The 110,844-nt window shown below is 64.4% G+C and carries 118 protein-coding genes and 2 tRNA genes; 62 read left to right on the forward strand and 58 right to left on the reverse strand.

Features of this window, described 5'->3' with window-relative positions:
- Positions 1-333: 333 nt before the first annotated feature.
- From NKT36_RS02045 to NKT36_RS02100, 12 genes are all read left to right on the forward strand, one after another.
- A complete protein-coding gene (locus NKT36_RS02045) occupies positions 334-627 on the forward strand; it encodes a WYL domain-containing protein (RefSeq protein ID WP_327052286.1) in 294 nt (97 codons plus the stop codon).
- A gap of 2 nt (positions 628-629) precedes the next feature.
- Complete coding sequence (locus tag NKT36_RS02050; RefSeq protein WP_327052287.1) at positions 630-983, forward strand: hypothetical protein; 354 nt, start codon at positions 630-632, stop codon at positions 981-983.
- 164 nt (positions 984-1,147) lie between these two features.
- The gene (locus NKT36_RS02055) at positions 1,148-2,173 is read left to right on the forward strand and encodes a hypothetical protein (protein WP_327052288.1); all 1,026 of its coding nucleotides are present in this window, start codon (positions 1,148-1,150) and stop codon (positions 2,171-2,173) included.
- Between the two features lie 80 nt (positions 2,174-2,253).
- Complete coding sequence (locus NKT36_RS02060) at positions 2,254-2,964, forward strand: hypothetical protein (protein WP_327052289.1); 711 nt, start codon at positions 2,254-2,256, stop codon at positions 2,962-2,964.
- A gap of 62 nt (positions 2,965-3,026) precedes the next feature.
- Positions 3,027-4,415 (forward strand): GmrSD restriction endonuclease domain-containing protein, encoded by a 1,389-nt coding sequence (locus NKT36_RS02065; RefSeq protein WP_327052290.1) that lies wholly within the window; start codon positions 3,027-3,029, stop codon positions 4,413-4,415.
- 88 nt (positions 4,416-4,503) lie between these two features.
- On the forward strand, positions 4,504-4,674 hold the full coding sequence (locus NKT36_RS02070; RefSeq protein WP_327052291.1) for a hypothetical protein: 171 nt from the start codon (positions 4,504-4,506) through the stop codon (positions 4,672-4,674).
- Between the two features lie 453 nt (positions 4,675-5,127).
- Complete coding sequence (locus NKT36_RS02075) at positions 5,128-5,637, forward strand: hypothetical protein (RefSeq protein ID WP_004042144.1); 510 nt, start codon at positions 5,128-5,130, stop codon at positions 5,635-5,637.
- A 1-nt stretch (position 5,638) separates the two neighbouring features.
- The gene (xerA, locus tag NKT36_RS02080) at positions 5,639-6,574 is read left to right on the forward strand and encodes a site-specific tyrosine recombinase/integron integrase (protein WP_285270518.1); all 936 of its coding nucleotides are present in this window, start codon (positions 5,639-5,641) and stop codon (positions 6,572-6,574) included.
- Positions 6,575-6,587: 13 nt separating this feature from the next.
- The gene (locus NKT36_RS02085; RefSeq protein WP_327052292.1) at positions 6,588-6,902 is read left to right on the forward strand and encodes a hypothetical protein; all 315 of its coding nucleotides are present in this window, start codon (positions 6,588-6,590) and stop codon (positions 6,900-6,902) included.
- Positions 6,903-7,273: 371 nt separating this feature from the next.
- Positions 7,274-7,483: a hypothetical protein gene (locus tag NKT36_RS02090; protein WP_231546293.1), complete on the forward strand. Its 210-nt coding sequence runs from the start codon at positions 7,274-7,276 to the stop codon at positions 7,481-7,483.
- 4 nt (positions 7,484-7,487) lie between these two features.
- Positions 7,488-7,700, forward strand: coding sequence for a hypothetical protein (locus tag NKT36_RS02095; RefSeq protein ID WP_327052293.1), 213 nt, complete (start codon positions 7,488-7,490; stop codon positions 7,698-7,700).
- Between the two features lie 188 nt (positions 7,701-7,888).
- Positions 7,889-10,294 carry a winged helix-turn-helix domain-containing protein gene (locus tag NKT36_RS02100; RefSeq protein ID WP_327052294.1) on the forward strand — a complete coding sequence of 802 codons (2,406 nt, stop codon included), beginning with the start codon at positions 7,889-7,891 and terminating at the stop codon, positions 10,292-10,294.
- A 164-nt stretch (positions 10,295-10,458) separates the two neighbouring features.
- On the opposite strand, the gene NKT36_RS02105 is transcribed toward NKT36_RS02100, so the two are convergent.
- On the reverse strand, positions 10,459-10,725 hold the full coding sequence (locus NKT36_RS02105; RefSeq protein WP_327052295.1) for a hypothetical protein: 267 nt from the start codon (positions 10,723-10,725) through the stop codon (positions 10,459-10,461).
- Between the two features lie 175 nt (positions 10,726-10,900).
- On the opposite strand from NKT36_RS02105, the gene NKT36_RS02110 reads away from it, so the two are divergent.
- From NKT36_RS02110 to NKT36_RS02120, 3 genes are all read left to right on the forward strand, one after another.
- On the forward strand, positions 10,901-11,848 hold the full coding sequence (locus NKT36_RS02110; RefSeq protein WP_327052296.1) for a hypothetical protein: 948 nt from the start codon (positions 10,901-10,903) through the stop codon (positions 11,846-11,848).
- A complete protein-coding gene (locus tag NKT36_RS02115; RefSeq protein WP_327052297.1) occupies positions 11,848-13,725 on the forward strand; it encodes a hypothetical protein in 1,878 nt (625 codons plus the stop codon). Before NKT36_RS02110 ends, NKT36_RS02115 begins: the two co-directional genes overlap by 1 nt.
- 345 nt (positions 13,726-14,070) lie before the next feature.
- Complete coding sequence (locus NKT36_RS02120; protein WP_327052298.1) at positions 14,071-16,314, forward strand: N-6 DNA methylase; 2,244 nt, start codon at positions 14,071-14,073, stop codon at positions 16,312-16,314.
- Positions 16,315-16,319: 5 nt separating this feature from the next.
- Here NKT36_RS02120 and NKT36_RS02125 read toward each other — a convergent pair whose 3' ends face one another.
- The 5 genes from NKT36_RS02125 to ligA form a co-directional block, all read right to left on the reverse strand.
- Entirely contained in the window at positions 16,320-17,342 is a 1,023-nt protein-coding gene (locus NKT36_RS02125; protein ID WP_327052299.1) for an HNH endonuclease signature motif containing protein, read from the reverse strand.
- 342 nt (positions 17,343-17,684) lie between these two features.
- Positions 17,685-18,521: an RAD55 family ATPase gene (locus tag NKT36_RS02130; RefSeq protein ID WP_327052300.1), complete on the reverse strand. Its 837-nt coding sequence runs from the start codon at positions 18,519-18,521 to the stop codon at positions 17,685-17,687.
- Between the two features lie 11 nt (positions 18,522-18,532).
- The gene (locus NKT36_RS02135) at positions 18,533-19,510 is read right to left on the reverse strand and encodes a beta-ribofuranosylaminobenzene 5'-phosphate synthase family protein (RefSeq protein WP_327052301.1); all 978 of its coding nucleotides are present in this window, start codon (positions 19,508-19,510) and stop codon (positions 18,533-18,535) included.
- 62 nt (positions 19,511-19,572) lie between these two features.
- Positions 19,573-20,649 (reverse strand): glycosyltransferase, encoded by a 1,077-nt coding sequence (locus NKT36_RS02140; protein ID WP_327052302.1) that lies wholly within the window; start codon positions 20,647-20,649, stop codon positions 19,573-19,575.
- Positions 20,650-20,792: 143 nt separating this feature from the next.
- Positions 20,793-22,556 carry an ATP-dependent DNA ligase LigA gene (gene ligA, locus NKT36_RS02145; RefSeq protein WP_327052303.1) on the reverse strand — a complete coding sequence of 588 codons (1,764 nt, stop codon included), beginning with the start codon at positions 22,554-22,556 and terminating at the stop codon, positions 20,793-20,795.
- 148 nt (positions 22,557-22,704) lie between these two features.
- On the opposite strand from ligA, the gene NKT36_RS02150 reads away from it, so the two are divergent.
- Positions 22,705-22,977, forward strand: coding sequence for a DUF7111 family protein (locus NKT36_RS02150; RefSeq protein ID WP_327052304.1), 273 nt, complete (start codon positions 22,705-22,707; stop codon positions 22,975-22,977).
- A 157-nt stretch (positions 22,978-23,134) separates the two neighbouring features.
- Here the strand turns inward: NKT36_RS02150 and NKT36_RS02155 are convergent, their stop codons facing one another.
- Together NKT36_RS02155 and NKT36_RS02160 are read right to left on the reverse strand one after the other, a co-directional pair.
- Positions 23,135-24,574 carry an aryl-sulfate sulfotransferase gene (locus NKT36_RS02155; RefSeq protein ID WP_327052305.1) on the reverse strand — a complete coding sequence of 480 codons (1,440 nt, stop codon included), beginning with the start codon at positions 24,572-24,574 and terminating at the stop codon, positions 23,135-23,137.
- Between the two features lie 84 nt (positions 24,575-24,658).
- Positions 24,659-25,624, reverse strand: coding sequence for a succinylglutamate desuccinylase/aspartoacylase family protein (locus NKT36_RS02160; RefSeq protein ID WP_327052306.1), 966 nt, complete (start codon positions 25,622-25,624; stop codon positions 24,659-24,661).
- Positions 25,625-25,717: 93 nt separating this feature from the next.
- Here NKT36_RS02160 and NKT36_RS02165 point away from each other — a divergent pair, with 93 nt between their 5' ends.
- The gene (locus NKT36_RS02165; protein WP_327052307.1) at positions 25,718-26,125 is read left to right on the forward strand and encodes a hypothetical protein; all 408 of its coding nucleotides are present in this window, start codon (positions 25,718-25,720) and stop codon (positions 26,123-26,125) included.
- Between the two features lie 525 nt (positions 26,126-26,650).
- Here the strand turns inward: NKT36_RS02165 and NKT36_RS02170 are convergent.
- The 3 genes from NKT36_RS02170 to NKT36_RS02180 form a co-directional block, all read right to left on the reverse strand.
- Entirely contained in the window at positions 26,651-27,589 is a 939-nt protein-coding gene (locus NKT36_RS02170; RefSeq protein WP_327052308.1) for a DNA-processing protein DprA, read from the reverse strand.
- Positions 27,579-28,310: a ComF family protein gene (locus NKT36_RS02175; protein ID WP_327052309.1), complete on the reverse strand. Its 732-nt coding sequence runs from the start codon at positions 28,308-28,310 to the stop codon at positions 27,579-27,581. Before NKT36_RS02175 ends, NKT36_RS02170 begins: the two co-directional genes overlap by 11 nt.
- Positions 28,311-28,424: 114 nt before the next feature.
- The gene (locus tag NKT36_RS02180) at positions 28,425-29,051 is read right to left on the reverse strand and encodes a tyrosine-type recombinase/integrase (RefSeq protein ID WP_407652225.1); all 627 of its coding nucleotides are present in this window, start codon (positions 29,049-29,051) and stop codon (positions 28,425-28,427) included.
- 687 nt (positions 29,052-29,738) lie between these two features.
- Here NKT36_RS02180 and NKT36_RS02185 point away from each other — a divergent pair.
- A complete protein-coding gene (locus tag NKT36_RS02185; RefSeq protein ID WP_327052311.1) occupies positions 29,739-30,839 on the forward strand; it encodes a hypothetical protein in 1,101 nt (366 codons plus the stop codon).
- On the opposite strand, the gene NKT36_RS02190 is transcribed toward NKT36_RS02185, so the two are convergent.
- Positions 30,840-31,763, reverse strand: a complete 924-nt coding sequence (locus NKT36_RS02190) for a DNA adenine methylase (protein ID WP_327052312.1) — start codon at positions 31,761-31,763, stop codon at positions 30,840-30,842.
- Between the two features lie 105 nt (positions 31,764-31,868).
- Here NKT36_RS02190 and NKT36_RS02195 point away from each other — a divergent pair, with 105 nt between their 5' ends.
- Positions 31,869-32,090 carry a transcriptional regulator gene (locus NKT36_RS02195; protein ID WP_327052313.1) on the forward strand — a complete coding sequence of 74 codons (222 nt, stop codon included), beginning with the start codon at positions 31,869-31,871 and terminating at the stop codon, positions 32,088-32,090.
- Here NKT36_RS02195 and NKT36_RS02200 read toward each other — a convergent pair.
- Positions 32,074-33,000: a DpnII family type II restriction endonuclease gene (locus tag NKT36_RS02200; protein WP_327052314.1), complete on the reverse strand. Its 927-nt coding sequence runs from the start codon at positions 32,998-33,000 to the stop codon at positions 32,074-32,076. The two genes, NKT36_RS02195 and NKT36_RS02200, sit on opposite strands and share 17 nt — an antisense overlap.
- 229 nt (positions 33,001-33,229) lie before the next feature.
- Between NKT36_RS02200 and NKT36_RS02205 the strand changes: the two genes are divergently transcribed.
- The gene (locus NKT36_RS02205) at positions 33,230-33,838 is read left to right on the forward strand and encodes an HNH endonuclease signature motif containing protein (RefSeq protein WP_327052315.1); all 609 of its coding nucleotides are present in this window, start codon (positions 33,230-33,232) and stop codon (positions 33,836-33,838) included.
- 1,268 nt (positions 33,839-35,106) lie between these two features.
- Here the strand turns inward: NKT36_RS02205 and NKT36_RS02210 are convergent.
- From NKT36_RS02210 to NKT36_RS02225, 4 genes are all read right to left on the reverse strand, one after another.
- Positions 35,107-35,511 (reverse strand): hypothetical protein, encoded by a 405-nt coding sequence (locus NKT36_RS02210; protein ID WP_327052316.1) that lies wholly within the window; start codon positions 35,509-35,511, stop codon positions 35,107-35,109.
- Positions 35,508-35,768, reverse strand: a complete 261-nt coding sequence (locus NKT36_RS02215) for a hypothetical protein (RefSeq protein WP_327052317.1) — start codon at positions 35,766-35,768, stop codon at positions 35,508-35,510. The genes NKT36_RS02210 and NKT36_RS02215 overlap by 4 nt, the downstream gene beginning before the upstream one ends.
- A gap of 331 nt (positions 35,769-36,099) precedes the next feature.
- Positions 36,100-37,260: a tyrosine-type recombinase/integrase gene (locus NKT36_RS02220; RefSeq protein WP_327052318.1), complete on the reverse strand. Its 1,161-nt coding sequence runs from the start codon at positions 37,258-37,260 to the stop codon at positions 36,100-36,102.
- Between the two features lie 61 nt (positions 37,261-37,321).
- Positions 37,322-37,406 (reverse strand) — tRNA-Leu (locus NKT36_RS02225).
- Between the two features lie 82 nt (positions 37,407-37,488).
- Between NKT36_RS02225 and NKT36_RS02230 the strand changes: the two genes are divergently transcribed.
- Positions 37,489-37,809 carry a transcription initiation factor IIB family protein gene (locus tag NKT36_RS02230; RefSeq protein WP_327052319.1) on the forward strand — a complete coding sequence of 107 codons (321 nt, stop codon included), beginning with the start codon at positions 37,489-37,491 and terminating at the stop codon, positions 37,807-37,809.
- Positions 37,810-37,819: 10 nt separating this feature from the next.
- Here the strand turns inward: NKT36_RS02230 and NKT36_RS02235 are convergent, their stop codons facing one another.
- The gene (locus NKT36_RS02235) at positions 37,820-38,314 is read right to left on the reverse strand and encodes a phosphopantetheine adenylyltransferase (protein WP_327052320.1); all 495 of its coding nucleotides are present in this window, start codon (positions 38,312-38,314) and stop codon (positions 37,820-37,822) included.
- A gap of 198 nt (positions 38,315-38,512) precedes the next feature.
- On the opposite strand from NKT36_RS02235, the gene NKT36_RS02240 reads away from it, so the two are divergent.
- The 3 genes from NKT36_RS02240 to NKT36_RS02250 all read left to right on the forward strand — a co-directional run bounded on the left by NKT36_RS02240 (position 38,513) and on the right by NKT36_RS02250 (position 41,387).
- A complete protein-coding gene (locus NKT36_RS02240; RefSeq protein ID WP_327052321.1) occupies positions 38,513-38,965 on the forward strand; it encodes a universal stress protein in 453 nt (150 codons plus the stop codon).
- 58 nt (positions 38,966-39,023) lie between these two features.
- Entirely contained in the window at positions 39,024-40,316 is a 1,293-nt protein-coding gene (gene aroA / locus NKT36_RS02245; RefSeq protein WP_327052322.1) for a 3-phosphoshikimate 1-carboxyvinyltransferase, read from the forward strand.
- Positions 40,317-40,448: 132 nt separating this feature from the next.
- The gene (locus tag NKT36_RS02250; RefSeq protein ID WP_327052323.1) at positions 40,449-41,387 is read left to right on the forward strand and encodes a bifunctional methylenetetrahydrofolate dehydrogenase/methenyltetrahydrofolate cyclohydrolase; all 939 of its coding nucleotides are present in this window, start codon (positions 40,449-40,451) and stop codon (positions 41,385-41,387) included.
- A gap of 84 nt (positions 41,388-41,471) precedes the next feature.
- Here the strand turns inward: NKT36_RS02250 and NKT36_RS02255 are convergent, their stop codons facing one another.
- Positions 41,472-42,194: a DUF7117 family protein gene (locus tag NKT36_RS02255; RefSeq protein ID WP_327052324.1), complete on the reverse strand. Its 723-nt coding sequence runs from the start codon at positions 42,192-42,194 to the stop codon at positions 41,472-41,474.
- 141 nt (positions 42,195-42,335) lie between these two features.
- On the opposite strand from NKT36_RS02255, the gene NKT36_RS02260 reads away from it, so the two are divergent.
- A complete protein-coding gene (locus NKT36_RS02260) occupies positions 42,336-42,689 on the forward strand; it encodes a hypothetical protein (protein ID WP_327052325.1) in 354 nt (117 codons plus the stop codon).
- Here the strand turns inward: NKT36_RS02260 and NKT36_RS02265 are convergent.
- The 3 genes from NKT36_RS02265 to NKT36_RS02275 all read right to left on the reverse strand — a co-directional run bounded on the left by NKT36_RS02265 (position 42,686) and on the right by NKT36_RS02275 (position 45,585).
- Complete coding sequence (locus NKT36_RS02265; protein WP_327052326.1) at positions 42,686-43,582, reverse strand: carbohydrate kinase family protein; 897 nt, start codon at positions 43,580-43,582, stop codon at positions 42,686-42,688. The two genes, NKT36_RS02260 and NKT36_RS02265, sit on opposite strands and share 4 nt — an antisense overlap.
- A gap of 103 nt (positions 43,583-43,685) precedes the next feature.
- Positions 43,686-44,498, reverse strand: a complete 813-nt coding sequence (locus NKT36_RS02270; RefSeq protein ID WP_327052327.1) for a DUF63 family protein — start codon at positions 44,496-44,498, stop codon at positions 43,686-43,688.
- A gap of 130 nt (positions 44,499-44,628) precedes the next feature.
- On the reverse strand, positions 44,629-45,585 hold the full coding sequence (locus NKT36_RS02275; protein WP_327052328.1) for a ribose 1,5-bisphosphate isomerase: 957 nt from the start codon (positions 45,583-45,585) through the stop codon (positions 44,629-44,631).
- Positions 45,586-45,763: 178 nt separating this feature from the next.
- Here NKT36_RS02275 and NKT36_RS02280 point away from each other — a divergent pair, with 178 nt between their 5' ends.
- Both NKT36_RS02280 and NKT36_RS02285 read left to right on the forward strand, forming a co-directional pair.
- A complete protein-coding gene (locus NKT36_RS02280; RefSeq protein ID WP_327052329.1) occupies positions 45,764-46,159 on the forward strand; it encodes a hypothetical protein in 396 nt (131 codons plus the stop codon).
- A gap of 180 nt (positions 46,160-46,339) precedes the next feature.
- Complete coding sequence (locus NKT36_RS02285; RefSeq protein WP_327052330.1) at positions 46,340-47,662, forward strand: AI-2E family transporter; 1,323 nt, start codon at positions 46,340-46,342, stop codon at positions 47,660-47,662.
- Between the two features lie 12 nt (positions 47,663-47,674).
- Here the strand turns inward: NKT36_RS02285 and NKT36_RS02290 are convergent, their stop codons facing one another.
- The 4 genes from NKT36_RS02290 to NKT36_RS02305 all read right to left on the reverse strand — a co-directional run bounded on the left by NKT36_RS02290 (position 47,675) and on the right by NKT36_RS02305 (position 50,037).
- A complete protein-coding gene (locus tag NKT36_RS02290; protein ID WP_327052331.1) occupies positions 47,675-47,950 on the reverse strand; it encodes a PadR family transcriptional regulator in 276 nt (91 codons plus the stop codon).
- A 345-nt stretch (positions 47,951-48,295) separates the two neighbouring features.
- Complete coding sequence (locus NKT36_RS02295) at positions 48,296-48,442, reverse strand: hypothetical protein (protein WP_327052332.1); 147 nt, start codon at positions 48,440-48,442, stop codon at positions 48,296-48,298.
- A 70-nt stretch (positions 48,443-48,512) separates the two neighbouring features.
- Positions 48,513-49,535, reverse strand: coding sequence for a DUF1028 domain-containing protein (locus tag NKT36_RS02300; protein ID WP_327052333.1), 1,023 nt, complete (start codon positions 49,533-49,535; stop codon positions 48,513-48,515).
- A gap of 55 nt (positions 49,536-49,590) precedes the next feature.
- Positions 49,591-50,037: a DUF7528 family protein gene (locus tag NKT36_RS02305; RefSeq protein WP_327052334.1), complete on the reverse strand. Its 447-nt coding sequence runs from the start codon at positions 50,035-50,037 to the stop codon at positions 49,591-49,593.
- A gap of 283 nt (positions 50,038-50,320) precedes the next feature.
- Here NKT36_RS02305 and NKT36_RS02310 point away from each other — a divergent pair, with 283 nt between their 5' ends.
- Together NKT36_RS02310 and NKT36_RS02315 are read left to right on the forward strand one after the other, a co-directional pair.
- Positions 50,321-53,020 (forward strand): AAA domain-containing protein, encoded by a 2,700-nt coding sequence (locus NKT36_RS02310; protein WP_327052335.1) that lies wholly within the window; start codon positions 50,321-50,323, stop codon positions 53,018-53,020.
- Between the two features lie 124 nt (positions 53,021-53,144).
- Entirely contained in the window at positions 53,145-54,209 is a 1,065-nt protein-coding gene (locus tag NKT36_RS02315; protein ID WP_327052336.1) for a mechanosensitive ion channel family protein, read from the forward strand.
- On the opposite strand, the gene NKT36_RS02320 is transcribed toward NKT36_RS02315, so the two are convergent.
- Positions 54,206-54,604: a universal stress protein gene (locus tag NKT36_RS02320; RefSeq protein WP_327053416.1), complete on the reverse strand. Its 399-nt coding sequence runs from the start codon at positions 54,602-54,604 to the stop codon at positions 54,206-54,208. The two genes, NKT36_RS02315 and NKT36_RS02320, sit on opposite strands and share 4 nt — an antisense overlap.
- Positions 54,605-54,684: 80 nt before the next feature.
- Positions 54,685-56,034 (reverse strand): bifunctional metallophosphatase/5'-nucleotidase, encoded by a 1,350-nt coding sequence (locus NKT36_RS02325; protein WP_327052337.1) that lies wholly within the window; start codon positions 56,032-56,034, stop codon positions 54,685-54,687.
- A 123-nt stretch (positions 56,035-56,157) separates the two neighbouring features.
- Here NKT36_RS02325 and NKT36_RS02330 point away from each other — a divergent pair, with 123 nt between their 5' ends.
- Positions 56,158-56,721 carry a hypothetical protein gene (locus NKT36_RS02330; protein ID WP_327052338.1) on the forward strand — a complete coding sequence of 188 codons (564 nt, stop codon included), beginning with the start codon at positions 56,158-56,160 and terminating at the stop codon, positions 56,719-56,721.
- Between the two features lie 78 nt (positions 56,722-56,799).
- On the opposite strand, the gene NKT36_RS02335 is transcribed toward NKT36_RS02330, so the two are convergent.
- A complete protein-coding gene (locus tag NKT36_RS02335; RefSeq protein ID WP_327052339.1) occupies positions 56,800-57,381 on the reverse strand; it encodes a hypothetical protein in 582 nt (193 codons plus the stop codon).
- 127 nt (positions 57,382-57,508) lie between these two features.
- Here NKT36_RS02335 and NKT36_RS02340 point away from each other — a divergent pair, with 127 nt between their 5' ends.
- Positions 57,509-57,883, forward strand: coding sequence for an AtzH-like domain-containing protein (locus NKT36_RS02340; RefSeq protein ID WP_327052340.1), 375 nt, complete (start codon positions 57,509-57,511; stop codon positions 57,881-57,883).
- On the forward strand, positions 57,884-58,084 hold the full coding sequence (locus tag NKT36_RS02345; RefSeq protein ID WP_327052341.1) for a hypothetical protein: 201 nt from the start codon (positions 57,884-57,886) through the stop codon (positions 58,082-58,084). It abuts the gene before it with no gap.
- A 77-nt stretch (positions 58,085-58,161) separates the two neighbouring features.
- Here the strand turns inward: NKT36_RS02345 and NKT36_RS02350 are convergent, their stop codons facing one another.
- On the reverse strand, positions 58,162-59,145 hold the full coding sequence (locus NKT36_RS02350; protein ID WP_327052342.1) for a zinc-dependent metalloprotease: 984 nt from the start codon (positions 59,143-59,145) through the stop codon (positions 58,162-58,164).
- 214 nt (positions 59,146-59,359) lie between these two features.
- Complete coding sequence (locus tag NKT36_RS02355; protein WP_327052343.1) at positions 59,360-59,569, reverse strand: hypothetical protein; 210 nt, start codon at positions 59,567-59,569, stop codon at positions 59,360-59,362.
- A 91-nt stretch (positions 59,570-59,660) separates the two neighbouring features.
- Here NKT36_RS02355 and NKT36_RS02360 point away from each other — a divergent pair, with 91 nt between their 5' ends.
- The 4 genes from NKT36_RS02360 to purF all read left to right on the forward strand — a co-directional run bounded on the left by NKT36_RS02360 (position 59,661) and on the right by purF (position 62,902).
- Positions 59,661-60,728 carry a M20/M25/M40 family metallo-hydrolase gene (locus tag NKT36_RS02360; RefSeq protein WP_327052344.1) on the forward strand — a complete coding sequence of 356 codons (1,068 nt, stop codon included), beginning with the start codon at positions 59,661-59,663 and terminating at the stop codon, positions 60,726-60,728.
- Between the two features lie 60 nt (positions 60,729-60,788).
- Entirely contained in the window at positions 60,789-60,980 is a 192-nt protein-coding gene (locus NKT36_RS02365; RefSeq protein WP_327052345.1) for an LSM domain-containing protein, read from the forward strand.
- Entirely contained in the window at positions 60,977-61,153 is a 177-nt protein-coding gene (locus NKT36_RS02370; protein ID WP_327052346.1) for a 50S ribosomal protein L37e, read from the forward strand. Before NKT36_RS02365 ends, NKT36_RS02370 begins: the two co-directional genes overlap by 4 nt.
- Before the next feature lie 270 nt (positions 61,154-61,423).
- A complete protein-coding gene (purF, locus tag NKT36_RS02375; protein ID WP_327052347.1) occupies positions 61,424-62,902 on the forward strand; it encodes an amidophosphoribosyltransferase in 1,479 nt (492 codons plus the stop codon).
- Between the two features lie 59 nt (positions 62,903-62,961).
- On the opposite strand, the gene NKT36_RS02380 is transcribed toward purF, so the two are convergent.
- Positions 62,962-63,522 (reverse strand): DUF420 domain-containing protein, encoded by a 561-nt coding sequence (locus tag NKT36_RS02380; RefSeq protein WP_327052348.1) that lies wholly within the window; start codon positions 63,520-63,522, stop codon positions 62,962-62,964.
- Between the two features lie 207 nt (positions 63,523-63,729).
- On the opposite strand from NKT36_RS02380, the gene NKT36_RS02385 reads away from it, so the two are divergent.
- A tRNA-Leu gene (locus NKT36_RS02385) sits at positions 63,730-63,814 on the forward strand.
- Between the two features lie 146 nt (positions 63,815-63,960).
- Here the strand turns inward: NKT36_RS02385 and NKT36_RS02390 are convergent.
- The 4 genes from NKT36_RS02390 to NKT36_RS02405 form a co-directional block, all read right to left on the reverse strand.
- Positions 63,961-64,296 carry a DsrE family protein gene (locus NKT36_RS02390; protein ID WP_327052349.1) on the reverse strand — a complete coding sequence of 112 codons (336 nt, stop codon included), beginning with the start codon at positions 64,294-64,296 and terminating at the stop codon, positions 63,961-63,963.
- Between the two features lie 37 nt (positions 64,297-64,333).
- Complete coding sequence (locus NKT36_RS02395; protein ID WP_327052350.1) at positions 64,334-64,735, reverse strand: acyl-CoA thioesterase; 402 nt, start codon at positions 64,733-64,735, stop codon at positions 64,334-64,336.
- 77 nt (positions 64,736-64,812) lie between these two features.
- On the reverse strand, positions 64,813-65,163 hold the full coding sequence (locus NKT36_RS02400) for a VOC family protein (RefSeq protein WP_327052351.1): 351 nt from the start codon (positions 65,161-65,163) through the stop codon (positions 64,813-64,815).
- 31 nt (positions 65,164-65,194) lie between these two features.
- A complete protein-coding gene (locus NKT36_RS02405; RefSeq protein ID WP_327052352.1) occupies positions 65,195-65,401 on the reverse strand; it encodes a TOBE domain-containing protein in 207 nt (68 codons plus the stop codon).
- Positions 65,402-65,607: 206 nt separating this feature from the next.
- Here NKT36_RS02405 and NKT36_RS02410 point away from each other — a divergent pair, with 206 nt between their 5' ends.
- From NKT36_RS02410 to NKT36_RS02435, 6 genes are all read left to right on the forward strand, one after another.
- A complete protein-coding gene (locus tag NKT36_RS02410; RefSeq protein ID WP_327052353.1) occupies positions 65,608-67,401 on the forward strand; it encodes a hypothetical protein in 1,794 nt (597 codons plus the stop codon).
- Between the two features lies 1 nt (position 67,402).
- On the forward strand, positions 67,403-68,875 hold the full coding sequence (locus tag NKT36_RS02415) for a flippase (RefSeq protein ID WP_327052354.1): 1,473 nt from the start codon (positions 67,403-67,405) through the stop codon (positions 68,873-68,875).
- Positions 68,876-69,111: 236 nt separating this feature from the next.
- The gene (locus NKT36_RS02420) at positions 69,112-70,698 is read left to right on the forward strand and encodes an alkaline phosphatase family protein (RefSeq protein WP_407652197.1); all 1,587 of its coding nucleotides are present in this window, start codon (positions 69,112-69,114) and stop codon (positions 70,696-70,698) included.
- Entirely contained in the window at positions 70,695-71,693 is a 999-nt protein-coding gene (locus NKT36_RS02425) for an NAD-dependent epimerase/dehydratase family protein (RefSeq protein WP_407652198.1), read from the forward strand. Before NKT36_RS02420 ends, NKT36_RS02425 begins: the two co-directional genes overlap by 4 nt.
- Before the next feature lie 119 nt (positions 71,694-71,812).
- Positions 71,813-73,564, forward strand: coding sequence for an archaeosine synthase subunit alpha (gene arcS / locus NKT36_RS02430; RefSeq protein WP_327052357.1), 1,752 nt, complete (start codon positions 71,813-71,815; stop codon positions 73,562-73,564).
- A gap of 42 nt (positions 73,565-73,606) precedes the next feature.
- Positions 73,607-74,437 carry a GNAT family N-acetyltransferase gene (locus tag NKT36_RS02435; protein WP_327052358.1) on the forward strand — a complete coding sequence of 277 codons (831 nt, stop codon included), beginning with the start codon at positions 73,607-73,609 and terminating at the stop codon, positions 74,435-74,437.
- Positions 74,438-74,483: 46 nt separating this feature from the next.
- Here NKT36_RS02435 and NKT36_RS02440 read toward each other — a convergent pair whose 3' ends face one another.
- Positions 74,484-75,335 (reverse strand): UbiA prenyltransferase family protein, encoded by an 852-nt coding sequence (locus NKT36_RS02440; protein ID WP_327052359.1) that lies wholly within the window; start codon positions 75,333-75,335, stop codon positions 74,484-74,486.
- A 54-nt stretch (positions 75,336-75,389) separates the two neighbouring features.
- Positions 75,390-76,511: a pyridoxal phosphate-dependent aminotransferase gene (locus NKT36_RS02445; protein WP_327052360.1), complete on the reverse strand. Its 1,122-nt coding sequence runs from the start codon at positions 76,509-76,511 to the stop codon at positions 75,390-75,392.
- Between the two features lie 389 nt (positions 76,512-76,900).
- On the opposite strand from NKT36_RS02445, the gene NKT36_RS02450 reads away from it, so the two are divergent.
- Genes NKT36_RS02450 through NKT36_RS02460 form a run of 3 tightly spaced genes read left to right on the forward strand, consistent with a single transcriptional unit; the run spans position 76,901 to position 79,550 of the window.
- Complete coding sequence (locus tag NKT36_RS02450) at positions 76,901-77,959, forward strand: ABC transporter substrate-binding protein (protein WP_327052361.1); 1,059 nt, start codon at positions 76,901-76,903, stop codon at positions 77,957-77,959.
- Positions 77,956-78,804 carry an ABC transporter permease gene (locus tag NKT36_RS02455; protein WP_327052362.1) on the forward strand — a complete coding sequence of 283 codons (849 nt, stop codon included), beginning with the start codon at positions 77,956-77,958 and terminating at the stop codon, positions 78,802-78,804. The genes NKT36_RS02450 and NKT36_RS02455 overlap by 4 nt, the downstream gene beginning before the upstream one ends.
- Complete coding sequence (locus NKT36_RS02460; protein WP_407652199.1) at positions 78,792-79,550, forward strand: ABC transporter ATP-binding protein; 759 nt, start codon at positions 78,792-78,794, stop codon at positions 79,548-79,550. Before NKT36_RS02455 ends, NKT36_RS02460 begins: the two co-directional genes overlap by 13 nt.
- Here the strand turns inward: NKT36_RS02460 and NKT36_RS02465 are convergent, their stop codons facing one another.
- Both NKT36_RS02465 and NKT36_RS02470 read right to left on the reverse strand, forming a co-directional pair.
- Positions 79,551-79,700 carry a hypothetical protein gene (locus tag NKT36_RS02465; protein ID WP_327052363.1) on the reverse strand — a complete coding sequence of 50 codons (150 nt, stop codon included), beginning with the start codon at positions 79,698-79,700 and terminating at the stop codon, positions 79,551-79,553.
- A gap of 48 nt (positions 79,701-79,748) precedes the next feature.
- A complete protein-coding gene (locus tag NKT36_RS02470) occupies positions 79,749-80,495 on the reverse strand; it encodes a proteasome assembly chaperone family protein (RefSeq protein WP_327052364.1) in 747 nt (248 codons plus the stop codon).
- 101 nt (positions 80,496-80,596) lie between these two features.
- Between NKT36_RS02470 and NKT36_RS02475 the strand changes: the two genes are divergently transcribed.
- Positions 80,597-81,502: an RsmB/NOP family class I SAM-dependent RNA methyltransferase gene (locus tag NKT36_RS02475; RefSeq protein ID WP_327052365.1), complete on the forward strand. Its 906-nt coding sequence runs from the start codon at positions 80,597-80,599 to the stop codon at positions 81,500-81,502.
- Complete coding sequence (locus NKT36_RS02480; protein WP_327052366.1) at positions 81,499-82,008, forward strand: DUF7122 family protein; 510 nt, start codon at positions 81,499-81,501, stop codon at positions 82,006-82,008. The genes NKT36_RS02475 and NKT36_RS02480 overlap by 4 nt, the downstream gene beginning before the upstream one ends.
- On the opposite strand, the gene NKT36_RS02485 is transcribed toward NKT36_RS02480, so the two are convergent.
- Entirely contained in the window at positions 82,005-82,244 is a 240-nt protein-coding gene (locus tag NKT36_RS02485) for a hypothetical protein (protein ID WP_327052367.1), read from the reverse strand. The two genes, NKT36_RS02480 and NKT36_RS02485, sit on opposite strands and share 4 nt — an antisense overlap.
- 82 nt (positions 82,245-82,326) lie before the next feature.
- Positions 82,327-83,898 carry a DUF790 family protein gene (locus tag NKT36_RS02490; RefSeq protein ID WP_327052368.1) on the reverse strand — a complete coding sequence of 524 codons (1,572 nt, stop codon included), beginning with the start codon at positions 83,896-83,898 and terminating at the stop codon, positions 82,327-82,329.
- 94 nt (positions 83,899-83,992) lie between these two features.
- Here NKT36_RS02490 and NKT36_RS02495 point away from each other — a divergent pair, with 94 nt between their 5' ends.
- Complete coding sequence (locus tag NKT36_RS02495; protein ID WP_327052369.1) at positions 83,993-84,385, forward strand: hypothetical protein; 393 nt, start codon at positions 83,993-83,995, stop codon at positions 84,383-84,385.
- 43 nt (positions 84,386-84,428) lie between these two features.
- Here the strand turns inward: NKT36_RS02495 and NKT36_RS02500 are convergent, their stop codons facing one another.
- Together NKT36_RS02500 and NKT36_RS02505 are read right to left on the reverse strand one after the other, a co-directional pair.
- A complete protein-coding gene (locus NKT36_RS02500) occupies positions 84,429-85,838 on the reverse strand; it encodes a DEAD/DEAH box helicase (protein WP_327052370.1) in 1,410 nt (469 codons plus the stop codon).
- A 23-nt stretch (positions 85,839-85,861) separates the two neighbouring features.
- Positions 85,862-86,620 (reverse strand): DUF2797 domain-containing protein, encoded by a 759-nt coding sequence (locus NKT36_RS02505; protein ID WP_327052371.1) that lies wholly within the window; start codon positions 86,618-86,620, stop codon positions 85,862-85,864.
- 245 nt (positions 86,621-86,865) lie between these two features.
- Between NKT36_RS02505 and NKT36_RS02510 the strand changes: the two genes are divergently transcribed.
- Together NKT36_RS02510 and NKT36_RS02515 are read left to right on the forward strand one after the other, a co-directional pair.
- Positions 86,866-88,059, forward strand: a complete 1,194-nt coding sequence (locus tag NKT36_RS02510; protein WP_327052372.1) for a S8 family peptidase — start codon at positions 86,866-86,868, stop codon at positions 88,057-88,059.
- 90 nt (positions 88,060-88,149) lie between these two features.
- On the forward strand, positions 88,150-89,811 hold the full coding sequence (locus tag NKT36_RS02515) for a tRNA uridine(34) 5-carboxymethylaminomethyl modification radical SAM/GNAT enzyme Elp3 (protein WP_327052373.1): 1,662 nt from the start codon (positions 88,150-88,152) through the stop codon (positions 89,809-89,811).
- A gap of 96 nt (positions 89,812-89,907) precedes the next feature.
- Here NKT36_RS02515 and NKT36_RS02520 read toward each other — a convergent pair whose 3' ends face one another.
- The 8 genes from NKT36_RS02520 to NKT36_RS02555 all read right to left on the reverse strand — a co-directional run bounded on the left by NKT36_RS02520 (position 89,908) and on the right by NKT36_RS02555 (position 95,782).
- The gene (locus NKT36_RS02520; protein ID WP_327052374.1) at positions 89,908-90,429 is read right to left on the reverse strand and encodes a DUF106 domain-containing protein; all 522 of its coding nucleotides are present in this window, start codon (positions 90,427-90,429) and stop codon (positions 89,908-89,910) included.
- Positions 90,430-90,574: 145 nt separating this feature from the next.
- The gene (locus NKT36_RS02525; protein WP_327052375.1) at positions 90,575-92,722 is read right to left on the reverse strand and encodes a DHH family phosphoesterase; all 2,148 of its coding nucleotides are present in this window, start codon (positions 92,720-92,722) and stop codon (positions 90,575-90,577) included.
- Positions 92,723-92,956: 234 nt separating this feature from the next.
- A complete protein-coding gene (locus tag NKT36_RS02530; RefSeq protein WP_327052376.1) occupies positions 92,957-93,124 on the reverse strand; it encodes a CpXC domain-containing protein in 168 nt (55 codons plus the stop codon).
- Positions 93,125-93,218: 94 nt separating this feature from the next.
- Entirely contained in the window at positions 93,219-93,479 is a 261-nt protein-coding gene (locus NKT36_RS02535) for a hypothetical protein (RefSeq protein ID WP_327052377.1), read from the reverse strand.
- A gap of 101 nt (positions 93,480-93,580) precedes the next feature.
- Positions 93,581-93,844, reverse strand: a complete 264-nt coding sequence (locus tag NKT36_RS02540; protein WP_327052378.1) for a hypothetical protein — start codon at positions 93,842-93,844, stop codon at positions 93,581-93,583.
- 27 nt (positions 93,845-93,871) lie between these two features.
- The gene (locus NKT36_RS02545; RefSeq protein WP_327052379.1) at positions 93,872-94,483 is read right to left on the reverse strand and encodes a YIP1 family protein; all 612 of its coding nucleotides are present in this window, start codon (positions 94,481-94,483) and stop codon (positions 93,872-93,874) included.
- Between the two features lie 7 nt (positions 94,484-94,490).
- Positions 94,491-95,078, reverse strand: a complete 588-nt coding sequence (locus NKT36_RS02550) for a thymidine kinase (protein ID WP_327052380.1) — start codon at positions 95,076-95,078, stop codon at positions 94,491-94,493.
- Positions 95,079-95,200: 122 nt separating this feature from the next.
- Positions 95,201-95,782 (reverse strand): NADPH-dependent FMN reductase, encoded by a 582-nt coding sequence (locus tag NKT36_RS02555; RefSeq protein ID WP_327052381.1) that lies wholly within the window; start codon positions 95,780-95,782, stop codon positions 95,201-95,203.
- 241 nt (positions 95,783-96,023) lie between these two features.
- On the opposite strand from NKT36_RS02555, the gene NKT36_RS02560 reads away from it, so the two are divergent.
- On the forward strand, positions 96,024-97,877 hold the full coding sequence (locus NKT36_RS02560; protein ID WP_327052382.1) for a cation:proton antiporter domain-containing protein: 1,854 nt from the start codon (positions 96,024-96,026) through the stop codon (positions 97,875-97,877).
- Positions 97,878-98,026: 149 nt separating this feature from the next.
- Here NKT36_RS02560 and NKT36_RS02565 read toward each other — a convergent pair whose 3' ends face one another.
- On the reverse strand, positions 98,027-98,326 hold the full coding sequence (locus NKT36_RS02565) for a hypothetical protein (RefSeq protein WP_327052383.1): 300 nt from the start codon (positions 98,324-98,326) through the stop codon (positions 98,027-98,029).
- Between the two features lie 50 nt (positions 98,327-98,376).
- Positions 98,377-99,303: an HhH-GPD family protein gene (locus NKT36_RS02570; RefSeq protein ID WP_327053418.1), complete on the reverse strand. Its 927-nt coding sequence runs from the start codon at positions 99,301-99,303 to the stop codon at positions 98,377-98,379.
- A 198-nt stretch (positions 99,304-99,501) separates the two neighbouring features.
- Between NKT36_RS02570 and NKT36_RS02575 the strand changes: the two genes are divergently transcribed.
- From NKT36_RS02575 to NKT36_RS02590, 4 genes are all read left to right on the forward strand, one after another.
- On the forward strand, positions 99,502-99,777 hold the full coding sequence (locus tag NKT36_RS02575) for a hypothetical protein (RefSeq protein ID WP_327052384.1): 276 nt from the start codon (positions 99,502-99,504) through the stop codon (positions 99,775-99,777).
- 39 nt (positions 99,778-99,816) lie between these two features.
- Positions 99,817-100,155 (forward strand): hypothetical protein, encoded by a 339-nt coding sequence (locus tag NKT36_RS02580; protein ID WP_327052385.1) that lies wholly within the window; start codon positions 99,817-99,819, stop codon positions 100,153-100,155.
- A 164-nt stretch (positions 100,156-100,319) separates the two neighbouring features.
- Positions 100,320-101,552 carry a HEAT repeat domain-containing protein gene (locus NKT36_RS02585; RefSeq protein WP_327052386.1) on the forward strand — a complete coding sequence of 411 codons (1,233 nt, stop codon included), beginning with the start codon at positions 100,320-100,322 and terminating at the stop codon, positions 101,550-101,552.
- Positions 101,553-101,624: 72 nt separating this feature from the next.
- On the forward strand, positions 101,625-101,777 hold the full coding sequence (locus NKT36_RS02590) for a DUF7837 family putative zinc-binding protein (protein WP_327052387.1): 153 nt from the start codon (positions 101,625-101,627) through the stop codon (positions 101,775-101,777).
- Here the strand turns inward: NKT36_RS02590 and NKT36_RS02595 are convergent.
- Complete coding sequence (locus tag NKT36_RS02595) at positions 101,762-102,016, reverse strand: hypothetical protein (protein WP_327052388.1); 255 nt, start codon at positions 102,014-102,016, stop codon at positions 101,762-101,764. The genes NKT36_RS02590 and NKT36_RS02595 overlap by 16 nt on opposite strands.
- 77 nt (positions 102,017-102,093) lie before the next feature.
- Here NKT36_RS02595 and NKT36_RS02600 point away from each other — a divergent pair, with 77 nt between their 5' ends.
- Positions 102,094-103,713, forward strand: a complete 1,620-nt coding sequence (locus NKT36_RS02600; RefSeq protein ID WP_327052389.1) for a phospholipase D-like domain-containing protein — start codon at positions 102,094-102,096, stop codon at positions 103,711-103,713.
- Here the strand turns inward: NKT36_RS02600 and NKT36_RS02605 are convergent.
- On the reverse strand, positions 103,710-105,620 hold the full coding sequence (locus tag NKT36_RS02605) for a DHH family phosphoesterase (RefSeq protein ID WP_327052390.1): 1,911 nt from the start codon (positions 105,618-105,620) through the stop codon (positions 103,710-103,712). The two genes, NKT36_RS02600 and NKT36_RS02605, sit on opposite strands and share 4 nt — an antisense overlap.
- A gap of 165 nt (positions 105,621-105,785) precedes the next feature.
- On the opposite strand from NKT36_RS02605, the gene NKT36_RS02610 reads away from it, so the two are divergent.
- From NKT36_RS02610 to NKT36_RS02630, 5 genes are all read left to right on the forward strand, one after another.
- Positions 105,786-106,271 carry a Mov34/MPN/PAD-1 family protein gene (locus NKT36_RS02610; protein WP_327052391.1) on the forward strand — a complete coding sequence of 162 codons (486 nt, stop codon included), beginning with the start codon at positions 105,786-105,788 and terminating at the stop codon, positions 106,269-106,271.
- Positions 106,268-106,693: an adenylyltransferase/cytidyltransferase family protein gene (locus NKT36_RS02615; RefSeq protein ID WP_327052392.1), complete on the forward strand. Its 426-nt coding sequence runs from the start codon at positions 106,268-106,270 to the stop codon at positions 106,691-106,693. Before NKT36_RS02610 ends, NKT36_RS02615 begins: the two co-directional genes overlap by 4 nt.
- Positions 106,694-106,937: 244 nt before the next feature.
- Positions 106,938-107,609 (forward strand): metal-dependent transcriptional regulator, encoded by a 672-nt coding sequence (locus tag NKT36_RS02620; protein WP_327052393.1) that lies wholly within the window; start codon positions 106,938-106,940, stop codon positions 107,607-107,609.
- Positions 107,610-108,320: a TMEM165/GDT1 family protein gene (locus NKT36_RS02625; RefSeq protein ID WP_327052394.1), complete on the forward strand. Its 711-nt coding sequence runs from the start codon at positions 107,610-107,612 to the stop codon at positions 108,318-108,320. It begins immediately after the preceding gene.
- 115 nt (positions 108,321-108,435) lie between these two features.
- On the forward strand, positions 108,436-109,089 hold the full coding sequence (locus tag NKT36_RS02630) for a LysE family transporter (RefSeq protein WP_407652226.1): 654 nt from the start codon (positions 108,436-108,438) through the stop codon (positions 109,087-109,089).
- 12 nt (positions 109,090-109,101) lie between these two features.
- Here the strand turns inward: NKT36_RS02630 and NKT36_RS02635 are convergent, their stop codons facing one another.
- On the reverse strand, positions 109,102-109,809 hold the full coding sequence (locus NKT36_RS02635) for an HD domain-containing protein (protein WP_327052396.1): 708 nt from the start codon (positions 109,807-109,809) through the stop codon (positions 109,102-109,104).
- A gap of 233 nt (positions 109,810-110,042) precedes the next feature.
- Positions 110,043-110,771, reverse strand: a complete 729-nt coding sequence (locus tag NKT36_RS02640; protein ID WP_327052397.1) for an alanyl-tRNA editing protein — start codon at positions 110,769-110,771, stop codon at positions 110,043-110,045.
- Between the last annotated feature and the right edge of the window lie 73 nt (positions 110,772-110,844).

The following is a 110,844-nucleotide window of genomic DNA, read 5'->3' on the forward strand; positions in this document are numbered from 1 at the left end:
TATAGAATATTGCTGAGACATACCTAAATCGGCAGCCAGCGCGACGATTCTTCCGAGATGGAGTATATATTTGAATACATCCGTATCGGTTACGCGTGGAAACTCTCGTCACAGTTTCGGCAGGTAGCCCACTGACCTGCCTTCACTTTCTGCTTTTCACCGCATGCAGGGCATTCACGCCAAACTGAGCGATTCCCGTAGGACATACCCTTACTAACAGAATCCTATTGTAAATCTCTAACTCGTAATTCGAGCGTCCAATTGCCGGACTACTTTCACCTCGGTTAGATAGCCTTCTTGACAGTCGGTTACAAAGTATGGACCACACTCAGTATGAGCGATATCATCTGTAAAGCGATTCAGGAGCAGAAGGTAATCGAATTCACCTACGACGGCCATCATCGAAAGGTCGAACCCTACTGCCACGGCCGGAGCAAGAAGGGCAAGGAGTCGCTTCGAGGCTACCAAATTGCGGGAGGGAGTAACTCGCGGCGAGTCCCATTCTGGCGTCTCTTTACCGTAGCGAAGATGGGGAACCTGACGCTGACAGACGGGTCGTTCACTGGGGACCGGCCTCACTACAACCCGAACGATAAGGACCTGTCTCCAATTCACTGTAACATCTGACGATGGACAAGGAACGTGCGAAAGAACTGATGCTCGAAGAACGAGAAGATGACGAGGGTTTCAAAGACTCGATTGTCGTCCTCGAAATGGACCTCATCGAGGAGGACGCGGGTATCATTCGGGGCGAGCTGATAATCGAAGGCGAGGTTGATACGACCGGGAGTCTCCTCGTACCGCTCAACGAGCCAAAGCCAGAGAATTGGCAAGACCTCGAAGTTGGGGAGACGAAAGCGTACGGCCTTCGGATTGATTCTCGAAAGGAGACGGTGCGTGAGAAGATGGGTGCGTTCTTCAGTCGCAGTTTGGAAGAAGGGCGTGTACAAGACTTCGTTCCTGGAACACCTCCCGGAACGTAGATATTCTTTCAGACTTTCAAAAGGGCCATAATAGGGGTATAGCGGCGATTTGTGCTTGATTCTTGTTCTTCATTTCACTTTCACCTCGCCACCGTTATATTTTATATGAATGTCTACGTAGCATCACTTGTCTCCCATCGAAACACACCGGAGACTGAATACAAATGGCCGCGACAAAGCTCATTCCGTACAAAGTACAGATTCATCCGAATGGGGAAGCCAGCAAGGACGACCTCTGGGACTTAACGGACCTCCAGCAATACGATACCACCGTACAGAGCCAACTTGGGGCATCTAGTGGGGCTCCTTCGGTCTCGGACGTCGAGACATTCAGCGACCTGTTTCAGTCGTTTTGCCAGTACTACGAAACGAACCTAGCTGACCTCGGAGAAGAAGTCGAGCGCCTCTCAAACGTAACTCTCGCGCTCAGTACCGATTGGGAGTCATCCGACCAGGTGGTCGAAGGAAATCTCTATCTCGGAAATTACGGAGTCGTACGGAACCTCGTTGACAGACAGAGCGGCGAAAGACGGGAACGGGGCCGAGATATCGATGACGCCGAAGAGAAGCCGCTCTACTTTATGACGTACACTCCCTCGGGGAACGCTACGGAAGCGTACCTCCTCTTGGAACGTTCACGGCGTTACGGAGCGAAAGAGCCCTTCTATATCACTCTCCGTCGGTGGATTCGGGAGAACTACTCCGACGAAATCAACGTAAAGATAGACCCCGTCAGAACAGAGGACATCTTCCCGAAGATGCGAGAGGCTGATAGGACGGTTCGTCTCCGGTTAGAGAAAGATGGGTCTCCGGACCAGCTTCACTCTGACTTTGATTCGGTCTTCAACCAGGAAGAGATGAAGCAAGCAATCGAATTCCGACCAGAGGGGGGCGACGATATGAACCTCGTTGTCGACGAACTCGAAGCTTGGTACAACGATTCAGAGACGGCATTCGAGACGATTGACGGCGTCTCGTATAACAACGTCAAAATCACAATCGAGAAGAACAACTCTGACGAGACAATCTCGCTCACAAAGGGCGAAGCGGAACTACGGAAAAACATTGACCTCAGCGATATAGCTGAGGAAGGAGATATTCCAGTTCTCTCGGAAATTTCCTCACGGGCTCATGGATTCCTCACAACGGTTACTGGAGGCAGAACTGGGACAAGCAGTTTGTTCCGGTAGTCTCTCATACTGGGAATAGATTTCTTTTTTACACCAAATGCTTTAGCGCCATTCTCAGACATACTAACAAGAGACTCAGAATGACACGACGCGAGGATATTACCCGACTCTATGAACTCCTTGGCGAGTTAGAGCAAACAGTCGGCGGGAAACAGAAGCTCAAGGACTGTACCGGCTATATGGACTGGCCCGACCGAGGTGTCTACTTCTTTTTTGCATCAGACGAACATCGCGACGCCGGCGACCAGCTTCGGATTACTCGCATCGGGACTCACGCTGTCTCCGAGGGAAGTAGTACCTCGCTCTGGGACCGACTCAGAACACATCGCGGAGCAAAGCGGGGAACCTACGAAGGCGGCGGGAACCACCGAGGCTCTGTCTTCCGGAAACGAGTCGGTGAGGCATTCGTTGAGCGTGCTTCCCTGAATGATGAGTATCCCCATTGGGGCGAGGGGTCAAGCGCAAAGCGGGAACGCCGACTTGATGAACTCGAGATGGAGCGGCGAGTAAGCGACTATCTCCGGGACCTGCCGTTCCTCTGGCTCAACGTTGACGACGAACCAAGCGCCGAGAGTCAACGGGCCTACATCGAACGAAACACGATTGCACTCCTCAGTAATTACCAGCGAGAGGCCGTTGACGCTCGCTCAGATGATTGGCTGGGCCATCATAGTCGGAGCAAGGAAATCCGCGAATCCGGACTGTGGAATGTGAACCACGTCGATGAAGACTACGACCCTGATTTTCTCGACCTCCTCCGCGACCAGATAGAGGAAACGTCGCCAGTCTAAGAATCGACCGCCATCGTAGCGACAGGACACTATTATAATGGTAATGTCTGTACAGCAATAGTATGGCAATCTACGTCGATGACCCTCTCAATTCGAACGACGAAGACTGGGACATCAGCAAGTTCCACAGCGATAGCGAATACTTCGTTAAGCGGCCACCCTACCAGCGAAAGACCGTCTGGGATACCGGAAAGAAGAAGGAACTAATCGATAGCTTCGTTCGCCAACTCTACGTCCCGCCTGTTGTAATCCGACAAGTTGTCCTCGACGGTAACGACCTCCGTCTCGAAGTCGTCGACGGCCAACAGCGAATTACCGCGATTCAAGAGTTCTTCGAGGACGAATTCGCACTCCCCGATAGCCCCGAACTCCGCGAACTCAACCCGGAACACGAGATTGCTGGGAAACGATACTCCGAACTTAGCGAGGACGTTCAGGAGTATATCGACTCTCAGTGTTCGCTCAAAGTCATCAAGCTGCGCGGTATCGACGACCCCGACGACAAGCGCCATCAGGAGTTAGCCACGAAGGTATTCTGGCGACTCCAGCAGGGCGAACACCTGACCAACATCGAGAAGAACCACAGTAAGACCTACAGCCCCGTTCGGAACTTCATCGTCCAGACAGCCGACGACATCAGCTTCGACCGAGAGAATTACGAGAGCCGCGACGACAATCCGAACCGCCACGAGTTCTTCACGCTTCTCGCTCGGAACAACGACCGACTCCAGCAACTCTCACTCCTCGCCCGCTTCATCCTGATTGAGATTGATGAAGGGCCGACGAAAGTCACCGGGAAGGAAGTTACCAAACTATTCGACTGCAAGCGAGAGGGATTCACCGTCCACGAGGACTTAGAAGAATTCAAACAACGCGACGAGATTCAGCGCGTTCAGCGGATGCTCGACCTCCTCACGGAACTCTACCGCGACACCGACCTCAAGAACGGGAACGGAGAGATAGAGTTCCTAAACAAGGAGTACTTCATCCTCAGCCTGTATTCGCTCATCCGCGAGTTGGAGTTTGGAGATTATAACTTCGGACGAGACAACTACGACGAGGTTCGGGACTTCACCGAGGAGTGGTTCAAGCGGTTCGAAGTTGAGGATACAGACGACAGCGAAATGCTCCAATTCAAGGAGGCTCGCCAGCAGAACCGAGGAGCAGTCAACAAGCGACACTACATCCTCGAAAACGCCTTCTGGGAGACAGAACCCGATATTCAAGAAACCGACAGTCAACGAGCATTCTCCCGAGCGCAGCGAATTAAGCTCTTCATCGAGAGTGACCGTATCTGCGAGATGTGCGTAGAGGAAGGGAAAACCGAAGAGGAGGCAAAAGTGTCGTGGAGCAATTGGGACGCCGACCACATCGAGGAACACTCACAGGGCGGCCAAACTGTTCTCGAAAACGCACGGGTACTCTGCCCCCATCATAATCGGAGCCGATAGCGTCCAGCAGTATCATTAATATCCTGACAGCCCTCCGATTAAATGGCGATTCTCGATGACTGACGCACCATTAGCACCGCGTCGACCGATGGACGACAACAAGGGATTAGGCGATGGAATGACCAGCGTAGATATCTACTGTCACCGCCAGCACAAAGGCCAATGGCAGCAAGAGGCCAACGAACAAGGAATCAGCCTGAGTCGCTATCTGGTCGAACTCGTTCAAGAAGCTCGCTGGGAGAGACATAACGACGACTGAACGCCGATATTCACCGTTTGAGACGGAGTCAGAGATGTTTCTGGTCCCATAGCGGTTGGAGGAGTGAGGGCCGCGTTCTTCAGTCGGATACCGATGTACGCAATGAGCGCCAGGATAACCGGAAGCGCCACGCCGGTCGTTGCAAAGACGGTGCTGAGAAGTCCGGAAGTGATGATTTCCTTGCTCATTTGTCGGAGGATGTTGAGGGCGGTACTCTCCGAACCGCCGTTATAGCCCTCAGCAGGACTTGAACCTGCAATACCAGGGTTCCCGCCTATTGTCCCCGACGCACCGTGCTTAGCGAGAGATTCGTTTTGTCCAAAATAAGTCTATCCCACTTCACGAGAGATTGTCATAGTCGAGATTGAACGAGGCGGTTTTCGGGACATAGACCGCGTTTCTACCGGTAATATCATTAACCTAACAAACTAATGACTATTCGGAGGTTCTAGTATGACAGAGACATCTGTGGACAGCCCCAGCGACGAACGGGACTTCCAAACGCTCCACAAGAATACGACCAGAGCCGAACTCTTCCCCGCCAAACAGCACAAAGAGGAATGGTGGGAAGAAGCCGAACACGAAGGGTCCAGCCTCAGCCGGTACCTCTACGACCTGATTCAGGAAGCCCGGATGTATCGGGACAGCGGCGCACCCTTCATCCAAACACAGGACCAGACAGTCAAGCAACTCCAAAACAAAATCGACGACCTCCAAACGCAACTTGAAGAGGCTCGACAAGGCGGCGGTGGCCGAACCCACCTCAGTATCGATGACCTCGTCACTCGGGTACTAGACCAGCAGTACCAATCACTAGACGAACTCATAGAGCGCGTCTCTGCTAGTGACGATGTCGCCCAACACCTCCAACGACAAATCGAGAACCGGCTGTACGCCTTAGCCGAGAACGGACAGGTTGAATTTCAACGTGGACACGGCTGGCGGCTCAAGGAGGGGAACTAACATGGGAGCCGAACCCGGTTCCTCGAAAGTCTACGACAACAAGCACGACGAAATCAACTACTTCATTACTCGAAAGCACGCGACCGGCCGGAGCGAAAGAACGCTCAACTCGTACAGTCGCATCCTGCGTGAGTTCTTCCACGACCAATTCCCGGACCTCTCACCTAGCGAAGTCGAGATTCGCCACGTCGAGGACTATCTAATGGCGCTCACGGAACGCGGCGTCTCCCAGAACTCGAAAAAGAAGTACCTGGAAGTCCTCTCCAGCTTCTACGGCTATACGATGAAACGGCCGCAGTTCGAGGGAATCACCAGTAATCCCGCTGCGGTCGTGATGGAGGAAATTCCCCGGATTCGCCCAGACCGGCCGGACTGCGCGACGTGGGAGAATGCCTGTAAACTCATCAACGCCATCCCAGACCCGAGAGACAAGACCGTCACCATCATCCTCGCAAAGACCGGTGCTCGACTGCTGGAAGTTCTCTCCATCGAAGAAGACGACGTCGACCTCGAGAAGGGATTCATTCGACTCCGAGAACGCAAGGGAGGTAAACAGACTGTCGTCCCAATCGATGACGAGACCATCTACGCAATCAAACGCTATCAGTTTGTCAACGCCGATTTGGATTCGCCATATCTCTTCACAAGCAACAAAGGAGGACGGCTCTCGAAAGAGCGGATTCGACGGGAAGTGAAAGCCGCCGCCGACCGCGCCGGCGTCGCCCCTAAAGAAGAACGACGGTTCGAGAAGAAATTCACACCTCACACCTTCCGCACCGTGTTCACTACGCTAATGCGGAAACAAGGAATGAAGCCGTACATTCTGAAATACATCCGTGGAGACGCTAAGACCGAGACGATGGATATCTACACTCGAGTCGACCGGGATGAGGCGAAAGAAGAGTACCTGAACTGTATCAAGGAAATTGGACTCTAACGAGGATGGACAGTTGGTCGAAGTCATCATCTATCGAAACCCGTGGGAGGACCCTGAGGAGGTAGCTCGCGTTTCCATTGAGGGTGAGGTATCGGGCGGGACGCCGACCGCTGAATCTCTCCGAGACCGGATTCAGGACGAACGCGACCCCATAATCAGCGAGTACACGGATGGACGAGAACTGCTCCGGTATCTGGCTGCCTCGTACTCGAATGGGTATGTGATGGCAGGCTACGATAGCGAAGAATCTCGGCGGGTCGTCGAGGAGTTGAACGACGCCGCATACCTCGACTGGGTCGAAGAGTCAGGGCTCGACACCTCGCTCTGAATCCCAAAGACTGTACGCTGGTGGTAGTCCCTTGACTGCTCACGTATTTCTGAGCGAACCGAATAGATTGACTCTTAATCGTCATCGAACGGCTCTCTACTCCTGATAGGTAACACTCAGTCTGATGCTGGCTTTGACCTGGACGTCCTGATATTTTCTCTATCAATCGATAGGTGTCCCCTGGTGTACGTGATTGCTCCAAAGAACGGATTGTTGCTCTCGATGATAACTGGTATTCGATTGCTGATGGACGCGTTCTCAGTTCTCTCAGCTAGGACCTCCACGCCGTTACAGACCAACAGAGACTGATTCAGTCTGTTGCTCGGGAGTCTTATGATGAAACAGAGCGATTATTGATACGGTGATTTGGCTTGGCATTGCTCATTTTTGGACTCAACGAAGAGAGGGACGACTGGGATGTCCTCGGGAAGATTGCTGACGGTGAAATAGTCGAGGACCCAACTGGCGAACTGGAGGCGACAATAGAAGGAGCGTATGATTTGGATGATGAGGACCACCTAAGACGGGCATTGAATAACCACTACATCAACGCCGTCCCGCTGGCAGAGGACGAGGAGTAGACCGATGCAGATTCTCTTTCAGATGTACCACGCCGGCGAGCTACACGACCTCGGTATCATCAAAGACGGCGACGTGGTCGAAAGCATCGAGGAGGGGTTTGAGGATTGGATTCGATGGGAGTTGAGTCAGCCGACGACTCCTAACCTCGATGACCTCCAAGGGATTCTTGAGGCGTATGAGGGACCGTATCTGATTGCGAAGAGGGTCGACGAGTGACAGTCCATAATATAGTATAAATAGGGGAACCTCCAGCGCCTTCAGTTCTTCAGACATTCACTCGTGCGTTCTCCACCAAGACTCAGAACTCAAGCAGTACCGTCCACAGATTCTGGGTCCGATATCAATTCTGGTTCTATATTCCTAGTTGTTATTACGATATACGTGAGATAACACGCAAGACTAGAATGTCCTCGTTAGAATATTTTGACAAGTACTGGAGGACAGTATCATCAAGGCAGAAAACGGTGTATGAAGAGTTGAAAGGTGGTGAGACAATCGGCGGGCAACACCCAATGATTCAGAATAATCATCTTGAGAATCTAAAACAGTTATGCGACAATGCTGGTATAGATGACTGGGTTACTGAGATAGACCACAGGGCCACATATCATTCAAACAAACAGAAAATATTGGATAGATATGGTGGACAGGGCTTTGAAACGGACCAGGAGGCAGTAGCAGCGAGGGGAGAAGCCGAGCAGAAGAAACGTGAGGAGCAAGCCCCAGACAACGCACCGGCTTCTCTCGAAGAACAAATGCGCCAGCAAGCGGGCGGAAATAACCGGACTCCGGATAATGTCGAGGTAGAATCCATCGGTGGAAACCCAAACACATCGTCCAATCAGAAAGGGTCGACAGCAAATAACTCGAATAATTCGAGAGGAGGACAACAATCTCAGGGTTCGAATAGCACATCGTCGCTATCGCTCTCACAGGTTCGGAGCCGATGCCTCGAAGCAATCGAGGAAGCATATGAAGAGACGGAACCAATCCTAATTGATGCTCTACCGGGGACTGGGAAAAGTTATGCTGCGGTAGAAGCGGCCTCAACTACGGAAGCACCGATTACTATAGCCACGTCCCGAGGGCGCAAAGGTAGATATTCAGAAATTGAATCGTGGTGTCAGAAGCACGGCCTCTCGAATAAAGTCCTCCCCTCTGCTGACGATAGCTGTCCCACATTTAAGGGGAAACACGGCACCAAATTAGAACAGAAGTTCAAAAGGTACCGGAGACTGGGGGTTACTGCATCAGACCTTCACGAGCACTGGAACCCTCCCTGTCAAGAAGACGGAGTTTGTCCATATCAGTCTAATTGGGATTTCCAACCAGAGGACTACGACGTCCTCATCGGACACTATCTTCATCTACACGTCGAGAAAATCATAGAAAACAGAGTCGTCGTCATTGACGAATCTCCTTCTGATGACTTCCTTACCGAGTTCAAAGACCCCCAAGAGACGATTGCAAATTTCCTCAAACAGACTAGTAATATTCCCTTCAATAATCATTACAACTTGGTTACGAATTCAGACCCCGACAAGGAGGAACAAGCACTCGATTGGTTTGAGAATAAAGGAATAGACTTGGCTGACTCAAAACAGATTCTCAATCAGAGTACTGAGGACTACCATATTTGGGCTCCCCTCCTTGTATTAGGTACACTAGTATCTAGAGACCTCAACAACGACTGGGGTACTGCTGCATTGGGCGGCGGTCAAGTATTTGCCCACGACCGAAACCGGAACGAGATGCACGTTCTGACGCCACCGAATCTGACTGGTGCGACGAATATAGTTGCGCTAGATGGAACACCAACAATACGACTCTATGACCTCATATTTGGCCTCAACTTCCAACACAAACAGCTTCTCAGTGATTCTGAACGGGAAGAGTACATATTGGATACACAGGACCTGAGAATAATCCAGACGGAATTCAGAAGTATCCACCCGTACTCAAGCGGGACTTACGTAAACCTAGACCGTGACGAAGCACTCCTCCGAGAAGTAATTGAGGTTGAGGGAGGTGAACCAGCAGTAATCACTTCAAGCGATGCTCTGGGGAAGCTCAAAGCTAGAAACGTCCCTATGTCCCCGAATAGTTCCCACTACGGCAACCTCAGGGGCTCGAACGAATTGGCAAATGAGAATGTCGGCGTAATTCTTGGTAGTCCTCACTATGGGGACAAATTCATCGAACGCTGGGCCGCTTTGTTCGGATTGGAAGCATCTGGCAGCGGGTCAGGAACAGCAAAATCGTATGGTCCATTCGGTGATGAAATCCTCCAACAGATGCGAGATAATTCCGTTCTTCAGGCGATTCTTCGATTCGCACGTAACGGGACGGGGGCCACCGTCTACGTGAATACTGCAGCAGTTCCACCTTGGATTCCGAGAGAAATTGCCTTGGGTGTTTCAAGAACCAGACCAGCTACCGAACGAAAGATTATCGACGCTCTCTCAGACTTGGGTACGGCCTCTGGTCCGGACATCGCAAAGAAAGTTGGAGGTAAGAAGAATACAGTCCGCTCCAATCTCCGTAAACTCCAAGCTGAAGGAATAGTCCGCAAGACCGGAAATAATCGAGGAACCAAATGGCACGATAACGGTCTCTCAAATGCTAATCGGTATGGTCTCGTCGACCTCAGCAGTATCACCAATAAGACCTATAAGATACCTATTAGGGAAATTGGCGATAAAACTCGGCTCAAAGAAGAGATGGACAAACAACTTGAGCAATATAACATCGACCAAGCTGAGCGCAGCCGATTAATCAATGATAAGTGGATGACTGACCGGCGAAGTTAGTAAGGCTGATAGACTGCCCTAATGCCGTAGTCTGCAGGTCTTCATCAGTCGTCTTCTCACGCAGTCCTCGCAGCATTCGATAGAGATGATTCAGTCAGGTAGAAACCGATTCTCAGCACCGAGTACGAGGACCTCCGTACATTCTTCGACTCTCGAAGCCTGAATCAGTCCTCAGACTTTCCCTCCTCGTATCCAGCTTCGTACTCATCTCGTACCGTCCTTGAAGCTCGTTTCGAGAGCTTAGCGAGATTCTTGTTGAATCGACGGATAGAGAGGTAAATGTAGAACAGGAGGAGATACGGCCAGATGAACAACCCAACGACAGAATAGATAGCGAGTTTGAGGAATCGGTACTCTATCGGGCCGATATGGACGCTACCTATCTGGATGCTGCGCGATTCGCCTTGCTGGTCGCTGTCTGATTCAGTCATCGTAGTCTCCTGGTCAAAGCCGTCGCTGCGTGCTAGCGACGACAGTAAGACCTATTCAGAGAGACGCCCGGAACGAATATCAAATTACTTACTTCAAATTGAGGCTGCGAGTTTTGTCTGATTACGTCTGTGATATGAACATATTTGTAGCTCTGATTGATTGGTTACAGCCAACATGGTAGATGCCGCCCAGATTGGCGTCGTTCAATGCAAAGAGGACGGCGATTACGACATCCTCTCGAACATCAGTCAGTTCGACATGGACAACGAGGACTTCGAGGACGCCACAGAGGCGACACAAAGCATGCTCGGCTCCCTCGCCGAGAAGAGCTTCTCAGCAAATAAGCCGACTGCTCGCCTTCACGAGTTCGATTTCAGCGATGTTGCCGAAGGTGATGAACACTCTGCGAAATCGCTGCTGACGAAACTCAAGGACGGCGATGAGTTTGAATCTAACCTGAGCAATCTAGCGGAGCGGTATCTCAAAGCGGCAAATTCGGAGCCGGGAATCCTCATTGCAGTCCAGTTCTCCCACAAGGGGCACGAGCTGCTTGCAATAATCAAAGCACCATATGAGGACGTCTACGAACCGGATGATGAGGTGGGACTTTCCCAAATCAGCGAGATTATCGAAGACGAACTGAAGAAGGGTGTCATCTATCCCAGGGTCAACTACTCGCTTGACGAAGCACGGCCAGACGAGGCCGGAATCTACCAGAAAAGCTACTATGCACAGCACTGGTGGAAATTCCTTGGGCTCAAAGACACAAAGACCAATAACGAGGTTCTAAACGAATGGATAGTCGAAGACGTGGAGGAAGGCGACGATGAGAACCCCTTATCCGAAGCTCAGAGCGTCGATGACTTTGATGACATCCGACAAGACCTCGATGATGAGAAGTTGGAAGGACAAGTTACAATCACTATCTCAGGCATCGATATTCGTGTGTCCCTTCGAGACGTACTAGAGCGCAATATCTTCCTCGTCAACGATGGGTCGTACTACGTCGTCATCCCCGGAAATGAACCTAATGTCGCGGTTACAGGGCACGGTGGCGGAGACTACCGGAAAGAGATTCTAGAGAACCTGTCTGAGTACGATTCGTTCGATGACATTCAGTAATGACCGAAATAGAAGAGCACCTCTCTCAGCTTTCCCCGATGTGGGAAGGTCGAGAGATTACAGAAGAGTCTCGGATAATCGATATCGATAGCCCCGTCTCCGATTTTTCTGAGGATGCGCTTAGTGGAATCCTTCAGCTAGCCCACGAGGAGGGAGCTTATTTCGACGATTTTGAAGTGACATTCCACACGGATAGAACCGGAGAGCAGCCGATTATCCAATCTGGTGGGAGCCTTCGAATACACAACTCTGGTTTCGACACCCTCCAAAGAGCGTACGATACCGAAGACGTAGATATTCAAGACTGGCGTCGAGTCGTCGGGGACATTCTCCGTGATGACGAAGCTGGGAGATTAGCTGATTTTCTGCTTGAATGGTCTAGGACGGCGTCGATATCCCTATACGTAGATTGTATCATAGACAAATCAGAGATTGGGGACCGGCTCGAATCGGAGTTAGATAACACGCCCTCCATCTCAATTTCATTCTGGACGGAGGAGGAGCGGCTTCGAAGTTGGCTAGACCAGCATATCTCAGATTACGCAACAGTCGCTGACGAGTTCTTCGATGAACGAAATCCTCCCGTCTTTGTATTCTACGAAGAAATCGAACCAGAGTACGAATCACTGCTTCAGTTCCACTCCGTTAGCTCCTTGCTCAACTCGGAGCCGGAAGACCTCGATTTCAACGTGAGTCAGTATCGAACGCTCATGGACCGAGACCGTGATATGCTCCAAGCCGGACCCGAACTGTCGGTAGTGTCTCCTTCGCTCTTCTGCACACCTAAGGCGAGAGAATTGTTCTCGTCAGTGTTCGTCTACAGCGTCTTCGCCGGAGTCTCAAAGCGAGTGAGATTGACTGAGGACGTCTTGGTACTCGAAATCAAAACACGCCGTAAAACCGTCAGCGACGAAATCGACGGGGAGACATTCACCGATGCCGTTCAAGGATATTCAGTAGATGAACTAGCGGCGCTTTACGAGTTCTATGAGTCGTTTGTGGAGAAGGGCACACGGAACACGTATCGAGACTTCTGGCACCGTAGCATCGTTGAGGAGTGTGATTCGTTCGAGGACCTGCCCCGGAAAACGGCGCAGATTCGTGAGTTCTACACGTTCTTGGAAGAGGAGGCCATCGAGAAGAATTTCGATGACCTCAACGATGCCATCCAAGACGCCCACGTATTCACCGCCGACGTTACGAGTACTGTCTCAGAGACGACACGGAGCCTAACCTCAGAGATTCAGAAAGTGGTGCTGGCGCTCCTCGGAGCAGTATTCGCTAATCTCTTTCTCGTCGTCCGGTGGTCCAACGTGGATATGGTGCTCCCGTTCTCGATATTCGTTATCTCCGGCGTCCTCCTGTTCTACTTCCCAACAATCCAAACCCGAATCGACGAACTGGACGACCTGATAAGCGAGAGCAATGATGACTTCGAGGTCTACTCCGAGACAATTCAGGATTTCTCGGGCCATCTGTTCGACTTCAGCCGATTCGATGACCGACGAGGGAGCTACGTCGAGTACGCCGAAAAGCGTCGAAAGTGGGCTGTCGAGAAGCTACAACTAGCGTTCTGGCTTCTCATCGTCGTCTGGGGAGGATTAGCGATAATCTCGATTCTCGGCTACCCGCGCTCTTCAGGACAATTTCTTATCGCAGCAACCTCGGTACTGATTACAGGAATAATCTGGTTCAGACACAGGGACGCCGACTACTACCCCGAAACAACCGAGATGCGTATCATTGGGACTCTTCTCTCACCAGCAGTCAGTCTCGCAATACTCATCTTGATTGTGACTGGGATTCGCCTGTTCATCGAACCTCTGACTGTCAATGAAATTACGTCCGGCCAAATTTTGCACGAAGTCCTCCCATGAGTGGCATCATCACAGTTCCTCGGCGTACAGTCTCTCGCCTGCTGACCGAGTCCACCGTCCAGAGGATGACTGGTATTCAGACTCGGGGAGGGATGGGTTAGCGTCTAAGTCCCGTTACGCTCCGTACAGTCTGAAACCAACAGAGACGGTTACCAAGGGCTCACCGGTTAGAGAAATTCAGAGTCTGTCTTTGCCGAGGTTTTGGTAGGCCAGAATCCTAAGACCCTTAATGGAGAAGGAGGGAAGATATCTACTAAGAGCCACGGTCTGCCGCGCGACAGCCACCATAATGATAAAGAGGGTTCCAACCGACGCTGGCTTGCCGAAACTGTCTGAGTGATTACAATGGATAGTAGCCTAGAAGACTTCGTAGAAGGCGATAGTTCCGAAGAATCGGAAAGCAAGAAAACCACCACTAAAGGATTTAGTGAAGGGTCGGAAGTTAGAAAAATAATCAAGCGTTGCCACGATATCCTGTATAAAGACGAAGGCCTAGACCCGGCACGAGCGTACGATGAGCTCACAACCCTACTGATAGTCAAGGTCTTTTCTGAAAAAGAGGACACAAACTCCCAATTTACCGCGGAGTCAAGTCCTGATGAGACAACGAATAAGATTCGGATGCTCCTTCAAGGAGCTCTTGAGGACGGGATATGTAGCGAATTGTTGCTGGTAAACGGCAACAATGGAGAGGACCCGGAGTCTGTCTTCCAATTAGATGACGAAACGATTCACAAGCTTGTGTCCATTCTCCAGGATTACAGTTTCTCTGGGACATATACCGGAGATAGCAGTCCAGACATCAAGGGTGAGATGTTTCAGGAAATGGTCGGAGAAACCTTCCGTGCCGAGCTAGGGGCATATTTCACACCTCGGGAGGTCGTCGACTTTATGGTTGATTTCCTTGAAGTAAAGCCTGATTCTCGAACGCTCGACCCCAGTTGCGGCAGTGGAGGGTTCTTTGTTGGAGCACTCAATCATCTTTCTGAAAGGTTGTCTGCTCAGAAGGACGGTGATATCAACAGTCACGTGGAGAACTTCGTTGAAGAGAACATTTGGGGTGTGGACATAAACCACCGGATGGTTCGGACATCTCGGTTTAATTTGTTCACGTATTCTAATTCTACAGGAAATATTCATCTTCAGGACGGGCTTCAAGCTACTGGGCCAGATTTCGATGATGGGTCATTTGACCGCATTTTTTCGAATCCTCCGTTTGCAGGCCAAGAAGACCGAGAAAGCGTACTTAATGAGTTCGAGATTGGTAGAAAAGAGAGCGGAGAAACTCGCTCTGTCAGTAAGGAGCTTCCGTTCATTGAAAAAATCGTCCGTCTATTAGATGAGGGTGGAAAGGCAGGAATAGTATTACCAGAGAGCGTCTTCAACAATCAAAGTCAGCAATTCAAGGATATTAGAAAGTATCTGTATCGGAATGTCCGCATTGAGGCACTAATTGGACTCCCACGGGAAGCTTTCCATCATACAGATACAGGGGTACAAGGTGCACTTCTGTTCGTCGAGAAGACAGAACCACCAGAAGACTATGAAGTGTATATTGACTGGGCAGAGAATGTCGGTTATAACACATTAGGACATAAGATTGGTCGAAATGACCTCCCAGATATTGTCGAACGTTACAAGGATAGCACCCCGTCTAAAGAACACTACTTCGAGCTCTCCGAGTTGCGTGAAAATGGTCGGATAGACCCGTTCTACTATCATCCTGAGCGAACACGGTTACAGAGAAAAGCGAAGAGTTCGAGTGACCAGCTTATTCCCCTTAGTGATATCGTGGAAGAGAAAGGGGAAACGATATCTAACCGTGTCAAAACACAGAAGGGTAATCATTTTGCGTATATTGAGGTCCGAAACTGTAGTAAAGAAGGCGAGATAACTGGCTGGAGAGATGTTACTGCCGGGGTAGATAGCGTCCCGAGCAGGCTGACTTACTGGATGAAGCCGGGAACAATCCTCCTGTCAAACCATCGGGATTCTATAAAATCCGGGCGGAACCCTATCTTAGTCCCAGAAGCGTTCAACGGTGAGATAGATTCAGAGGGGAATTTGTATCTCTTCGGTGACGAGGTTCCCCATGCACAGGTTACAGTTTGGGACTCAGAATCAGAAACCTGGAAAAACCCCTCAGAAGTAGATGATACGGGAGAATTTCCGTTAGAAGTACAGTATGATATTGAAGCAAATAGCGTTGTAATTCCAGACAGTGAACTTGAGATTCGGCTTGAAGGTAGTTTTGTTGGATTTGTCACGACAAACCGACTGATGCAACTACATCCACGGGATTCGTTTGGCTCTATCGATTCGCCCGTGACTCAGTATGCTGACCAACTGCTCCAGACGGAGTTTGTGCGTGAACAACTTATTCGAGAGACCACGGGCGCTGCATCACCAGAACTCAAATCCAAAAATCTAGAAGATATCACAGTACCAGTCCCAGAAGATGGCGATGTTGCTGGGTTCATGGAGGAAATCCTCCAGATGGAAGAAAAGATTGACCACCACAAGCAAGAGATAAAAAATCTAAACTCCGAGATTAGGGGTAAATTCGATAACCTAATTCCCGAATCATAGCTGGATTATTTCAGATATTCGTTCTGGAATTCTTCCATCTTCTCGTCTATTTCCTGAATCACTGAGTCTTGCTGGTCCGAACCAAGGACGTGGTAGAGACTTACCTTCCGGCTGTTAACGATATCTCTAATTTCGCTATCAGTAAATGTTCCAACAGCTTCCAGGAGAGTTCGTTTTTGACCGTCTGTGAGTTTCGTGTCGTCTCTCAGAATCTCTTCCACTTCTCCGTCATCAAGAATTCCTAATCCACGTGCTGAGTCAATCCTGTCTTCAACCTTCGTCTTACGGCCTCGAACGAGTAGTTCCAGATTGTTTTTAATACTCATCTCTTCCGGGTACTCTTGACGCAATCGAGTGTTTAGTTCTTTGAAATATTCCTTCGTGGCAGAGTAATACTCACGGTATTGTTCTAATTCATCCTCGTCGATAACGGGATGGATTTCATCGACTTCCAAGAGACCTTCACGGTGCAGATACATCGCAAACGCCCAAGTCTCCTCAAACCGTTGATTGCTTTGAGTGAGTCCAACCTGCCGCCCCATCTTTTCCAACTCTTTGACCGTCTTCGGCTTCTGGGTGAAAAGAAGGTACATTACGGCAGCAGCAGTACCTAAATCGAGAATGTTTCCATTCTCCCAGTGCCGAGACTGGTTACACCGCCTGCATAGGAAACGGAGGTTTTCGAGGCGGTCTGCTTCATCACCGAGAATATCCCGTTCCACAATATGGTCGTGGTTTATACTGGTTATTTTTCCGCAATTTTCGCAAGGACCGTATTGCGAATACATCCATCTTCGGGATGGTGCCCATCTGTTGCCCCGCTCGTAACGCTCTCTCAGTCCGTCTAGCTGAGGGACGTGAGTTGCCGTCTGAGGTGGTTGAAGAGATTGCAGCATCTCTTTTGCAATGGTAGTCCAGTCAAGGATATCTTCTTCAACGAGGTTTGTGATGATTTCTTCACATCTCTCTTCAGTCACGTCAAGGAGTTCCTCTGGTTCACCGTCGTCACCAAAGTTAGATTGACCCATTAGGTCCAACCAAGTTACACAAATCACAAATACCTTACTGTGCGATGATGAGTGAATCTGGAGCCGGTTATTGAAGATTCTGGAGGGTCTTCGCTACTGAACCTGTCTACTTAGGTCGAACTGTGTGTTTGTGTGGGTGAATATCCTCGATAGTAATCGAACTCCTGTGCTACTGCCAGCACTCTATCGTTCTGAGGTGGATAAGCGAAATGAAGAGTCGGTAATAGGTCGGCCTCGGCACTCATAGGGTTCGTCGTCGCCGGCCGCCACGCCGACTCGGAACGTCGTGTCTCGTCATCGGCCGTGCGGCGCTACGGGCCGACGCACAAAGACCCTTGCTCATCACCGTATCTTCCGGACGTTGCTGATGTCGAAACCGGCGTCGTGGATCTCCGTCTCGAAGCGGATGATGTCCTCGGCCTCGATGCGCGAGAGGACGCCGCGGAACTCCCGGACGTACATCGTCCGGTCGCGCTCGTTGCCGCCGCTCTCCCACTCGAATCCGAGGGTGCCGTCGACCGCGCCCATCAGGGTTCCCATCTCGGTGTCAGTCAGACTCTCCTGGTTGACGAGCACGAGGATGAGACCGCCCCACGACTGGGACGCCTTCTTCAGACCCTGCAGGAGCATCGTCGCCTCGCTCGTGTCGACCTGCTCGTCGGGCAGCGCCATCAGGTCGGTCAGTGCGTCGACGAGGACGAGGCTGCCGCGCGCGTTCGCCGTCAGGTAGTCGCCGAACGCCTCGAGGACGTCGCGGCGGTCGCTGGCCGACCCGAGGTCCTCCAGGGTGCGCCGCTTGCCGACGTACCAGTCGCGGGGGATCGGACTCAGCTGGAAGTACTCCCGCGAGAGGTCCTCGAACTCGATCTCGGGCATCGCGGCGTCCATGAGTTCGTCGTCGACCGTGTGGAAGATCTCCTCGCGGATCTCGCGCGGGCTCGCGGTGAACGAGACGTAGTGCACCTCCTCCGGGAGCGAGGCCTCGTCGGCGACGGAGCCGTAGTGCAGTTCGAACGCGTCCGGATCGGAGTGCGCGAGCGCGTTGAAGGTCGCGCTCGTGTGGAGGAACTCGCGCGCGCCGGCCCCCGCGTCGCCGGCCAGCAGGACGACGCTACCGGGCGGTGACCCGCCGCCGATCAGCGAGTCGAGTTCCGAGACGCCGAACGGGATGCGGTTCATGCGCTCCCATCTCAGGCTCGTTCCTTACCGTTTACGCTCGCACTCCGGTTGCGGGGACGGGCGGTCACCACCTCGCCGCCACGTCCGACCGCGTCGAGTGCCGCCCGCGCCGCGTCGGTGGCCGCGTCGGCGTGGTCTCGGTCGGTCACGGCGTACACCGCCGGCCCCCACGACGACTGGCCGACGCCGGAGACCGCGGTGGACTCCTGCAGTCGGGCGATGACGTCCCCGACGGGCGGGCGGTAGACGCCGCCCTGTTCGTCGGCGTACCACGCGCCGTTGAGGCGGCCGATCTCAGCGACCGCCGCGCCGAAGCGTTCGTGGTCGCCGTCGATTACGGCGGGGATGGCGCGTCGCAGCAGCACCGCACCGATCTGGTCGGCGATGGTCGGGTCGGCGCGCTCGACGACCGCGCGCATGCTGTCGTCCTCCTCGTCGCCGTTGCGTCCCGGGTCCGCGTCCGGGAGCGCGAGGACGAACCGCCAGTCGTCGGGCACCGCGTGGCGGGCCGCGACCGCCGGCACCGACCACTCGCCAGGGTCGGGGCGGTCGACCGTGAATCGCTCGGCGGGGTGGCCGGCGTCGACGACGAAGCCGCCTCGCTCGAAGGTGGCGACGCCGACGCCGCTCCGCCCGCCGCGGTCGAGGTCGGGCGCTCGTTCGCGGACGTCCAGGGTGCGGTCGTACGCCCGCGCGACGGCCGCGAGGACGGCCAGCGCGAGCTGGGTGCCGCTCCCGAGCCCGGCGTGACGGGGGAGCGACTCCGCGACCGTCACGTCCGCACCCGGAACGTCGAGCACGTCCGTCGCCCGCCGTGCGTACTCGCGGGCGGTCGGGTGTTCACAGCTGACGCGGTCGGCGGGCGTCGCGTCGACGCGGACCCGCGGCTCCTCGAGCGCGACGCCGACGCCGCCGTACAGTCGCTCGTGCGCCAGCGAGAGGTTCTGGAACCCGAAGTGGAGGCGAGCCCCCGTCGTCACCTGCGCCATACCTGAACGTAGGACAGGGGAAGAAAGGGGGTTTCGACAGTGGCAAAAGCAGTCGGGGGACGCTAGGCCATCCGTTCGAGGACGTACTCGGCCGCGCGGTCCGCGCCGTTCTCGTAGTCGGGCGCGGCCGGTGGATTTTCCACCGCGCGGGCGACGTGGTCGATGGAGTGCTCGACCTGGAACCCGGTCAACCCATTGCGTTCGAGGACGCGGGAGACGCCGTGCTGTTCGTCCGTGAACGGGTAGACCACGCAGGGCGTGCCGGCGACGGCGGCCTCCATCACGGTCGAGTAGCCGGAACAGACGACGACGTCGGCGGCGCGGATCCACGGGAGCATGGCGGGGACGCACTCCCAGTCGGCGTCCCCGACGAGCGTCACGTCGTGGCCCTCCGCGCGCAGCGTCGCGGCGAGCGTGTCGAAGTTCGTCGAGTAGGTGCTCGGGACGAGCAGGAGGTCAAGGTCGTCCGGCGGGCCGCCGCCGTCGGTCGGGGCGGCCCCGGCGGTCGACCCGCCCTCCGCATCCGGACCACTGCCGGCGGACGAGACGGCGTCCGGGGTCGGGACGGTGCCGTTCGCCGGCACGTCGACGTCGGTCGCCGACGCCGGGTCGAGGGCAACCGGCGGGATGTAGACGACGCCGGGCGGGTCGCCCGCGTCGGGTTCCCAGACGGTCGGGTAGAGGAACCCCTCGGCCACCGTCAGCTGATAGCGGTTGAGCAGCCACGTGAACACCTGTTCGACGGCGGCGTCGTAGTAGGAGGCGGCGTTGTGCGTGAGGACGTACAGCGGCGTTCCCGTGCACTGTGCGGCCATCGCCGCGAACATGTCGTCGGTCACCAGCGCGTCGGGGTCCTCGCGGCGGAGCCACCGGGCGATGTCGTAGACCCGCTTGCCGCTGTTGGGGACGCTGCGGCCGACGACGTCCAGCAGCGACCCGCCCTGGTAGTCGCCGATGAAATCGACCGTCGCCGGACGATACACGTCGTAGCCGTTGTACTCGATGAACCGCGAACCGGGGCCCCCACCGGCCAGGACGACGTCCGTGTCCTCGCCTTCGAGCGACTGTGCCACCGCGAGCATCCGGGTCGCGTGGCCAGCCCCCTCCGGGTAGTGAGCGACGGCGACGGTCCGACTCATGGAGGATTGTCTACCGTCACGGGGCAAGTATATTTGGATTCAGTGATTTCGGTGTTAAATCGCGACGCGCCGCGTTCGAAGCCGAATCCGGTAGCGCAGTACGACGTCGACGTCGGGTGCAGTACGGCGTCGACGTCGGGCCGTCACTGGGTGTCCGCCAGTCGTTCGACGCGGGAGAGCGAGTCGGCGTCGTCGGGGGTCCTGTCATCGCGGACCCCGAGGAATCGCGGGAACCTGAGCGCGTATCCCGACGAGTAGGTGGGCGACGCCTGGATCTCCTCGTACCCCACCTCGAACACCACCTCGGGCGCGATGTCGACGTCCTGACCGTCCTGCGAGCGGATGTGCGGTTCCAGCAGCTCCGTCAGGTGGGCCAGCTCCTCGTCGGTGATGCCGGTCGCAACCTTGCCCAGGGTCTCGTACCCCGAGTCGGTGCGGGCTGACAGCAGGAAGGTCCCGAGGAAGCTCGCGCGTCGTCCCTCGCCCCACTCCGCGCCGGTGACGACCAGGTCGAGCGTCTCGACGTCCGGCTTGCGCTTCAGCCAGTTCTTCCCACGGCGGCCGGGCGAGTACGTCGATTCGGGGTTCTTGAGCATGATGCCCTCGTGGCCGGTGTCGAGCGCGTTCTCCTCGACGCCCGCGATCTCGTCGGGGTCGTCGGTCACCGTCAGCGCGGAGACGCCGGAGAACGACGACGGCGCGTCCGGGTCGGTGCCCGCGACGGTGCCGGCGAGCACCGCCTGCAGCCGGTCGTGGCGCTCGGTCAGCGGCGCGTCCAGCAGGTCGTCGCCGCTGGCGTGGAGGCAGTCGAACGCCCTGAGCTCGACCGCGACCTCCTCGCGCGCCCTCGCGACGTCGTGCTTGCGGCGGAACCGGCGCAGCACCTCCTGGAACGGCAGCGGTTCGCCGTCCTCCATCGCGACGACCTCGCCGTCGAGGATGACCGGCTCGTCGAGCGTCGCCTCGGCGTACTCGACGACCTCCGGGAGCGCGTCGGTGACGTCCTCCATGTTCCGCGAGAAGATGCGGACGGACAGGGCGTCGTCGGTCGTCGCGTCGGACGGTGAAGCGTCGCCGGACGACGTCACGTCAGTGCCCGGCATGGTCAGCCCCTCGGGGTCGTAGTGCAACTGGACGCGCGCGCCGTCGTACTTCCACTCGACGCCGACCGTCTCCCACTCCTCGAGGGCGTCGGTCACGGTGCCGGCCTGCGCGAGCATCGCCTGCACCGGACGGCCGACGTCCAGGTCGAGCGATTCGAGTCCCTCGACGCCCTCCTCTCGGGCGACGCGGGCGACCCGGCCGTAGTCGTTCGACACCTGGAGCGCGCGCTCGACCTCCTCGACCGGCACGTCGAACGCCGCCGCGACGGCGTCGCGGACGCTCCCCTCGCCGACGCCGATGCGCATCTCCGAGAGGACGAGCCGCGCCAGGTAGCGCGCCTCGTCTTCGTCGGTGCGGTTGAACAGCCCGAACAGGATGTCGATCTTCGTGTCCTGGCTGCCCGACCCCTCCGCGTCGGCGAGCGCTTCGAGCTCATCGTACACCTCCGAGACGGTGAGCGACTCCCGTCCCCCGCCGAACTCGGCGAGCCCGGTCTGGCCGCCGAAGTCGTAGCTCGCCGCGACCGCGCCGATGTCGCCGCTCTCGGCCAGCCGCGCCTCCACGTCGTCGGCTGAGACGTTCTGCCCGGCGGCGCGCGCGATGGCCGCGTAGCAGTAGTTCGGCCCGATGTCGAGCGTCGTCGAGTCCCACGCCGGGAACACCCGGCCCTGGACGAACCGTGCCAGCACCTCGAGGTCGTCGTCGGCCGCCAGCAGGAGCTCCGTGACGGCGTCGACGATGGCCGTGTCGGCACTCGTTCCCTCGATGTCGCGCGCACGCTCGGCGAACTCCGCGAACTCCATCGTCGGGAGTTGCGAGCGCCGCGATTTAAATCGCCCGGTCGGGCGCGAACGCCGCCGCCCTGGGGCGGTTTCCAGCCATTACTTCGCGCCGCGTCGCCCCCGCATTGGAACCGACACGTTCGACTCCCGGGGGGCCGAAGTCGCGGCCATGACCGACACGCTTGCGTCGAACGGCGTCACCGCGCGCTACCGCGAGACTGAGCGAGAGCGCATCCTCGAACTCGAATCCGGCGGCCGGACCGCTGTCGTCGCCCAGAACCGCGAGGGCTACGGCATGCTCAAGGTCCGCGAGACGGCCGGGGGCGACGAACTGGAGCGCTACTACGGGTTCGACATGGCCCTCGACCACGCCGCCGAACTGCTCGGCGTCCGCCCCGACGAGATTCCGGTGCCCGACCCCGCCGCCGACCTCGGGATGTAACCGGTCGGAACGGCGATACTGCTCGTGTCCGGCCGTCGGGGTCTATCAGGAACGGACGAGAACTGTGGGGATTGGCGAGAACTGTACGGATGGACCAGAACCGCGAACTGAGGAGAACTGTGAACGGGAGCAGTGCGACCGAGCGGTCGAGGGCGTTTCAGAGGAGCGAGGAGACGACGTTCGCGGCGTACGCGACGCCGAGGAGGAGGAGCAACAGCAGCACGGACCAGACGGTGCTGGCCTGCTCTACCTCGACCGGGAGCCTGACGGTGACGGAGATGTGCGCCCACCAGATCTCCAGGGCGGCCCAGACGAACAGGACCGCGACCAGCACGAACGCCGCGAGCACCTCCCAGAAGCCCATCCACCAGGGGAAGAAGTAGCCGAGCAGGCCGTTCTCGGCGACCGGCGGGACCGCTCGGCGGATGCCGGCCTCCAGCTTTCCGGCCAGCGACCGGTTCGCGGTGTCGATGGAGTGGGAGGCGATGCCGGCCTGCGCCGCGCTCGGACCGCCGGCGCTCTCGTCGCCGGTGCCGAGGCGTTCGGCCTCGTACGCCCGCTCGACGTCGACGGACCAGACGATCTCGCCCTGCCGGTCGAGTTCGAACACGCGGTCGCCGATGGTGTCCGTGACGAGCGTGTGGCCGTTCGGCAGGCGGTCGGCGTCGCGCGGCCACTGCATCCGGTCGTCCCGCCAGGTCCACGACCGCTCCCACTCGCCGTCCACGCGCTGGTACTCGACGAGGCGGTCGTTCTCGGAGTCGGCGACGACGACGGCCGGGCCGCCCTCGTCCGCCGGGATGTAGTCCGGGTTGTGCTGCTCGCGGAGGATGTCGTACTCGTCCTCCTCGCCGAGCGTCCAGTCTTCCATCAGGCCGCTCTCGTTCAGGAACGCGACGCGGTCCTGGTTGCGGAGGTCGACCATGACCCGGCCGTCGTCGAGGTACTCGACGTCGTTGATGTGCGACCAGTCCTTGTTGTAGTCGCCGCCGCTCGTCACGGGCAGGTCGCTCTCGACCGTCCAGGTCCACTCCCGGATGCCCGTCCTGATGTCGACGACGAACACCGCGTCCGCGCCGATGTCGGCGACGAGGAGGTGGGTGCTGTTGATCTGGTCCACGTCGTGCCAGCGGCCGTTCTCGGCGCGGTGGCTGTACAGTCGCGTCACCTCGCCCGTCGTGAGGTTGGCGCGCTCGACGACGTTCCGGCGGCAGTTCCTCGGTTCGGACAGCAGGCCCGACGTGCAGGCCTCGCGGTTGACCTGTTCGGTTGCGACGTAGGTCACCGACTCGGACCCTTCGATCGCAGGGTCGACGTCCCAGTAGGTGCTCAGGTCGTCGGCGTGGTAGCGGACGGTGCCGTTCGGGTTGAACGCGATTATCTCGCCCGAGACGGAGCGCATGTCGCCCTCCTGTGCGGTGACGACCGTGATGCCGCCGGCCGGTTCGACGGCTGGCTGCTGGGACCCCGCCTCGGCGCGTCGTTCGTAGACCGCGTTGGGTGCCGCGCCGGCGAGCACCATCTGGGTCACGATGCCCAGTACGATGGCGATGGAGAGCGTCGAGAACAGGGCCCTGTAGGCGGACTTCCGGTTCATACTCTCAATTCAGAAATACAGTTCAAGAAGGTTGTGGAGTCGGTCACCCGGGCGGGCGCGCAGCTCACACGGGTATTCGCATCCTCACTCCCGCAGGAGCGCGACCTTCACCAGCGACTTGCCGGCCGTCACTGTGGCCTCCTTCGTCAGCGAGTAGAGGACGCCGACGCGGTCGGTCTCGACGGTCTGTAGCGTCTCGTACGTCGCCGGGTCGTAGAGCGTGCCGACGCGCTCGCCTGCGTCGACGCGCTCGCCGAGTTCCAGGTCGGTGTCGGGGACGAACAACCCCGACTCGGCCGCCGCGACCGTGCCGAGGTGGTTGCGCGCCAGCGTCGCATCGCCGGTGTCGACCGGGTCGGCGTCCAGGACGTCGCAGTGCCGGAGGACGTTCAGCGTGCCGTCCACGCCCGCCGCCACGGCCTCCTCGACGACCTGCTTGTTGTGGGCCAGTTCCGGCGTGACGGCGGGGATGCCCGCCCGGGTCGCGGCGACGCGCAGTTTCCCGTCGAAGTCGCGGTCGGCCCACTCCGCGTCGGCGTCCTCGCCCGCCTCCTCGGACAGCAGCAGGTCGGTGCCGAACGCCTCCGCGAGCGCCCGCGACTCCGCGTCGCCCTCTCGGAACACCGCGTGGGTGAGCATGTCCGGGCTTCCGGTGTGGAGGTCGACGATGGCGTCTGCTGCCTCGACGTACTCCCAGAGCCGGGCGGCCATCCGCTCGTGGAGCGTGCCCGCCGCGTCGCCGGGCCAGACGCGGTTCATGTTCGGATGCACACTGTCGAGCGCCTCCGGCGTCGTGTAGGAGACGCGATCGAAGGTCAGCGGGTCGGCGACCGGGACGACGACGACCCGACCGGCGAGCGGACGGTCCACCAGTTCCGCGTGCAGGCGGCGACACACCTCGGTCCCGTTGACCTCCCGACCGTGCTGGGCGGCCTGCACGTACACCGTCGGTCCGCCCGCGCGCCCGTCGTAGGTGTGCACCGTCGTCGTCACTTCGGTCCCGGATGGCATCCGGGCGAGCGTCACCTCCTCCGCCACGTGGTCGGTCATGCTCTAGCGGCCCATCTCCGGGCAGTTGAACGTACTGCTCCGGACCGGTTCGGCCTGCTTTATCATCCCCGCGTCCGACGGTCCACCCGAACGATGTACTCCCGGGAACACTTCCTCGTCGGCGCCGCCGTTTCTGGACTCGCTGTCGCCGTCCTCGCGCGGACGTTCGACCCGGTCGTGCTCTCCCTGCTGTTCGGCTACGGCGTCCTCCTGAGCGTGTTCGTCGACCTCGACCACTTCCTGCTCGCGCGCTGGCGCAGCGGCGACTGGGGTCACCTCAGCGCCTGCGTCCGGAACCCCGGCGACGCCTTCGGCGACCAGGACTGGGTGTTCGAGGACATCGACGACATGGAGCAGGAGCGCCTCCTCTCGCACGTCGTGCTGGGCGGCCTGCTCGTCGGCGGCCAGGCGCTCGTGAGCGTACCGCTGGCGGCGTTCACCGCCGTGATTCTCTACGCGCACGTGCTGGCCGACCTGCTCCGGGACAACGGCGTTGCGTGAGGGGGTGAGAGACGGTATGCGCGGGACCGGATTCGAACCACGCGAACGGCTCGCTACGCTCGCCGTTCTCTACTTCGAATCCTCGTTGCGATTTCGCCGCTCGCGTTCGCTCGCGGCAGAAATGCGCGGGACCGGATTCGAACCACGCGAACGGCTCGCTACGCTCGCCGTTCTCTACTTCGAATCCTCGTTGCGATTTCGCCGCTCGCGTTCGCTCGCGGCAGAAATGCGCGGGACCGGATTCGAACCGGCGGACTCCTACGAGACAGCGTCCTAAGCGCCGGTCGGCAAGCCGACCGGGAACCGCCCTGCGCACCCAACTTCCGTATCGACATGTGCGAAATATTGGGCAAGTTACTTAACTTTGTGCATGGCACAGCTTTGCTCGCTGTTCCTGATTCCACCAATACGATAGTTAGGTTTATATTAGTATGCCTTAACAAGAAGGAGCCAACTAGCAGTCTTCACCCATCGAAGTGAGTGAATTGGCGGACGTATGTTGCTAGATTTAGCTCCTCTACTCCCTTATGAGTATTCTTGCAAAGAGTAGTTCTTACCTGCATGATTAGTTTCGTGAAGTGAGTTTACAAGTTCTTCTAGTTCATTGAGGTTACTAAACGTTTTAGCACCCATCTCTTTCAACTTCTCGGGGGATTGACCGTCATCCTCCTCAGGGTCATAGAGTAGAATGGGCAGATTTTGACTCTGTGCGAACTTTGCTTGGTGAATCGTACCACCAGTTTCTCCAGACGCACCGATAATGACTGCTGTTGTTAGTCCAGAAGTAATCCTATTTCGTTCAACAAAGCGACCACGGTTTATACGTACTTTCTTACTGACTTCACTCACCAACGCCCCGTTCTCTGGAATCTGCTCACCTATCTCTTTGTTACTTTTAGGATATACTTTCTCAATATGACCTGGGAGCACAGCTATCGTTTTACCTTCCGCTTCTAATGTAGACTTATGAGCGGCTTCATCAACACCGTTGGCTAATCCGCTTACTACAGTTTTCCCCATGTTAACTAGCTTTCCGCCGATTTCTTCTACGAAGTCTACTCTATGTTCGTAAACGTCCCGCGTTCCAACTACTGCGATACCCTCTTTCCAAGAAGATAGGTCACCATTGTAATAGAGAATGAGTGGGGGTTTTTCGATGTTTCTTAGCCGAGAAGGATACTCTTCTCCAAAGATAGAGACGTATCCAAGACCTTTATTCTTGAGCTCAGACAGGTACTCTCTATAGAAGTCAAGGTCCGAATTCTCAAGAGTTTCAAGAACGTCACCAGCCTTAGAATTATCATCGTTTTTCAAAGACTCACCCTTAACAAAGTCCTTGAAGACTTCCAACTCTATCTCACCAAGTGGACGCTTATTGTCTGCCTTCTCAAATAATTCGACAACTTGATGGCTATTAAATTTATGCTTATCGTTTAGTGCGGCAAGGACTACGTCAGTTTCCATTGTCAACCTCCTCCAGTGCTTCAGCGTGAACTAGTCCTTCGAAACTCACTGTCCGAGCTATTCCTAGTCCATAAACTGTATCCACTCCTGCTTCTTTTAGAGCTCGGGCAGTATCAGATATCGTGGAGCAAGTTGTCACGATGTCGTCTATGACTACTGCTTTCGATACGTCGCTCAAATCTTTATCGCATCCTACTTTCCCACGTACGTTCTCTTTTCTATCCTCCTGATTATCCATGTCTTTTTGTGGAGAATAGTCTTCAAGTTTGTAGGTGACATCAGCAAGTTCCACGCCGACCTTGTTGCTCAATCTCTTTCCGATTTCCGCCATATGATTATACTCTTCACCAGACCCAGAAGGTGGTGGCACCAAAATGTCCGTTTCTGTGAGTGAAGTAAATCTTCCCATCCCCCACCCCAAAATATCCGACATTTTATCAACATTCTCACCTTCCTTCGCCGCACGAATCTCTTTTGACAATTCGTGGTCGCTTGTAACCGTCTGCTTGAAGTAGATGGATACCGTAAAAATGCGGTCCACAAATTCGCCGACCTCGTTCTTACCTTTGTTACAGTAGAAGCAAACCCCTGAAGTCCGTGTAAAGGACTCTTCGATTGGTTCACCACACATTCGACACTGGTACTTTGGATGAATTACGGGTGCTCCTTCAAAATCCTCTAACTCCTCCCAAGCGTCTTCTATTCGACTATACGTTGTCATCGTTTTGTAAGAATCCTAATCCCTACCAGTTAAAAGCCGCGGCACCGCGGTGAAACTGAAACCTATAGTACTCGGAATGGGTATGAGGCAATCGAGATATACTTCACACGTTGTTCAAACTCTGTCGAAGTGGCTGTAAACTCTCTCTGTCGTAAGTATGGTTGCGTGCCTGAGCCGCTTAGTTACGTCGTATAGGGTGTTTCCCTCTTCCCTGTTCAACATCCTGTAAGCGACGCTGTGGCGGAGTACATGCGGTGTTACTTGGTCCGGGGAACCTCTCCCCTTCACGGTATACGGACGTATCTCGGCGTCTTCTGCGGCGTCTCTGATGACATTACGGACACTCTCGGTAGTCATACGGTCCGACTGCCGCGACGGGAAGAGCGCGTCTGAATCCTTCCATCGCGTGTTGAGGTACTGCCGAAGGGTACGGATGGTCTCGTCGGCAAGTTCAATCTCGGTGTATTGAGGACTGTTGTCGTTGGGGTAGTCCTTCTGAATCTCGGCAGGGAGCATTAGCACCCCCTCGTCCAAGTCCAACATCTCGATATCTACCGCGACGGCTTCGCCAACCCTGAGTCCTGTATCGTATAGCAAGGCGATGAGCGCGTCATTCCTGCCTGCGAGGTAATCGACGCTCTGGGCAACCGTCGCGTCTCGCATCTGTTTAACTTGGTCCGGCTTGAGCCAGACATGTGCTTTGTCGTCTTTCTGAGTTTGGGTATTTGCAGAACCGGCCATTCCAGTCACCTTGATACTTAAACGAACAGGGGCCAACACCATATGAGTTTGGGAATCTGTTAATGGAGTCCAAAACTCGTCGCGGTACTTGTAGAAATAGTTGCCATTGCTCTTACGGCAGGTAGTGAGACGTAGTAGTTTTTTTATAACATGCTGGCTACATCACCTTCCTCAAGCGCGCACGTGCTCACAGAGAATTTCTCACTTCTGCATCAACGATTCCGCCTTTGTTAATTATTAGCATGGTTGCCGGTAATGTACCTACTTGAATCCAGATTTCAACTCGGCTGAAACCGAGTTCCTGGTCCAGTACCTACCTGACATTCCGTGGGCCGGAGTAGTGGCGCGACTAATCCGGCTTTGGCCATGGTATCAGGTATGGCGGAGTTGGACCGCGCTCACCTTCGCCGTGAAGGTCATTCCGGACCGAGAGTAAGCAAACACACGGCGCGCCGCCTCTCGTACAGCAAGGGACTGCTGTGCCGTCAGGACGCACCGCGTCCAGCTGTGGTGGCGGCGCGTGTGTTTGCTCATTTTGAATCAAGTTTACAGGTCATGCGGTTCATGGTCCTGTAGTACCACCATTTTTATTCTGTTCACCATCCCAGGCCGGTAATCTGGGAACATCCACGCCGTTCAATCAATATTTAATGGTTGTTTTTATAAGATTGCTATCTGGTCGTCTTCATGGACAACGGTGGCCTCTTTATCTCACTGTTCGACAAAGAGACACTTCACCTGTATCTTGACCAGGGTGTCTACGGCCAACACGTAACACCTGAACGCGAGACTCCGTCAAGTCAGAGCCGACACTACAACGTACTGGGGGACTACGCAAGTTGTCGAGAGGGCCGTCACGTCTTCTTCTTCCTTGAACGAGAAATCTACTATGGAGGCCAACTCGTCGGGGGTGGAGACGGGCCGGCCTTCTATATCAACGGTCAATACAGCCCTCTTGGGCGGGAAGCAGACGCATCTGTCGTCTGGGACGAATCGGGCCGGTACGAACCACTGGACGGGCCAGGGCTTTTCGAGACGCAAAGGGGAGAGAAGTGCCAACCGTTCCTGATTCAGTTTGAGGACCGGCTCGGCTTTGCAGGTCGGTACATCACTGCGGACCAGTTCTACATTGACCTGAGCGAGTACCCTTATCCCATGCCGTCAAACAGTATGGAGGGGATGGGGTTCTGCACACTCACTGAGCAGGAGACCGATATGCTCCTCGACATTTTTAGCAACGACGAAGAAATTGCAGGGAGCATTGACCCAGAACCTGATGACCTTGTAGAACTTGATGGAGACCCTGAGCCCTTCCGCACAGAGTATGGCCCCGACTCTGTCGCTGATGTCCAAGACGAATCGCATCTGGAAGCATTCGCATTAGCAAATCCAGAGATTCTCCCTGAGGTTCTCCAACCAGAATCAGATTCTCAACTGTGCCGTCAGGTCCCTGTGTGCCCTTACAAGCCACCCCAGCACATGGACAAGGCTGACGTGTGTTACTATACCAGGGACGAAATCAATGAGGGGACTTTCCCGAACACAATTATAGAACTGAAGTATAAGAGTGGAGGCGACACCCCCGCTGGCAAGCAAGCCGCGCTTCAAATGAAAAGATATGCCGAGTGGTTAGATAATCGGCTTGACGATAGAGCAGAGGATGTGAATCTCTACATTTATTCACCACCAGGATTCACTGGGACGTTCGACGGATACATCCCAGAGAAGTATGTGGACTGGATACAGAAAGTCGAGACTGTGGAAGACCCCTGCCAAACAACCTTCTGACTACGAGAAGTCAGCTAACCCTTTCTGTATGCGACCACGCCGTTCGTCCTCAGGAACGTTCGTGGCGATAATCTCGTCTACTTTGTCGCGGTTCTCGGCGTCGCTGTTGATAGCTCTCGTCGCTCCCTCAATCTCCACCGAGAATCCAACGTTGTCATACATATCGTACATCACGCCGCTGTTACTGAGGATAACGTACACACCTTGCTCATCAAGTTCTTGTGCCACCTCAAGGAGTCGTTCTTGGTCCTCTTGTCCGAACCCCTCAGCGCTGTAATCAGTAAAGTATGCGGTCGAACTCATAGGTTCATACGGTGGGTCAAAGTAGACTAAGTCCCCTGGCTCTGCATATTCAAGAATGTATTTGAAGTCGCGATTGAAGATTTCCGTGTTCTTCAGCACATCGCTCGCCTTTCGGATTCGTTGCTCCTGTACCCAATCTGGATTAGCATATCGGCCAATCGGGACGTTGAAGCCACCGCTACTATTCTGCCGATATAGGCCGTTGTAACACGTTCGGTTGAGGTACAGAAGTAATGCCGCTTCCTCTATCGGGTCAAAGCTCTCGCCATATGGACGCTTATTGAACCTTGCTCTCTGCTGGTAGTAGTAGTTCTTAATCTCCTTTCCTTTATGATTGGTCTCCGCAAAGTCGTTCTCGGAGTCTGGGTCATCCTCAGGGTCTCGGTAGGATTCGAGCCGGTCAATCAGTTCCTCAGGATGGTCACGAACTTGTTCGTAAAAGTTGATGAGTCGGATGTTCGTATCGTTGATGGTCCCGTTCTCCGGTTCGAGGTCGAAGAATAATGCACCCCCGCCGAAGAACGGTTCGTGGAAGTGGTTGTAGTCTTCAGGGAATCTGGCGGATAGTTCGTCTAACAATTGTCTCTTGCCGCCTGCCCACTTCAGAACGGGGTTTACCATTACCTTGGTGTTGTCCCGTCATGCTGTATAAAGCCACCGTTCAATGAATCTTGAATGGCAGTCATTTCGGACACTATTAGGTGAAGAAGCCTCCATCTGGCGAACGTGGCCCCACAACGGGACGAAGAGTCCGGTGAGTTCACCGACCAATACCCCCGCCAGAAGTTCATAGAGGCGGTCGAGGAGTTGGAGATAGCGACAACGCCGAAGGTCGCGGAGTACGTGGGTTGTTCATACGATTTAGCCTATCGAAGACTCCACGAATTTGACGAGGAAGGCGCAGTCACTAAAACAGATGCAGGCGGGGTTTTTATTTGGTCGCAGTAGATTGCGACAGGTCCTCGAAGTGGGTCAGCACATAGTCGCCGAGTTGCTCCTCAACTTGGTGGAGATTATACACGTCAGTTATGTCATTGTAGCTCTCTCGAAGTACGTTCGTGAGGGACTTCCCCCATCCCTGGCCATCCGTAATCCAGACGAACTCTACGCCGTCGTTTCTCATCCGGCGCGATACGTGATTATACGACCGACGAATTTCAGATGGCTTACTCCCACCGCCTTTGTAGCAATTGGCTTCGAAGACGATACGGAGTTGTCCGTTCTCGAAGAGAGCAAAGTCCACCGTCTTCTTTTGTCCTGACTCATCATTGTACTCGGTCGTGTACTCGGCTTCGATGGAGACGTTGTATCCTTCCTGCTGGAGTTGGTCAGTAATCCCTTCCAGTTTTTCTCCGACGATGTTCTCGAAGCACGTCCCCTGACGGTTCTTTCGCGAATGTGTCTCCATACCAACGAGCATCCCTCGGTAGTGGTCTCGAATGTCTGCAGACTCGTCTACCACATACTGGAGGCCGATTTTCTGAAGTTCTTCGGCCAGCTCCCGTGCTTCCTTTCGGTCGCCGTTATCAATGGCGCGCTGTACGTCGTAGAACTTCCAGAGACCTTCGAGAGCAGTATACTTGTTGCCACGTTCCCCAAGAATCTCGAAGTAGAAGTTTATCCACTTCCGGGTATCGTCGGCATCCATCAAGGCGTCTGTAAGCCCCTTGATGAACACCTGTTTGGATACATTTTGAAGCTCCGCAATGGCCTCAATTTGTTCTTCGTAGTTCTCAATTTGGTCTTCGATGTCGTCCCAATTGATGAACTCCGAGGAAGGGATGGCAGATGGGATGATAGTGTCTTGGAACTCCTCGACGAAGTCTTTAGTTGGAGGCTGATGTTGCCGAAGCACCATATCCCGGTGAAAGGAAATCCAACAGATGACTTACGGCTAAATCTTGGTTGAACGGTGAATACTGCACCATATGCGTGCAAGATTCGGAGAGTTGAAATATAGTTTAGAGGAGTGAATCAATTGGGTGAGTTCGGACAGTATAAAACCTCTTCGGCAAGAAATCAGTCGGGTAGGGCTTAAGCGTTGTCGAGAGGACTTATCTACATGATTGAATTGAATAAGAACCGCGATGTACGACTCAAATCGATGCATCATATGCGGTGGAGCTAAAGAAGCAAACCACCACGTGAATGGTGACGACGAAGACAATGCGGCAAAGAACGTAATCCCCGTCTGTACGTCATGCCACAACAAGATTCACTACGGTACGACGATGCAGACACTACCGTGGTTCGCTAAACTTCCTGAATCTGCGCGAAGACGGACACTCCCTACGGTTGGAGTAGAACGGTTAGAAGGCCAGTACAAGAACGCGTTCTTGATGGACAAATGGATGGAAGATGCCTACCAAGCAACGCAGAGCGCCTTAGCAGAGGCAGAATCCTACTTGACAGGGAGACATTATCATATTAGCGGTATTGACGTGACTCACTCCTTTGTCCGCAAGTTCAGGTCCAAGATGGTGGTTCACTCCAAGGGCAATGTGTACGAACACCGGACAACTCCTATCGTGTTAGAGAAAAAGGGGCCAAAGTGTGTCCTCCGATTGCCCGAGCTCGATAAGCACGCAGGTGGAACGACGCGCTCGCGGAAGGCCTACGAAACGTTCCTCACGGAGCTCAACAAACGCCAAGGACTACGTGGACACGGAGGGGAGGTTACGGGATACGAACCGTAGGGGCATTGACCTTTGGCGGAGTAGGCCGCACTCACCTTCGCCGAGAGGTCACTGCCAGGAGGAGACCGCAAGCATACACACTGCCGCCGCCAACAATCTAACAGTATAACAGTACGGTGCGGCTATTGAGAGCACATCGTGGCTGGGGAACGTAGTTTGCCGTAGCCAATGCTACGTAATCACTTTCAGTCACGACGCAAGTTTCGACGCTTGTCGAAAGAAGGGCCTCCGTGATATTCGTTAACCCGCACCGAACCTCCGAAGAAACCCTTTCTTTTGGGGGTACTACGTACCCCTTTTCTTTGGGGAATAATGCTTTCAAGAGTACCGCATCATGCTTCATGTTCAAACAGCAGTCATGCTGTGCTGTAGCGGTCTGCTGTGCTGTTGAGATGTAGCGGCAGTGTGTTTAATGCGGTTATCTTGAACAGAGGTAGGGATGTTGTTCTATCTGAAGCGATGACGTTTACTTGTCGGTAGACACAGCATCGGCCTTTACTGGTGTAACAGCAGTCCTACTCTTGGTGTAACCAACAGCAGGCCCCCACCTTCAGGAAGGGATAAGAAGCGGCGTGAGGACGCTTATAGCGGCACACAGAGACTTACAGAAGGCATGGTACGACTCGTCACAAACAACCAGTTCCTTTAAGAGAGCCACAGCGCCGCGTGAGCGAGTTCTTTTTGTGCAGAAGTCCTATCCCTCTCGCCACTACATGAAATCGTTCATGACGGAATCTCGCACGTCTCACGAGCTTCTGACATAGCACCACAACCCTTGAGGACCACTTAGGTGAAACCAACGATGCATAGGACCGGACTCAACTGCTTGAGATTCCAGTTGTTGGCACATTGGCTCGTGGAAGTTACCCATAGGACCCTGGCGTAACTAGCCCTAGTTACGTCAAATGTCGAAAAGCTTGTTGGCAGATTTGTGCCATTACCAACCTACGAGATAAGAGAACATGCTACCTACGAAGATGATGGAGAATCATTGCTTCGGAGACGGACCGCTGTTCAATACCATGGCGACTCATCTGTTGCCACACAGCCGGTCCACTTACATCGAGTCGGTCGGCAAACTTGGGGATGGACATTCCTGCCCGGTGATACAGATAGTACAGTACTTGTGCATCTCGACGGGGTGCATCTAGTGTGTCTATTTTCGACCGAATAGTGTGCGCTTCAGGGGAATCGAAACGGGGTTCTGGGTTTCGTTGAGTTTCATAAGTATGATTTTGAGATGGAAGTGACGCGGTGGCGGCGTGTGTTTACGTCGGTGGGTGTGGCATGGACTCCTCGTCTTGGTCGAGGAAGTGGCTGATGCACAACCGTAGATACTCCGCGAAGGGAGTATTCCCCGCAAGTGCGAACTGACAGTTCGGGTCTTCTGCGATTGGTGTCGACCGAAACTGCTCATACAAACTCTCGTACTGCTCCGGTGGAAACTCGACAGTCACTGTATCTGTGTATCGAACGGAAGGAGTCGATTGCTCATAGTCGGAGACATCTACTTCAGGGCTATCACCGAGTGACTGCCGGATATATTCCCCAAGTGGATGATTGGCTCCATAAGTGTCTCTGGTTCCCACCAGCTCGGATTCAACGAAGTTCTCAGAAAGCCGTTCAGACACCTCACTGGTGAAGTAGATGACTGTTCTTCTTCCTTCGCTCATTCGTTGCCCTCCTGCTTCTGCTCTTGTTCAATAGCCTCCTCTGCCATCTGCTGAATCACATCGGACCACCGGATTGAGGTGGTGCCATAGCGTCTTTCAGAAGCCTCTACGAGTCTCTTGTGTGCCTCTTCAGTGAGACGAATGTGCTTTATAAGTTCACCTTCTGCCATATTTGGAATGTACCTCTTCGGGATGACGGTATAGGCCGCCATCCTGTCGAAAAAAATAGGGCCGTCTTCCCGGCCCATCGTCATCATAGACCGACGTCAAAGAGTTTCTTGAGGAGCGGGCACTCCTATTTAAGAAGCATTGGGAATGGACTCTCGATGAAGACTCGGCCCGTCTCCGCTCCCCGTATAGAAATTGGTACGAAGAGTCCCCACTTAAATGGCACATGGGTGACAAGCAGTTGCCACATTTTCGTGAGAGCACCCCCAGAACAGGCCGAGAAGAGCCAAACCCTTCAGAAGCAATCCAATCCCGTGGAGGCCAATGTAACCGGCAGACAGCGCACTGAACTTATCCGAGCAAACCTTGACTTTCCGGGAGGGACCAGGAGCGCCGTGTGTTAATCACCTTCCGTCAGCGCTACCCCATTCGATTGAGCGCGTCTCGTCGGTCCTCGACAGGCACTTGGTCGTACTTCATCGTCGTCTGGGGGTTCTTATGGCGAAGCTGTGCCTTAGTTGCCGCCAAGTCCCTCTCTTTCGTCATGTAGGTTCCGACCGAGTGACGGATTGTGTACCACGACATTTTACGGTTCGCGGTTTCGATGTCAGCTTGGTCGCAGAGACGATGCAGGAGTCGTCTGAGACTGCTTGAGCTGTGTGGGTTACCATGGCTTGTCAACCATAGCGAATGGGTATCCTCATACCTCTCGTACTGCTCACGTTCCTCTAACCAGCGGGATAATGCGGTTGCTGTTCGGTCCGTGAGACTTACTGTCCAGTTCCCTTCGTTCTTGCTGGATTCGTCTTTAGGGATGCGGAGAACACCGTTTTTCGTATCCACCCACGCAGTCCGCGCATTACGCACTTCGTTAGGTCGGAGGCCAGCGTCAAGACTGGACCAAACGAGGGATGTAATCTCCCAACCATTCACTTCATCCCAGTCGTCGCGCGTTACCTCGTCGTAGTTCTTGTTGAGGGCATTCGAGATGTACAGCTTCCAGCCTTCCCTCTCGTTGGCTGTGAGAGTATCATAGGCAGGAATGTTTCCCTCGTTGAGTGCGGCTTGACGAATTTCGCGGCGTTCTTCTCGGGTGAGAAAATCCTGTGGTTGATGATTGCCACCAGAGCCGTCAAAGGAGTATTCAAACTCCCATTCGTCGCGTCCCTGCGTGTGTTGAAGCCACTTCGAGAAGTGCTGAAGTCCTTCTTGGGCCTTCCCCTTGACCGTCTGGCTTTTGTCTGAGAAAGCCAAGTGGTCCATGTACGCCGCTCCATCGTCAGCGTCAGGCGGATACTTGTACCCACCCTTCTGTTCCCATAGCCACAAGTCGAACCTCGCTGTTCGGTAGGCTGTCGAGTAAACGGTGTACGGCGAGTACCCTTCAGCCTTGTCAGGGTTCTTGCCAACTTTCAACAGCCATGACAAGAACCGGACTCGGTGGTCTCTATAGTCCACCAATTGCTTGTCGTTCAGTACTTCGTCATGCGATTTCGGGACCACTTTGATGGCCCGTTCGCTGTCCACCTCCACATTGGTGGAAATGGCACAGCGTGAGAGAGTGATGGGTAGTTCTGTCATCTTCCGTCTCCTGCCGATACGGAACTCGGGCAAGAGAGGCCCTCTCGTGCAAGGTATGAAGTGCGCGGGACCGGATTCGAACCGGCGGACTCCTACGAGACAGCGTCCTAAGCGCTGCGCCGTTGGCCTGGCTTGGCTACCCGCGCTCGTCCCTTCTTTCCCAACTCGCCACAAAGAACCTGTCGTTCTGTACGAGGGCTTTTGTAGGATGACGGCCAAGCCCTCGTCGTGTATCGCGCACGCGACCAGGTGGAGAACGAGGAGTGGCTGGCGCGCCTCCAGCAGACGGCCGACCGCCTCGACCTCGACGCGGCGGCACGGTCGCGCGCGGCCGACCTGTTCCTCTCGACCGTCGCGGAGAGCGGGGAGGCGGAGGACCGCTCGAAGCGCGCGGTAGCGGCCGCGAGCCTCTACGCGGGGTCGCTCATCGAGGGCGACCAGCGGTCCCAGCAGGCGGTCGCCGACGCCGCGGGGGTCGCGCGGCTCACCATCCAGCAGCGGTGGAAGACCATCCTCGAAGAAGCAGGGCTGGAACCGCCGTCGTGGTAGCTGCTCGGCGCTACTCGGTGCGCTGGGGTCGGCGGCCGTCGCGCTCCGGCGTGAGGTTGCCGTGCTCGTCGATCTCGCCCTCGACGATGCGGGTGCTGGAGATGATGTCGCCGTCCTCGGCCTCGACGTGGCCGACGACGACGATCTCGAGCGGGTCGAAGCCGCGCTCCTCGCGGATGTCGTTGATGCGCTTGCCGCCGTCCTTCGTCTCCGGCGAGACGATGAGCGCGTCGAACTGCTGCTCGGTGGCGATGCCCGTCGGTTCGTCGAGGCGTCGCACCTCGAACTCGCGGTCGTACTCCTCCGCGATGGACCGGAGCTCGTCTTCGAGGTCTGCTTTGCGCTCGTCGTAGGGGCGGACGTACCGGTCCACGTGTCGCGTCTTCGGTGCAAGTTCGTCGCTCGTCAATCCGACCGTCACGTCGCCCAGTTCGAACGCCCGCTCGAACAGCGCTCGATGGCCGTCGTGAACCGGGTCGAACGTTCCGCCCAGCGCCACGTCCATACCGCGGCGAAAGGCTGCGCGGGGTTTATCACCTTCGGAAACCCCTCGCGGACGCCTGACGTGTCCGAACGCCGACTCGTCGGTCTTCGAGACTGCGCCGGTGCCGCGACCCGCGGACTCGCCCTCGGCGCTCCGGATACGGGAGCCGAAACCGACAACCGCACCCGCGCCGAACCGGGAACCGGGTGACATCGAACTATGGGGGGATACCTGGTCGCGGTCGACGGTTCACCGGCGAGCAAGGACGCACTCAAGTACGCGCTGGACGTTGCGGGGGACACGGGAGCGGACGTGACGGCAGTCAACGTCGTCTCGCCCGAGCAGTTCTTCGTGGGCGGCGACGACCCGCCGGAGAGTTTCGCACAGGCGGACAGCGACCTGCTGCGGACGAGCGTCGAGGACGCCGAGGACAAAGGGCAGCAACTGCTCGACGAGGCGTCGGCCATCGCCGAACGGGCCGGGGCGGAGATAGAGACGGGCCTCCTCTACGGCGAACCCGTCGCGCGCATCACGGAGTACGCCGACGAGAACGACTTCGAGGCGATCTACGTCGGCCACCGCGGTGCCTCCGAGCAGTACGAGGGCCTGTTCGGTAGCGTCGCGAAGGAGATCGCCGGACGCGCGACGGTGCCGGTGACCGTCGTCCGCTGAGTGGGCGGAAACTGCGGCAGGCGGTATCCTGATACGGGACCGTGTCGATGCACTCGCTATGGACGTAGTAATAACGCCATCGACGCTCTCGGGAACGGCGCGGGCACCGCCGTCGAAGAGCTACACGCACCGCGCGATCCTGGCGGCCGGGTACTCCGGCGGCGCGCTGGTGTACGACCCGCTGGTCAGCGCGGACACGAAGGCGACGATGCAGGCGGTCGACCTGCTCGGCGGCGACGTCATCGAGACCGGCGACGGCGACGTCGAGGTCACCGGGTTCGACGGCCGCCCCGACGTGCCGCCGGACGTCGTCGAATGCGCCAACAGCGGGACCACGATGCGACTGCTTACGGGGGCGGCCGCGCTCGCCGATGGCATCACGGTACTGACGGGCGACGAATCGCTGCGGTCCCGGCCCCACGGACCGCTGCTCCCTGCCATCGAGGACCTCGGCGGGCGTGCCGAGAGCACGCGCGGCAACGGCCAGGCACCGCTCGTCGTCGAGGGCCCCATCGAGGGCGGGACCGTCTCGATGCCGGGCGACGTCTCCTCGCAGTTCGTCACGTCGCTGTTGATGGCGGGCGCGCTCGTCGACGACGGTATCGAGATCGAACTCGAGACGGAACTGAAGTCCGCACCGTACGTCGACATCACGGTCGAACTGCTGGACGCGTTCGGAGTCGACGCCGGCGAGACGGATGACGGCTACCGCGTCGAGGGCGGCCAGTTCTACGAGCCGACGGACGGGGAGTACCACGTCCCGGGCGACTTCTCCTCCATCTCCTACCTGCTGGCGGCGGGCGCGGTCGCTGCGGACGAGGACGAGGACGTGCGCGTCGAGAGCGCGTACCCGAGCGCGCAGGGCGACACCGCCATCGTCTCCATCCTCGAGCGGATGGGCGCGGACGTGGACTGGAACCGCACCGACGGCGTGGCGACGGTCGGTCGCTCCGACCTCTCGGGCGTGGACGTGGACGTTGGCGACACGCCGGACCTGCTTCCGACCGTCGCGGCGCTCGGCGCGATCGCAGACGGCGAGACGCGCATCGTCAACTGCGAACACGTCCGTTACAAGGAGACCGACCGCGTCTCGGTGATGGCCGACGAACTGGCGACGCTCGGCGCGGCCGTCGAGGAGCGCGAGGACGAACTCCTCGTCCGCGGCGGCGAATCCGACCTCCAGGGCGGGACCGTCGACGGCCACGCCGACCACCGCATCGTGATGGCGCTGGCGGTCGCGGCGCTCGCGGCCGACGGACCGACGACCCTCACCGGGGCGGAGCACGTCGACGTGTCGTTCCCCGACTTCTTCGAGGTGCTCTACGACCTGGGCGCCGATATCGACCGCTGACCCGGTCCGGTCGCCTCGGCGCACGGAAGGCACCGCCGACATATGCACATTCTTGCGTAATAGACTTGCCTCGAGAGCCAAAATAGGCACGAATCCGAATATTCAAGGGCGTCGGCGTTCCAGGCTCCGCCAATGACGAAGGTCATCGACGGTAACGCCGTCGCGGAGCAGATACGTTCGGAACTCGAAGGCAGCGTCGAGACGCTCGCGGACGCGGGTTCGCGGCCGGGCCTGGCGACCGTGCTGATGAGCGAGGACCCGGCGAGCGAGACGTACGTCTCGATGAAGCAGCGCGACTGCGACGAGGTCGGTATCGAGGGCATCCACGTCGAGATCGACGCGGACGCTCCGGCCCAGGAGCTGTACGACACGGTCGAGGACCTGAACGCGGACGAGGACGTCCACGGCATCCTCGTCCAGATGCCCGTCCCCGACCACGTGGACCAGCGGACGGTCCTCCGGACCGTCGCCCCGGAGAAGGACGTCGACGGCTTCCACCCCGAGAACGTCGGTCGCCTCGTCGCGGGCGACGCGCGGTTCAAGCCCTGCACGCCCCACGGCGTCCAGAAGTTGCTCGAGCACGCCGACGTCGAGACGGACGGCGCGGAGGCCGTCGTCGTCGGCCGCTCGATGATCGTCGGCAAGCCGATGGCGAACCTCCTCGTCCAGAAGGAGCCGCTCGGCAACGCGACGACGACGGTCTGTCACTCCCACACCGGAGACCTGGCAGCGCACACTCGCGAGGCCGACATCGTCGTCGCGGCCGCCGGCGTCCCGGAGATGATCGACGGCTCGATGCTGAAGGAGGGCGCGACCGTCGTCGACGTGGGCGTCAACCGCGTGGACGTCTCCGAACGACGTTCGGAGGGCAGTCAGACGGAGTCTGACGAGGCCGACACCGAGAAGGGCTACGAACTCGTCGGCGACGTCGACTTCGAGTCCGCGAAGGAGACCGCCGGCGCCATCACGCCCGTCCCCGGCGGCGTCGGCCCCATGACCCGCGCCATGCTGCTGTACAACACCGTGAAGGCGGCCGGCCAGCAGGAAGGCGTCGACGTCGACCTGCCCTGACGCCGGACTGGTAGTGGACCCGAACAGTGCGACGGTCGAACTCCGCTATCCTCGCCGCTCGAGTCGTTCCGTCGGAACGCGAATCTACTGCTCGGCGACGCGGTCGAGGCGGTCCCGCGCCCGGCCCAGCGCGTCCTCGTCGTCCTCGCGCAGGTAGTCCGCGAGTTCGCGCGCGGCCGTGACGAGCGACTCGGCCGTCTGGGGCGCGACGTCCCCCTCCAGGGCGCGGACGCGCCGGACGTGCTCGCCCAGCGTCTCCAGGGCGGACCGGCCGGCACCGTCGCGGTCGTTGTCGTCCGTCCACTTCGTCGCGTCGCGGTGGTACTCCTGGAGGGCGTCGCCGACCGCGAGCCCGCGCACCTCGTGCATCGATTCGGGAACCTCAGCGGGGTCGGGGCGCTCGCCCACGTCCGCGCCGCGGAGCAGCGAGAGGAAGTACAGCTCTTCGTCGTCGGTCGGGTCGAATGCCCGCCCGAACACGTCGGCGGCGTGGCGAAGCTCCTGGGCCGCGAGGTAGGTGTCGTCCAGCGTCGCGAGGTCGCCGGCGTGGATGAACCCGCGCTTGCGGACGTACTCGCGGGTGCGGTCGCCGGCGTCGGCCGCGACCTCGCGCATCGGGCGGGCGTCCACCGCCTCGCGGACCTCGCTCAGGTCGAGCGTCGCCGGGCTGTCCGTGTGTTCACGGCGCTCGTCGTCGAGACCGACGCTACGCAGGCTCTCGCAGTCCGGGCAGGCGACGCTGCCCGTCTCGTAGTACGACCACCGCGTCCCGCAGTCCTTGCACTCGCGCTGACCGCGAACTTTCATACCCAGTCGTTGTTCCGCTGCCCTGAAAACGTTCACGTGCCGGCCGGCAACGGTCGCCGGCACTGCCGCCGTTCGACGCGCGTCGCGGCGACCGGTTCCCCCGCGGGAAGCCCTAAATCCGTCGAGTCCCAATCGTCGTGTATGGCCACCGAAGACCCCGCGACGGACGAACCGAGCGACGCCGAGGCCGCGACCCGGGTCGTCGTCTCCTACCCGGAGGACCTGAGCGACTGGGGGCGGTTCCAGGTGGAGAAGCCGTCGTTCCGAGCGTTCCTCCGGAAGACGCGCGGCGAACTCCGGGAGGGCGACCAGTGGGAGGAGTTCGTCGGCGTCGGCTGCTGTGGCAACACGCTCGACGTCCCGCTCCGCATCGAGGCCGTCGAGGGCGGCGACCGCATGGGGCCCGACACCGATGTCGAGTACGAGGTCCGCGAGGCCTGCGGCATCGAAGGGGGGTGGCAGGTCCAGAGCGCCGGCGGACCGAACGAGGTCTAGAACCGCTCGGCGAGGAACGATTCGACGCGATCGCGCGACGGCGCGGTCCGCGCACCTTCGGCCTGCGAGGCGAGCGCGCCGCAGGCGTTGGCGAACTCCAGTGCGCGCTCGTAGTCGTACTCTCCCTTCTCCTCGAGCAGGACGGCGAGGAAGCCGGCGGCGAAGGCGTCGCCGGCGCCGGTCGTGTCGACCGTCTCGACGCCGAATCCCGGATGGGTGTACATCCCCGACGGCGTGTCGACCTGTGCGCCGTCGCTGCCGTGTTTGATGACGACGACGCGTCCGTCGAGTTCCGACGAGGGGTGTTCGAGGTCGCTGTCCAGTAGCGTCGCCGCCTCGCGGTCGTTCAGGAAGACCACGTCGGAGTAGGCGAGCGCCGCCGAGAAGTCGCGCTGGTCGAGTCGACGGCCGGGGTCGAAGCTGACGGTGAGGCCGGCCGCCGTGGCGACGTCGGCGAGGTGCGCCGCGGTCGCCGGACGCTGACTCGTCAGGTGGAGGTGGTCGGCCGAGGTCACGTAGCCCGGGTCGACGTCGTCGGGCGCGACGGCCTCGTTCGCCCCGTCGTTGCCGAGAACCATCACCTCGCCCGCGTCGTCGACGACGAGGTACTTGGTCGTCGTTTCCGTCCCCTCGACGTCGAGCAGGTGCGACGCGTCCACGCCGGCGGCGTCGAGTTCCCGGCGGACCAGCATGCCGTGCTCGTCGGTTCCGACGCTACCCACGACGCCGGACGGGACGTCCATCCCCGCCAGCGCGACGGCGACGTTCGCGGCGCTGCCGCCACCCGAGCGCCGCTGGGAGGTGATGCGCGCCTCCCCGTCCGGGTCCGGGAGCGCGTCCACCCGGAGGGTCACGTCCCAGTTGACGTGACCCGCTGTGACTACCTCGACCATGGGTACAGGGTCGGCATACCTTCGGGGTACGCGGTCGGCGGTAAAAAGTCCCCGTGGCTCGCCGCCTGACGGCGACGCTTGCGCCGGCGGGCGATAGTCCGTCTCACCCCGTGATGGCGAACAGGAGAAGGTTGTGCGCGCCGGGACCGAGGCCGACGGCCCCGATGAGGCCGAGCAGGAGATAGCCCTCGCTCGGCTCCTCGGCCACGTAGTCGGCGAACAGCAGGACGACGAACTCTGCGATGGCGACCTTCACGAGCACGAACAGCCAGCCGACGCCGATGACGTCCGCCGTCGGCAGGGCGTGTGCGACGTCGAGGATGGCCCGTGAGACGGGCGTCCGCTCGCCGAAACCCAGCACGTCGATGCCGACCGCGGTCGAGACGGCGTCGAGCGAGTGACCGAAGAGCACGAGCGCGCCCACCGCGCCCGTGACGACAGCGACGTCGGGGAAGGCCTGGCGTGTCCCGGCCCACAGCATGCCCGTGAGGACGACGGCGACCACGAGCGCAACGAACGGCCAGAGCAGGCGCAGGCTGTCGTTCGCGACGGCGTACCAGAACGCGACCCCGACCACGGGCAGCATCGCGACGACCCCAGTCACGCCGAGCGTCGTCTCGACCGGGATGGAGTCCTGCCGGAGCGCGAGCAGCCACACCAGGCCTGCGACGGCGAACGTCGTCAGGTACACCGACGGCGTCCCGAGCAGCGGGCGGACGACCGCCGGCGCGAACTGCACCTGGTAGAGCACGTGGAGGCTCGCCCCGACCACGACCCAGGGGGCAAACGCGACGACGGTGCGCTCGCGCACGGTCGGCGTCGCACGCCAGAGCAAGCCTCCGACGACTCCCACCGCCAGCAAGATTCCGAGCAGGTACGGCAGCGGCGGGAGCGCGAACCCTGAGGGAAGTACCATGTGCCGACAAGCGCATGGGGGTCGGGAAAGGTTTGTGGTCGCCCGCGCGGGAACCTGACCGTCGACCTGATCGCATCGAGTCGCCCGCCGGCAGGAGGGAATCGCGGGTCGGCGACGAGACGCCTCCTGGTCAACTCTCCTCCCACGGCTCCCCGCCCTGCTGGTCCCCGAACAGTTCCCGCATCAGGGTGACGATGCTCTCGGGCGGGAACTGCCCGCGCTCGGTGACGATGGCGTCGACGTACCGCGGCGGCGTCACGTCGAAGGCCGGGTTCTCGACGGTGACGTCGCCGACCTCCTCGTGCTCCGCGGGCGAGAGCACCTCTTCCTCGTCGCGCATCTCGATCTCGACGGTGTGGCCCGTCATCGTCGCCGGGTGGAGCTTCAGCGTCTGCGCCGCGACCATGATGGGGACGCCGCGCTCGCGGGCGTTCACCGCGAGCCCGGAGGTACCGATCTTGTTGACGACGCTGCCGTCCGCGGCGATGGAGTCCGCACCGACGAGGACGTGGTCCGCGTCGTCGAGGTACCGGCGCGCGGCGTTGTCGACGACGAGCGTCACCGGGACGCCCCACTCGCGGAGCTGGCGGGCGGTGATGTGGCCCTGCTTGCGCGGGCGCGTCTCCTTGACGATGGCCGACAGCTCCTTTCCGTCGTCGAGCGCGTGGCGGACGCAGGAGAGGGCGTCCGTCGAGTGGCAGTGGGTCATGACGGTGTCGCCGTCTCGGAGACGGTTCGCGCCGATCTGGCCGAGGTTCTCCTGGGCGCGGTCGAGCTCGTACCGGAACTCCGTGACGCTCGACTCGACGCTCGCACGTAGCCCCGCGACGGTGTCGCCCGACATGTCCCGGAGGACGTACCGAAGGGCGTTCGGGAGGCTGACGGCCGTCGGGCGCGTCTCGTGGAGGCGACGGGCGGCGGCGCGCATCTCCGCCCGGAACGCCGTCGGCGTCTCGGCCTCGCTGGCCGCAGCCTGCTCCCCCAGTGCGGCCGCGGCGGCGTCCGCGATGGCCGCCGCGCCGCGGACCTCCATCGATGCGATGTCCTCGGCGGCGTCGGCGACGGCGGGGTGGATGTCGCGGTCCATGCCCGAACGTAGGTCGCCTGGTGCGTAAAAATGGTGCCCCGGACGCGGTGTGCCCTGGACGTGGTCGAGTGCATCCCCGAGAGACGGAGCGTCGACCGAAGGCTGGGGTGGCCGACCGCAGATAACTACCAAACATACACAAACATTTTTGTATGCCTACCAGGTATTGGTGGGTACGATGAGCACGACAGCCAGTCCCGACGTGGAACACGCCATCGACCGCTGCCGACCCGCGGACGTGACGCCCGTGACCCTCGACGCCGACGCACTCCCGGGTTCCCGCGACGGACTGCGGGAGCTCCAGAGCGCGCTCGATTCGAACGACCTCGTCCCGGCCGCCGTCACCGTCGAGGCCCGCTTCGACGAACCGTGCTCGTACGCGACCCAGGACGAAGCCGACCGCGTCCGCGAGTGCGTCCGCTCGGCGGCGTTCCTCGGTGCCGGGACGGTCACGGTCGAGTTCGACGGCGTCGCGGACGAGTCGAAGGTCCGACCCGCGCTGGCCGCCGTTCGCGAGCGCGCCCGCCGCGAGGGCGTGACCCTCGAAATCGACGGTCCGCTCACGCTGGAGTAGCTCCCTCCGCCCGCGCGCAGGGTTCGTCTATGCGGTCTCCTCCTCTGTACGTCTCCTCCTTCGACGTTTGCTGTCCGTCTCGCTTCCGTCCGGTTCGGACAGCGGAGCGCCGACGTCTCGGTGGCACTTGCGTTCAGACCGGCACGAAATCTTTTTGCGGCACGGTCGACCTTCCACAATATGGTCGAAGGATGGAACGTCGACAGGTCGCGTGCCGCCTGGTGGACCATCGGCGCCGCCCTCGCCGCTGCAGCGTTGTTCGTCGTCTACTCCTTCATCGGAACGTTCGTCTTCGGCATCTTCATCTACTACTCGACGAGGCCGGTGTACAAGCGGCTCAAACGCCGGGTGCGGCCGCCGAGTCTCGCGGCCGCCGTCGCGCTGCTCGCTCTCGCCCTGCCGGCGATACTGCTGATGGTGTACACCGCCGCCATCGGCGTCCAGGAGCTCAGTAACTTCGTCAACCGGACCGACCTGACACAGCTCCCCGCACCGGTCCAGCAGTACGTTGACGTCTCCGAACTCGTCCGCCGGCCAGCGACCATCCTCGACGGCGAGGCGGACACAAGGCTCGTCCAGGACCTGGTCGATCCGGCGCTGTCGTACGTCGGTCTCATCGGTAACGGCGCGCTGCACCTGTTCGTGATGATCGCCATCGCGTTCTACCTGCTCCGGGACGACCACAAGCTCTCGCGGTGGTTCCGGCGCACGTTCTCGGACGCCGACGGCGTCCTCGACACCTACGTGAGCCGCGTCGACACCGACTTCAACAGCATCTTCTTCGGCAACATCCTCAACGCGCTGCTGACCGGCACCATCGGCGCCATCTCCTACAACCTGCTCGACTACGCCGCACCGGCTGGTCTCGGCATCCCCTATCCGACGCTCCTCGGTCTGCTGACCGGCGTCGCCAGTCTCATCCCCGTCGTCGGTATGAAGCTCGTCTACTTCCCGACGACCGCCGCCGTCGTCACCGAGGCGATAGTGCTCGACGACCCCAGCGCCCTCTGGTTCCCCATCGTCTTCTTCCTCGTCTCGCTCGTCATCGTCGACACAATCCCAGACCTGGTCCTGCGCCCCTACGTCTCCGGGCGCAACCTCCACGTCGGCATGGTGATGCTCGCGTACATCTTCGGCCCGCTGCTGTTCGGCTGGTACGGCATCTTCCTCGGGCCGATGATACTCGTACTCGTCGTCCACTTCGCGAAGATCGTGCTGCCGGAACTGCTCGCCGGCCAGCCGATAAAGCCGTGGGCGGTCGACCCGACGTACCTGCAGAACGCGAACCGGCGTTCGATGCCGGAGGCGTCGCCCGGCCCCGACGACCCGTCCGGCGGCCCACCGGAGCGGGAGACACCGGTCGAGGAACGCGAAGCAGAGCCGACACCGACCCCCGGCGACGCTCCCGACGCGGAACCCCCGTCGGAGACGTCCGGGGCGACGCTCCAATCGACGTCAGATCGGCAGGACACCTCCCCCACGAACGACGACCCGGATGCGTAGCGCGCCGTCTGCTCAGAGGTCGATCAGCCGTTCCTCCCACTCCCGGCGAACCTTCAGTGCGTGTTCGCCGCGCTCCGTGAGCGTGTAGTAGTTCGTTCGTTCGTCGCGGTCGCCCTTCTCGACCATCCCCTCCTCGACCAGCGTGTCGAGGTTCGGGTAAAGGCGGCCGTGGTGGACGTTCGTGTCGTAGTACTCCTCCAGTCCCTCCTTGATTGCGAGGCCGTGGGGGTCGCCGTGACTGGCGATGACGTACAGCGCGTCACGCTGGAAGCCCGTCAGCTCGTGCATCGTTACACCAATATCGTATAGAATAAAAATAAATATACCGGTGCAGAAATAACGCCGGCCGACGTCCTATCGCCCGCCCGGTTCGACGAAGAGCGACGCGGTCGCTGACCACCGGATTAGACAGTATCGAACCGTGACAGCAGAACGCTGCTGTCGCTCGAATCGAAGCATTCGAAAGGAAAGCGGAACACGCGGGGGCGAAAAGACCCCGCGTAACCGCTTGCCGCCCTGAATTGGTCCCCGCTGACGCTTCGGCCCTCCAAAGCGAAGCGTCACCTGATACAAAACGACCCAACATAATAAAGGTAACGCCAACGGTAAGCCGTGCGGGATACCGGTCCGTGTTCAGATGTGTTCCTCCTCCAGCACCCACCCGAGGGCGCGCTTGTAGTAGGTGAACATCTCCTCGACACCCCTGTGGCGCATCTCGTCGCTGTCGAGGTGTTCCTGGAGGAACTCGTACTGCTCGCGGATCTCTTCTTCGTCCCTCATGGGGGGTTCTTCGAAGTCGTCGCACATGAGTTGTCGGGATGACGTCCGCCCGTCACGCGGACGCGTACCGCTACTTTCGGTCGAGGCGCGAGAGGCCGTGCCAGATGGCGTCGACCAGCCGTCTCTCTCCACTTCCCTCGGCGTCGTCCCACCCGCGGGCCAGCGCGTCCTCGAGCACCGCGAGGTCGTGGTTCTCGAAGTTGTTCATCCCGCGGAACGACTCCAGCGCGTCGCGGTCCTCGTCGTCGAACGTCTCCGACGGCGTCTGGTCGTCCCCCTCGTAGAATCCGAGGTCGGCCAGCGTCTCGGTGACCGCCGCGGCCGCCTCTCCGGTCAGCTCGCGCATCTCCTCGGGGTCCTCGCGCTCCAGCAAGGTCACGTCGTATATCTTGAACACCCGCTCCAGTTCGTCGATGGGCGACTCGTGGTCGTCGACGCGCACGTCGATCCAGCGGTCGTTCTTCCCGTCGTACCCGCCCTCGGGCTTGACGACGTAGAGCGCGGCGCTCTGCTCGCCGCGCTTGTCGCCGCCCGCCTCGTTGCCCGCGTGCAGTGCTGCGATGAGTCGCTCCGGGAGGCCAATGCCGTCGTCTTCACCTGTTCCCGCGTCCCGTGGCGACGCGCTCTCTTCCGCGTCCCGTGGCGACGCGCTCTCTTCCGCGTCCCGTGGCGACGCGCCTGCTTCGAACGCCTCGGCCATCGCCTCCAGGGTTGCACGGTTCTCGAGGATGTTCCCCTGGACGGTGTAGTGTTCGCCCTGCAGGTCGCCGGCGTAGTCGAAACACTCCTCGCCGGTGAACGCCGCGACCGAGCCGTCCTGCCCGACGACGCCGACCTGCCGCTGTTCGGCCTCGGAGTCCTCGCTCGTCAGTTCGTCGACGACCTCCGCGGCGGTGGCCCCGTCCCGCAGGAGGTCGAGGCCGTCCGGTCCGTACGCGACGTTGGCGAAGCTCTGCGTGGCGACGGCGCCGGCGTCGGCGCTGGCGAAGGGGACGACGGCGCCGACGCCGACGAACTTCGACTGGACGGCGACGCCGACCGCGTCGCTGTCGGGGTCGCGCGCGACGATGGAGAACGTCGAGGGTCGTGGCATACGACGACCGTCGGACGCCACGACGAAAAGCGTTCAGTTGCCGGCGACCGTACCGTCAGTCGTCCGCGTGCGCGTCACCCCCCGCCGCGTTGCAAGCGTCCGTCCCGCAGTCGCCCCGCTTCCGCGCGGTGAGCGGCTGACGCGCGACCAGTTCGCAGTCGAAGGCGGGATGCTCCGCGAAGTGGTGGACGAGCATGTGCCGACGACTGCCCGTCAGCCCCGTCTCCCCGACCGTCTCGGCAGTGAACTCGCGGGGGAGGCTGTCGTACCGCCGGACGAGCGCCTCGAAGCTCTCGAACACCTTGCGATGGCCCGACGCGTCGGCACTGCAGCGCGAGACGACGTAGCTGCCGTCGTCGCGGCGCTCGCCGGCCGTGTGCAGGAACTCCCGGCGCTCGGTGAGCACTCGGCCCAGTTCTTCGCGCAACCCGTCGGCGTCATCGCGGGACAGCCTCAGCGTCTCGCCGCCGACAGTCACCTCGACGGCGTCGCCCGTTCGCACGGCCGACACCCGCGGCTGGTCGGAATCGTTCGTACTGACGCCACAGTCGTCCGCGTCACGTTCGCGGGAGAATTTCTCGATCAGCCGCCGGCTGACGGCTTCCTCTATCCTCCGGACTCACGGGGGAATCACTCGACATCGCGCCTGGGAGTAGTTCCCGCCAGTTGATAAATCTACGGGCGGTTCGCGCTACGCACCAGCGTCCGGTCAACACGTGCGACGAGGGGTACGACACCGGAGCCAACCGACAGAACTTTTCACGGGGCACCGCTACGAACGCAGCGTGAACGTACGGGGGACGGTCGTCGAGCCCGGCGCGGTCCGCACCGTCAGCACGCAGTACGGGGACCGCGACCTCGCCGAGGTCCTCGTCCGCCCCGAGGGCGGCGACGACGTGACGGTGACGCTGTGGGGCAAGTGGACCGAGACCGCTGAGTACCTCGAGTCGGGCATGGAACTGCTGGTGACCGACGTCGAGGAGGACGAGTGGAACGGGGAGACGCGGTACGCGACCGGCGAGGAGTCGTACGCCGTCGTCGAACCCTCGTTCCTCGTGAACGTGACCGACGTGCGGTCGTGGGTGCAGTGCCCCCGGATGTACTACCTGAACAAGCTCTCGGGCGTGCCGCTGAACTATCCCGTCGTCAAGGGGACCATCGTCCACGAGGTGTTCGGCGACCTGCTCCGGGGTCGCGACCTCGACGACGCCATCGACGAGCGCGTCGAGGAGGCCGGCCTCGAACTCGGCCTGCTCGGTCGCGAGGCCGACGAGGTCGCTGGCGAGGTGCGGGAGAACGCCCGCGCCATCGAGGGCTGGCTCGAACAGGGCGCGCTCACCGAGGAAGACGCCTGGCGCAGCGAGTACACCCTCATCAGCGAGCGGTTCGGCATCAAGGGACGGGCCGACGCGCTCCGCCGGGGGATGCCCGTCGAACTGAAGACGGGCAAGAACACCAACCGCGACCCGCGGTTCCAGGACAAGATCCAGGCCGCCTGCTACGCGCTCCTGCTGCGCGAGCGCGACGTCCCAGCCGACACGGGGACGCTGCTGTACACGAAGAACTCCGCGCTCGACCGGACCGAGGCGTCGGGCGACCTCTCGCCAGCCAAGGAGTTCTCCCTCGGTCGGGGTCTCCTCGAATTCGTCGTCCGCACGCGCAACGAGATTGCGGCCATGGAGTTCGACAGCGACGTCCCGACGGGCTACGAGGCGGACGCAACCTGCCAGTACTGTTTCGAGCAGGACACCTGCATGGTCGTCTCCGGCCGCCTCGACCAGGAGTCGAAAGCCGGGCAGGTCGGGACGCCCATCCCCGAGGAGGAACGGGAGTACTTCGAGCGCCAGTACCGCGCCGTCGAGGCCGAACGGCGCGAGGTCCACCGCGAGTACGCGAAGCTCTGGGAGCAGACCGCCGAGGAGCGCGCCGACGCCGACAAGGCGCTGGTCGACCTCGAACCCGCAGGACAGGAGGAGATAGCCGGCGAGCGGTGGCGACTGCGCGCCCGCCGCACCGACGACGCCGTCTCGAAGATACGCGAGGGCGACGTCGTGCTCGCCAGCGACGGTCACCCTGTCCGCGGCCACGCGGAACTTGCGCGCGTCGAGCGACTGGGCGACGAGGTGGTCGTCACGACCGACGAACCGGTCGAACTGCGCCGGCTCGACGTCTATCCCTCGGACCTCAACGCCGACCGGATGCTCACCGCGCTCCACGACTGCCTGCTGAAAGGCGACCCGGACCAGAAGGACGTCCTCTTCGGCCGGCGCGAACCGGCGTTCCGGGAACGCGACTCCGACGAGCCGTTCATCGACAACAACGAGAGCCAGAACGCCGCGGTCGAGCTCGCGGTGACCGCCGAGGACTGCGCGCTCGTCCACGGGCCGCCGGGCACGGGCAAGACCTACACCATCGCCCGCACCATCCGGGCGCTCGTCGAGCGCGGCGACCGGGTGCTGCTGTCGGCGTTCACGAACCGCGCGGTCGACAACGCCCTGGAGTCGCTGCGCGAGCAAGGGTTCGAGGACGTCGTCCGCGTCGGCACGGAGACCGGCGTTCGCGAGGACATGCAGGACCTCCGCCTGGAGCGCGGCGGCGACCCCGGCGAGCGCGTCGCCGAACTCCGGGACGCCAGCGTCGTCGCAGCGACGACCGCCACCTGCGGGTCGCGCGTGATGCGCGAACAGGAGTTCGACGTGGCGCTGGTCGACGAGGCCTCACAGCTCACCGAACCCGCCACGCTCGCGGCCGTCAACCTCGCCGACCGGTTCGTGCTGGTCGGCGACCACCACCAGTTGCCGCCGGTCGTCAGGTCGGAGGGCGAGGCAGCGGACGGCACCGGCGATGACGACCCAGGGACGGCCGACCTCTCGCGGTCGCTGTTCCAGCGCCTCGTCGAGCGCTACCCCGACGCGTCGGTGATGCTCGAACGCCAGTACCGCATGGCCCAGCGCATCCAGGCGTTCTCCTCGCGGGAGTTCTACGACGGCGCGCTCCGGCCGGCGAACGGCGAGACGGCGGCCCAGCGCCTCGCCGCGCTGCCGGGCGTCGACGCAAACTCGCTGGGCGGCCTCGCAGACCCCGTCACCTTCGTCGACCCCGCCGGCGAGACGGTCGGCAACACGAACCCGACGGAGGCAGAGCGCGTCCGCGAGGTCGTCGAGCGGTTCGTCGAGGCGGGCGTCGACCGCGAGGACGTCGGCGTCATCGCGCCGTTCCGCGCCCAGGTCGCCGAGATATCCCGACGCGTCCCCGACGCGGTGACGGTCGACACCGTCGACCGCTTCCAGGGGTCGAGCAAGGAGGTCATCGTCGTCTCGTTCGTCGCGACGGGCGACCTCGACAGTCCCATCTTCGAGGACTACCGCCGGGTGAACGTCGCGCTGACGCGGGCGAAGAAGGCGCTCGTCCTGGTTGGCGACGAGGCGGCGCTGCGGTCGCGCGACCTCTACGACCGGATGGTCGACTGGGCGGACGGCGGCTGACGGCCGGGTACGCAGACGCGGACGAGACCGCGTCAGACCTCCGTTCCGTCGCACCGCGTGGCGACGCCGCTGACCGTCGTCCGCAGAGAGGAGGATTTTTGGACCGGGGACGAGAGGCGGGATTATGACACTGGTTCCGGCCCCCCTCACGGACGCCTTGCAGGTCCTCGAAGACGTCGGCGACGAGGGCGTCTTCCCCGGCGTCGTCGTCACGGACCTGTTCGTCGCTGTCCTGCTGGTCGGCGCGGGCTGGTACCTCTCTCGCCTCGCAGTCCAGTTCGCCGGCCGGCCGGTCGCCCGACGGTTCCAGCGCCCCAGCGTCCGGAAGACCATCCTCCGCGGCGTCCGGGGCGTGGTGCTGTTCTTCGCGGCCGCGCTGGCGGCGTCCCGGTTGGGCTTCCGCGCCGGGGACATCCTGCTGTCGGTGACGGTGTTCTCGGCGGTGCTGGGCCTCGTGCTCGCGCCCATCGTCGGGAGCGTCGTCAACGGCCTGTTCGTGCTCGCCGACCAGCCCTACGAGATCGGCGACCTCATCGAACTCGTCGACAACGGGACCCCCGGGGCAGGAACCCGCGGGTACGTCGAGGACATCACGCTCCGGTACACGAAGATATTCACGCTGGAGAACACCTTCCTCGTCATCCCGAACGCGACGATGCGGGAGCGCGACGTCGTCAACTTCTCCGCGGAGGACACGCGGTCGCGGCTGACCCTCGAACTGCTGGTCACCTACGAGGGCGACCTCGACGAGGCGCGCGCCATCATGGAGCGCGCGGCCCGCGAGACGCACGAGGTCATCGAGGGCGGGCCGGACATCCGCATCGGCAGCGCGCGCTACCCGAGTGCGCCCGTCACCCACGTCGAGGAGTACGCCGACCACGGCGTCCTCCTCGCGCTGCGGTTCTGGGTGAAAGATCCCTACTACATCCGCCGCGTGCGCTCGAAGATACAGGAGCGCATCTGGGCGCAACTCGACGACGCCGACGTCGAGATCGCCTACCCCCACTCGCACCTCGTCTTCGACGACACGAGCGGCACCGCACGCGTTTCGGTCGAACCGCAGCGCGGCCCGGCCCCGGACCGGGGTCCGAACGACGCACACGGGGACCCCCCTCGCCGGGACCACCCCGACGAGTTCGACGACCGCACGGAGCAGGGCGGCGAGGTCGGCGACGTCGACCGCCGCTAATCGACGGTGACGAGTTCGCAGTCGGCCTCCTCGCGCAGGTAGGCCTCGACGTCCGGCCCGGAGAAGAGACGTCGGAGCGCCCGACGCCAGCGGCTCGCCTGCTTGCTGCCGACGACGACCACGTCGGCACCCATCGCGACGATCTCGTCCAGGATGGTCTCCTCGACGAGGAACCCCTCCCGGACGACGTACCGGGTGCGGGCGAGCCGGCCGAACTCGCGCTCGACGACCCGGCGGAGGTCGGCCCGGGTGACGTCGCTGTCCCAGTGGTACGGGTCGACGTGGAGCACGGTGAGGGACGCGTCGCGCTCCTCGGCGATGTCGAGAGCAGCGGCGAGCGTCCGCCGCGAATGCTCCGACGGCGGATACCGCACCGGTACGAGGATGCGGGTCATGACCTCCTCCACGTTCCGGTCGCGCGAGTACCTTTCCATCGCCGGACGGCTCGGCCCTCGGTAGCACGTTCCACGGGCGTTCACCGTTCGGCGATACGGTCCTCGACGGACGGGTCGATACCCGTCTCGCGGGCGTACTCGACGAGCGTCTCGTACTGGACCCGTCCGGTCGAGACGCGCTGGGACTCCTCGATGGCGGGGAACTCGTCGTCGGTGTGGAGGACGTAGTCGCTCGTCGCGAGCGTGTACGTCGCCGCCGGGTCGAGCGGGTCGCCGTCGACGCGGAGCGTGTCGACGTCGCCCGTCTCGGGGTTCCACGCGAGTTCGGCACCGCTGACGTGGGCGTGGAACCACCCCTCCTCGGCGAACCCGAGCGAGGGGTCGACCGCCTGCTCGAACGCCCGCCGGAGCTCCGTCCCCGAAAGCTCCGCGACGGCGACCGGCTCCTCGAAGGGGAGCAGGCTCACGAGGTCGGCGACGGTCACCGTCCCCTCGACGGGGTCGCCGCTCCGGATGCCGCCGCTGTTCTGCAGGGCGACGTCGGCACCGGTCGCCCAGCGGTAGGCGTCTGCGACGAAGTTGCCGACGCGGCTCTCGCCGCCGAACAGCGTTGCCTCGGTGCGGACGAGGGGGTCGTCCACCCTGGCGACCACCTCGTCCAGTCCCGCGGCCGCCATGCGCTCGTCGAGTGCGCGCGCGACGGCGTCGTCGCGCGGGGCGGTAGCGGTCTCGTGGCGCGTCGCCGTCCCGACACCCAGGTCGACCTCGACGACCGCTTCGCCGCCGTCGCCCGGTCGCGTCACCAGCGTCCCGTCGACCCGGTCGATGCGGCCCGTCGGGACGTGCCCGCCGAGGACGACGTCGGCGTCGACTGCCCGGGCGAGGTCGTCGTCGCCGCGGCCGAGGTGCGAGAGGACGACGACGTGGTCGACGCCGCGCTCGCGGAGGTCGGCGACGGCGTCCGTCGCCGCGGTGACCGGGTCGGCGAACGTCAGCCCCGTCGCCTCCGGGGTCAACGAGGTGGTCCGGGGCGTCGTGACGCCCGTGAACCCGACGCTGGTGCCGTCGGCCCGGACGACCGCGGTGCGACGCGTCTCGGCGGCGGCGAACCGCTCGCCGTCCGCGCGCACGTTGGCCGTCACCCACGTCTGCGGGGAGTCGGCGACGATGGCCCGCGTCGGCGCTGGTCCGTGGTCGAAGTCGTGGTTCCCGAAGGTGGCCACGTCGGGGTCGACGGCGTCGAAGAAGTCCAGCGCCTGTCGGCCCTCGGTCGCGAGCGCGAGCACACCGGGCGAGGTGTTGTCGCCCGTGCCGACGACGAGGGCGTCCTCGCCGTCCAGTCCGTCGAGCGCGCCGGCGAGACGCCCGATGCGGTCCGGGTCGTCGTAGGCGTTCTCGACGTCGGAGTAGTGGAGGATACGGAGACTCATCGACCGAACCTCCCGGCGTCGGGACGAAAGGTCTTCGACTCGCGCCGAACGTGGATCGTCCGGCGACCGTCTCGATTCGAGGTGACCGATACGTTGATTTGCCCGGCGTGACACCCATTGGGCATGCGGGTTCGAGAGTGGCAGGACATCCTGCAGGACGTCGTCGAGCGAGACGTCGACCCGGACGGGTGGCGCGCGGCCGGTGGCACCCGGGCGGACGGCGTCGGCGAAGACCTCTACGTCGGCCATCCGAGCGCCGGCGTCTACCACCTGAAGACGTACGCCAAGAACCCGTTCGAGGTGCGCGGCGTCGGCGCGCGTGTCGCCCGCAGCCTGGACGACGAGATCGGCTCCTACCTCCCCGAGGAGCGGTCGCGCGAGGGCCGGTTCGCCGTCCAGCATCCGGACGCCGCCCCCGAGGACGAGGACGAGGCCGAGGAGCGCACGAAGCGCCTCGAGGAGACCCTCAGGGCGCACGCGGACGCGCCGACGAACCCCGGCGACCTGTTCGACGACGTGATGGACGTGCTGGACAGCCCCGCCTTCGGACCGATGGAGTACGACAACTACGGCCGCCCCGACTCGGTCGACGAACTCGCGTCGACCTTCGAGGAGGCCGAGGAACTGCTCGACACCGAACTCGACGACCTCATCGACGAGGACGAGGTCGGCAGGGGCTTCCAGTAATCGCGTTCTCCCCCCGACGTTCGACGTGCAGACCGACGAGCAGCGTCGCGGAGCGCCGCTGACACACCGTCTGTGCGGTCATCCGTCGCCCCCTCGGGGCAGTCGAGTCGTCGTTCCCGTGCGCCGGAGCGTCATCCGTTCCACGGCGTCGACGCGTTCGACCCGCTCGATAGCCGCCGGCGTGGCGGTCGCGACGACTACCAGGGACCCCTGGCGCTCGACGGTGACGCCGTCGACATAGCGCAACTGGCTTGTTACGGCGGCTGTCTTCCGGTCGACGCGGCGCTCTATCTCAGCCTCCAGTGCGCGCCTGGACGCCGTGTCGTCGAGACTGTCGTTCACCGCTGCACGGGCGGCGTCGCGGTCGACGTCGGTCACCGCCACCCTGATAGCGACCCGCTCGCCCGTCGCGACCGACCGGAGGTGCTCGTACAGGCCGACGCCGAGTTTGCCGTGCCGCTCGCGGTACGCGCGGTCTGCGCGTCGCTCGACGGCGTCGCGGTCCACGACGGTCCCGTTCGCGGCGACGGATACGCCGTGGACGTCATCTGCGCCGCGCACCTTCGCGTGGTAGTAGCACTCGCCGAGTGCCTCGTAGGACGCGACGGCGTCGTCGAGGACCTCGACGTCCGCCTGGGCCGCCCCGGTCTCGTCGGCCACGTGGTCGAGTGCATGGCCGGGAAGACGACGGTGAACGCCAACGGAGTGACGGAGACTGGAATCGTCGTTTCACCCTCCCGACCGCGAGAGGGCGGGGTTTATGCGCCTGCTCGTCAACCGCCATGCCATGGGGGCCGAGGACACGGTCATCGACTACTACGAGTCGCTCCGTCGCGCCGAGCCGCTGCATCCGTACTTCGCCGAGCGCGACGACGTGGTGAAGTTCGGCATCAGCGAGCGACTGGCGGGGTACGACGCGATCGCCGACGGGCTTCGCGAACAGACGCGGACGACCGAGGACTGGACAGTCGAGAGTACGGCCCTGCGCGTGGTCGAACGCGGCGACGTGGCTCGCTTCTCCGACGACGTCGCGATGGCGTGGACCGACCTGGCGTCGGGCGAGCGCCGCGCCTTCGAGACGCGCTGGAGCGGGACGCTGGAACGGTTCGACGAGGAGTGGTCGTTCACCGGCATGCACGTCAGCGTGCCGCGCGAGCTATAGATGGTCGGGCCGATAACGGACGAGGAGCGAACGGCCGCGATGACGCGCCTGAAGGCGGGCGTCGTCGGACTCGTCGGCGCGTCGGGCGCGCTCGTGGCGCTCTACGGCGACGCCGGACCCATGGGCATCGCCGCGGCGCTCGTCGGCGGCCTGGTCGTCGGCGTGGCGCTGACCTGGTACATCAGCCGCATCATGCGGTGACTGCAAGCCGTCGAGAAGTGAGACGCGGACGGGAAGCGGCAGCGACCGACCTGGCGTCGGGCGAGCCTCCGACGTTGCTACCGCTGGACGCGCGCCAGCCACGTCTCGGGGTGGTCGAGTTCGTGGTCGGTCGGCAGGTTGGCGGGCTCGTCCCACACGCGGGTCGCGGTCGCGACGTCGCTCGCGGCGACGACGGTCTCGAAGAACGCCTTGCCGCGCTCGTACTGCCGCCGCTTCAGGCCGAGGCCCAGCAGGCGGCGGACAAGCTTCGACAGCGGGTTCATCCCGCGTCGGCGTTCCTCTATCTTCCGGCGGAGGTCGGCGTACTCGTCGTCGAACGCCTCGTCCATCAGCAGTTCGGCGTATCCCTCGACGGCGGTCATCGCCGTGTCCAGTTCCTTGAACGCCTCGCGGTCGACCTCGCCGTCGGCCAGTGCGGCGATGCCCGACTCCATGCGCGATTCGAGGTGGTCGGAGAGCCAGGGCGCTGCGCCGAACTCCGCGGCGTGGGTCACCTCGTGGAAGGCGATCCAGCGCCGGAAGCGGTCGAAGTCGGCGTCGAGCATCCCCGCGATGCGCTCTATGTTCGGGTGGACGAAGTAGAGCGCGTGGTCGTCGCCGGCGTCGGTCGGCGAACCCGACTCGGCACCGTCCGCGAGCAACAGCGGGTCGTACTGGCCGAGGACGTTGTTACCGAGCACGGAGAGCATCACCGACATCGTCCCGGTGTTGACGACGCGGGCGACGCCGGGGAACGCCGGCGGACCGTGCTCCTCGAGCGGCGACATCACGCGCCGGAACGTGTCGACGTTGGCGTCGATCCAGTGGTGGCGCGTCTGTATCTCGATGGTGTCCGGCACGTCGAACGCCACGCCCGACACCTCGCGGACGCGGCGGCGCGCCTCACGGACGTCCGTCGCGTAGTCGGACTGCTCGGCCGGCGAGAGGTCGATAGAGCCGGGATCGGTCGCCGCCCTCGCTGCCTCGGCGACGGCGTCCCAGTCTATCGGGCCGGTTCCCGACGCCTCGGTGACGGCCCGGACGCTGCGATAGAGATTCACGGTTCCACGTTGGGTTCGCGCCGACAAAATCCTTCTGTCCTCACGACTGAAATATCGTGCGTGGACGCGTCGGCTGGAGTCGCGGCAGTCGAGATGCCGACTCGGCAGTCCCCACGGCAGTCGTGCTCGCCGCCTCGGCAACTCTGCACGTCACCCCGGCAACCCCTCGTCCGCGTCGCCTGCGTCTCCCCGCCCGCCGCCCCGGGTCGGCGGATCAGGCCGACCGCCGGCGGTTGCGGTACACCGTCAGGCCGATGGCGAGCAGCAGGACGAGCAGCGGTACCAGCTTCCCGGTCATCGGCGGTCCCCCGTCGCTACCGCCGTCGGTCTCGCTCTCGCCGAGCGAGAGCATCGACTCCTCCTCGCCGCCACCGGCGTTGACGTTGACCGTCGGGTCGTGGAAGTGGAGTTCGAGAACCCCCATGCCACACCGTTCGGCGATGCGACCCTTATCGGTTCCGGCGACCGAACTGGGGAGTCGGGAGGTTGAAGGCGCACCGCTTCCCTCTCTCGGTATGGACGAACGACAGCGCGCGTTCCTCGACGAACTGCTCACGACGCCGAGCCCGTCCGGGTTCGAGACGGCGGGCCAGCGCGTCTGGGTGGACTACGTCGACGAGTTCGCGGACGAGGTACGGACGGACGACTACGGCAACGCGGTCGCCGTGGTCGAGGGCGACGGCCCGGAACTGGCGTTCGCGGGCCACGCCGACGAGATCGGGCTCATCGTCTCCGGCATCGACGACGACGGCTTCCTGCGCGTCGGCCGCATCGGCGGGTCCGACCGCACGGTGACGAAGGGCCAGCACGTGGAGATCCACGCGGACGACGGCGTCGTCCCAGGAGTCGTCGGACAGACGGCCATCCACCTCCGCGACGACGATGACGACGACCCCGAAGCGATCGACAAGCAGCACGTCGACGTCGGCGCGACGAGCGAGGAGGACGCCAGCGAACTCGTCGACGTCGGTGACGCCGTCACCGTCACGCAGACCCTGGACGACCTGGCGGGAACCCGGGTCGCGGCCCGTGGGATGGACAACCGCGTCGGGACGTGGACGGCCGCCGAGGCGCTCCGCCGGGCGGCAGAGCGCGACGTCGACGCGACGGTCTACGCCGTCAGCACGGTCCAGGAGGAGGTCGGGCTGAAGGGCGCGAAGATGGTCGGGTTCGACCTGGACCCGGACGCCGTCGTCGCCATCGACGTCACCCACGCGATGGACAGTCCCGACGTGTCACACGACGAGGAGTACATGGACCTCGACGTCGACCTCGGCGGCGGCCCGGTCGTCGCCCGGGGGAGCGCCAACCATCCGAACGTCGTGAGCGCGGTGCGCGCCGCGGCCGACGAGGCCGACGTCCCCATCCAGTTGCAGGCGGCCGGCATCAGGACGGGCACCGACGCGGACGCGTTCTACACCGAGCGCGGCGGTATCCCGTCGCTCAACCTGGGCCTGCCGAACCGCTACATGCACACGCCCGCGGAGGTCGTCGACACGGACGACCTCGACGCGGCGGCCGACCTGCTCGCGGCGTTCGCCGAGCGCGCATCGGGTCGGGACGGGTTCGGCGTCGACCTCTGACGCTGCCTGCCCCGACTCGCATCCGGTACGTTTAAGAATACGACTACTGGGAATGTTGATATGAGTGGACGACCGCTTGATGTGCTCGAAGCATCGCTGAACAGCGAGGTCACGGTCCGGCTGAAAGGCGGTGAGGAGTACACCGGTACGCTGTCCGGGTACGACCAGCACATGAATCTCGTCATCGAGGGGGCGGAGGACGAAGACACAACCATTATACGCGGCGACAACGTCGTTTCCATCAACCCATGACCGGTGCAGGTACGCCCAGCCAGGGGAAGAAGAACAAGACGACGCACGTGAAATGTCGGCGCTGCGGCGAGAAATCCTACCACGTCAAGAAGAAGGTTTGCTCGTCGTGCGGCTTCGGTAAGTCCGCCAAGCGCCGTGACTACGAGTGGGAGAGCAAAGCGGGCGACAGCTAGGCCCTCACTTCTCCTTTCCTCCTACTAACTTCCGGCAGCACCGCGCTGCCGTTCGGTTCTCACGTTCGGGAGCGACAGCCATGCGCCTGTCGCGACCCCCGTAACCACCACTGCCAGCGACGCGAACGCAAACGGCTGGGCAGGGCGTGTGAGACGACGCCGCGTACCCGCGGCCGAGTTATCCACGAACGCGTATAATTTTGGGGCTGCCGGGCGAGAATACGACACGATAACGAGGGTTTTTACTACTGCCCCGTACTACGGGTAGCTATGCCAACTGGCCCGGACGAGGGCTTCGATGGACCGACAGAGAAGTGCGGCGTCGTCGGTACCTCGCTCGCCGACAGGAGCGCTGCACGGCCGCTCTACTACTCGCTGTACGCCCTCCAGCACCGCGGCCAGGAGTCGGCGGGTATCGTCACCCACGACGGGTTCCAGCAGCACAGCCACGTCGAGATGGGGCTCGTCGGCGACGCGTTCGACGAAGACGACATCGCCGGCCTCAACGGCAGCGCCGGCATCGGCCACGTCCGCTACCCGACGGCGGGCAGCGTCGACAAGAGTTGCGCGCAGCCGTTCACCGTCTCGTTCAAGAGCGGGTCGCTCGCGCTGTCGCACAACGGCAACCTCGTCAACTCCGACGAGATACGGGAGGAACTGGCCGCCCAGGGGCACGCGTTCACCTCCGACGGCGACACGGAGGTCATCGCCCACGACCTCGCCCGCAACCTCCTGGAGGAGGACCTCGTCCGCGCGGTCAAGCGCACGATGGAGCGCATCCACGGGTCCTACTCGCTGACCATCATGCACGACGAGACGGTGCTCGGCGTCCGCGACCCGGCGGGCAACCGCCCGCTCGTCATCGGCGAGGTCGACGACGGCTACGTCATCGCCAGCGAGTCCGCGGCCATCGACACCATCGACGGCGAACTCGTCCGGGACGTCAGGCCGGGCGAACTCGTCGTCCTCCGACCGGACGGCGAGGGCTACGACACGTACCAGCTCGTCGAGCGCGAGCGGACCGCCCACTGCTTCTTCGAGCACGTCTACTTCTCGCGCCCGGACAGCGTCATCGACGGCGGCCTCGTCTACGAGGTGCGACGCGAGCTCGGTCGCAAGCTCTGGGACGAGAGCGGCATCGACACCGACGTCGTGATGCCGGTGCCCGACTCCGGTCGGGCGTTCGCCTCGGGGTACGCCGAGGCGGCCCAGGAGGCTGACGCCGGCGTCGAGTTCGCCGAGGGGCTGATGAAGAACCGCTACGTCGGCCGGACCTTCATCATGCCGACCCAGGACGAGCGCGAGCGCGCCGTCCGCCTGAAGCTCAACCCAATCAAGAGCACGGTCGAGGGCAAGACGGTGACGCTCATCGACGACAGCATCGTCCGCGGCACCACCTCGAACCAGCTCGTCCAGCTACTCAAGGACTGCGGGGCCGAGGAGGTCCACCTGCGCATCGGCGCGCCGCCCATCGTCGCGCCGTGCTACCTCGGCATCAACATGGCGACCCGCGAGGAACTCATCGCTTCCGACAAGACGGTCGAGGAGATCGGCGAGACAATCGACGCCGACAGCCTCCAGTACCTCTCGACGGAAGCCGTCGCTGCGGCGCTGGACGCCGACCGGGCCGACCTCTGTATGGGCTGTGTCACCGGCGAGTACCCCTACGACATCGAGGGCGAGGAGACCGACCGCGACGTCTCCCGCCCCGTCATCGAGGGGAGCGAGACGGCGAGCGCGGACGACTGAGCGGCGACCAGAACGGAGACAGGACGGTTCTCCACCGCGGCGGCCACGACCCCGGCCGGTCAGTACACGACGTACAGCAGCAGGTAGACGACGACGCCCAGGAAGAACGACGTCAGCCACAGCGAGGCGGCCACGCGACCCACCCGGGGGTGGTCGGTGCTGGGCAGCGCCCCGACGGGGCGGGTCAGCGCCAGCAGCAGGACGTAGTACAGCAGCGGGATGCAGATCACGGCCAGGATGATGTGAACCGCCAGCAGCGGCAGGTAGACGAACTGGTAGACGACGTCCGGTCCCGGGAACGGTGCCGGACCCTCCAGTGCGACCCGGTACAGGTACAGCGCGAGGAACGCGACGAACAGCACCACGCCCGTGAGCATCCCGACCCGGTGCCGGGTGACGTTGCCGCGCCGGACGTCGCGCCACGCGTTCGCGATGACGCCGATGGCGACGACGCTGACGGCCGCGTTGACGTGCGGGATGGCTTCGATGACGGAGTCGGGAGCGTGCGGGAGCGCCCACGACGGGACGACGCCGAGCGCGGCGGCGAACACGAGCGCCAGCGAGACGATCGACAGGACCGTGGTGAGTTCGACCACGTTGTTCCGGGCTGTCGGCTCCATGCGTCGACCTTGGGACTCACCCGACATACGCGTTACTTACCGCGACGAGCGAATCGCGGGGGTGGGCGAGCGGGCGGCGTCGGGTCGACCGCGCCTCCGGGACGGTACAGCCCCGCTTCCCTCGTGTGAATGTCTCCCGACGGGCGCGTAAATGAAAGGCCTTTTATCGGGGCACCATCTACGAATGAGTGCGGAAAGTGAACGCGAGCGTGGGTAGCCAAGCTAGGCCAACGGCGCAGCGTTGAGGGCGCTGTCCCGTAGGGGTCCGCCGGTTCAAATCCGGTCCCACGCATCGCACGCGTGGCCTCGCCACGCGACACACGATGCAGGTGCCCTCCCACATCGGGACTGCACCCACGCACAATCCTACCGGAACTACTTCGACCAGTCGCGACTGTTCCTGGCGGCCTGTGACCACGCCGCCAGCGGTGCTTCCGCTCAGAGTCGGATATACGCGTAGCCGTCGTCCTGGAGTCGCGTCAGTTCGCCGACGCCGGAGGAGACGACGTCGACCTCGTCGAGCAGTTCCGACCCGTCGACCGCCGGACTCCGCAGCGCGTTGCTGCACGCGGCGTACCGGACGCCGCGGTCGAGGAGCGGTGCCACGTCGGCCGCGACGTCGGCGTCTCGTTCGAGCGTCGCGATGGCCTCGCCGACGTCGAGCACGACAGCGACCGCGTCGACGTCGAGCGTGTCGTCGGCGAGCAGGTTCTCGACCTTCGGGACGGATATCTCTACCGCGCGTGGCGTCGAGACGTGGAAGACGGTCTGCATGCCGACGCCTGTCGGCGAGGTGGAGAAGGCGTTCCGGTCAGTCGTCCTGCTGGGTGGCGATGCGGTCGCGCCACCCCGGGGGGATGGGGATGGTCTCGCCCGTCTCGGGGTCGACGGTGATCTGGACGACGTTCGCGGTGGCCGCCACCGCGCCGTCGGCGAGGATCTCGTGATCCATCGAGATGCTCTTCTCGCCGAGTTCGGCGATCTCGGTGGTTACGGCGACGTCGTCGTCGAGCGTGATGGGCCGCTCGTAGTCGATCTCCAGGTGGGCGATGACGCCGCCCGCCTCCTCGAGCGGGACGCCGGCGACGGTCTCGAAGTAGTCGAGGCGCGCCTGTTCGATGAAGGTGGCGTAGACGGCGTTGTTGACGTGCCCCATCGTGTCGAGGTCGCGGTACCGCAACTCGACGTCGGTCGTGTAACCCGAGTCGTCCATAGCACCGATTGACTCGACGGGGTACATCGGCCTGTCGGTTCGGGCCGACGACGGTGGGTTCGACAGCCGACGACGCCTCAGACCGGGTCTGTCTCGTGGAGGAACGTCTGCACCTCGACGGTCCGGCCCTCGGGGTCGTCGGCGAAGAACTGGTAGATGTCGTAGCGCTCGTTCTCCACGGGGTCGCCGCGCGCGCGGTCGGCCAGACGCTCGTGGAGCGCGTCCACGCCCGCGCGGTCGTCGACGACGAACGTGAGGGTGCCGTCGGTGTCGGCGGTTTCCCGCTCGCAGAAGCCAAAGAGCATGTTGTCGTACTGCAGGATGGTGCAGTCGGGCTGTTCGAGCCAGACCGTCGCGTCGAGACGGTCGGCGTAGAACCCGACGGTTCGCTCGCGGTCCTCGCTGGCGAAGAAGACGACGCCGCTCATGGTCGCCCGGACGGACGACGCGACGAAAAGCCTACTCGTTTTCGACCATCACGTCCGTCGCCTTCACGACCGCGGACACCTGGTCGCCGACCTCGACGTCGAGGTTCTCGACCGACCGTCGGGTGACGACTGCGGTGACCGTCTCGCCGTCGCCGACGTCGATGGACACCTCCGCTGCGACGCCGTCGGTCTCCACGTTCGTCACCTCGCCCCCGAGTTCGTTGCGTGCGCTGAGCATGGCCACGGTCACGACGACGCTCGCGCGGATAACCGTTCGGGCAGACGATTGACGAACGCCGCCGCTGACGCGACCCGCCGAGGCCAGAACGGAGTGAACGGGCGTGAAACGGCTCGAAAGCGGCCGTATCGACGGCCTGGCACGGGTTATAGGGGGACAGGCTGTGCATAACAAAGGGCGCGAGCGCCGTCCGCGGAGACGAGTTGATGGTGGAGACGCACACACACCGACTGGAGAAGGGTGTGCTGGCGGCGGGATTCGTCGCGCTCGCGGTCGGTGTTGCGGCGGCACACGCCAGTCCCGCGACGGGGTACGAGCTGTCGATTTACCGGGCGACGCCGCCGCTCTTCTGGGGTGGCATCGGCGTCGCGCTGGTCGCAGGCGTCGGCGTCGCCCACTCGTCGACGGACTGGCGGCGGTGTCTCGCACTGCTGCTCGGCGGGGGTGCGACGCTCGCCGTCGTCGCGCTCCCGCTGCTCCGCGGGTACTACTTCATGGGCGCGGGCGACGCGCTGACGCACCTCGGGTGGGCGAAGGACGTCGCCGCCGGACGGATGGCCGCGTCCGAGTTGCTCTACCCGGGGACGCACACGGTCGGCGTCGTCCTCAGCGAGGCGACGGGGCTGCCGCTGCGCGACGGCCTGCTGCTCGCGGTCGTCGCGTTCGCGCTGACGTACCTCCTCTTCGTTCCGCTGACGGTCCGTGCAGTCACGGGCGACCGGCGTGCGACGACGTTCGCGGCGCTCGCCGGGTTCCTCCTGCTGCCGATCGACGGCATCAGCGTGTTCAACCTCGTACATCCGACGTCGCAGGCGATCCTCTTCGTCCCCGTGCTGGTCTACCTCGCGACGAAGTACGTGACCAACGCCGAGGCGTCGCGAGTCCCGCCGTTCGGCTCCGCCACCGGCTGTCTGCTCGCGCTGTCGTCCATCACTCTCGTGCTCGTCCACCCCCAGCAGGCCGTCAACGCCGCCCTGCTGTTCGGTGGCGTCGCCGCCGTGCAGTTCGCCTACCGACGGTTCAGCGGCGGTCACGCCATCGCCCGTCACCGCCCGCTGTACGGCCAGACGGCGTTGCTGCTCGTCGCCGTTCTCGCGTGGGCGTCGCGCCACGAGCTCTCCGCGGGTTCGCCCCGGGCGCTGGCCGGCCGCCTCGTGACGAACACGCCGACCGGGTCGGACGTCGGCCTCTCCCAGATCGGCGGCAGTCTCCAGGGGCTGTTCCTGAAGGTGTTCCTCGTCAGCGCCGTCGTCGGCGCGCTGGCCGTGGCGTTCGTCTGCGCCGGCCTGTTCGGGCGGGTCCGCGACACCGACGCGAGCACCTTCACCAAGTACCTCGCCGTCGGGCTGGTGCCGCTGTCCGTCCTGTTCGCCGTCTTCCTGGGGTCGGGCTCCTCGCAGTTTCACTTCCGCGTCCTCGGATTCGTCATGGTGCCGCTGACGATGCTGGCCGGCGTCGCCGTCGCTCGCGGCCTCGACCTCGTCGAGGCGGGCACGGGCGACGGCGGTGCAGTCACGCGGTCCGTGAGCGCCGCCGTCCTCGTACTGCTCGCGCTCTCGGTCCCGACGCTGTACCACTCGCCGTACACGCACCAGGCGTCCGGGCAGGTCACGGAGGCGAGGATGACGGGCTACGCGACGGCGTTCGACCACCGTGGCGACGCGCAGTTCGGCGGCCTGCGGTCGACCGCCGAGCGCTACGCGGCCGGCGTGCTCGGCGACGAGCGGAGCAGACGCACCGACGTCACGGGGGCGGTGGTGGACGGAAGCGCGGCGAACGCGACGGGCGAGAACTTCACGGCCGGTGGCGTCGCCGGGTTCTACGACGGTCCCCGGTACCTGCCGCTGACGACGGCGACCCGCCAGCGCGAACTGGCGGTGTACGACGGATCGCGCTTCCCCGCTCGCGGGTTCCGGACGCTCGCGAGCAGTCCCGCCGTCTCGCGCGTCCAGTCCTGCGGTGGGTTCCGGCTGTACCACCTGAACGGGAGCGAGCGATAACATGGACGCCGGAAAGCTAGCGCGCGGATTCAAGGCGACGCTCGGGGCGCGAACCATCCACGTCGCGGCCAGCGGACTGCTGGTCGTCCTGCTGACGCGATTCCTGCTCACGCCAGCGCAGTACGGCCTGCTCGGGACCGCGCTGTCGGTGTTCGGCGTCGCCGCGCTGTTCGCCGACCTCGGCATCGCGAAGTCTGCGGCGCGCTACGTGACGGAGTACCGCGAGACGGATCCGGGGCAGGTACCGCACGTCCTGCGGATCGCCGTCGGTTACCGCGCGATGACGACGCTGGCCGTCGCCGCCGCGTTCGTGCTGTTCGGCGCGCCGGCCGCGAACCTGCTCGGCCAGTCGCGGCTCGCACCGTTGCTCACCCTCGGCGGCGCGTACATCGCCGTCTACTCGCTGTCGACGTTCACCACCGTCGTGTTCCAGGGATTCAACCGCGTGACCTACAGCGCCATCACGCGGGCGACGGGGAGCGGAAGCCTGCTCGTGTTCGTCTCCGTCGGCGTGCTGGTCGTCGGGGGAGCGGCCGGCGCGCTCGTCGGCTACGTCGCCAGCTACGCGCTGTCGTCCGCGGTGGGCGTGGGCGTGCTCTACTGGAAGTTCTACCGCGACCACGAGCGCGCGGTACGGGACGCCGTCGACCCGGGACTGGCACGGCGCGTCCTCCGGTACAGCGTCCCGCTGACGGCGACCCGCGGCGCGAACGTCCTCGACAAGCGGGTCGACACCATCCTCGTCAGCGTGCTCGTCGGCCCCGTCGCGGTGAGCTACTACTACCTCGCCAAGCAGATATCGACGTTCATCCAGACGCCGGCCGCGTCGCTCGGGTTCACCATCTCGCCGACGTACGGCGAGCAGAAGGCCGACGGCGAGACCGACGACGCCGCCCGGCTGTACGAGACGACGCTTGAGCACACGCTGCTACTGTACCTGCCCGCCGCGGCGGGGCTGGTGCTGGTCGCCGACCCCGCCGTCACCCAGATATTCGGCGCGAAGTACAGCCAGGCGACCGCCGTCGTGCAGGTGTTCGCGGGCTACGTCGTCCTCCAGGCGGTCACGTTCATCACGAGCGACGCGCTCGACTTCCTCGGGCGGGCGCGCGAGCGGGCCATCGCGAAGGGGTCGACGTCGGCGGCGAACTTCCTCCTGAACCTCCTCCTCATCCCGGCGTTCGGCGCGCTCGGGGCCGCGGTGGCGACGGTGGCGACCCACTCGGTCTACGTGGCGGTCAACCTCGCCGTCGTCCACGCCGAACTGTCGCTGTCCATCCCGCGCCTGCTCCGGCACGTCGCGTTCGTCTGCGCCATCACGGCGGCGATGTCGGGGGCGGTGCTGGTGGCGCTCCCCTACGTCTCCGGGCTCGTCTCGCTGGTCGCCGTCGTCCTGCTCGGCGTCGTGGTGTGGGCCACGCTCGCCGTCGGCAGCGGCCTCCTCGACGTCCGTCGCGTCGTCGGGATCCTGGCGTGACCGGCGGGCGACCGTTCCACCGTCGAAAGCCACACTGCGCGGCCGGTAACCACCGCCTGAACGCGCGACCGGACGGCACGGAGCGGCCCCTCGTTCGCCACCGAACCGGCGGTCGGCCGCGACGAATCGCCGTTACGTCCTCCCGACGGCTGCGAGAAGGGACGGCCAAACGAGATGCAATCGGCCCATAACAAAACCGGCTGCGGTGGTGGACCGGAACAGGCAATCCTGCAACTATGTCGATGGACACTACAAGTCCCGAACGGGCGTTCGTCCTCGGACTCGACGGCGTCCCGTGGGACCTGCTCGAGCGCTGGGTACGCGGGGGAGAGCTACCGAACTTCGAACGGATGTTCGACGAAGGGGCGACCGGGTCGCTCTCCAGCACGACGCCGGCGTCGACGCCGCTGGCCTGGCCCACCATCGCGACGGGGGTGTGGCCGGACAAGCACGGCGTCTACGGCTTCCAGCAGCTGGAATCGAACTACACGCACCGGATGAACACGAGCGCCGACGTCCGCCAGCCGGAGCTCTGGGACGTGCTCTCGCCGTCGGTGGTGGGCAACGTCCCGATGACGTATCCCGCCGACGACATCGACGGCACGCTCGTCTCCGGGATGATGACGCCGGAGATGGACGAGCGGTTCACGCAGCCGTCCGAACTCGCCGACGAGATACAGGAGTCCATCCCGGACTACCGGGTCGGCCTCGCGTGGGACGAGTACCGCGACAGCCCCGAGGAGTTCCGCGAGGAACTGTCGTCGCTGCTGTCCGCCCGTCGACAGCTGATGCGCCTCCTGATGGACCGGGAGGAGTGGCGGCTCTTCTTCTTCGTCTACACCGCGCCCGACCGCCTCCAGCACCTGATCTGGGAGGAGTCGGCGCTGCTCGACCACTACCGCGAACTGGACGACGTCCTCGGCGAGGTCATGGAGTACGTCGCCGAGCGCGACGCCGTCCTGTTCACCGTCTCCGACCACGGGTTCGGCTCCATCTCCACCATCGTCTCGGTGAACACGCTGCTGGAGCGCGAGGGCTTTCTGACCCGCAAGGGTAGCGACGGAACGCGCGGCGCGCTAGCGCGACTGGGCGTGACGAAGTCGACCATCCAGGACACCCTGGACAGCTTCGGCGTGACCGAGGACGTGCTGGTCGAACGCCTCCCGCGGTCGCTGGTCGACACCGTCGCCTCGCAGGTGCCCGGCGACCACAGCCTCTACGACGTCGACTTCGAGGAGACCGTCGCCTTCGTCCACGGCTCCGGCAACGTCTACGTCAACGACACCACGCGGTTCGACCCCGGCGTGGTCGACCCGGACGACCTGGCGGAGGTCAAGGCCGACGTCCGGTCGGTCTTCGAGGAGGCGACCGACCCCGAGACGGGCGACCGCGCGCTCCGGGTGGTCGACGGCGACGAGGTGTTCCCGACCGACGGCTACTCCCCGGACCTCGTCGTCCGCGGCATCGACGAGTACGAACCCGGGACGAAGCTCACCCGCTCGGTGTTCACCGACAGCGGGAGCAAGGTCGCCAGCCACTACCCCGAGGGCATCTTCCTCGCCTGGGGACCGAGCGTCGAGGGCGGCGCCTCGACGACGGACGCCAGCGTCGCCGACGTTGCGCCGACCGTCCTGCACGCGCTCGACGAACCGGTGCCGGCAAACGCCGACGGGCGCGTCCTGAAGGAGATATTCCAGCCGCAGTCGATGGCCGGCCGCGGCGCGGTGTCCCAGCGCGAGTACGGCCAGACTGCCGCGGACGACGTCGACGCGGACTTCGACGACGTCGAGGACCGCCTCCGCGGCCTCGGGTACATGGAATGACGGGGAGCGACGGCCACCCCGGACGCGATGGCACTTTGCAGCCCGGACCGACGGACGCGACCGTCCTCGTCACCGGCGGTGCGGGGTTCGTCGGCAGCCACCTCTGTGAGGCGCTCGTCGCCGACAACGAGGTGCGCGTCCTCGACGACTGTTCGTCAGGGTGCGCGGGCAACGTTCCGCCCGGGGCGACCGTCGTCCAGGGCGACGTCCGCGACCCCGAGACGGTTCGCGAGGCGGCAGCCGACGTCGACGTCGTCTTCCACGAGGCGGCGCTGGTCAGCGTCGCGGAGTCGGTCGAGATGCCGCTGAAGAGCGACGCGGTCACGGCCAGGGGGACGCTCCACGTGCTCGACGCCGCCCGCCGCGAGGACGCCCGCGTCGTCCTGGCGTCCAGCGCGGCGGTCTACGGCCACCCCGAGTCCGTCCCGGTGACCGAGGACGAACCGAAGGCGCCGACGTCGCCGTACGGCGTGGCCAAACTGTCCGCCGACCAGTACGCCCTGCGGTTCAACGACCTCTACGGCCTGGAGACGGTGTCGCTCCGCTACTTCAACATCTACGGGCCGCGCCAGAACCCCGAGTACGGCGCCGTCGTCTCCGTCTTCCTCGACCAGGCGGCCGCCGGCGACCCCATCACGGTCGAGGGCGACGGCAGCCAGACCCGGGACTTCGTCCACGTCGACGACGTCGTCCGGGCGAACCTGCTCGCCGCCGAGACCGACCACGTGGGCGAGGCGTTCAACGTCGGCACGGGCGAGAGCGTGACCATCCGCGAACTCGCCGAGACGGTCCGGCGGGCGACCGACAGCGACTCCGACGTCGTCCACACCGACCCACGTCCGGGCGACATCGACCACAGCCGGGCCGACGTCTCGAAGGCGCGCGACCGACTCGGCTTCGAACCGACCGTCCCCCTGGAGGACGGCCTCGCCGCGCTCCACCGCGAACGGGCAGGGGGGACGCCCGACCCGGGCGGGCGGGCGTCGACCGACTGAAGGCATCGGGCGGGCGACGACGGACCGAGGGCGTCGGACGGGCGAGCGCGCAGGCGCCGCAGCCCCCGCGGTCGCGCCGTCTCGCAAGATAGTTGGCACTCCCCCACCGAGAGGGAGCCATGACCGAGTACTTCGAGGTTCACCAGCGCGACGGCCCCGCGCGGGTCGCCGAGCTGCGCCTCGACGAGTCGCTGACGACGCCGGCGCTGGTGGACGACGTCCTCGCGGACGCCGGGAGCCTCTGGTCCGCCGAGCGCGACCTCCCCGAGGGCGACGGGTCCGAGCTGACCGTCCTCCCGCACCGGGCGTTCCCGAGCGGGACCGCGGACGAGGTGATGGAGTCGTTCGCCGTCGACTACCCCCAGGTCGACTACCCGAACGCCGTCGTCGTCGCGCCGGAGACGGCCGCGGACTACGGCGCCGACGCCTACGTGCTCTCGGGCGCGCAGGGGTTCGTCGGCCACGGCTCGGCCTTCCGCGAGGCCGTCGTCGAGACCCGCTCGAAGGTTCCGGCCGACAGCGCGCTGTACCTCCCCGGCGTCGCCACGCCGCGGAACGTCGCCACGCTCGTCTACGCGGGCGTCGACCTCGTCGACGCCGACGCGGCGGTCGTCGCCGGCACGCAGGGGCGGTACTTCACGACCGAGGGCCGCCACTACCTGGAAGACCTCTCCGAACTCCCCTGCTCGTGTCCCGCCTGCCAGCAGTCGGCCGAGACGTTCTCCCAGGAGGACTGCGTCGACCACAACGTCAACGCCCTGCGCGCGGAACTGCGCGTCGTCCGCGAGCGCGTCCGCGCGGGCCGCCTGCGCGACTACGTCGAGGGGCAGGCCCGCCACGACCAGTGGCTCACCGCCGCCTTCCGCGAGTTCGACCAGCAGTGGGAGTACCTCGAACAGCACACGCCGGTCGTCCGCGACGTCGAACTGTCGGCGGCGACCGAGGACGCCCTCCGCCGGGTCGAGATACAGCGGTTCGCCGACCGCGTGACGAGCCGCTACCGGAACCGCTTCTCGAACCCGCTCGTGCTGGTGCCCTGCTCGGCGAAGAAGCCCTACACCGAGTCCCAGAGCCACGGCCAGTACCACGACGCCGTCCAGTTCCGCGGCCACAAGGTGTCGATGACCAGCCCCATCGGCGTCGTGCCCCAGGAGCTCGAACTCACCTACCCCGCCCAGCACTACGACTCGGTGGTCACCGGACGCTGGAGCGAGGACGAGAAGGCGTTCGTCGCCGACGTGCTGCAGCGCTACCTCGAACGCAACGAGTACCCGAAGGTCGTCGCGCACGTCCCCGACGAGGGGTACCGCGACGTCTGCGAGCGCGTCGAATCGGCGCTCGGGATGACGTTCGAGTACACCGTCGAGGACCACCCGACGACGACCGAGTCGCTCGGCAACCTCGCCGCGGCGCTCCAGGGCGAACTGAAGTACGGCAAGCGCGAGCGCCAGCACAACACGGTCCGGGCCATCGCGGACTACCAGTTCGGCGACGGCGCGGGCGACGCCCTGTTCGAGGACGTCAGCATCCAGAGCCGCTACCCGAAACTCCGCGTCCACGACGCCGACGGCGAGCAGCTCGCGGCGATGGTGCCACAGTACGGCGTCCTCTCCTTCACCCTGGCGGGCGCGCGCCGCTGGGTCGACAGCGACGCGCCCACGAAGCGCGTCGCGATCGACGACTTCGCGCCCCACGGCAGCGTGCTCGCGCCGGGCGTCGTCGACGCCGACGACGACGTGCGCGTCGGCGACGAGGTGGTCGTCGAGGGACCGGCGGCGTTCGCCGTCGGCCGCGCCGCGATGTCCGGTCCCGAGATGGCGGAGTCCACCCGCGGCATCGCCGTGGAGGTCCGACACGTCGAGGAGAAGTAGGGGAGCGAAAAGAGCTAACAGGGTCGCCGTCGGACGGGGGGCATGGGAGTCCCAGCAGACATCGAGTTCGACCACGACGTGCAGCGACGCATCTACCGCCACGTCGAACGCACCGGGGCGACGACCGTGGAGCAGGTCCGCGACGAGGTCCGGGTGTCCGAGTCCACGGGAGCGAAGCCCGCGCGCTCCGGGACGACCGAACCCCAGGTGCGACTCCGCCCGGAGGAGTTCCGCGACCACCTGTCCGCGCTGGTCGACGCCGGCCACCTCGTCGAGAAGGAGGGGGAGCTCCACCTTGCGATGGACGAGGGGGCCGAGGAGTACACCGAGGGCGACCTGACCTACCGCATCCGGCCCGCCCGGGAGTCCGACCGCCGGGGCGTCGAGACGGCGATTCGGGAGATCGCCTCGGAGGGGACGTCCATCGCCGCGAAATCCGTCGCGGCTGCCATCGACGACGAGGGGGCGCTGTTGCGGCACAACGAGCGCCGGTCGCGGATGTTCTACGTGGCCGAACTGGTCGGCGACGCGACCGGTGAGAGCGGCGCGGACGCCGAGAACGAAGGCGAGATCGTCGGCTGGGTCCACGTCGAGTCGCCGGAACTGGACGAACTCCGGCACACGGCGGAGCTGACGGTCGGCGTGCGCGAACCGTACCGCGAACACGGCATCGGCGGGCGCCTGCTCGACCGCGCCATGGACCGGGCGAGCGACACCGGGTACAGCAAGGTGTACCAGAGCCTGCCGGCGACCAACGAGACGGCCATCGAACTGCTGGACGAGCACGGGTGGGAGACGGAGGCGGTCCGCGAGGACCACTACCTCGTCGACGACGAACTCGTCGACGAGACGATGATGGCGCGGGAGCTGTAGACGAGACGCCCGGGACCCCTCGACGGCGAGAGCGCACGGCCGTCGCTCAGGAGAGCGGCCGGAACCACACCGCCGCGAGCAGCAGCGCGAGGAACACGTACGACCCGCGCACGAGCAGCATCGTCGCGAGTTCCGGGTCGGCGCGGCGGGCGACCACCGCGACGGCAGCGAACCCGACCACGGCGAGCACGCTGCTCGGCGGGAACACGGCGACGGCGGCCAGCGAGACGACCGCGAGGAGCGCGACGGCCATGAGCGTGTAGGCCGTCGCCCGCGCTCGCGCCCGGCCGAGAACGACGGCGACCGTTCGCTTCTCGATGGACCGGTCGTACTCGAAGTCCTGGGCGTCGTCGATGACCTTCACGCCCGAGAGCAGCACCACGAAGACGACGGCGAACGCGACGGCGACGGGCGCGACCGCGCCGGCCTGGGCGTAGTACCCGCCGAGGATGGACAGTCCGATGCCGAGGGGGTAGCCGGTCGTCGCGGTGACGGGGTTCGTGTCCATCTGTGGCGCGTGCAGGTAGCCGACGAACCAGGTCGGCAGCGTCACCGCGACCGCGCCGGGACTCGCGAGCAGCCAGAGACCGACGAGACAGACGCAGAACAGCGCCGTCGCCCCGCCCAGGCCGACGAGACACCCCGTGCGCGTCAGCGGGTGGTCGTCGTCCTCGCCGCGGACGTAGAAGTCGACGTACCCGTCCTTGACGTGTGCGACGTAGACGGCGGCGAAGATGGCGGTGGCGTGGAGCGCGCCGACGGGGAACGACACCGCTCCGGCGAGGAAGGCGCCGAACCACGAGCAGGCGACCGGCGGTAACATGAAGACCGGGTGGACCTGCGAGGCGAGGGCCCTGACGGCGGCCGACGGACCGCTCGCTCGCCGGGAGACGGGCATAGCAACACCCCACGGTCGCCTCGAAGATAAAGTTCCGTGCCGACGGGAGGGGGTTCAGCGGACCGCGCGGGTGGCCTCGGCCATCACTTCGAGCGCTTCCTTGATGTCCTCGATGCCGGTGGCGTAGGAGATGCGCGCGTAGCCCGCGCCGTGCTCGCCGAAGGCCTCGCCGGGGACGACGACGACGTCGCGGTCGAGCACCTCGTCGACCCAGCCCTCGGGCACCTTCGGCATCGCGTAGAAGGCACCCTCGGGTCGCGGCGTCTCCAGGCCGGCGTCGTCGAGGCCGTCGAGGAGGACGTCGCGGCGCTTCTCGAACGCGGCGACCATCTCGTCGACGGCGTCCTGCGGTCCAGTGAGCGCGCCGTAGGCGGCGTACTGGGCGGGTGCGCTGGCGCAGGCCTGGACGTACTGGTGGACGCGCAGCATCCGCTCGATGCGGCGCTCGCTCGCCGCGACCCAGCCGAGTCGCCAGCCGGTCATCGAGTACGTCTTCGAGCAGGCGTTGACGACGACCACGTTGTCCGTCTCGGCGTACTCCATCGGCGAGTGGTGCTCGCCGTCGAAGACGATGTGCTCGTACACCTCGTCGCTGATGCAGAGCACGTCGTGTTCGTCGGCGATGCGGGCGAACTCCCGCATGTCCGCCTCGCTCTGGACCGCCCCGGTCGGGTTCGAGGGGCTGTTGACGACGAACGCGGCGGTGTCGTCGGTGAGGGCGTCCTCCACCGTCTCGGGGTCCAGCGTGAGGTCGTCGCGCAGCGGAACTGGCTTTGGCGTCCCGCCGGCGACGCGGGTCAGCGCGTCGTAGGAGACGAAGCCGGGGTCGGGGAAGACGACCTCCTGGCCGGGGTCGACGTGGGCCTCCATCGCGAGGTGGAGCGCCTCGCTGCCGCCTGCGGTGGCGATGACGTTCTCGGGCGGCACCGAAACGCCGTTGTCGCGCTCGTGCTTGTCGCTGATGGCCTCCCGCAGCTTCCGGATGCCCTTGTTGGACGTGTAGGCGTCCGCCGCGCCCGACTCGATGGCCTCGATGGCTGCCTGCTTCGCGTGGTCCGGCGTCGGGAAGTCAGGCTGGCCGATGCCGAGGTTGATGGCGTCCTCGCCGGCCGCCTCGAAGACCTCACGGATACCGCTGATCGACACCTGCTCGACACGATTGGAGAACTCCGACATGGTCGTCCCTGCGTCCGGCGGGGCGATAACTCTTGATATGTGCTGGCGTGCCTGACCGGTGCTCCCGGCGCGGCGCTGCGCCGTCACCGGCCCCGGCACGCCCGCCGAGGTGGCGAACGTCCAACAGGTCGAGCCTTCGTCTCCGAAGGGACTGCCTTCGCTCCGGACGGCCGGCTCCGACCGATGCCCTGGACCTGGATGCGACGTTCGCGCACGCTTCGCGGCAGGCTTTGCGCCTACCTGTGACGCGCCCGCGGCGTCTCGAAGCGGGAAACCGGAGGGAGACGGTCGCTCGTGGCGGCGGGCCGGCGTTCCGCGGAGCACCGGAGCCACGGCCAGAGACACCGCGGACTCGCCACACATACGTCCGCGATACGTGGAGTGAGACGATGAGAGACGCACGTTCGACCACGCAGTCCGCGACAGGAAGACGACGGTTCCTCCAGGGTCTCGGCGGCGCGGCGACCCTCACCGGCTTCGCGGGCTGTCTCGGCGGGACGGCCGGCAGACCGAGCGAGATCTCCGTCGCGTACATGCCGATCTACCCCGACATGCAGCACTTCGTGATGCAGGAGGAGGGGTACTACGACGACCTCCCCGTCGACGTGACGGCGGAACCGTTCTCCGACGGACCGAGCATCGTCCAGGCGTACGCCAGCGGCGACTTCGACGTCGCACTGTTCGGCATCGTCCCCGCGATGATCGTCCTCGACAAGGGCATCCCGGCGAAGATCGCGGCGGCGAACATCAAGAACGCCATGACGGTCATGGGGACGAAGGAGTTCGCGGGGCTCTTCGAGGAACACGGCGCGGACGCGTTCGCGAAGTTCGAGAAACGGAAGGGCCGCAAGTTCAGATTCGGCACGTTCCCGCCGGGGAGCGTCCCGGACATCCTGCTGCGCTACTGGCTGGAGAGCGAACTCGGTCTCGACCCGGCGAAGGCCGTCGACGTCGTCGCGATGGGCGGCGCGGGGCCGGTCCGGCAGGCCCTGCTCGCCGGCGAGGTCGACGGGACGAGCATCATGGAGCCCGTCCCGACCACCGTCGAGCAGAAGGGCGCGTCCTACGAGCGCGTCGCGTGGGCGGGCGACTTCATGCCCGGCCAGCCCGCCGCGGTGACGCTCGTCCACGACCGCCTGCGAGAGAAGAACCGAGAAGTGGCGACGGCCTTCGTCGAGCAGCACGTCCGCGCGACGGAGTTCGTGAACGCCAACCCCGACGCGGCGGCGAAACACGCGAGCAGGGTCATCGGCGAGGAGGCGCTGTCCGTCGAGACGGCGCGGAAGGCGATGGACTCGCCCGCCGCCGACTTCGTCTCGGACCCCTACGACGTCGAGAGCGGGGCGAAGATATTCAGCGAGTACGCCGCCCGACTGGGGAAGACCGACCAGCGTCTGTCGGTAGAGCAGTTGTTCGACTTCTCGCTGTACGAGGACGTCACAGCATGAGCACGGACACCCGGTCAGGCGCGACGCCGTCGGACGCGGTGGGGCGCGCGTCGGCGTTGGGGACTGTCCGGTCGCTCCGCGGCGTCGCGGGCACCGCCGGCTTCGTCGCCGCGTGGTGGGTCGCCGCGCTGTTCCAGCCGCCGTACCTCCTGCCCTCGCCGGTCGAGGTGGCGGCGGCGTTCGCCGCCGAACTCGCCGCGAGTGCGGTGTACACCGTCCCGCTCGTCGGCGCGGACGTCGAACTGTCCCGGCTGGTCGTCAAGCTCCTCCAGAGCCTCCAGCACTACGTCCCCGGGCTCGTCGCCGGGACCGTCCTCGGCGTCGGACTCGGCGTCGCCATGGGCTGGAACGACCGACTCGACGACGCGCTGACGCCGGTCACGCGCGTGCTGCGGCCCATCCCGCCGCTGGCGTGGATCGCGTTCGCCATCGTCTGGATCGGCATCGGCCACGCTGGGGCCGCCTTCATCGTCGGCATCGGCGCGTTCTGGATCAACTTCTACAACGCATACAGCGGCGTCGGAGGCGTCCCGGCGGACCTGAAGGAGGTCGCGGCCAGCCTCGGCGTGGACGACGACCGCGAGATGATCCGCAGGGTCGTCCTGCCGAGCGCGACGCCCGAGATAGCGACCGGCGTGCGGACGAGCATCGGCCAGTGCTGGATGATCGTCGTCGCCGCGGAGCTGTTCGGCGCGCCGGGCGTCGGCTATCAGATCATCGTCGCCGCGCAGAACCTGGAGATGGCGGTGAGCGTGGCGTACATGCTCGTCATCAGCGCCGTCTTCCTCGTGAGCGACGGCCTGTTCCGCCGCGTCGAAGGGAGGGTCCTCGCGTGGCGGACGTGACGCCGAAGGTCGCCGTCGACGGCGTCGGCAAGCGGTTCGACGGGGAACGCGGCGACGCCGTCCGGGCGCTCGACGACGTCTCCTTCTCGGTGCAGGACGGCGAGTTCGTCTGCGTCGTCGGCCCGTCGGGCTGCGGGAAGACGACCCTGTTCCGGACCATCGCGGGCCTGGAGACGCCCACCGAGGGGAGCGTGCGCCTCGACGGCGACCCCGTCACGGGTCCGGGGACGGACCGCGGGATGGTCTTCCAGGGGTACGGCCTGTTCCCCTGGCGGTCCGTCGCCGGGAACGTCGCGTTCGGCCTCGAACAGCAGGACGTGCCAACGGCACACCGCGGTCGTCGCGTCGAGGAGATGCTCGACCTCGTCGGGCTCGCCGAGTTCGCGGACGCCTACCCGAAGTCGCTCTCGGGCGGCATGAAACAGCGGGTCGGCATCGCCCGCGCGCTCGCGGTCGACCCCGAGATACTGCTCATGGACGAGCCGTTCGGGAGCGTGGACGCCCAGACGCGGGACATGCTCCACCAGGAACTCCTCGACATCTGGGCGACGACGGAGAAGACCGTCCTCTTCGTCACCCACGACGTCTCCGAGGCGGTGACGCTCGCCGACCGCGTCGTCGTCATGGCGGCGGACCCCGGACGGGTCCGCGAGGTGGTCGACGTCGACCTGTCGCGCCCGCGAACCCGCACCGACCCGGCGTTCGCGGATTACGTCGAGCGCGTCCGGGCCCTCATCGGCGAGTAGCTACTCCTCGACGGCCGCCCGGAGCTGTTCGATGTGCGTCTCCAGCACGTCGAGCGCTGCGTCGGCGTCGACGTACCCCTGGTCGTACTCGTCGTAGACGGTGTCAGCGTCGCGGAGGAACTGCCGTATCGCGTCGTCGGCGTCGGTCATGTATCGGCGAAGACGGTTCGCGGGGAAAAGTCCGCCGGCTCGCGGTCGTTACTGGTACATCCGGAGCGGCTGGGCCTGCGAGCTCTCCTTGGTCTCGACCTGCTGCATCCGCTGGGCGAGACGCTCCTTCTGCTCGCGGATCTCCTCGGCGCGCTCGACGAGTTCGTCGGTGTCGACGTCGAACCCACCGACGGGCGCGATGCCGTTCTTGATGAGCGCCCGCGCTGCCTCGGGGTCGGGGAACTGGGGGTCGCTCTGGACGATGAGCCCGACGGCGTCGAGGTCGTCCCGCGCTGCGCGGTTGAGGAGCGCGCCCGTCGGACCGCCGATGGCGCCCGCCTCCGGCGGCACGCCGACGTCTTGGTCGTCGAGCAGGTCGCCGCCCTCGCCCGTGGCGACGCCGTAGAGTTCGGGCACCTGGTCGGCCTCCTTCTGGTGGGGCAGGCCGCTGAGGAACAGCGGCGTGGCGTCGTTGTCCTGCATCCACTGCACGGTGCAGCTGGCGAACTGGGGTGCGGCCTCCGCCGAGACCGGCACGTCGCTGACCAGCGCCACGAGGTCGCGCTGCTCGTCGGCGTACAGGCGGACGGGCGGCCGCAGCGTCCTGTCGTCGCCCGAGTAGACCGAGATTCGGGGGAGTCCCTCGCAGTCGAACCCGGCGTAGTAGGTCATGTCAAAGGTGTCGACGAGATGGTCGGTCGCGATCTTCCCGACCAGGCCCAGACCGGGAAGCCCCTCGACGACGGTCGGCGCGTCCAGCTGCACGTCCTCCGCGACGACGTTGATGGCACTCATACCCGGAAGGTTCGGACGGTTAAGTCTTAAAGTCGGTGGGGGAAGCGAGGGGAGTCTCCGTTCCGAAACCCACAAGCGCCTCTCGACCACAGGTCCGGGTAATGGACGTACTGGAGCGGTACGAGCCGATAATCGACGACTTCGAGGCGTTCCGCGAGACCTGCGAGCGCCCGCTCCCGTCCGTCGTCAGGGTCAACACGATCAAGGCGACGCCGGAACGGGCACGGCGGGCGTTCGACGAGGCGGGCGTCGACTGGACGCCCCGCGAGTGGAACGAGAACGTCCTCGAGATAGACGCCAGCCCCGGGACGACGTGGCCGTCGTTCCACGGCTGGACGCACGGCCAGGAGGAGGTCTCCGCCATCCCGCCGGTGGCGCTCGACCCCGACCCCGGCGACCGCGTGTTCGACGCCTGCGCCGCGCCGGGGAGCAAGACGACGCAACTCGCCGCGCGGATGGACGACGAGGGACTGGTCGTCGCCAACGACAACAACCTCGGCCGACTCTCCGCGCTCCGGTTCAACACCGAGCGCCTCGGCGTGACGGCCGCGGCCGTCACGAACCAGGACGCGCGCAACTTCTCGTTCGGCGAGTTCGGCTTCGACGCGTTCGACGCCGCCCTGGTCGACGCGCCGTGCTCCTGTGAGGGCACCATCCGGAAGAACCCGACCGCCGTCGACGACTGGTCCACCGGCCACGTCGAGAGCATCGCCGGCGTCCAGAAGGGCATCCTCCAGCGGGCCATCCAGGCCACGCGCGACGGCGGTGAGGTCGTCTACGCGACGTGCACGTTCGCCCCCGAGGAGAACGAGGCGGTCGTCGACCACGCCCTCGAAGAGACGGACTGTCGCCTCGTCGACTTCGACGTCGGCCTGGACCACGTCGAAGGCGTCACCGAGTGGCAGGGCGAGACGTTCGATCCGAGCGTGCGGAAGGCCAAGCGGTTCTACCCCCACCACAACGACACCGGCGGGTTCTTCTGCGCGAAACTGGAGGTGGGACGATGACGGACGCCACGAACGACGGCCAGCGGTTCGACCGCCTGCCAGCGACCGCCGACGAACGAGAAGTCGAGGGGCGCGCCACCCGCGAGGAGGTCGTCGACTGGTGGGTCGACCGGTTCGGCGTCCCGCGCGAGACGTTCGACGGCTTCAGCTTCTGGGAGAAGGGCAAGGGCAAGATATGGGTCCTCCGCGGCGAGGTCGAGTCCCCGCTCCGCATCGAGGCGCTCGGGATGACGTTCCTGCGGACGCGCCAGGAGCACTGGAAGCCGACGACGAACGCCGTCCAGCGGTTCGGGCGGCACGCGACCCGGAACGTCGTCGAACTCGACCGCGAGCAGGCACGGGCGTTCGCGAGCGGCGAGGACCAGGACCTCGACTGGGACGGCGACTGGGGCTACGTCGTCGCCGCCCAGGAGGTCGCGGGCGACCGCGAACCCCTCGGCGTCGGCCTGTTCCTCCGCGGCGAACTCCAGAGCCTCGTCCCGAAGGGGCGACGGCGAGACATCTAGACCGGTGCGACGACCGCGGTCACGGCCAGTCCGACGACGACGGACCAGATCGACGTCCCCGCAGAGAGGACGCCACCGATCCCCTCGACCCTCTTCAGCACGTCGAACGGCGTGTGAACCTCGTCGTGGCGACTCGCACGTTCACACGCCCGGTCGAGTCGCCGCCGGAACTCGGCGCGGTCGTCGACGGCGCGCGAGCCGACCACGGCGGCGAGCAGCACGTAGAACTCGGGCATCCACCCCTCGAGTCGAGGCTACAAATGATAACGGTTGTTCTCGAAATTACAACTTGTATGGGTTGTTCAGTGCTTCGCGGCCTCACCGTTCCCTGACCGTCCCTCCGCCGAGCCCCTCCCATTCGACCGCGTAACCGAGTTCCGAGAGGAGGGCGCTGGCGTCGTCGACGCCGTGGTCGTCCAGCAGCGACTCCACGCTAGAGAACGCCATGCCGTCCTCTATCTCGTCGGCGAGCGTCTCCAGCAGCGCGGGGCGGACGAGCGTCCGGCCGACGCGGACGTGGTCGGGGAACGACTTCTCCGCGAGCGCGTCCTCGCTCACGCCGTGCGCGGCGGCGAGGTCGGCGAGCGTCACGGCGTCCGCGTCGGGCGACAGGTCGTCCGGCAGGGCGGCGGCGTTCGCGGCGACCAGGTCGTCCTCGTAGCGCCGCAACGCGTCGCGGACGTCCTTGACGCGGATGGTCCCCGAGTAGGGGATGGCGCGGTGGTCGCGGGCGGCGATCTCCTCGCCGACGCCGAGGCTCTCGTCGACGGCGACCAGCAGCCGCTCGTCGGTCGCGTCGAGTTGCGAGAGCTTCTTCTCGACGTACTCCGGCGTCCAGAAGCCCATTATCTCGAAGAAGACGCGGAACCGGTCGTCGGCGTCTCCGGCTTTCGTGTCCGTCTTCGCCGTTCCGTCCGCTTCGTCGTCCGCGCCCCCGTCGTTCGCCGGCGACCAGACGAACGCGAAGTCGGGAATCATCACGCGCGCGCCGGCCTCCAGCGGTTCGGGCTCGCGGACGAGGTCCCAGTCGAGGTCGAGCGACGAGAACCGGGTCGCGAAGTCGGCCTCGACGTCGCTGTCGAACGAGACCGTCGCGAGCGGTTCCGTGCCGGGCACCCGGACCGGGTCGTCGTTCGTGAGGCGGAGCTCGCGCTCCGTGCCGTAGTCGTCGACGGTGGCGACGACGCGCCACTCGTCCGTCTTCGCGACGGTCCGGAGCAGGCGCGCGAACCGGGTGCCGTAGCGCCGCGTCGCGCGGAACAGCGCGTCGGGGCCGGTCACCACCACCTCGCGCCCCGCGTCGGTCTTCCGAATCTCGTACATCAACCGGAGTCGCTTGACCGACGAGACGACGGCCCGGGGGTCCGACGACCGGACGCGGAGTTCGGTCGCGTCGAACAGCGCCGTCTGGGCGAGCGAGAGGTTGTACTGCGCCAGCAGTTCGTCGGGGTCCCAGCGCGACTCGAAGGCGGCGAGCACCTGTCGTTCGTCGAGGTCGGCGTACAGCGACGCCGCGAGGTCGTCCGGCGCGGCGTCCAGTCTGTCGGCCGCGTGGGCGAGCGCGGCCTCGCGTTCGTCCTCGGTGACGACGCCGACGGTCTCGGCCGCCTCGAAGGCGATGCGCCGGGCGCGTTCCGGCGGGACGGCCGCCCGCGTCTCGAACGTCGCCTCGCGTTCGAGGAGCTTGGCGAACCCCCGGACGAGCTTGAAGTCCGGCGCGTCCGCTTCGAGGTCGTCGAGAGCGGACTGCAGGTCGGCGCGCGACTGCCCGACGTGTCCCTGGTACGTGCCGATGACGCGGGCGGCGAGCGGGCGGTGTTCCCGTCCGGCGAACTGCGGGTGGAACCCCCCACCGGCGCGGGACACGCGGAGCAGGTCCTTCGTCAGCACGTCAGCCCGTAGGTCCGTCGGTTACAAAAACGGTCTGAATGGGAAAACGCACTGAAGGGGAAGATTCTTTCCGGACCGCGCGGAGGATGGATGCATGCACCGACGTGACGCCCTCCAGCGCATCGGTCTCGTCGCCGCCGTCGCCTCGACGAGCGGCTGTGCCGCCATCATCGAAGGCGGCCCCGATCGGAAACCCAGAGACGGCGACCGCAAGCGGTCCGGCAACCTCGAGTCGACGAACATCATCCCGCCGTACGAGGACGAGGATGGGAACGTCGTCGTCGGAGTGACGATCACCAACAACGGCGACGAGCAGGCGTCCGCGACGCTCGAAGCGAGCCTGGAGATCGGCGAGTCCGTCCACGAGAAGTCGACGACAGTGACCGTCCCCGGCGGCGAGTCGAAGGACGTCACCATCACGTACGACCTCGACTTCGAGACCTACGAGAACGCCGACACGAAGGGCATCGACTTCAATCTGGTCTGACTGGCGCGGACGCCGAACGTCCCTGCCACCCCGTCGCTCCCCGTCAGCGGCGTCGCGCCGCGACCCGCTCTTCTGCCGTCTCCTCGCTGACGACCTCGTAGAGCAGCGCGCGACCGCCGTCCGCCTTGGGTCGGAGGACGCGCCCGAGCCGCTGGGTGAACTCGCGCTCGCTCCCGCTCCCCGAGAGGAGGACGGCCACGTTCGCGTCCGGCACGTCCACGCCCTCGTCGAGGACGTTCGACGTGACGATGCGGGAGTACTCGCCGGTCCGGAATCGCTCCAGCAGTTCGCGACGCTCGGCGGTCGACGTCTGGTGCGTTATCGCGGGGAGGAGGAACCGCTCGGAGAGGCGATAGACGAGGTCGTTGTGCGCCGTGAAGACGATGACGCGGTCGTCGCGGTGGCGGTCGAGGACGTCCGCCAGCGCCGTCACCTTCGCCTCGCAGTTCATCATGATGTCTCGGGCGCGCTGCTTGGCGAGCAGCGCCTCGCGCGCTTTTGGGTCGGACCCGGAGCGCTTGACGAGTTCCTGGTAGTCGCTGCCGCTGCGCATCTGGATGTTCGACCGCGCGAGGTAGTCGGTGAACACGGACTGTTCGGCCTCGTAGCGCCGCCGCTCCTCCTCGGTGAGTTCGACCGTGCGGCGCTTGACGTCGTAGGGCGCGAGGTGGTCGCCGGCGAGCTCGTCGGCGTCGACGCCGTACACCTTCGGACCGACGAGGTCCGCGACGACCTCGTGGGCGCCGTCCGGGCGCTCGAAGGTCGCGGTGAGGCCCATCCGCGCCGGCGCAGCGAGCAGGCGCGCTATCTCGCGGTAGCCCTCGCCGCCGAGGTGGTGGACCTCGTCGAAGACGACGAAGCCGAACCGGTCGCCGAGGTCGTCCGCCCGGAGGTACGCCGAGTCGTACGTCGCCACCGTCAGGGGTTCCACGTACTGTTCGCCGCCGCCGAGCTGGCCGATGGGTCCGCCGAACTCCGTGCGAAGTTCGCGCCGCCACTGGTCGAGCAGGTCCAGCGTCGGGACGACGACCAGCGTCCCCGTCCCGAGGCGCTCGATGGCCTTCACGGCGACGACCGTCTTCCCGCTCCCGGTCGGGAGTTCGAGCACGCCCCAGTGCGGCCTGCGGGCACTCGCGTCGGCGGTCGTGCCGTCCGCCGTCGCACCGTCCGTCGTCGGTTCCGTCTCGCCGCCGCCCGCCTCCCACGCCGCGAGCGCGTCGGCCTGGTACGCGCGGAGTTCGTACTCGGAAGCGAGGTCGGGGAGGTCGGGCGCGTCGAGGACGTCGTCGACGTACGGGACGCCCTCCGCGTCGAGGTGGTCGACGAGCGGCGCGTACCGGAACGCGGGAGCGCGGTGGGTCTTCGAGCGCGGGTCCGACTCGACGTACGGCAGGGACCGGTCGGTCCCGACCCGTAGCGTGCCGTTTTCGAAGTCGAGCGTGACGTCGGACACAGGTAGAATCGACGGCGCGCGGCCTAAAATGTGCCGAGGCTGGCCTGGAGGCTTCTGTCGGTCGTCCCCGCGTCGAGTTCGTGGCCCACCAGGTCGCGCATGTCGGTCGCGTAGGTCGTGCCGCCGCGTTCGAGGACGAGGACGCGGCCCCTCGTGCCGACGACGGTCCCGCTCGCCAGCGTCTCCGCGACCGGACGGGCGTCGAGGTCGAGGCCGTAGTCGAAGTCGAACGTGTCGAGTGGGTCGAACTCGGCGAGTGCGTCGGTCCACGCGTCGTCGTCGACGTCGCGGTTGAGGGTCGCGACCTTCTCCGGGACCCGGACCCGGTCGGGGAACCGCTCTGCCAGTTCGCTCTCTATCTCGCGGGCGACCCGGCCGTCGGCGACCGTCCGGAGGTGGGCGGCGCGGTCGGCCCCCTGCTCGCGCAGGCGCGTCGACAGCCGCCACTCGCGGGTGACGCCGACCTTGAACGTCGTCGGCGCGAACGCCGCGAGGTAGATGGCGTGCGCCTCGTGGCAGTCCATCTCGTCTTTGAGACACGTCCCGGTACAGCGCGCGCAGACCCAGGTGCTGGTGTGGGCGTCGCAGTAGGGCGCGTCCGGCCGCTGACATCCCACGTGGACGTCGCCGTCGAACGTCCCGGCGCAGTGGCGCTCGCCGAGCGTGTACGCCAGTTCGGTGCCGGGGTCGAGAGGTTCCCGCGTCACGTCGCCCCTCTCACTCAGCAGCAGGGCTGGCGACGAGTCGTCCGACGCACCGGTGTCGTACCCGACGATTTGCACGATGGCGGCTACGCACTCGCCGATAAAAAGCCGTCCGTTCGTGCCACTGACCGACCGTTCCCGACGGGTCGAACCGTCGACCGCGCCGACCCGATTCGGGAGGTACTCCTCCGCCCACGCCGGCTTCCCGGCGTTGGGGCGCGATCAGACGCTCTCCATCCGGAACCTGACCGCGCAATGAACTTGATTTTATTATAAATACTATAAGATAATTTTATCTTGTACCAAAATTCATACTCTACTGCATGTCAGACGATAACAACCGTGTTTCGAGGCGGAACGTGCTCGAACTGACGGCGGGCTCGCTCGCAACCGCGGGTGCGACCGGCGTCGCGTCGGCCAAACCGGAGGAGAAGGTGGAGGTGAACGTCGGCTTCAAGAACGAGCGTGGCCTTGGAGCGGCGCGGCAGTCCGCGACCGACGTGGTCCGGGAGTTCGACTCCATCGACGCCATCACGGTCGAGCTTCCGAAGAAGGCGATTTCCGGACTCGAGCGGAACCCGAACGTCCGCTACGTCGAGGAGAACGGAACGATGGAGGCGCTCGGCGAGACCACCCCGTGGGGTATCGACCGCGTCGACGCCGACGTGGTCCACGCGAACGGCGACACCGGCGACGGCGCCGACGTCGCCATCGTCGACACGGGCATCGACGACGACCATCCGGACCTGCAGGCGAACCTCGGCGCTGGCAAGGCGTTCGTCGAGTGCGGCTCCGGCGGCTGGACGGGCAACTGCACGTTCTACGGCAACGGCAACGACTGCAACGAGCCGTGGTCCGACGACAACGACCACGGGACGCACTGCGCCGGGTCGGCCGATGCCGCCGACAACCAGGAGGGCGTCGTCGGTGTCTCGACGGCGGCGACGCTCCACGCCGTCAAGGTGCTGGACTGCGCCGGCAGCGGCACCTTCTCCGACATCGCGGCCGGCGTCGAGTACGTCGCCAACCAGGGCTGGGACGTCGCCAGCCTGAGCCTCGGCGGCGACAGCGGCTCCCAGACGCTCCACGACGCCATCCAGTACGCCGACGACAACGGCGTGCTCGTCGTCGCCGCCGCCGGGAACGCCGGCCCCTGCACCGACTGCGTCAAGTACCCCGCGAAGTACCCCGAGTGCGTCGCCGTGAGCGCGACGACGTCGGACGACCAGCTCGCCGACTTCTCCAGCCAGGGGCCGGAGGTCGACATCGCAGCACCCGGCAAGAACGTCAACTCGACCGTCCCCGGCGGCTACACGGAGTTCTCCGGGACGTCGATGGCGTGTCCGCACGTCGCGGGTGCGGCCGGCCTGCTGATGGCCGGCGGCGACAGCAACGACCAGGCGCGCGACCAGCTCGCGAGCACCGCAGAGAGCATCGGCCTCGCGGACAACGAGTCCGGCAACGGGCTGCTCGACGCCGCGGCGGCGATGGGCTACGATTCGAGCGACGACACGTAGCTCCTCGCGGAGCGACGATTCCGACTGCGGTCGTCCGCATTTGCACCGTAGACGACACGCTTATCCGCCGGAACCGACGAACAAGGACCAATGAGCACCGAGTCGCCGGACCCGACCGAGACGGAGGCGTTCGAGCAGGTCTGTGAGGAACTGGTCGAGCGCATCCTCGCGGGCGAACTGGAGCGCGACGAGGTCGAGAGCGCGAAGCTGGAGGCCTGTTCGGAGCACTCGGCGCCGAAGGTGCCCAAGAACTCCGAGATCCTCGACTACGCGCCGAACGAGCGCCGGGAGGAACTGGAGTCGGTGCTCCGGCGCAAGCCGGTCCGGACGGCCTCCGGCGTCTCGCCGGTCGCCATCATGACCAGCCCCCACCAGTGTCCGCACGGGAAGTGCCTCTACTGTCCGGGCGGACCGGGGTCGGAGTTCTCCTCCTCGCAGAGCTACACCGGCCACGAACCCGCCGCGGCGCGCGGCGAGCAGAACGACTACGACCCGTACGGCCAGGTCACCCTGCGGCTCGAACAGCTTCGCCAGATCGGCCACCCCGTGGACAAGGTCGAGCTCATCCTGATGGGCGGGACGATGACCGCGCGCAGCCACGACTACCAGGAGTGGTTCGTCAGGCGCGCGCTGGAGGCGATGAACGACTACGACGTCGACAAGGAGCCCGAACCGGCCGAGGGCGAGAGCTTCGCGCAGTCGCCCGACGAGTACGAGTTCCGCTACCTCGAGGACGTCGTCGCCGAGAACGAGACGGCGGACGTGCGCAACATCGGGACGACGTTCGAGACGAAGCCCGACTGGTGCGACCCCGAGCAGATCGACCGGATGCTCGACCTCGGCGGGACGAAGGTCGAGGTGGGCGTCCAGACCACCTACGAGCGCATCAACCGCGAGATGCACCGCGGTCACGGCGTGCAGGCGTCCATCGACGCGAACCAGCGACTCCGCGACGCGGCGTTCAAGGTCGGCTTCCACATGATGCCCGGCCAGCCAGGCATGAGCAAGGAGATGTGCCTGGAGGACTTCCGCCAGCTGTTCGAGGACGAGCAGTGGCGGCCGGACTACCTGAAGATCTACCCGACGCTGGTCGTTCGCGGCACCGCGACCTACGACTGGTGGTACCAGGACGAGTACGAGCCGCTGCGCAACGAGGAGGCCGCCGAACTCGTCGCGGAGATCAAGTCGATGGTCCCGAAGTACACCCGGCTCCAGCGCGTCCAGCGCGACATCCCCGCGGACTTCATCGACGCCGGCGTCTGGAAGTCGAACCTCCGCCAGCTCGCCCGCCAGAAGATGGACGAGCACGGCTGGGAGTGCGACTGCATCCGCTGTCGCGAGGCCGGGATGAACGACGAGGACCCCGAGGACGTCGAACTCGACGTCATGACCTACGAGGCCGCCGGCGGCACCGAGCACTTCATCTCCTTCGAGGACTTCGAGCGCGACCTCCTCGTCGGATTCTGTCGCCTGCGGTTCCCCGGCGACCCGGTGCGCCGCGAACTCGACGACGCCGCGCTCGTCCGCGAACTCCACGTCTACGGGAGCGAGGTGTCCGTCGGCGCCGACGGCGAGGCCGCCCAGCACCAGCACCGCGGGTACGGCCGCCGTCTCATGGAGACGGCGGAGGGGCTCGCCGCCGACGCCGGCTACGACAAGCTGAGCGTCATCTCCGGCATCGGCGCGCGCGAGTACTACCGCGAGAAGCTGGGCTACCACCAGGACGGCCCGTACGTCAGCAAGCGACTCTGAAAACGGACCGTTCTCACGCGCCGACGCGGGAGAGCAGCCGTCGCGAGAGCAGCGACGACGAGAGCGACCCGCCGACGTACCAGACGACCCAGACCTTCACCGGCCCGACGAGCGTTGCAGTGAGCGCCAGCTGTCCGATGCGGGCAGCGAGAGCGCGGCCGGGACGAAGGCGGCGGGCGACGTCACCGCCCAGCGCAGCCAGAGGAACGTCGGCACCGTCAGGAGCATGCTCCAGACCATCGGCCGGAACTGGAGCTTCAGCATCGTCTTCCAGGCGTCCACGAACTCGTGCTGCTCGTCGGCGAGGGCCGCCGCGTCCCCGCCCTGTGCGTCCTGCAACCGCTCCTGGAGCTCCTTCGTCCGCTCCTGGAGCCGTTCCAGTGCCTCGGCGTCACGTAGACGCACCTGGAGGACGGACGACACGATGCCAGTGGCACCGGAGAGTCCGAGCAGGAACACCGAGAACGGCACCAGCGTCGCGAGCGGGCCGAGCAGCACGTTCAGGACGGTCGCGACGGCGTACTGCACGGGAACCACGTAGTACCCCGTCGTGAGCAGCACCGCCAGCACGCCGGCCAGTTCGTCGAGCGTCGTCCAGCCGCCGGTTTCGATGACCATGACTCGTGCTTTCAGCCGGGCGTACATCAAGGAGACCCAACGGGAGGTCGAGGGCGTCGGAGGACACTTCGTGGACGCCTGCGCCCATCGCGGCCGCTGAAGGGACGCGTTACCGACGGCAGGAAGAGACGGCGCGGCGCGGCGTTCAGTGGTTCAGGTGCTCGCTGACGGACTCGACGACGGCGTCGAGCGCGGCGTCGCGTTCGCCGGCGAGGAAGTCGAACTTGCCGTCGCGGGTGCCGACGGCGGTGATGCCGGCTTCGGGCGCATACTCCTGGGCGTCGTCGACGACGTCGCGAACGTTGACCTCGCCGCCACTGCGGACGTGGATCTCGTCGGTGGCGATGCCGAGGGTGACGTTCGGACCGCCGGGGCGACCGGCCATCTCGCGGTGGTGGACGGCGTCGAGGAGCACCGACTCCGGCGGGAAGTCGAAGCGGTGCGTGTAGGCGTCCGTGTCGAGGATGGTGAACGTGACGCCGTTCGCGCCGCGGATGGTGAGGTTCGGCTCGACGGTGTCGAGTTCGTCCTCGAGCTTCGTGCGGAACTGCTCGCTGACGTGCTCGGCGAGGTCGCGCTTCTCGTGCTCGAAGAGGAGGTCGGTGATGAGTTCGCGCTTGTCCTCGTAGGACTGGTAGTAGGCCTCCAGCGCGACGGCCTCGCGGAGCGCGGTGACGTGGTCCTCGTCGTAGCCAGCCTCCTCCGCGAGGTCGACGTAGGTCTCGGGAGCGCCCCACCAGTAGGACACGGCGGGGAGGTGGGCGACGTCGTCGCGGACCTCGGGGTTGACGTGCGCGGCGACGTTTGCACCGAGGACGCCCGCGGTCACGTCGTCGCCCGCGCCGTCGACGTGGGGATTGACGACGACGTCGGCCGTCTCGACGACGGCCTCGTCGGGGTAGTGCGTGTCGACGACGGCGTGCGGTGCGCCGTACACGTCGAGCAGGTCGAGTCCGTCGCTGGACTCGAGGGTGCTACCGGCGTCCACGAGCACGAAGAGGGGAAGCTTCTCGTCGTGGCGCTCGCGGTTGTCCAGCATCGTCGTCACGTCCTTCGTCGCGTCCTCCATGTCGTAGAAGCCGTCCTCGAGCGGACGCCGGTCGAAGTAGTGGTACTGGGCGTCGCTTCGGGCGTGCTCGTCGCGGACGAGCGGGAGGACGGACCGTTCGAGGGCCGCGCCGGCGGCGTACCCCTCGGCGGTCGCGTTGTGACGGACGATGACGGGACGGGACTCCATGACCGCGCGGCGGATGACGCTCGCCGCCTCGCGAATCTCGGCCTCGATGGTCTCGACGGCCGGGTCGTCGCCGAACAGGTCGACGTCGGCCGGCTCGGCCTCGCTCGCCAGCGCCGCGTCGAGACGGTCGCTGACCGTCGCCTCGTCCTCGCCGGTGAGGGCCTCGAGGTGTTCGGTCTCGACCTGGAGTTCGTTGTTGCGCAGTTCGACCTCGCCGTCGAGTCGGACCAGGTCGCCGGTGTCGACCTCGGGGTAGGCGCGGACGCCGGCTTCCTTGAACGCCGCACAGTCGACGACGGCCGTCTCGTCGCGCACCTCGAACACCGTCGGGCCCGCGGTCTGGCTCGCGCCGACGACCTCGCCCTCGATCCGGACGCGGTCACCCACGCGGTCCGAGAGCGAGTCGACGCTGACGCGTCCGGGGGTGTCCGATGCGGACTGCTCTTCGTCTTCCGTTACTGACTCCTCGTCTTCCGCGGCCGACTCCTCGTCTTCCGCGGCCGACTCCTCGTCGCCCTCGTCCGCACCGGCCGACCCCTCGTCGGGCGTCGCTCCGGCGGCACCGGTCGACCCCGTCTCGTGGACGGTCGACCCGGAGCCGTCGGTCGTCGCGGTGTTCTCGGCGTCGTCGCCGTCGTCGTCGTCGTTTGATCGTCCGCCGGAGGACGACCCGTCGTCGTCCGGAACGTAGGTTCGCTGCCCGTCGTCGACGAGGTTGCCGCGGAACTCGCGCTCGGACTGGCGGATGGACCAGCCGAGGTCGACGTTGCCGTTGTCGCGGACGCCGATGACTTCGACGAAGACCGTGTCGCCGGCGTCCCAGTCGAGGGAGTCGAGGCGGCGGTCGAGTTCGCTCTTGTGGAGGAGGCCCGTCACGTTGTCGCCGACGTCGATGAACACGCCGAACTCGGCGAACCCGTCGACGGTACCTCGATAGTACCGTCCGGGAGTCAACTCGTCCGGGCGATTACCTTCGAATTCGAAGAGGACGTCCTGCTCGTGGCTATCACATATCTGGCCGTCGGCAGACGCCCCGCAGATGACGCAGTTACCCATTTATACAAGAGTCCAATAGGCCCGGCCTAAAACGGTTGTCGAAATCCCGACGCGGTCACCCCGAGCCTCCTCGACTCCGACGCGTGTGACCGTTGCGTGGGGACTCCAGTTATCGAGGAGTTCATGCCGTCAGGGGGCCAGACTTGCCATCCTCCGCTGACGGGCGGCCGTGTCGTCCGGGACGACCGGCCGGCCACTGGCGTCGCAGCGGAACGGACCCCCGCAGGTCCGCGGTCAGTAGTAGTAGAACGAGAACTCGTCGCCGCAGTGCGGACAGTTCACTTCGCCACCCTTCAATCGCGACTCGTCGAGGCCCGCGTCGGCGTCGCGACTCGGTGGAATCTCGACCGTTCCGCCTCGGCCGCAGTGGGGGCAGCCGACCGTCGGGGCTGCTTTCGACATGCCCGTCACCGCGGCGGCAGAACGCATAGTTATACTCCGGCTAGCCGGTGGAGGTCGAAGGGCGGCAAGGGAGCGTTACCCGGTTAGCGCCCGTTTACGAGTGGTCCTCGTGCTGCTGGCCGAGCAGGAGTGCGGCGGCGTTGACGACGACCAGCAGGAGGAACGTCTGGCGCTGTCCGGGCTCTTCGAGGCCGGTTGCGAGCAGAGGGACGTACAGGAACGGGAGTGCGATAGCCGCCCAGAAGGCGACGAAGCGAACGGACGTTGACACCGAATCCAGAGAGAGTCCGACGACGGGACTGGCGTCGTCGTCACCGTCTTCCTCCTCGTCCACCGTGTCGGTGATGGTCGACATACGCGACGGACTAGTCGGCTTCCCGTTCCTTTATTATTGAGTACTTAACGAGAAGATTAAATCGGGCTGAACGATTGCCGGTCGCCTGGAATCGCGTCAGGCTATTCGAAGACAGGACTGTCGTCTTCGAGTGCCTCGATGTCAGCGGCGACCTCCCGGACCTGTTCGGGGAACAGCGAGACCTGCACCTCGTTGCCCTCGTCGTCCTCGAAGACGAGCTTCACGCGCTTGTCGCCGAACTCGCGGGCCTCGGCCTCGGTCACGTCGAACAGTTTCGCCGTCCCCGTCTTGTTCGAGGGGCCGACGTTCTTGATGGCGCCGTCGGTGAGTTCGACCATGAACTCGTCGATTAGCAGATTCAGCATACCTTCCATACGACGGCCCGCCTTTAATCACCACGGGACGACCGCGTCGAGCCAGGGGAAGACCGTGACGAGCGCGCGGAAGCCGCGGAACCCGTAGCCGAACACGATGGCCGCCGGCAGCGCCGCAACGAGCGTCGCACGGACGTACGACGTGTCGTGAACCTCGCGGGTGCCGACCACGAGGAGTACCGCCCCGTAGACGGTGCAGACCGCGCGGACGGCCGGCACCGGTAGCCCGGCGAAGAGACAGGGGGCGACGGCGTAGGCGATGACCTGCACCGTCTCGCTCACGCCACCCCGGTCGGAGACGACCGCCATCAGCAACAGGGTCTGTAGCGCCGCCGTCAGGTGGAGGACGGCGGGCGCGACGAACAGTCCGACGAGCGCGAGCACGAACAGCTTCGAGAGCAGCGGATCACCCGCGAGGTCCGGCACGGCGACGTCACCGACGGCGATGCGGGTCGTCACCTCGACCAGCGTCACGAGCACGCCGAACACCAGTCCCGGCGCCTGGTCGCCCGGTGCGACCCCGGTGTGGAAGAACCGCCGCGGGCGCGCGACCACCTCGAACCACGCGCGAGCCAGCGCTACCGGCCCGCGGTCGCGCCCGCCCTGGGGGTTCTCGACCCACTGCGTCACAGTCGTACTACCCCGTCCGGAGGGTATGACAGTTGCGACATCGAGCCTCGTAGGACTCGTCGGCCCCGACGAGGATGGTCGGGTCGTCGACGTGCGCCGGTTCGCCGTCGATGAGCCGCTGGTTGCGCGTCGCGGGTTCGCCGCAGTTCGCACAGATGGCCCGGAACTTCTCGACGTACTCCGCCATCGACACCAGTTGCGGGAGCGGGTCGAACGGCTCGCCGCGGAACGTCTGGTCAGTCCCGGAGACGATGACGCGGCGACCGTCGTCTGCGAGGTGGTCGCAGACGGCGACGAGTTCGTCGGCGAAGAAGTTGGCCTCGTCGACAGCGACGACCTCCTCGCCGTTCAGCGATTCGGGGATACCCCAGACGCCGTCCGCGTCGGGCTCGACGGCCCTGGCGTCCCACGACCGGCCGTTGTGCGTGCCGACCGTGTCCTCGCCGTACCGGTCGTCGAGGTCGGGTTTGAACACCGCGACGTCCTGGCCCGCGATCTCCGCGCGGCGGAGTCGACGGAGCAGTTCCTCCGTCTTCCCGGAGAACATACACCCCGTGATCACCTCGACCCACCCGCTGTTCGTGATCTTGTGCATATCCGAGTGGCGCTCACGACTCCTTCAAAAGGGTTGCCGATTCGGCGTCGCGCCGTGCAATGGACGCCCGCCACCCGGCTCCGCAACCGCCCGACGTCGGGGACTGGACGCCGTCTCGCCGTTCAGTCCTCGGCGCCGACGTTCTCTCGGCTCTCGAACGTCGCCGGACAGGCTTCGATCTTCGCGTAGCGCACCGTCTGGCGACCCAGTTCGGCGACGCGCTCCTCCAGGTCGTCGTCGGTGAACTCGCCGTCCGACATCGCACGGTAGGCCTGCGGGACGGCGGCCTCGTAGGGGAGCACCCAGGCGTCGAGCGCCCGGCAGACCGAGCGGAGGTGGTCCATCGCGGTGATGGGGAAGCGCCCGCCCGACACGGCGAGCAGGCCGACCGTCTTCTGCTCGAACTCGTCGAACCCGCAGTAGTCGAGCGCCGTCTTCAGCACCGACGAGTACGACCCGTGGTACATCGGCGTTCCGAGGACGACCGCGTCGGCGTCGCGAACGCGGCGGGTGAGTTCCGGCGCGTCGCCCGCCGCCGGGTCGTCGGCGTCGAACAGCGGGAGGTCCAGGTGTCGCAGGTCTATCAGTTCGCCCGTTCCGCCTGCTTCCGCCGCGCCGTCGAGCGCGCGCTCGAGTGCGACGCGGGTGGTGCTGTCGTCCCGGAGACTACCGCAGACGGCCGTGACGCGTGGCAGGTCAGCCATGGACCCGTGTACGCTCGGCGAGCGCAAATAGTTGCAGGCGGCCGTGCGCCCCGACCGGCGCGCAGGAGCAGGGGCGGCAGAGAGAAGCATCGGGAGCGACGGGGAGACGTCATGTCGAAGAAATGGAAAATCAGTTTTAGGAGGAGACGCCCTGTACTCCTTTCAGACGCTCCGCCAGGGACGACCGGGAGCAACACGCCGGCAGCGAAGCGTTCGTCACCACGGAGCTCGTGACCACAACATGAGTGCCGCGACCAACGTCGTTCTAGTCGTCGCCACGATCATGGGACTGGGCGTCGCAGCGCAGGTGCTCGCGGATCGGTTCCGCATCCCGAGCGTGGCGTTCCTGATCCTCTCGGGTGTCGTAGTGGGACCCGAAGGGCTGGGGTTGATAACGCCCGCCATCTTCGGGGAGGCGCTCCCGGCTATCGTCGGATTGAGCGTCGCCATCATCGTCTTCGAGGGCGCGTTCCACCTCCACGTCGAGCGGCTCCGCGTGGCACCCCGGGAGACGCTCCGTCTGATCACCGTCGGGGCGACGTTCTCGCTCGTCGGGACGGCCATCGTCGTCCGGTACGTCCTCGGGGCGGCGTGGGACGTCGCGTTCGTGATTGGGTCGCTTCTCGTCGCTACTGGCCCCACGGTGATTACCCCGATCATGAACGTGGTCCCCGTCCGCGAGCGGGTCGCGTCCACCCTCGAAACTGAGGGCGTCGTCAACGACGTCACGGCGGCCATCCTGGCGATCGTGGTGTTCGAGTACGTCCTGCTGGAGTCGCGCAGATTCTCCCGGCTCCTCTGGGAGTTCTCGACGCGATTCGGGCTGGGAATCCTCGTCGGCTGTGCCGTCGCAGCGGTCGTCTGGTACGTCCTCCGGCACGCCAACCTCTCGGTCGAGAACGCGCCACAGAACGCCCGGATGATCGTTCTCGTGTCGTCGCTGACGATGTACGGAATCGCGGAGGTGGTAGCGACGGAAGCCGGAATCGCCGCGGTCGCAGCCGGCGGCTTCGTGCTCGGGAACACGGACCTCCCCTATCGGGACACCATCGAACAGTTCAAGGGGGACGTCTCGCTCCTCGTCATCTCGTTCGTGTTCATCACGCTGGCGTCGCTGCTTTCGCTCGACACCCTGCTCTCGCTCGGCCTCGGCGGTATCGTCGTGGTGGTCGTCGTCGCGGGCGTCATCCGCCCCGCGCTCGTGCTCCTCTGCACGGTCGGGGAGCGACTGACGTTTCGTGAGCGGTTGTTCATCAGCTTCCTGGGACCGCGGGGGATAATCCCCGCCAGCGTCGCCACGCTCTTCGCACTCGAACTGCGGCCCCAGAATCCGACGGCTGCGACGACGCTCGTCGGTACCGTGTTCCTCGTCATCTTCGCAACCGTCGTCTTTGAAGGGGGATTAGCTCGACACCTCGCACAGGAACTGGACGTGATTCCGATGCGCGTACTCATCGTCGGCGGCGGCCGCGTCGGTACGGAACTCGCCGAACGACTCGAACGTCGAGGGGAGGACGTCCTGCTCGTCGAGAGCGACGAGCGGGTCGTCGAAGCGCTCCGGCAGGAGGGGTTCTCCGTTCGCAACGGCGACGGCACCCAGCAGGAGGTGCTCGAATCCGCCGGCATCGAGAACGCCAAGGTCGTGGCAGCGGCGACGAAGGACGACGACGTGAACCTCCTGATCGGACAACTCGCGAAGAACACGTACGACGTCGAGACCGTCGTCGCCCGGGTAAACGAACCGTCCAACCTCGACGCGTTCGAGGACCTCGACGTCGAGGCGATCTCGACGTCGATGTCGGTCGCGTGGTCGATGGACAACGTCATCGAGCGTCCGGGGATCTCGCAGTGGATGACGGAACTGGACCGCGATGGCGACGTCCAGGAGATCGAGGTCTCCACGGAGGAACACGCCGGCAAGACGGTGACCGAGTTGAGCGCGGAGCTACCAGAAGGCTGTCATATCGCGCTGATCAGTCGGGACGAGGACAACCGGCTCCCGCATCCGGACGACACGATCGAGCGCGGCGACCACCTGACGTTGATCGGCCGGCGAGAGGCCGTCCGCCACGCGATCGAGTACTGCACCGCGTAGGCCGCCGACTGCACGGCGTGGGCCGCCGGGACGGACCGGACTGGCGGCGCTCTCCGTCGCCCAGGTCCCTCGGTCCGACCGCAACGTCGCGTCGCCGTCGACAGCCACCACCTGCGACGAGCGCCTCGGCGAAGCGGGCGACGAGCTATTCACCCCGACGTGACGTCGGTTGACTCGTCGTCGCGCGCTCGATCCAACAGGTCCATGATCGCGCTCGCTGAGATACCGTGGACGACGATCAAGGTGAGCACGACGACCCCGACCAGCGCCCAGAGTTCGTCGGCCGCGACGAGCAGTTCCCGCTCGGCGAACGACGCCTCGTCGAGTGCGAACGCGAGGTAGTAGAACGAGCCGATACCGCGGATGCCGAACGTCGAGACGACGAGTCGTTCACCCCACGCCATGGAGGTGCCGAACAGCCCGAGTATCCCTGCGACAGGGCGGACCACGAAGACGAGGAAGAGGCCGTCGCAGCCTGGCCTCCGAAATCAACGCGTCGTCACCGGCGAAGCCGTGCGACGGTTGCGCCGCTCCCGTCCACGGGTTCATCGACGGCGACCAGCCCGTCGTCCTCCAGGTCTGCCAGTAGTCCCGAGAGCCACTCCTCGCCGTACTGGCCGTCGGGCGCGTAGTCGACGCGGACGCGCGGGCCGAGCTTCGACAGCGGCAGTTCGTCGTACTCCTTGAGGACGGAGACGACGCGCCCGCGCATCTGCCGGCGGCTCCCCTCGAAGGACGGCTGGGTCGGCACGTCGGGCGCGGTGAAGTCGCCCGTCTCGTAGGCGTGACACCACTCGCGCCACGGACAGCCGGCGGCGTCGCAACTGGGCGTCTTCTCGCAGGCGACGCCGCCCAGTTCCATGATGGCGTTGTTCCAGACCCGCGACTCGCCGTCGGGCATGAGGTCGGACGCGGCGGTCTCGAACGCCGCGTCGTCGTCGGGCACGTCGAACGCCCGATAGAGCACGCGCTTGACGTTCGTGTCGACGACGGCGTCGCCGTCGTTGAACGCGAACGAGGCGACGGCGTTGGCGGTGTAGGGGCCGACGCCCTGGAGGGTCTGGAGTTCGTCTGGCGTCTCGGGGAACGCGCCGTCGTACTCGTCGACGACCTGGCGTGCGGCCTCGTGGAGGTACTTCGCGCGGTTGTTGTAGCCGAGCGAGTGGTCGGTCCAGAAGCCGACGACGTCGGCGCGGTCGGCGTCCGCCAGGGCCGCGGGCGTCGGCCAGCGGTCGAGGAACGCCTCCCACGCCGCGACGACGCGGCCGAGCTGGGTCTGCTGGCTCATCACCTCGGAGACGAGTATCTCGTACGCGTCGTCGGTCTCGCGCCACGGGAACGAGCGGTGGTCGTCCTCGTACCACGACACCAGGGCCTCCCGCACTGCCTCGCGGTCGTCCGGAAGCGACGGGTCCGCTTCGGTCATCATCGGGCGTTGGGACGTGTCCGGTTTACCGGTAGCGGTTCGGAGCCGGCGGCGGAACGAGTCAGTAACCGGCGGCGAAACGAGTCAGCGACCGGGGCAGTCACGCGAGCGGACGGGTCACCTCGCGTAACGAGATTCGATAGCACGCAGGGGGTCGACGCGACGACTTTTTTACGGGGGACAGCGACGGTCGAGAACATGCGTCTACAGCCCACCACGCTGGTGGCCATCGGCGTCGTCGTCGGGGTCGTCCCCGCGCTCCGATTCGCCGTCGCGCGGAACCCGGCAGCGTGGGTCGCGCTCGGTGGTACGTTCGTCCTCGCGGGCGTCGGGACGGCGCTCCGCCGGCGCCGCGAGACGACGGCCGCGACGAACGCCTCGGCGGACTCCGTCCACTACCTGGTCTGTCCCGAGTGCGCCGCGCGCAACTACGCCAGCCGCGACGCGTGTCGGCTCTGCGGCGAGCAGTTCTAGAGCGAAAGCCGTATCCGGCCGTCGCCCGACTCCTCCGGCATGAGTCTGGACGAACTGAGCGAGGACGTGGAAGCGGAGTACGCCGACCTGGGCGAGGAACTGTCGGTCGCGCTCGACCGCGAGACGCGCAACGAACTCGCACTGCTCGGCGCAGCGTTCGACCCCGACGACACCGACGAACTCGTCCGTCGTGCGGTCCACATGCTGTTCCAGACGGCCGTCGACACCGGCAACGTCGACTTCCACCTCCGGAGCGGCTACGACGTCACCTACGACGAGTACCTGTCGGGGATGACCTACGAGGAGATGACCGGCGGCGCGGGCGTCGGCGCGTCGACCGGCCTGGACGGCGACGACAATCGCCGGTACCAGTTCTGACGAGGGCGGTCCGGTCCGACGTGGACCACAGGCGGCCCGAGTCGACCGCTGGACGGCGTCCTCGGGCGCGTGCCGGCCCGCACAGCCGAAGGGAAACGCTCTTGATGGGTACGCCCCGATTTTCCGAACATGAATCGAGTGACATCGCCGTCGGGAGGGCACCCATGAGCGACGAGAACGACTCCGAGTCCGACGAAGCGCAGTACTCCGCCGAGGAGGTCGAGGAGCAACTCGATCAGGTCGCGGCGGACCTGGACGACGCCGAGACCGAGGCCGACCTCGACGACGTCGAGGCGGAACTCGAGAAGGCCGAGGAGATGCTGGCAGCGGCCGACATCCCGGAACCGGACGACGAGGACGAGGAGGACCCCCAGGCCGAGTTCGAGGACCGCGCCGACGAACTCCGGTCGGAGCTGGAGGAGCAGCGCGGTCCCTACGCGGAGGACGTCGTCGCCGACGTCGAGGACGTCGAGTCGACCGTCACCGACACGCGGTGGACCGACGACGGCCGAGGCGACCTCGCCGACGTCGTCAACGAGTTCTCCGAGCAGGTCCAGGAGACGCTCGACGCCGACTTCCGCGTCACCGTCACGCGCAACACCGACGACCTCAGCGAGGTTCTCACTGACGCCGCGACGGCAATCGACGACGCCAACCTCGACCCGGACGACGACGCGGCCACCATCGAGGAGCTCGCCGAGGCGACGGCGGCGCTCGAGGACGGCGTCGACGACGCCCAGCAGTGGTCGGACCTGGAGACGCGCGAACAGCTCGAGGCCCAGGGCTTCTTCGACGTCCTCGAACACCGGAAGGACTACCCGCCCGAGTGGCACGCGCTGAAGGTCTGGGAGAAGCGCGGTCGCGCCGACATGGTCCTGCTCGCGCTCGACAATCTCGAATCCAACTTCATGGAGCGTCACTGCCTGGAAGCCCTCGAACGCATGGGCCCCGAGGAAGCCCTCGACGAGATGCTCGGCCGGGCCGAGCGCCGCGACAAGGACGCGATCCGCATCATCGGCAAGATCGGGAGCGAGGAGGCCGTCGATGACATCGTCGAGTACGCCGATGCCGACCCCGGCATGGCCAAGGTCGTGCTGAAGGCGCTCGGCGAGATCGGCAGCGAGGAGGCCACCCAGGCCGTCGCGGACCAACTCGTCGCCGACGACGAGAGCGTCCGCAGCCACGCTGCTCGCGCACTCGGTCGCATCGGCGACACGCGAGCCATCGCCCCACTCCAGGACACGCTCGCGGACGACGAGTCGGACAACGTCCGCGCGAGCGCGGCCTGGGCGCTGAACCAGATCGGCACCGAGCGCGCACGTGCGGCCGCCGCGGAGTACGCGGACGACCGCTCCTATCTCGTCCAGTCGGAAGCCGAGAAGGCGCGCGTCGAGTAAGCGCACCTTACTTCTTCTAACGACCGATTAACAAAGTCCCTGCCAGTCGTCCTGCCGTCAGGAGTCGAGGTTATGGCGACCGAATCGGCGACGCTGGGGACGTGTCCGAACTGCGGAGAGACGATTCCAGGCGGCTACCTGCTCATCGAGTACGATACGACGGACGGCCCGTCGCAGTTCGCGGAGTGTCCCGATTGCCGGGACATCGTTCACCCCAGGCCGTGAGCCAGGATCGCGGCCAGAAACTCCAGCGCGAAGGCGACGGCGACGAGGAACGCGCCGACGCGCCCGATCCAGGTGTGCTCCGTTATCTCCATCGGCGAGATGTCGATCGTGTAGTCGTTGAACTCCGGATCGTACTCGACGTAGTTCGGCACCTGGAAGAACTCGAAGAAGACGAGGGTAGCACCGAGCGCGCCCAGCGCGTACCCCGCCAGTTCGAGCACGACGTGTATCGCGACCATGTTCACGAGAGCGGACGTGGCGTGCAAAAAACCACCGGTACGAAGCTTTATACCGGAAGACGGGACCACTCCGGTCCGTGTCTCACCGCCCCGAGCGCGTCGTCGCGTTCGCCCTGACCGTCGCCCTCGCGTTCGCCGTCGCCGCTGCGTTCATCCACGCAGTCACCCCGACAGCGACGGCGGCGTCCCAGCCTCGCATCGTCGCCGTCTATCCGGACCCGGTCGCCCACGAGGACGCCGGCGAGTTCGTCGTCGTCTCGTTCCCCCACGAGACGAACCTCTCGGGGTGGACGCTCACTGACGGGGAGACGACGGCGAACCTCCCACCTCGCCGGGTGTCCGGGCGGATCGCGTTCTCGACCGCACCTGCGACGACGCGCAACCTCACCGACTACCGGGTGCTGAAGATTTCGGACGACGTCTCGCTGACGAACGACGGCGAGACGGTCCACCTCCGGAAGAACGGCACTGTCGCGACCGTCACCTACCCCGAGGCCACCGAGGGCGAACTGTGGCTGGTCGAGTCGGAAGAGTGGCGACCGCTCGGCGCGACCGACCGTCCGGCGGTGTCGGCCGACGCGACGCGCGCCCGTACGTTCGTCCTCCCCGACGCAGACAGGGTTCCGGTCGAGACCGTCCGCTCGGCGGAGGATCGGGTCCTGCTCGCGGGCTACACCTTCACCTCGCGACGGATGGCTGCCGCGCTAGCGGCCGCCGAACGGCGCGGCGTGCAGGTCCGCGTCCTCGTCGACGACGGCCCGGTCGGCGGCATGACGCGTCGAGAGGCGACCGTCCTGGAATCGCTGGCAGAGGGCGGCGTCGACGTCGAGGTCATCGGCGGTGCCCGAGCGCGGTACGAGTTCCACCACGCGAAGTACGCGGTCGTCGACGACCGGGCGCTCGTGCTCACGGAGAACTGGAAGCCGTCGGGGACGGGTGGCCACGGAAGCCGCGGATGGGGCGTCGTCGTCCCGGGCGAGACGGCGCGCGAACTCGCCGAGGTCTTCCGGGCGGACGCGGGCTGGAACGACACCCGTTCGTGGGAGCAGTTCCGACGCGGCCAGTCGTTCGAGCCGTCGTCGCCGCCGAACGAGACGTACCCGACGCGGTTCTCCCCGGAGACCGTCCCCGTCGAGTCGGTGACCGTGGCGACCGCACCGGGCAACGCCGAGTCCGCCGTCGTCTCGCTGCTGCGGTCGGCGAACCGCTCCGTCCGCGTCGAACAGGTGTCGGTCGGCGGACCGCGACAGCCGTTCGTCCGTGCCACCCTCGCGGCCGCCCGTCGGGGCGTCGAGGTCCGCATCCTGCTGAGCGGCGCGTGGTACGTCGAGGAGGAGAACCGCGAACTGGTCCGCTGGCTGAACGAGCGCTCGGCAGCGGAAGGGCTGCCGCTGGAGGCGCGGGTCGCCGACCCGCGTGGGTTCGAGAAGATACACGCGAAGGGCGTCGTCGTGGACGGCGAGCACGTCGTCGTCGGCAGCCTCAACTGGAACAACCACTCCGCGCGCCAGAACCGGGAGGTCGCAGTCGTGTTACACGGAGAGAAAGCAGGAGCGTACTACGGTCGCGTCTTCGACGCCGACTGGCGGGCGAGCGGCGGGTCGCGACTCCCGGTCGGTCTCGCCGTCGCGGTCGCCGCCGGCCTCGCCGGAGCCGCGGTCGTCGCCCGACGTGAGGTGGGGTTCGACGGAGGTTAGTCGTCGCTCTCGTGGCCGATGCTCGTGCTCTGGAGGTTCTCGTCGAGCTCCGCGTCGGCCATCTTCTCGACGAGCGCGTCGAGCACCTGTTCGCGCATCCCCTGCACGAACTTGATGGACCCGACGACCAGGTGGCCGCCGCCGCTGACGCCACCGCCGACGATCTCGTCGTTGAGTTCCGAGACCATCTCGGGGATGTCGAGGCGGACGCCGTCACTGCGCAGGACGGCGAAGTCGGGGCCGTAGCCGATGGTGATGACCGGTTCGCCCGTCTCCTCGACCTTCCGGTCGTGTATCTCGCCGGTGGTCTTGCCCGGCGGCGGGTAGGTGAACCGGTAGGCGTGGTTCTCCACGTCGACGCGGTAGAGGTGGGCCTCGCTGGCCAGGCGCTCGTGTTCGACGTGGGGCATCGCGGCGTCGAGCTGGTCGTCGACGTCCTCGCGGGCGCGGCCGGCGAGGAACTCGACGAGTTCGCGGTGGCGCTCCTCGTCGTCGCAGCCGACGTTGAGGACGTCGTTGATGAGGTTGCGGCCGTCGTCGTACTTCAGCCAGAACGCCTCGTAGTCCAGCGCCTCGCCGACGTCGGTGAGGAAGGACTCGTCGTAGCCCTCCTCGGCGGCGAGTTCGACGTAGTCCGTCATGGTGTCGGCCTTCGAGCGGTCGGAGATGCCCGCGACCGCTGGGACGTGCCGGAGTTCGTCCGTGATGTCGGGGGCAATCATCCGCGCGAGCTCGACGCACATCATGCCCGTCGTGATGCGGTAGTCCTCGTCGTAGAGGTAGGGGTTGACGTGGCCGTCGACGTACGGCTCGACCGCCTCGGGGTCGGGGTGGTGGTGGTCGACGACGACGATGGGGATGTCGTAGTGCGCGAGGTTCTCGTACGCGGGGACGTCCTCGGCGGTGCTGCCGTTGTCGAGCATCAGCAGGAGGGGCAGCTTCTGACCGTGGCGGGCCTGGTCCTCCAGCGCGAAGTTGAGGTCGCGGGTGACGTCCTCCATCTCGTAGAACGGCGCCTTGCTGGGCAGGCGCTTGAACAGGTGCCGCTTCGCGTCGGGGTCCTGGTGGGTCTGCTCGATGAACTTCCGGAGCGCGAGTTCGACCGGGATGGACGCACACATCCCGTCGCCGTCGGCGTGGTGGCGGACGCGGATGGGGCGGCTCTCGAGGACGGTCCGGCGGAGCTGTTTGGCTATCTCCCGGAGGTCGGGGAACATCTGTTCGAGGGCGGGCCACTCCACGAGCGGTTCGACGTCGTGGGGTTCGGCCCGGCGTTCGAGCGCCTCGTCGAGGCGCGCACGGACCTCGTCGGCGTCGTCGCCCGTCAGTCGGTCGAGCGAGGACACCTCGACCTGCAGCGACTCCTCGCGCTCCTCGACGACGCCGGCGATGTGAACGAGGTCGCCGATCTCGATGTCGGGGTGGGCGCGGACCCCCGCCTCCTCGAAGGCGGCGCAGGGGACGACGCCGGTCTCGTCGCTGACGTGGAAGATGGTCGGGCCGCCGGTCTGCTTGATCTGGACGACCTCGCCCTCGACGTGGACGGAGTCGCCGACGGCGTCGGCGAGCGCGCCGGTGTCTGCGACCTCGTAGTCGTGTTCGATCGACCGCGTCTCGTACTCGTCGACGTCGACCGTGTCGAAACTGAGGTCGCCGTTCTCGCGGATGTCGGTGAGTTCGACGACGAGCTCGTCGCCGACCTGATGGTCGCTGGAGAGATTCGACTCGTGGACGAGCCCGGAGACGCTGTCGGAGATGTCGACGAAGACGCCGTACTCGACGACGCCGTTGACCTCGGCGTGGTAGCGGTTCCCTTCTACGACGTCGGAGAGGGTACAGTCCGCGTCGAGATCGTAGACGACGGGGTCCTCGGGCCCGTCCGAAGGACCATCGTGGGGGGCAGTCATGTTGTCCGTTCCTTCGGGGGCGCTATTTTTAACGCTTTGCAACTTCGACCCCGAGCTCGCTCGACGGACGACGTCGTGGGAACGTCGTGGTGATCGCCATCCTGTGCGTCGCAACACACCGCGTCGTTCGCAACGTTTAGAACGCGCGGCACCGGACTGTCTCCCATGCGGCTGTTCCGGTCGAACGAGATCCTGGGTATCGCCGAAGGGGCGCTCGAGTTCGCCCTCGAAGCGTCGCGTGACGCCCACCCGGACGAGTACATGGGGTTCTTCCGCGGCGAGTCGGCGACGAACCTCGGGCTCGACCGCGAGGGGACCGTCATCACCGACGTCCTCGTCATGCCCGGCACCGAGTCGAACAGCGTGAGCGCGACGGTGAAGACGAGCACGATACCCAACGACACCCGGGCGGTCGGGTCGGTCCACTCCCACCCGAACGGCGTGCTGCGCCCCAGCGACGCCGACCTCAGGACGTTCGGGAAGGGGAAGGTCCACGTCATCATCGGCGCGCCGTACGACCGCGACAGCTGGCGGGCGTTCGACCGGGAGGGTAACCCGCGAACGCTCGACGTGCTCGACGTCGAGCTCCCCGAAGACGAAGGGTTCTTCGACTTCACCCAGGAAGACATCGACGCGGAGTTACAGGAATGACACACGTCATCGCCCAGGGAACGTTCGACATCCTCCACCCCGGCCACGCACACTACCTCCGGGACGCCGCGTCGATGGGTGACCGCCTCACCGTCATCGTCGCCCGCAGGGAGAACGTCACCCACAAGGAACCGCCGGTACTCTCGAACCGCCAGCGTCGGGACATGGTCGAGGCCCTCGCGATGGTCGACGACGCCCGCGTCGGCCACGCCGAGGACATCTTCGTTCCCATCGAGGACCTGGATCCGGACGTCATCGCACTGGGCTACGATCAGCAACACGACGCAGCGGCGATCGAGGAGGAACTCGCGCGCCGCGGCGTCGACTGCGAGGTCCGTCGAGCGTCGCCGCGCGACGCCCGCGACGACGAACTGCTATCGAGTCGTGCCATCGCCGACCGCATCTGCGACGAGCGGTGCTAGCGGCCACCCCGGGCTGCTCGCCCGGGCAGGCAATTCCTCGCCGTCCGTCGAGAACGGGATACCCGTCCGCGATTACTCGACGGAGCGCGTTCACGGCCGGTGTGATACGAACTAGCTCCCTTCTCCCGTCAACGATCTGCGGAGCGCCGGCCTCGACGAGAAGTGACGCTGTAGAAGGTGGGCCGAATCCGAATCCGACACCCGACAAATTAAAGGTTTAGACGAATCTAATCCCGGGTAGGAAATGCTGAGCGACGTGATGGAAGACTATCTGAAGACGATATACACGCTGCAGGAGGACAGCGACGACCCGGTGGCGACGTCGGAGATCGCAGACGAACTCGACGTTACCCCGCCGACGGTCACCAGCATGGTCGAGAAGCTGGAAGAGCGCGGACTGGTCGAACGCGAGAAGTACAAGGGCGTCGAGCTGACCACCGAAGGGGAGACGGTCGCACTGGAGGTGTTGCGACACCACCGGTTGCTCGAGGCGTACCTGAACGAGCACCTCGACTACTGCTGGAGCGAGGTCCACGAGGAGGCCGACCGCCTCGAACACCACATCAGCGAGGAGTTCGAGCGGCGGGTGGCGGACGCCCTCGACGACCCCGAGATCGACCCGCACGGCGACCCCATCCCGAGCGCCGACCTCTCGCCAATCGAGGCGGACGACACGACGCCGCTGAGCGACCACGAGACAGGCGACCGCGTCGTGGTCGCACGGGTCAACGACCGCGACGAGGAGGAGCTCCGGTACCTCGACGAGGCCGGCATCGTTCCGGGTACGGAGCTGGAGATCGCCGACGTGGCGCCGTTCGGCATGGTGACCGTCCAGGTGGACGACGGCGGACAGAGCCTCCCGGAGAGCGTCGCCCGGTCGATCCGCGTCCGCGCGGTCGTCGAGGAGGTGGCGTAGATGGCCACCTGGATAGAGGTCGTCGCGGTCGCGTTCACGACCCAGCTAGCGGTGCTGCCGGGAGAGAAGGTCCAGTTCATCATCGCCGGGCTCTCGACCCGCTACAGGCCGTGGCTGGTGGTGAGCGCCGCGGGGAGCGCGTTCGCCCTGTGGACCGCCGTCGAGATCTACGTCGGCGGTGCGCTCACGCGGGTCCTCCCGGGAATCTACCTCGACGCGCTCACCGCTGGGCTGTTCCTGCTGTTCGCGGTGATGCTGATCCGGTCGATGCCCGACGGCGCGACGCCGGAGGGGGCGACCGAGACCGACGGCGGCGCCATCGACCTCTCGGGGATCGTCCCCCAGCGCTTCCAGAACGGTGACCTCGCGAAGGCCGACGGCGTCCGCGCGTTCGTCCCCATGTTCGCGATGATGGCGTTCGGCGAGTTCGGCGACAAGACCCAGATGGTCACCATCGGCCTGGCCGCTCAGTACGGCACCCACCCGGGTATCTGGGTGGGCGAGATGCTCGCCATCATCCCGGTGAGCCTCGCCAACGCGTACTTCTTCCACAGGTTCGCCCACCGGGTCGACATGCGGAAGGCACACGCCGCGTCGGCGGCGCTGTTCGCCTTCTTCGCCGCGGACTTCGTCCTGCGGATGCTCTTCGACGTCTCCGTCTGGGAGTCGACCGTCGGCTACGTGGCCAGCGCCCTCGCCGCTGCAATATAACCGCATTCGAGACAGTTTTCTCGGTCCGCTACCAACGACGAGCGTGCTCAACGACGTCGTATCGCTCGTCGCCGGGGCGGCACTCGGTCTCTCGCTCGCTGCGCCGCCGGGACCGATGAACGCCGTCATCGCCGAGGAGAGCGTCCTGCGTGGCTGGAACTCCGGCTTCCGCGCGGGCCTCGGTGCGATGACCGCCGACGCCTGCTTCTTCGTCCTCGCGCTGGCGGGCGTCGTCGCCGTCGTCCGCGAGGCACCGCTGGTACAGGGAGTGATGGTCGGCGTCGGCGGCCTCCTGATGCTGTACTTCGCCTACGGCGCGGCCCGCGACGCCACCGGGACGTTCACCACCGACGAGACCGACGACGACACCAGGGGGTTCCGGAAGGCGTTCGCGCTGGCGATAACGAACCCCTACCAGATCATCTGGTGGCTGACGGCGGGCGTCCGCCTGCTGGACCGACAGACCACGAACGTGCTCTCTGGAACCCTCGGCGACGCGCTCACGGTGACGACCGGTGGCCCCATCATCGTCGTCGGCTTCTTCGGCGGTATCGCGCTCTGGATAACGGGTTTCCCCGCCGCCCTGGTCGCCGCCGGGCGGCGCGTCGACTCGTTCGCGCCCGCGGTCGCCTACCTCAGCGCGGTGGTGCTGGCGCTGGCCGGCGTCTCCTTCCTCTACGACGGGGCGACGACCCTGGTCCCCATCCTCTCCGACGCGATGTCGACGCTGGCCTCCATCCTCTCCGACGCGGCGTCGACCCTGGCCTGACGGGACCGTCCGCTACGGTCCCTGCCGGCGTGGTGACTCCGTCTTCTCGGTGTCCATCTCCGGGACCTCGTCGAGGAGCCACTCGCTGAACCACTTCACGCGCTTCAGTCGGCGGTGGGCGATGTCGTTCGCGGTGTCGCTCTCGACCCGTGCCGCCGCGTCCTTGCCGCGCTGGAGCACCCGGTCGACCATCTCGGCGGCCGCCATGTGCGTGCGCGCCTCGTAGCCCATCCGGAGGAGCATCAGCGCGGTGCCGTTCGCTCCCACCTTGTCGAGCATGTCCGCCTCGATGAGACACCGGGTCTCCTTCGAGAGGCTGGAGATGTCGCCCTGGTAGGAGTGGTCCTCGATGGACTTGCAGACCTCGTCGATGAACGACTCGGGGAAGTCACCGTGCGATTCGAGGTACTCGCGAGCCACCCGTGCCCCTTCCTCGGCGTGGACCTCCTGGTCCGCGTCGAGCTTGGCGATGTCGTGGAACAGCGCGGCCACGCGCGCGACGTCCACGTCGGCGCCCTCGCGGCTGGCGATCGTCTCGGCGAGGTCGACGACGTTGAGGATGTGATTGTACCGGTAGTCCGCGGAGTGCCACGGGTACCACCGCATTCGACCGCCGCCGTCCTCGTTCTGAACGCTGGCGGTGAGATACTCGTGGACGAACTCCTTCATCTCCTCGAACTCGGGGTCAGAAACGGGCGAGCCCTTAATCTCGACGCCCACAGAACCACCTCCGTTGCCTGGCGTACGTACTCATTGTTGAAACAAATGGTCGATTCGCTCTTTAGCGTTACGACGAGTGTTTTCCCCGCGAACGCTCGAATCTGGGCGTTCCCGCCGGGTCGTATCGCAGGACGCGACGAGACTCCGATAGTTCGATACGCGTTACCGCCCACCACGAACGGTCGTTCACTTCGACCCTCGTCCGACCTCCTTCGGCAGTACGGGCGTCGGCGTCACTCCGCTGGTTCCAGCACGAACTCGATGCGCTCCGTGTCCTCGCCTTTCGACTCGCGGTTGGTGATGCGGACGCGCCCGACATCGCCGAGGCTGTCCACGTGCGTGCCGCCGCAGGGACAGTAGTCGAACCCGTCGATCTCGACCACCCGGAGCGGGTCGACGTGGTCGGGGATGAGGTCGAGCAGCGACCGTCCCTCGTCGACGCGCTCCTCGACCTCGTCCCGCGGTCGTTCTGCCTTGGTAACCACGAGATCGCTCTCGATGGCCTCGTTCGCCTTCCGTTCGACGGCGCGGACGTCCTCCCCGGAGAAGTCGGCCGGTTCGAAGTCGATCCGGGAGCGGTCGGCGTGGATCTGGTTGCCCGCCGTCTCCGCGCCGTAGTCGTCCAGTACGACCCGCGAGACGACGTGCTGGGCCGTGTGCATCCGCCGGTGGTCCCGGCGTCGCTCCTCGTCGACGTGGCCCTCGACGGCGTCGCCCGGGTCGGGCAGGTCGCCCTCGCGGTTCTCGACGTAGTGCCGGACGTCGCCGTGGTTCGTCCGGACCTCGACCACGTCCGCGCGTCCGCCGTCCCACTCCAGGACGCCGTGGTCCGCGGGTTGACCGCCGCCCTCCGGATAGAAGTACGTGCCGTCGAGCACGACGAACGCCTCCGTCGCCTCCTCGACCGTCGCCTCGAACGCCGTCACGTCGTCCGCGTCGGGGAGATAGCGTTGTTCGGTCACGGTCGGTGGGAGGTGCGCGAGCGTCTTAATCCATCGGCTGGCGGTAAGTCCATCGGCTGGTGGGAAGCCGGAC

The organism is Halomicrococcus gelatinilyticus (assembly GCA_024227995.1).
GTDB lineage: Archaea > Halobacteriota > Halobacteria > Halobacteriales > Haladaptataceae > Halomicrococcus > Halomicrococcus gelatinilyticus.

Bases quoted from the DNA above. Each gene is read 5' to 3' on its own strand.
- NKT36_RS02045 (WP_327052286.1), top strand. From the start codon at position 334: ATGAGCGATATCATCTGTAAAGCGATTCAGGAGCAGAAGGTAATCGAA.
- NKT36_RS02050 (WP_327052287.1), top strand. From the start codon at position 630: ATGGACAAGGAACGTGCGAAAGAACTGATGCTCGAAGAACGAGAAGAT.
- NKT36_RS02055 (WP_327052288.1), top strand. From the start codon at position 1,148: ATGGCCGCGACAAAGCTCATTCCGTACAAAGTACAGATTCATCCGAAT.
- NKT36_RS02060 (WP_327052289.1), top strand. From the start codon at position 2,254: ATGACACGACGCGAGGATATTACCCGACTCTATGAACTCCTTGGCGAG.
- NKT36_RS02065 (WP_327052290.1), top strand. From the start codon at position 3,027: ATGGCAATCTACGTCGATGACCCTCTCAATTCGAACGACGAAGACTGG.
- NKT36_RS02070 (WP_327052291.1), top strand. From the start codon at position 4,504: ATGGACGACAACAAGGGATTAGGCGATGGAATGACCAGCGTAGATATC.
- NKT36_RS02075 (WP_004042144.1), top strand. From the start codon at position 5,128: ATGACAGAGACATCTGTGGACAGCCCCAGCGACGAACGGGACTTCCAA.
- xerA (WP_285270518.1), top strand. From the start codon at position 5,639: ATGGGAGCCGAACCCGGTTCCTCGAAAGTCTACGACAACAAGCACGAC.
- NKT36_RS02095 (WP_327052293.1), top strand. From the start codon at position 7,488: ATGCAGATTCTCTTTCAGATGTACCACGCCGGCGAGCTACACGACCTC.
- NKT36_RS02100 (WP_327052294.1), top strand. From the start codon at position 7,889: ATGTCCTCGTTAGAATATTTTGACAAGTACTGGAGGACAGTATCATCA.
- NKT36_RS02105 (WP_327052295.1), bottom strand. From the start codon at position 10,725: ATGACTGAATCAGACAGCGACCAGCAAGGCGAATCGCGCAGCATCCAG.
- NKT36_RS02110 (WP_327052296.1), top strand. From the start codon at position 10,901: ATGGTAGATGCCGCCCAGATTGGCGTCGTTCAATGCAAAGAGGACGGC.
- NKT36_RS02115 (WP_327052297.1), top strand. From the start codon at position 11,848: ATGACCGAAATAGAAGAGCACCTCTCTCAGCTTTCCCCGATGTGGGAA.
- NKT36_RS02120 (WP_327052298.1), top strand. From the start codon at position 14,071: ATGGATAGTAGCCTAGAAGACTTCGTAGAAGGCGATAGTTCCGAAGAA.
- NKT36_RS02125 (WP_327052299.1), bottom strand. From the start codon at position 17,342: ATGGGTCAATCTAACTTTGGTGACGACGGTGAACCAGAGGAACTCCTT.
- NKT36_RS02130 (WP_327052300.1), bottom strand. From the start codon at position 18,521: ATGAACCGCATCCCGTTCGGCGTCTCGGAACTCGACTCGCTGATCGGC.
- NKT36_RS02135 (WP_327052301.1), bottom strand. From the start codon at position 19,510: ATGGCGCAGGTGACGACGGGGGCTCGCCTCCACTTCGGGTTCCAGAAC.
- NKT36_RS02140 (WP_327052302.1), bottom strand. From the start codon at position 20,649: ATGAGTCGGACCGTCGCCGTCGCTCACTACCCGGAGGGGGCTGGCCAC.
- ligA (WP_327052303.1), bottom strand. From the start codon at position 22,556: ATGGAGTTCGCGGAGTTCGCCGAGCGTGCGCGCGACATCGAGGGAACG.
- NKT36_RS02150 (WP_327052304.1), top strand. From the start codon at position 22,705: ATGACCGACACGCTTGCGTCGAACGGCGTCACCGCGCGCTACCGCGAG.
- NKT36_RS02155 (WP_327052305.1), bottom strand. From the start codon at position 24,574: ATGAACCGGAAGTCCGCCTACAGGGCCCTGTTCTCGACGCTCTCCATC.
- NKT36_RS02160 (WP_327052306.1), bottom strand. From the start codon at position 25,624: ATGACCGACCACGTGGCGGAGGAGGTGACGCTCGCCCGGATGCCATCC.
- NKT36_RS02165 (WP_327052307.1), top strand. From the start codon at position 25,718: ATGTACTCCCGGGAACACTTCCTCGTCGGCGCCGCCGTTTCTGGACTC.
- NKT36_RS02170 (WP_327052308.1), bottom strand. From the start codon at position 27,589: ATGGAAACTGACGTAGTCCTTGCCGCACTAAACGATAAGCATAAATTT.
- NKT36_RS02175 (WP_327052309.1), bottom strand. From the start codon at position 28,310: ATGACAACGTATAGTCGAATAGAAGACGCTTGGGAGGAGTTAGAGGAT.
- NKT36_RS02180 (WP_407652225.1), bottom strand. From the start codon at position 29,051: ATGGCCGGTTCTGCAAATACCCAAACTCAGAAAGACGACAAAGCACAT.
- NKT36_RS02185 (WP_327052311.1), top strand. From the start codon at position 29,739: ATGGACAACGGTGGCCTCTTTATCTCACTGTTCGACAAAGAGACACTT.
- NKT36_RS02190 (WP_327052312.1), bottom strand. From the start codon at position 31,763: ATGGTAAACCCCGTTCTGAAGTGGGCAGGCGGCAAGAGACAATTGTTA.
- NKT36_RS02200 (WP_327052314.1), bottom strand. From the start codon at position 33,000: ATGGTGCTTCGGCAACATCAGCCTCCAACTAAAGACTTCGTCGAGGAG.
- NKT36_RS02205 (WP_327052315.1), top strand. From the start codon at position 33,230: ATGTACGACTCAAATCGATGCATCATATGCGGTGGAGCTAAAGAAGCA.
- NKT36_RS02210 (WP_327052316.1), bottom strand. From the start codon at position 35,511: ATGAGCGAAGGAAGAAGAACAGTCATCTACTTCACCAGTGAGGTGTCT.
- NKT36_RS02215 (WP_327052317.1), bottom strand. From the start codon at position 35,768: ATGATGACGATGGGCCGGGAAGACGGCCCTATTTTTTTCGACAGGATG.
- NKT36_RS02220 (WP_327052318.1), bottom strand. From the start codon at position 37,260: ATGACAGAACTACCCATCACTCTCTCACGCTGTGCCATTTCCACCAAT.
- NKT36_RS02235 (WP_327052320.1), bottom strand. From the start codon at position 38,314: ATGGACGTGGCGCTGGGCGGAACGTTCGACCCGGTTCACGACGGCCAT.
- NKT36_RS02240 (WP_327052321.1), top strand. From the start codon at position 38,513: ATGGGGGGATACCTGGTCGCGGTCGACGGTTCACCGGCGAGCAAGGAC.
- aroA (WP_327052322.1), top strand. From the start codon at position 39,024: ATGGACGTAGTAATAACGCCATCGACGCTCTCGGGAACGGCGCGGGCA.
- NKT36_RS02250 (WP_327052323.1), top strand. From the start codon at position 40,449: ATGACGAAGGTCATCGACGGTAACGCCGTCGCGGAGCAGATACGTTCG.
- NKT36_RS02255 (WP_327052324.1), bottom strand. From the start codon at position 42,194: ATGAAAGTTCGCGGTCAGCGCGAGTGCAAGGACTGCGGGACGCGGTGG.
- NKT36_RS02260 (WP_327052325.1), top strand. From the start codon at position 42,336: ATGGCCACCGAAGACCCCGCGACGGACGAACCGAGCGACGCCGAGGCC.
- NKT36_RS02265 (WP_327052326.1), bottom strand. From the start codon at position 43,582: ATGGTCGAGGTAGTCACAGCGGGTCACGTCAACTGGGACGTGACCCTC.
- NKT36_RS02270 (WP_327052327.1), bottom strand. From the start codon at position 44,498: ATGGTACTTCCCTCAGGGTTCGCGCTCCCGCCGCTGCCGTACCTGCTC.
- NKT36_RS02275 (WP_327052328.1), bottom strand. From the start codon at position 45,585: ATGGACCGCGACATCCACCCCGCCGTCGCCGACGCCGCCGAGGACATC.
- NKT36_RS02280 (WP_327052329.1), top strand. From the start codon at position 45,764: ATGAGCACGACAGCCAGTCCCGACGTGGAACACGCCATCGACCGCTGC.
- NKT36_RS02285 (WP_327052330.1), top strand. From the start codon at position 46,340: ATGGTCGAAGGATGGAACGTCGACAGGTCGCGTGCCGCCTGGTGGACC.
- NKT36_RS02290 (WP_327052331.1), bottom strand. From the start codon at position 47,950: ATGCACGAGCTGACGGGCTTCCAGCGTGACGCGCTGTACGTCATCGCC.
- NKT36_RS02295 (WP_327052332.1), bottom strand. From the start codon at position 48,442: ATGAGGGACGAAGAAGAGATCCGCGAGCAGTACGAGTTCCTCCAGGAA.
- NKT36_RS02300 (WP_327052333.1), bottom strand. From the start codon at position 49,535: ATGCCACGACCCTCGACGTTCTCCATCGTCGCGCGCGACCCCGACAGC.
- NKT36_RS02315 (WP_327052336.1), top strand. From the start codon at position 53,145: ATGACACTGGTTCCGGCCCCCCTCACGGACGCCTTGCAGGTCCTCGAA.
- NKT36_RS02320 (WP_327053416.1), bottom strand. From the start codon at position 54,604: ATGACCCGCATCCTCGTACCGGTGCGGTATCCGCCGTCGGAGCATTCG.
- NKT36_RS02325 (WP_327052337.1), bottom strand. From the start codon at position 56,034: ATGAGTCTCCGTATCCTCCACTACTCCGACGTCGAGAACGCCTACGAC.
- NKT36_RS02330 (WP_327052338.1), top strand. From the start codon at position 56,158: ATGCGGGTTCGAGAGTGGCAGGACATCCTGCAGGACGTCGTCGAGCGA.
- NKT36_RS02340 (WP_327052340.1), top strand. From the start codon at position 57,509: ATGGGGGCCGAGGACACGGTCATCGACTACTACGAGTCGCTCCGTCGC.
- NKT36_RS02345 (WP_327052341.1), top strand. From the start codon at position 57,884: ATGGTCGGGCCGATAACGGACGAGGAGCGAACGGCCGCGATGACGCGC.
- NKT36_RS02355 (WP_327052343.1), bottom strand. From the start codon at position 59,569: ATGGGGGTTCTCGAACTCCACTTCCACGACCCGACGGTCAACGTCAAC.
- NKT36_RS02360 (WP_327052344.1), top strand. From the start codon at position 59,661: ATGGACGAACGACAGCGCGCGTTCCTCGACGAACTGCTCACGACGCCG.
- NKT36_RS02365 (WP_327052345.1), top strand. From the start codon at position 60,789: ATGAGTGGACGACCGCTTGATGTGCTCGAAGCATCGCTGAACAGCGAG.
- NKT36_RS02370 (WP_327052346.1), top strand. From the start codon at position 60,977: ATGACCGGTGCAGGTACGCCCAGCCAGGGGAAGAAGAACAAGACGACG.
- purF (WP_327052347.1), top strand. From the start codon at position 61,424: ATGCCAACTGGCCCGGACGAGGGCTTCGATGGACCGACAGAGAAGTGC.
- NKT36_RS02380 (WP_327052348.1), bottom strand. From the start codon at position 63,522: ATGGAGCCGACAGCCCGGAACAACGTGGTCGAACTCACCACGGTCCTG.
- NKT36_RS02390 (WP_327052349.1), bottom strand. From the start codon at position 64,296: ATGCAGACCGTCTTCCACGTCTCGACGCCACGCGCGGTAGAGATATCC.
- NKT36_RS02395 (WP_327052350.1), bottom strand. From the start codon at position 64,735: ATGGACGACTCGGGTTACACGACCGACGTCGAGTTGCGGTACCGCGAC.
- NKT36_RS02400 (WP_327052351.1), bottom strand. From the start codon at position 65,163: ATGAGCGGCGTCGTCTTCTTCGCCAGCGAGGACCGCGAGCGAACCGTC.
- NKT36_RS02405 (WP_327052352.1), bottom strand. From the start codon at position 65,401: ATGCTCAGCGCACGCAACGAACTCGGGGGCGAGGTGACGAACGTGGAG.
- NKT36_RS02410 (WP_327052353.1), top strand. From the start codon at position 65,608: ATGGTGGAGACGCACACACACCGACTGGAGAAGGGTGTGCTGGCGGCG.
- NKT36_RS02415 (WP_327052354.1), top strand. From the start codon at position 67,403: ATGGACGCCGGAAAGCTAGCGCGCGGATTCAAGGCGACGCTCGGGGCG.
- NKT36_RS02420 (WP_407652197.1), top strand. From the start codon at position 69,112: ATGTCGATGGACACTACAAGTCCCGAACGGGCGTTCGTCCTCGGACTC.
- NKT36_RS02425 (WP_407652198.1), top strand. From the start codon at position 70,695: ATGACGGGGAGCGACGGCCACCCCGGACGCGATGGCACTTTGCAGCCC.
- arcS (WP_327052357.1), top strand. From the start codon at position 71,813: ATGACCGAGTACTTCGAGGTTCACCAGCGCGACGGCCCCGCGCGGGTC.
- NKT36_RS02435 (WP_327052358.1), top strand. From the start codon at position 73,607: ATGGGAGTCCCAGCAGACATCGAGTTCGACCACGACGTGCAGCGACGC.
- NKT36_RS02440 (WP_327052359.1), bottom strand. From the start codon at position 75,335: ATGCCCGTCTCCCGGCGAGCGAGCGGTCCGTCGGCCGCCGTCAGGGCC.
- NKT36_RS02445 (WP_327052360.1), bottom strand. From the start codon at position 76,511: ATGTCGGAGTTCTCCAATCGTGTCGAGCAGGTGTCGATCAGCGGTATC.
- NKT36_RS02450 (WP_327052361.1), top strand. From the start codon at position 76,901: ATGAGAGACGCACGTTCGACCACGCAGTCCGCGACAGGAAGACGACGG.
- NKT36_RS02455 (WP_327052362.1), top strand. From the start codon at position 77,956: ATGAGCACGGACACCCGGTCAGGCGCGACGCCGTCGGACGCGGTGGGG.
- NKT36_RS02465 (WP_327052363.1), bottom strand. From the start codon at position 79,700: ATGACCGACGCCGACGACGCGATACGGCAGTTCCTCCGCGACGCTGAC.
- NKT36_RS02470 (WP_327052364.1), bottom strand. From the start codon at position 80,495: ATGAGTGCCATCAACGTCGTCGCGGAGGACGTGCAGCTGGACGCGCCG.
- NKT36_RS02475 (WP_327052365.1), top strand. From the start codon at position 80,597: ATGGACGTACTGGAGCGGTACGAGCCGATAATCGACGACTTCGAGGCG.
- NKT36_RS02480 (WP_327052366.1), top strand. From the start codon at position 81,499: ATGACGGACGCCACGAACGACGGCCAGCGGTTCGACCGCCTGCCAGCG.
- NKT36_RS02485 (WP_327052367.1), bottom strand. From the start codon at position 82,244: ATGCCCGAGTTCTACGTGCTGCTCGCCGCCGTGGTCGGCTCGCGCGCC.
- NKT36_RS02495 (WP_327052369.1), top strand. From the start codon at position 83,993: ATGCACCGACGTGACGCCCTCCAGCGCATCGGTCTCGTCGCCGCCGTC.
- NKT36_RS02510 (WP_327052372.1), top strand. From the start codon at position 86,866: ATGTCAGACGATAACAACCGTGTTTCGAGGCGGAACGTGCTCGAACTG.
- NKT36_RS02515 (WP_327052373.1), top strand. From the start codon at position 88,150: ATGAGCACCGAGTCGCCGGACCCGACCGAGACGGAGGCGTTCGAGCAG.
- NKT36_RS02520 (WP_327052374.1), bottom strand. From the start codon at position 90,429: ATGGTCATCGAAACCGGCGGCTGGACGACGCTCGACGAACTGGCCGGC.
- NKT36_RS02525 (WP_327052375.1), bottom strand. From the start codon at position 92,722: ATGGGTAACTGCGTCATCTGCGGGGCGTCTGCCGACGGCCAGATATGT.
- NKT36_RS02530 (WP_327052376.1), bottom strand. From the start codon at position 93,124: ATGTCGAAAGCAGCCCCGACGGTCGGCTGCCCCCACTGCGGCCGAGGC.
- NKT36_RS02535 (WP_327052377.1), bottom strand. From the start codon at position 93,479: ATGTCGACCATCACCGACACGGTGGACGAGGAGGAAGACGGTGACGAC.
- NKT36_RS02540 (WP_327052378.1), bottom strand. From the start codon at position 93,844: ATGCTGAATCTGCTAATCGACGAGTTCATGGTCGAACTCACCGACGGC.
- NKT36_RS02550 (WP_327052380.1), bottom strand. From the start codon at position 95,078: ATGCACAAGATCACGAACAGCGGGTGGGTCGAGGTGATCACGGGGTGT.
- NKT36_RS02555 (WP_327052381.1), bottom strand. From the start codon at position 95,782: ATGGCTGACCTGCCACGCGTCACGGCCGTCTGCGGTAGTCTCCGGGAC.
- NKT36_RS02560 (WP_327052382.1), top strand. From the start codon at position 96,024: ATGAGTGCCGCGACCAACGTCGTTCTAGTCGTCGCCACGATCATGGGA.
- NKT36_RS02570 (WP_327053418.1), bottom strand. From the start codon at position 99,303: ATGACCGAAGCGGACCCGTCGCTTCCGGACGACCGCGAGGCAGTGCGG.
- NKT36_RS02575 (WP_327052384.1), top strand. From the start codon at position 99,502: ATGCGTCTACAGCCCACCACGCTGGTGGCCATCGGCGTCGTCGTCGGG.
- NKT36_RS02580 (WP_327052385.1), top strand. From the start codon at position 99,817: ATGAGTCTGGACGAACTGAGCGAGGACGTGGAAGCGGAGTACGCCGAC.
- NKT36_RS02585 (WP_327052386.1), top strand. From the start codon at position 100,320: ATGAGCGACGAGAACGACTCCGAGTCCGACGAAGCGCAGTACTCCGCC.
- NKT36_RS02590 (WP_327052387.1), top strand. From the start codon at position 101,625: ATGGCGACCGAATCGGCGACGCTGGGGACGTGTCCGAACTGCGGAGAG.
- NKT36_RS02595 (WP_327052388.1), bottom strand. From the start codon at position 102,016: ATGGTCGCGATACACGTCGTGCTCGAACTGGCGGGGTACGCGCTGGGC.
- NKT36_RS02605 (WP_327052390.1), bottom strand. From the start codon at position 105,620: ATGACTGCCCCCCACGATGGTCCTTCGGACGGGCCCGAGGACCCCGTC.
- NKT36_RS02610 (WP_327052391.1), top strand. From the start codon at position 105,786: ATGCGGCTGTTCCGGTCGAACGAGATCCTGGGTATCGCCGAAGGGGCG.
- NKT36_RS02615 (WP_327052392.1), top strand. From the start codon at position 106,268: ATGACACACGTCATCGCCCAGGGAACGTTCGACATCCTCCACCCCGGC.
- NKT36_RS02620 (WP_327052393.1), top strand. From the start codon at position 106,938: ATGCTGAGCGACGTGATGGAAGACTATCTGAAGACGATATACACGCTG.
- NKT36_RS02625 (WP_327052394.1), top strand. From the start codon at position 107,610: ATGGCCACCTGGATAGAGGTCGTCGCGGTCGCGTTCACGACCCAGCTA.
- NKT36_RS02630 (WP_407652226.1), top strand. From the start codon at position 108,436: ATGAACGCCGTCATCGCCGAGGAGAGCGTCCTGCGTGGCTGGAACTCC.